Genomic DNA, 115,343 nt, shown 5'->3' on the forward strand with positions numbered 1-115,343 from the left:
TCATGCTTCGTTTAATGCGGTACTGACATAACTTTTGCAGATATGCACGGCTGCTGTAATGGCTGCCCTGATCAGAGTGGAACATCACGACTTTGGGGCATCCTCTTGATTCATAAGCTATCCGCAGCGCATCTCCCGTCAACACGCTGTCAGGCGATGACGATAAAGACCAGCCAATCACCCTACGGGCATACAGATCCAACACGATGGCCAGATAGACCCAACGTTTCCCTGCCCAGATGTACGTGACATCACCACACCAGACAGTGTTCGGACGCTCAACGTTGAAACCTCGTTCCAGGTGATTACGGGCATATTTGGCTTCATCTTTCGCTAAACGGTAGCGATGCTTACGACGTTGTGTACTTTCAAGACCTGCCTCTTTCATCATGCGGCGGGCTTTATTTCTGCCGACCTCAGGGCCTTCTTTTTTTAAGGCGACCAATAATGCTCGTGACCCTGCCGAACCGCGGCTTTCCTGATGCAGCTCGCACTGGTGTTCTCTTTGCTCCACTCTGGCAGGTTGTTCAGGCACTCGCCGGTAGTAATAACGGCTGCGCGTAACACCAAAAAGGAGGCACAATTCCACGACAGGATAACGCTCGCTCAACATCCGGATCACTTCAAGCGAGTGAACGACTCTGACATTAAGAGAGCGTCGTACATCTCTTTAAACGTGGCGACGATTTCGCGTGTGGTCATGCCTTTGGCGTACAGGGATAAAATCTGGCTGCCCATCTGCGGTAAGTGTCAAGGAAGTTGGCACCCTTGGTTAATTTAAGCCGCCTGTTTTTCCCGTTCCGGATTCAACGTTACCGGGCCTTCCGGCTGCCAGTTTCTTGTCTTCCCTGACCAGCGCTCAGGATGCGCTTTCTGTGCCTGACGATACAGTTCATCCCGCTGGGTCAGCAGAGCTCTGTCTTCACCACGATGTCGTTCTGCCGGTGTCACATAGCGTATTCCACTGTGACGATGCTCTTCGTTATACCAGTGGGTAAATTTATCCACCCACTGACGCGCCTCACTCAGCGTTCTGAACCCCGACGAGGGCCACTGTGGCACATATTTCAGCGTCCGGAACAGCGACTCTGCATACGCATTATCATTACTGACTCGCGGTCTGCTGTGAGACGCTGTGATATTCAGTTCATGTAGTTTCATCCGCAGCGTCTGCGATTTCATCGCTGCACCATTATCAGCATGTAACACCAGGGGCTGACGCCAGCAGCCTTCCCGTATCACGCTACGTTGCATCAGTGCCGCTGCCTGTTCACCACTTTCCGTCTCATACACCTCATAACCGGTGATTTTTCGGCTGTACAGGTCGAGTATCATATACAGATAAAACCAGCGACCACGCACTACAGAGGGTAGCCAGGTGATGTCCCACGACCACACCTGACAAGGCCCGGACGCTATAAAGGTTGTCGGTGCTGATAACTTCTGCTGCCGTGCCTGACGTCCTCTGCGATGGACTTCACCTGAGCGACGCAACACCCGATAGAATGTTGACTCACTGGCCAGGTAAATACCTCTATCGGCCAGGCGCGGCACGATTTGTGAGGGGGGGAAGGCTGGCATATTCCGGTTCATGACAGACATCCCGTATCCGGTTTTCTTCCTCCGGACTCAGCCGATTAAACGGCACGGCTCTTACCGCCTCAGCTCGCCAGTCACGGGGAAAGCACTGCCAGCGTCGCCAGGTACGCAGGCTGATGTTGACTTCACGGCAGGCAATGGCAAGTCTCGCTCCCGAGGTTACCGCTTCATTTATCCAGAGAATAAACTGCTGTCGCTCACCTTCAGGTGTCAGTCGTCCCCGTCGGCTTCCCCGTAGTAGTCTGTAAGCTTTTTTCGCAATACCAGTATGGCTGCCGCCTCCGCAAGGGCTTTTTCTTTACGAAGCAGCTCTTTTTTCAGCTGTTTAATTTCTTTCTGACTCTGTTTCAGGGCAGCGTTACCACCGGGGTTTTCAGTCTGTATAAAGCCCTGTTTCCAATGAATAAGTTGCTCCGGGTAGAGTCCTTTCTTGCGGCAGTATTCCGCAATTTCTGCCTCACTGAGCGTGGCGGTTTCGACTATCACGGCAAAGCGTGCTTCTGCTGACCACTGGTCTGTTGTTTTCTCTGCTCCGGGCACGGGGTTTCCCTCTGATCTAGCCTGATTTCGCCAGTTATAGAGGGTAGCTTCGGATATTCCTTCCATCTGTGCAACAGCAGCCACGGTCATATTGTAGGGTGGCAGCAGTTTTGCCAGTATGCTGGCTTTTCGTTCAGGGGAAATACGTTTCATTTGTCATTCCATCACCCTCGAATTTATTTTCAGTGGGGGTGACAACTATCCTGACACTGAGGGTCTGCGTGATACGCGTCTGGTTTTTCTTTATCAACTGAGGCTCAAAGGTGTTTTCGCGGTCACGCGGCGTATTCAGTTCGATTTCACCGTTGTTGCACAGCAGCGTTTTTGATGAGTAACCGTTGCGGGTATTAGAGCCTAATTTTGGGGCATTTTTCTCGTGCTTGAAGTGGTTTGTGAGTTCGGCATTCAGTGCCGTTGCGACGGTTAACTTCGTCAGCATCCGGGAAAATGCATTGAGATCGGCTTCGGTTCTAAGGCCTTTAGCCAGTTCAGCTGCAAGGGCCTTGAGTTTCCTCTCGTCCATAAATTGCCTGTCACCGTTGTTGGAATGAACATATCAAAAACAGGCAATTACACAATTTTAATTACAGTCCCGTTTTGGCGAATACAAACCTAAACCTTCTTACTGCCGTTTTCTATTGGTTCACGCTTAACTGCGATGAACCTTTTATTTTATCTGTTGTTTGTCGGTAAGAGTGTAAGCGCTCTCTGGAGTAGGACAAATCTGCTGGGAGCGGTACGGAGTGGCGGGCAGGACGTCCACCATAAACTGCCGGGCATCAAATAAGCGGAAGCCCCTGTCGAAAGACAGGAGGTGTGGTGCTGGGGGGAGTTACGCGTCTCTGGTGGCAAAAGAGCGTCGGTATCTCGCGTAGATCAGGTAGACTATGTGATATCCAAATTAGTAGGTATTTCTATCATGGCGCCAAGCGTTATTTCATTGAAGTCTCATAATTCTTTCTCATTGTCTGTTTCTGCATCTTGTATTACGGTTGCGGATACTCAGGATAAATTGATTGAAGGATGGCGCGTCGCTAGTGCATCACAGGAGCCCGTTTTGTTGCTAGGAGAAGGGAGTAATGTTCTTTTCCTGGAGGATTTTTTAGGCACAATTTTGCTTAACCGGCTCAAAGGTATAGATATTCGTGAAGAAAGTGATGGCTGGTACCTCCATGTCGGAGCTGGCGAAAATTGGCATCAATTAGTTGAATTTACGCTTAAATGTGGCATTACTGGATTAGAGAATTTAGCCTTAATTCCCGGATGTGTGGGGTCTGCACCAATACAGAATATTGGTGCGTACGGTATCGAATTACAACACGTCTGTGATTATGTTGAATTATTGGATCTTACAGAAGGTAAAAGCATACGCTTTACCGCTGAGGAATGCCAGTTTGGCTACCGTGAAAGTATATTTAAGAATCAATACCGCTCTGGATTTGCAATTACCGCAGTGGGGCTTTTTTTAAAAAAAGAGTGGAATCCAGTGCTGAACTACGGTGATTTGGAAAAATTGAATCCTGCAACTGTTACACCTCAGCAAGTATTTGATTCTGTATGTCATATGCGTCGAAGCAAGCTCCCTGATCCTATCGTGACAGGCAATGCAGGCAGCTTTTTCAAAAACCCAATAGTTATAAAACAGCATGCTGAACGTATTTTACGAGAGTATCCGAATGCTCCTCAGTATTTACAAGCTGATGGAAACGTTAAATTGGCTGCTGGATGGTTAATTGAGCAGTGCAAGCTTAAAGGATTTCAAATCGGTGGTGCTGCTGTGCACGATCAACAGGCATTAGTTCTGATCAATAAAAATAATGCAAAAAGCTCAGATATTGTCGAGTTAGCTCGTTATGTCCGCAATCAGGTAGCTGCCAAGTTTTCTATACAGCTGGAACCCGAAGTCCGCTTTATTGCTGCGAATGGAGAGGTTAATGCCATTGAGGTATTATCATGAAAGATGTTACGGTTCCTCTTAAATTAATTAAGATTCTCTCTGGTGGTGAATTTTATTCCGGTGAAGTACTGGGTGAAATGATGGGGATGAGTCGAGCTGCGATTAATAAACATATTCAAACTATACGTGATTGGGGAATTGACGTGTTCACTGTGACGGGGAAAGGTTATTCTTTACCCGTTCCTATGCATTTATTAGATGAGGAAGTAATCCTTAGGAACCTATCAGAAGGTGGAGTGACGGTTTTACCTGTCGTTGATTCTACGAATCAGTATATTTTAGAACGGCTCGACACGCTATCCTCGGGTGACGTTTGCCTTGCTGAATATCAGCAATCTGGCCGTGGCCGTCGGGGCCGGCAGTGGTTTTCTCCCTTTGGTGCAAATTTATATTTGTCTCTATATTGGCGCTTGGAGCAGGGGCCGGCGGCGGCTGTTGGAGTCAGTCTGGTAATCGGTATCGTCATGGCTGAAGTTCTGCATAAGCTTGGTGCTGATGGTGTGCGGGTCAAATGGCCCAATGATTTATATCTAAAGGATAGAAAGCTAGCTGGTATTCTTGTCGAGCTTACAGGAAAAACGGGTGATGCTGCTAACTTGGTAATTGGAGTGGGTATTAATTTAAAAATGAGAGAACCAGCTCCAGATATGATTAATCAAGGCTGGATAAATTTACAAGAAGCGGGTATCGATATTAATCGTAATACGCTCGCTTCGACCCTCATTTCTGAGTTAAGAGGTGCTTTGGCTGTTTTTGAACTGAAGGGTCTTGAACCATTTCTTTCCAGATGGGAAAGATTGGATAACTATTTCAATCGCTCGGTACGTTTGATTATCGGTAATCGAGAAATATATGGAATTGACCGTGGAATAGATCGTCAAGGTGCATTATTACTAGAAAGTAACGGTTTGGTAACCCCCTATATTGGTGGCGAAATTTCGTTACGAGGTGTATAAAAATCTGTCTTCATCGAAGGTGAAGGTAATGCCGATCGTTTAAGAAAACTTAAATGATCCTACAGTTTTGAACTAATCCGGAAAACCCTAAATTTTCCGGATTAGCTTTATGTTTTAGCCGGCAAGGGTGGTGGCGCTGATGTTTCTATGATCGCATATGCTACTGCCAGTACCCCATGATGCCTGTAAAAAGAGTGAAGTAACGCTGGCTCAGAAGCTATAATCCCAATTAAAGGATATTTCAGCGCTGTTTTTCTACACGCGTGGAAAACAAAGGGGAAGAATATTGCTGGATCATACCGCTCAAAAAGAATGCTAAATATTAGGCTGTATCCCTTAATTGCATAACTTCTTGTGAAATAGCCGGATGCAGCCCAGCTTTATTATCTACAGGACTTTGTTGAATAAATATTTTTCGAGATACAGCAAAACCGTTCCCACACTTTTTAGGCAATGCGCACGCTGTGCAGCATACCCAGTAATGTCATGATATTTAGTGCTTTCACTAACGCCATTGATTCACCCACCTGTGCATCGTAGTTCCGTAGTGTCAGCCGTCCCACACACACTTTTTTTACCCGCGACATCGCCGTTTCCGTCACTGGTAACCCATTTTCTCTTTCCATAACTTGTTGTTGCCTGTCAGCCGCTGATGCGCCACGGCCTGATTCCGCTCCGTGCTTTTTGACCTTCCATTCCCCCTCGCCGAACACTTTCAGCTCGGTGGAATCAATGACCAGATGCGCTATCTCTCCACGTGTCGGCGTCTTGATGTTGACGTTAACACTCCCAGACCGTTTGCTGATGCTGGTGTCATCCGGGCAACGCAACGGCACATCCATCATCTGGAAAACCGAGTCGATAAACCCCTGCAACGCCCGCAAGGTAAGGTGAAAGACACTTTTGAGCATCAGCGCGTTACGTAACGCATGTCCTGAGTAAGTTTTATCAGCCAGCACAGCATAGCCACGACGCTTCATGCTGCCCTTCTGGCGCTGGATACCCATTCCGTTGAGAAGACGTAGTGCGAACTGACTTTCGTGCGCTTGTCCGGGACTTAGCACGATGTTTAACGCGAGACCGCTTCCGTTTGTCACCAGATGGATTTTGGGGTAGTGAATCCAATTAGTAGAATATATGTTTTTCTATGAAGGCCCGATCACTTTTTCATGTACCTCAATTGAACGTGAGAAACAGATTGTTTTACGTGCCAGACGCTTAATGCGGGTTCTTAGCGTCAAATTATTACGTTCGATACACTGGGTGAAAATCTTTCCGGTGAGATGCTTATCCTTTTGCCCTTCCCGACTATAACTGTCCCAGTTGTCGTGGGTTATCATGCCAATAGTGAACGGTGTGAGTAATGCCAATAATTCACGGTAGACTTCATCAGTACGGGGGCCAAAAGTATACGCCAGAACACCGCCGTTTTGGTGTTGTATGCATACCAAAGTCAGTGCTGACGCGCTTTACTGCCAACAAAACTCCCTTGCTCATCAAGCTTGCAGATAAGTGATACATCGGCATGAGCGACGGTACTCGCTTTGGCGTGAGTTTTTTAATGTGCGGATGACAGTGTTGATGCCAACATTGAGTGTTATTGCCGTATCACGAACGCCAGCATCATTGAAAGCCATGTCAACAATCTGGTCTCTCACGCCGAGTTTTCGGGCCTGATAGGTGTAAGTCAGTTGGAATACGTAGTGCATTCACGACACCGAACGTTCCTGATCTGCCGGATTTTTACCATGCTGACAAACCAGAGCAGAATCACAACGGGGACAATGAACATTAATGCTGATCATAAGTAATCTCAAAAGGCCGTATTATACATCTATTTCAACTAATCAGATGCACTATCCTATCTGGCGGGATCGATCTCTCTGTGGGATCAGTTATTACGTTTACCGGTGTGCTACTGGCCAAATTGATCGGCACGTATGGCATTGATCCTTTCTTTGCGTTCGACATTGCGCTGATGATGGGAGCCATGTTTGGTGAGTTGATGGGATGGATTATCGATACGCTGAAATTACCTGCATTTATTATCACACTAGCCAATATGTTCTTTGTCCGAGGGATGAGCTTTATCGTTTCACAGGAGTCGATTCCAACCGATCATCCAACTGGCGGGGTTTAGCATGGCGCATACCTGATGGTAGATGGTTTACCTTTCTTGTGCTGGTTATGCGCTGGCAGCAAGCGGTGTGGAGTTGGACGCCATCGCTGCTGTCGGAACCGTATTGGGAACCCTGTTTGGCGTGCTGATTCAGGGCCTGATTCAGACGTATATCACGTTTGACGGCACCTTGAGCTCATGGTGGACAAAAATCGTCATTGGTTTCCTGCTGTTTGCTTTCATTGGGTTACAGAAGGCGTTAAGCACATTCTGGTTAGCCAGACGTGCTTAAGTGGGTTGTGAGCAAAATAGCTCATGGATTAATCACAATAGGCGTTTTCAGCAATTGACGAATCATCGTCTGCTGATCGCTGTTTTGTAACCAAACGGCGTAAAACGGGCGCACGACGGGCTGACTGTCGCCAACTATCCGCAGGTTGGAATAGGTTTGTAACCAATGGCTGGGTAAAAACGCGCAGCCGCCGGTTGTTTCAAGCAGTTGGCGGGTCAACTGGGCTGATGTTGTTGTCAAAACGGGAAGCTGATCGCTGGCTAATAGGCGATGTTCCTGCTGATGAAAGTCTGCGCCCCACTCCAATTTTATATAGGGCAGTTCCTGCCCGGGTGGGTGCGCTTCTGCAGCAAACAGCGAAAGGGAGAAGTTGCCCAGCAGCTGACTTGCCAATTCTTCCATTTTTGGCTGTTCAGTCGTAATCAACAGATCCAACTGACGCTCATGGAGTTGTTTTACCAGCGAGTGACGTAAGGCAATGCGCGCTTCTAGCTGGAGCAGCGGGCGCTGTTGATACAGCGATTGTAGCCAGGGAGTCAGATAGGCCTCCCAGAGTGACGCCGTTGCTCCTACCGAAAGCAGACTGTGTTGCTGCGAGCGTGCGACTTCTTTTTTGGCAATCTGCCAGGTACCGATAAGGCTTTCCGCATAGGGCAGAAGCCGTTCTCCAGCGGGCGTCAGGCGTATGTTGTTCCGATGGCGCGTGAACAGGTTGGCACCAAGCTGCGTCTCTAACTGGCGAATCCGAAAACTCACCGCTGACTGCGTGAGATACAAGGATTCGGCGGCACGACCAAAGTGTCTTGTCCTGCTGACTTCCAGAAAGGTTTTTAGTAATTCGGTATCCACGCCCATCTCCAAAAAAATTTTGTCGTAATGATTTAAATGTTTTGTTTTACACAATGTCAAGCCTATCTAATACTCCGCGCCATAAACAACACGACCATAGAAGAATTAGGAGCGTGTAAGATGGCAGAAAGCTTCTCTACCACTAATCGTTTTTTTGATAACAAGTTCTACCCGCGTGGTTTTTCCCGACATGGCGACTTTACGATTAAAGAAGCACAATTGTTGGAGCGCCACGGTTACGCGTTTAACGAGCTGGATTTGGGTAAACGTGAACCAGTGACTGAGGAAGAGACATCGTTTGTTGCAATGTGCCGCGGCGAACGTAAAGCGGAAACGGAACTGGAAAAAATTTGGTCCAAATATCTGGATCGTATCCGTCGTCCTAAACGCTTCCATACGTTGTCTGGTGGTAAGCCGCAGATGGATGCGGTGGAAGAATACACTGAAAGCGATGATTAATTAAGAATGGGGCGTTAGCCCCATTTCCTTTTGTGGCGAATAATATAGCGCTTTCGCTATTCAAGGCTTTTGTGGAGCTGGATGAGCAATCGATCCATACAGCGATAGCTCAGCGCTTCGGCAAGGTGTTTTCTCTCTATGTTGTCCCGATCGCCGAGGTCAGCTATCGTGCGCGCGACTTTCAATATCCTGTGCCATGCACGTACGGATAAGCCAAGTTTGTTCATTACCTCTTCCAAATAGGTCGCATCAGCCATCTCCAATCCGCAATGTTTTTCTATTTCACGTGAAGTGAGTAGTGCGTTGATTTTATTTGCCCGCTTCAGCTGTATCTGCCGTGCGATCAGCACGCGCTCGCGAATCGTCGCGCTGCTTTCGCCTTGATAATGCTGCTGAGATAACACCCCCGGAGGCAGCAAAGGGACTTCGATTGAAAGGTCAAAGCGATCCAAAAAGGGACCGGAAAGTTTGCTGAGATAGCGCAGTATTTGTTGTGCTGGCAATCGGTTATGAACGCCCTGATAGTGGCCTGAAGGGCTGGGGTTCATTGCGGCGACGAGCTGCACCCGTGCTGGGTAGCACACTTTAGCCCGAGTGCGGGAAATGATAATTTCACCGGACTCCAGAGGCTCTCGTAGTGAGTCTAAAACGCGTCGCTCAAACTCCGGTAATTCATCCAGAAATAGCACGCCGTTGTGGGCGAGCGAGATCTCTCCGGGTTTGGGCAGCGACCCTCCGCCCACGAGCGCAGCCATGGAGGAACTATGGTGAGGTGCTCTGAATGGCCTGGCTCGCCAGCGCGTCATGGTGGCATCAATGTTGATTAGACTGTTGATAGCGGCGCTTTCCAGCGCTTCTTCATCGCTTAATGACGGCATCAGATTGCCTAATCGGCTTGCCAGCATGGTTTTCCCGGTTCCCGGTGGCCCCAGTAAGAGCAAGTTATGGCCGCCTGCCGCCGCGATTTCCAACGCGCGTTTCGCCTGCTCCTGACCGATGATATCCTTCAGATCGAGGGTATCTTCCTCGATCGGTGGAACGGGCGTCATGTCGGAGCAACTGAGCAATTCCTCTTCCCCACTGAGAAAAGCACACACGTCCAACAAATGCCCGGCCATTAGCGCTTCACCCTGCGGTATCAGCGTCATCTCCCGTTTATTGTCATCTGGCAGGATAAGCTGGCGGCCTGACTTGATGGCTTCTAATGCGGCGGGAATCGCGCCATTGACGCCACGTAAGGTGCCAGACAGGCCGAGTTCGCCAAGAAACTCGTAGCGGCTTAGCTTTTCACCATCAATTTGTTCTGAAGCCGCCAGAATCGCCAGAGCAATCGGTAGATCGTAGCGTCCCCCTTCTTTTGGTAGATCTGCGGGAGCGAGATTGACCGTGATGCGCTTTGCTGGAAAGGTAAATCCGCAATTGATGAGTGCGCTGCGCACGCGATCGCGCGCTTCCTTGACGGTGGTTTCAGGTAAGCCCACCAGCGTTAGGGCCGGCAGCCCGCTGCTGATGTGAACTTCGATATAAACGTCCGGTGCTTGTACACCAATCATTGCCCGAGTATAGGTAACTGCCAATGACATGCTATTTCCCCTTTGCTGATGATTTGCATCATGTCTGGCAAGGGAGAAGAAGTAGAGACCGTCTTCGCCAGTCTGCGCGGCGATGTCATGAAATAATTCACTGTTTCAGTAATGCGTAAAATTTGTGCGCGATGTGTCGCAATTATCTAAGATGAACTGATCGCTTAACGCGATACGACGATCAATGACTCCCGTTTTCATCTGCCACGTTTCTCGTACAACGCTCATTTTTAAGCCAATAGGAAAAAATAATTTGATGCGCTTCTACCTTATGATTACGTTGTATTTTTTCCCGTATCATAGGTAATCCTTACGGGTGGCAATGAAAAAAAATTGTTGTCAGGCCATGTCTGACTGTGATAACTCTGTAGGCATTCGTTCGACAGAAGATTAATGAACAACCTATTATGAAAGCCCTATCCCTAGTGATTAGCCTAGTCGTGATTAGCGTGGTGGTGATTATTATCCTACCGTGCGGGGCTGCACTTGGACGAAGAATGGCTTAGAAATCAAGGCCTAATTCAAGAAAACCCCCGCACCGAAAGGTCGGGGGTTTTTTGTTGGGCGTAATCTATAACGGAAAGGAACAGAAAATGAACATCAGCATAAAATTCTGTTATTCCCATAAGATGTCGGGGAAATAACTATGAATGGAGCACAGTGGGTGGTTCAAGCGTTGCGAGCGCAGGGAGTGGAAACCGTTTTTGGTTATCCGGGGGGCGCGATAATGCCAGTCTATGATGCACTTTATGACGGCGGCGTTAAACACCTGCTGTGTCGCCACGAGCAAGGCGCGGTGATGGCGGCGATTGGCTATGCTCGCTCCACGGGCAACGTGGGCGTCTGCATTGCGACATCTGGCCCAGGAGCGACGAACCTGATCACTGGTTTGGCCGATGCGCTGTTGGATTCTGTCCCTGTGGTCGCGATCACCGGGCAGGTCGGATCGGCGCTGATTGGCACCGATGCTTTCCAGGAGATCGACGTGCTGGGGCTGTCGCTGGCCTGTACGAAACACAGTTTTCTGGTTGAGTCTCTCGAATCACTGCCGGAAGTGATGGCAGAAGCGTTCGCGATTGCCAACAGTGGTCGTCCAGGCCCTGTTCTGGTCGATATTCCTAAAGACATTCAGCTGGCAGTGGGGGATTTCACTCCAAACTTTGCGCCCGTTGCTAACGATGTTGATTTCCCCGAGCAAGATATTGCGCAGGCGTACGCTCTGCTGGCGAAAGCGCAAAAACCGGTGCTGTACGTTGGCGGTGGGGTCGGCATGGCGAATGCGGTTCCGGCACTGCGTGAATTCCTGAACGTAACGGATATCCCTTCCGTTTCTACCCTGAAAGGGCTGGGTGCCGTGGATGCCAATCATCCCTATTACCTCGGTATGATTGGTATGCACGGCACGAAGGCGGCGAACCTGATTGTGCAGGAGTGCGATTTGTTAATCGCGGTCGGGGCGCGTTTTGATGACCGCGTGACCGGCAAACTGAACGCCTTCGCGCCTCACGCCAGTGTTATTCATATGGATATCGACCCAGCAGAATTGAGCAAATTGCGTCATGCTAATGTTGCGTTGCAAGGCGATCTGAAAGCGATATTACCCGCGCTGCAACAGCCGCTGAACGTCAGCGCGTGGCGCCAGCAGGCGACCATGATGAAGGCGGAATACCCGTGGCGTTATGATCATCCCGGCCAGGCTATCTATGCGCCCGCGCTGCTGAAAACGATCTCTGAACGAATGGATGCAGACACCGTGGTCACGACCGATGTGGGCCAGCACCAGATGTGGGCTGCACAGCATATGACGTTCAGCCGTCCTGAAAATTTCATTACCTCCAGCGGCCTCGGTACGATGGGCTTCGGCGTACCCGCTGCGGTAGGCGCACAGGTTGCGCGCCCAGACGACATGGTTATCTGCATTTCCGGCGACGGATCTTTCATGATGAACGTCCAGGAATTGGGCACCATCAAACGAAAACGGCTGCCGTTGAAGATCGTACTGCTGGATAACCAGCGGTTAGGCATGGTGCGCCAGTGGCAGCAGTTATTCTTTGATGAACGCTACAGTGAAACCGACCTCTCCGATAACCCTGATTTCCTGACGCTGGCAAGCGCGTTTGATATCCCCGGCCAGCGCATCACCCGTAAAGATCAAATTGATGTCGCGCTGGATGCCCTGTTTAACAGCGAAGGACCCTATTTATTGCACGTATCGATTGATGAATACGAAAATGTTTGGCCACTGGTTCCGCCGGGTGCGGGCAACGAAACGATGCTTGATAAAACCAAGTAAGGCTCGATAAAACCAAACTAAGCTCGACAAAACCGAACAATGGCCGACTTACACAGAATAAGTGCTGGAGATAACAGAATGACACACCATCAACTTTCGATTCAGGCGCGCTTTCGTCCCGAGGTTCTGGAGCGTGTATTGCGTGTTACCCGCCATCGCGGTTTCAAAGTTTGCGCGATGAATATGGTGCAAACCACCAATGCCGATCACATTAATATTGAACTGACCGTTGCCAGCCATCGTTCGGTGGATTTATTGTCAACGCAATTGAGCAAGCTGTTGGATATTTCCTGCGTTGACATTCAACCGATGACGACATCACAGCAGATCAGCGCCTAACGCAAAAGAGTAAGGAAAAAGAAGAATGACAAAAAAAGCGGATTACATTTGGTTCAATGGTGAGATGGTTCCATGGGCTGAAGCAAAAGTACACGTCATGTCGCATGCCCTGCATTATGGCACCTCCGTCTTTGAAGGCGTTCGTTGCTACAATTCACATAAGGGGCCGGTAGTTTTCCGTCACCGTGAGCATATGCAGCGCCTGCGTGATTCGGCAAAAATTTACCGTATGCCCGTCGCGCAAAGCGTGGATGAGCTGATGGAAGCCTGCCGTGAAACGCTGCGTAAAAATAACCTGACCAGCGCCTATATTCGTCCACTGGTGTTCATTGGTGATGTGGGTATGGGTGTTAACCCGCCAGATGGTTATCAAACCGACGTCATCATCGCGGCTTTCCCGTGGGGCGCATATCTGGGTGAAGAAGCGCTGGAAGCAGGCATCGATGCTATGGTGTCGTCCTGGAATCGCGTGGCGGCGAATACCATTCCAACCGCCGCAAAAGCGGGTGGCAACTATCTGTCCTCCCTGCTGGTGGGTAGCGAAGCGCGTCGCCACGGCTACCAGGAAGGGATCGCGTTGGATGTCCACGGCTATGTTTCCGAAGGTGCGGGTGAGAACTTGTTTGAAGTGAAGGACGGTATTATCTTCACGCCGCCGTTTACCTCTTCGGCGCTGCCGGGTATTACGCGTGACGCTATCATCAAACTGGCGAAAGACGCAGGATATGAAGTGCGTGAGCAAGTGTTATCCCGCGAGTCACTGTATCTGGCCGATGAAGTCTTCATGTCCGGTACTGCGGCAGAAATTACCCCAGTGCGCAGTGTTGACGGCATTCAGGTCGGTGTTGGCAAACGCGGCCCAGTTACCAAAGCGTTGCAGCAGGCATTTTTTGGCCTCTTTACGGGTGAAACCGAAGATCAATGGGGCTGGTTGGATCCGATAAATCAGTAAGCAATCAAGACAGACAGTCAGGCGGTGATACGTTCCGTCATCGCCAAATTCGTAATTTTTGGAGTAAAAGAGCATGCCTAAGTACCGTTCAGCCACAACCACTCACGGCCGTAATATGGCGGGTGCCCGAGCCTTGTGGCGCGCCACCGGGATGACCGACGACGATTTTGGTAAACCGATTATCGCGGTGGTTAACTCCTTCACTCAATTCGTGCCGGGCCATGTGCACTTGCGCGATCTGGGGAAACTGGTTGCCGAGCAGATCGAAGCCTCCGGCGGCGTCGCGAAAGAATTTAACACCATTGCGGTTGATGACGGTATCGCGATGGGGCACGGCGGTATGCTCTATTCCCTGCCTTCCCGTGAACTGATCGCCGATTCCGTGGAATACATGGTCAATGCCCACTGTGCGGATGCAATGGTGTGTATTTCCAACTGCGACAAAATTACCCCAGGGATGTTAATGGCGTCGCTGCGCCTGAATATTCCAGTGATTTTTGTTTCTGGTGGCCCGATGGAAGCAGGGAAAACCAAGCTTTCCAACCAAATTATCAAGCTCGATCTCATCGATGCCATGATTCAGGGGGCAAACCCTAACGTCAGCGATGCCGACAGTGAGCAAATTGAACGTTCCGCCTGTCCGACCTGTGGCTCTTGTTCAGGAATGTTTACGGCGAACTCCATGAACTGTCTGACCGAAGCCTTGGGGCTCTCTCAGCCAGCCAATGGTTCATTGCTTGCGACACATGCCGATCGTAAGGATCTGTTCCTGAACGCGGGTACGCGCATCGTGGGTCTGGCGAAACGCTATTACGAGCAGGATGATGCAAGCGTATTGCCGCGCAACATCGCTAATAAAGCCGCATTTGAAAACGCCATGATTCTGGATATCGCCATGGGCGGTTCCACCAATACCGTATTGCACCTGCTGGCCGCGGCGCAGGAAGGTGAAATTGATTTCACCATGTCGGATATCGACCGCCTTTCACGTAAGGTGCCACACCTGTGTAAAGTCGCGCCTAGCGGTCAGAAATACCATATGGAAGACGTACACCGTGCTGGTGGGGTTATCGGTATTTTGGGCGAGCTGGACAGAGCCGGTCTGCTGAACCGTGAAGTCAACAACGTGCTGGGTAAAACGCTGCCGGAAACGCTGGAAGCCTACGATGTGATGCTGACGAAAGATGAAAGCGTGAAGCGTATGTATTCTGCTGGCCCAGCGGGTATCCGTACGACTAAAGCGTTTTCTCAGGATTGTCGCTGGGATTCACTGGATACCGATCGTCAGGAAGGCTGTATTCGCTCGCGTGAATATGCTTACAGTCAGGATGGCGGGTTGGCCGTGCTGTACGGCAACATTGCGCTAGATGGCTGCATCGTGAAAACCGCAGGCGTTGATAAAGATAGCCTGATTTTCCGTGGCCCGGCAAAAGTCTATGAAAGCCAGGATGACGCGGTAGAAGCGATTCTGGGCGGAAAAGTCGTGGCGGGCGATGTGGTTGTTATCCGTTACGAAGGGCCGAAAGGTGGGCCGGGCATGCAGGAAATGCTGTACCCGACTACCTACCTGAAATCGATGGGCTTGGGTAAAAGCTGTGCACTGATCACTGATGGCCGCTTCTCTGGTGGTACGTCAGGGCTGTCTATCGGCCACGCGTCTCCTGAAGCTGCAAGCGGTGGCACTATTGGTCTGGTGAAGGATGGCGACATGATTGCCATTGATATTCCTAACCGCAGTATTGCGCTGGATGTCGCGGAGAATGAACTGGCAATCCGCCGTGAAGTGGAAGAGGCGAGAGGCGAGCAGGCCTGGACGCCACATAACCGTGAACGTCAGGTATCTTTTGCGCTGCGTGCGTATGCCATGCTGGCAACCAGCGCAGATAAAGGCGCTGTGCGGGATAAAAGCAAGCTGGGAGGCTAATGCTGATGGCTGTGTCACAACCTCTTCCTGCCGCGCCGGGAGGCGCGGAATACCTGCGGGCGATCTTGCGGTCGCCAGTGTATGAAATCACGCAGGTCACACCGCTGGAGAAGATGGATAAGATCTCTTCGCGGCTGGGTAATGTCATTCTGGTAAAACGTGAAGACAGACACGCGGTGCACAGTTTCAAGCTGCGTGGCGCGTACGCGATGATGGCGGGTCTGAGCGATGAGCAAAAATCACACGGTGTGGTAACGGCATCAGCCGGTAACCATGCGCAGGGTGTTGCACTTTCCTCCAGCAAACTGGGGATTAAATCGCTGATTGTGATGCCGGTAGCGACGGCTGATATCAAGGTGGATGCGGTGCGGGGTTTTGGCGGCGAAGTGCTGCTACACGGCGCCAACTTTGATGAAGCCAAGGCAAAGGCTATTGAGCTGTCAGAGCTGGAGCATATGACCTTTCTGCCGCCGTTTGATCATCCTGCGGTGATTGCCGGGCAGGGCACGCTGGCGATGGAACTACTACAGCAGGATGCGCATTTGGATCGCGTGTTTGTGCCAGTTGGTGGTGGTGGCCTGGCGGCAGGTGTTGCCGTGCTGATCAAACAGCTGATGCCGCAGATTCAGGTGATCGGCGTGGAAGCGGAAGATTCCGCCTGTCTGCGTGCGGCGCTGGATGCGGGTCAACCGGTCGATCTGGCACGTGTCGGGCTGTTTGCCGAAGGCGTGGCGGTGAAACGTATCGGCGATGAGACTTTCCGCCTGTGTCGGGAATATCTGGACGACGTGATTACCGTCGACAGCGATGCCATTTGTGCGGCAGTGAAAGATCTGTTCGAAGATGTCCGTGCGATTGCTGAACCCTCTGGGGCGTTAGCCTTGGCGGGGATGAAAAAATACATCCAACAGCATCAGATTAAGGGCGAGCGTCTGGCACATATTCTGTCCGGTGCAAACGTCAACTTCCACGGGTTACGTTACGTTTCCGAGCGTTGCGAGCTAGGTGAACAGCGTGAAGCCTTGCTGGCCGTGACGATCCCCGAGAAACAGGGAAGCTTCCTGAAGTTTTGCCAGCTGTTGGGCGGCCGTTCTGTTACCGAGTTCAACTATCGCTACGCGGATGCCAAAGACGCCTGCATTTTTGTCGGTGTGCGTTTGACGCGCGGCTATGCGGAACGGCAGGAGATCATCGCCGAGCTGTCCGCAGACGGTTATGAAGTGGTGGATTTGTCCGATGATGAAATGGCGAAGCTGCACGTTCGCTATATGGTCGGCGGACGTCCTTCCAAACCGCTACAAGAACGGCTGTACAGCTTTGAGTTTCCAGAGTCGCCGGGGGCGTTACTGAAATTCCTGCATACGCTGGGGGCGCACTGGAATATTTCTCTGTTCCATTACCGCAGCCACGGCACGGATTTTGGCCGCGTGTTGGCTGCGTTCGAACTGGATGCGGGCGATCGGGAATTCGAGCAGCATTTGAAGGCGCTGGGCTATGAATGCCACGACGAAACCAATAACCCTGCGTTCCGCTTCTTTTTAGCGGGTTAATTGCTGAGTGTTCCCTTAACGCCGCCGATGGTGTTTCACCGTCGGCGGCGTTATCTTTAATGCTATCTGACAGCAACAGGGATGGCATCTCTTTATGGCAACGCAGTTCACAGGTTTTTCTCAAGCGGGTTTAACGTTTCTTCAGCAGTTTTCTCAAGGCGTTGTTGAATAAATCTAATTGCAGTGTGTTATTAATTTAAAATCAATTATTCATTTTTTCTAATTCCTTTAAATATTGCTAATTATTATTTCCTAGGTTAGTTTGATGAATAGTGGAATAACACATGGAGACCGAGTATGAAAAATAAAGAAAAACTTGCCATTCAGTTAAATGAACAATTAAAAAGTAGCCTTATTAATAGTTCGTTACCTCCTGAAGAAATACTCGCATTGATGATGAAGCTATGCCTTTCTCTGATGCAGGTGACTCAAAGTAATCTTGTGGAAATGAAGACGTCAGATGGGCGAAAACTTTCACTCAAGCTCGATACACCATCAGTGCATTGATCATATTTATTCTTAGATGCCGCTAGAAATGTCGAGTATTATCTATTTAGAATTGACGGGCGATAAACAGGGGTTAATTTCTTCTGGCTGTTCAACATTATAGTCAATTGGTAATAGAAGCCAAATTGGTCATGAAGATCAGATTCAAGTATTAAGTTTAAACCATTCAATGAGTCATGATGATAATCTATCTTGTCATCCCGTTGAAATAATTAAACTTATCGATAAGTCGTCACCGTTGCTTGGTGTTTCTACCTCTTCCAATGAAAAGCTAAGTGCAAATTTCTTTTTGTATAGGATAAATACCGCTGGGCAATTAGAGTTGTTTTATGTCATTAAATTAACAGATGCCCGTATTGTTGATATTTCTTGTAGTTATCCGCATTCGATTAATGATAATGACGTCATGCCATATGAAAAAGTTTTATTGAAGTATGGTTCTATATCATGGGATCACAAAGTTGCGGGAACATCAGGGTATAGCATCTGGAATGATAGTGGTATTTAGTTTATTTGGTAATAGAACATACAGCCATTGATAATTATGTTATTCATGGCTGCTTTTATTAACTAATTCATCACTAATCTAAAGAGATGATAATTAACTTCGCACATTGATGCTTCGTGTTAATGAAAAGGAATTTACTCAATGCTAAGAGTACCTCAAGGACAAATAACCTTCGATGGAGAGGGGGATGATGTCCCCAATAGCCCTTTTTTTAGCCGAGTCGTTCATTGGCCAGGAAATGCCAAATCTGGCGTGACACTGGGGCGAGGCTATGATATGGGGAAGAGAACCAAGGGCGAAATTTATTCGGATATGCTTAGAGTTGGTATTGGGAGTGAAAAAGCGAGTTTAATAGCGACGGGAGCCGGGTTAAAGGGCGGTGCCGCCGCCACTTTCGTGAAAGAGTACAAAGGAAAAATTGGTGTGATTACACATCAACAGCAGGTGGATTTGTTTAATATTATTTATGGTGGGTATATAAAAATAGCGAAAAATCGATACGCAGATCGTTCCGCTAATATACCTGATAGGGCGAATTGGAATGAGCTTCATCCCGCTATCAGAGATATTCTGGTGGATCTGGCCTATCAAGGGATGGAGGGGAAGAAAACTATCCCTGTGGCGGCAAAGAATGATATCGATCTGTTAATAAAGTTAATAGAGAGTGAGCCTGAGTTGCTAAAATATGAGGTTGGAAGAAACCGAGCGGGTTATTTAAGGATGAGAAGATGAAAAATATCTATTTCTGTATTTTGATGTTATTTGCTGTAAGCGGAGTATCTCCTGCATTTTCTGAGATTTACTGGAGTAAACTAGAATTAATGGAGAAAACGTTATGTAAAGATATAATGAAAGGGGAAAACTATCATGAACTTTATATTTGTACTGACCGAATGCTTGCTGATTCGACGGAAAAACTAGAGCAAAAAAATAAAGAAGCAATAAATTTTCTCTCCACACTTATAACTATAGAGGATGAGGAAGATGCCGTTAAGCTTTTCAAAGCAGATCAAGCCGCGTGGAAAAATTATGTTGTCCACCGTTGTGCGTATAGAGGACACCCATATATTAAAGATAGCCCCGTTTATTTATCAAATAAAGATCTTTGCGAGGCGGTAGAAAACTACAGGCGGATCGAGTCGCTAGACGGTGAGCTCAATATCCCTTAATACTTATCCCTTGGATAAGTGTGTAACGCCGCCGATGGTGTTTCACCGTCGGCGGCGTTATCTTTAATGCCATCTGACAGCAACAGGGATGGTATTTTTTTATGGCAACGCCGTTCACCGGCTTTTCTCAAGCGGATTATTTAAGGATGAAGAAATGAAAAACATCTACTTCTGTATGCTGATGCTATTTGCTGTGAACGGTATATCTCCTGCATTTGGTGAGATTTACCTGAGTAAACTGGACGTAATCGAAAAAACGTTATGTAAAGACCTAATGAAAGGAGAGAGTTATCATGAAGTGGATATTTGTATTGATCGGATGCTTGCTGATTCGACAGAAAAATTAGAACAAAAAAATAAAGAAGCAATAAGCTTTCTTTCCAAACTTATAACTATGGAAGATGAGGAAAGTGCAGTTAAGCTCTTCAAAACAGATCAAGCCGCGTGGAAAAATTATGTTGTCCATCGTTGTGCGTATAAAGTACACCCGTATATTAAAGATAGCCCTATTTATTTCTCAGATAAAAGCCTTTGCGAGGCGGTCGAAAACTACAGACGGATCGAGTCGCTAGACGGTGAACTCAATATCCCTTAATACTTATCCCTTGGATAAGTGTGTAACACCGCCGACGGTGTTTCTCATACGGATTATTTAAGGATGAGGGGGGTGAAATATATACTTATTTCTATGTTATTATCACAAAGGCCATTTCATTATGGCCTTTGTGTAAAAATAAAATTTAATTATTTAGCCAAAATACCATAGCTGAATAAATATCCTGTTTGATGAATGAAATCGTTATATTTCTCATTTTGCTCAACGGAGTGGGAGGATGTTTTTCTGGTACTGGTAGAGGCTTTTACTAGATCAATGTTCAGTTGAGTGAATTGTTTTCTTAATTTTTCATGAATAGCGGTGTCATCAGTTTCTTTTAGGTTTTTTAATAGCTCTACTAGTTTTTCTGCTGGTGCCTGAATACTAGGGTTAAGCCCATTCGTGGCAGGAACATCATAACTAAATACCATATTTATGGAGTCTTTATTTTTTTCTTCGATAGAATTAGCCGCAAGGTTCTCACCATATACCTCTGCAATGTATTCGACTAACTCTGGCTTATCAAAGCATTTAGATTGGATGTTACCACTCGATGTTCTATCATGGACGGTGATTGATTCAGGAAATACTTCGCCTAATTGATAGGTACATTTGAACATGTTTGCATCAATTACAGAAGCATTGGCGCTTCTGACAGCCATCTCTAATTGGTGACCATTAATCATTACCTCATAGGTCATGGGGTTAAATCTTTTTTCCTTGCCTTCGACAGCATAAGCTTCTGATAACGTATAATAAGTATAATTATTGGGATTGATAATCCCACCGTTGTTATTATCAAAAACCATGAATGAAAAACTCTCACCTTTGCTATTTTCTAATATATGTTTGCCTGGTGAAAGTTTTATCGTGTCGCGATGATTCGGTAAAACATCATAATTTTTTCCATCAACCTTAAATGTAAGGTTACTGGCAGTGGGGTTGCTGTAATAAAATACGCCTTTCTGACTGGTTGGATCTAAACTATCACAAGCAGAAACGGAAAGGACGACAATACCGATTAACCCAACTTTTAATGCTGTCTTCATTATATGATTGCCTTGTTACAGATATTTTGTTGTTAATAATTATCGAGATTAAATTATACTAATGTTAACATATTGGTTGCAGTGGTATGTTCTAAATTAAGTCAAATCCTACGGTTATTTGCCTATGACGCCTCAGAAATAAATCACATAGATGTATTCTGGGGGAGTCCGTGAAGAAAAACGGTAATTATAAAATGGTTAACGTTTGTAGAAGGTCAGCAGGGAGCCCTTATTCCTCCTTTGGGAAAATAAAAAATATGTTGGTTTGGGTGGTGAAGTGCCGTCATGCGTGACTAACGTTAATAAGACTAGGTTGATTGCCTTGTTGTCACGGTAGAATATGGCCTTTCCACCGCCGATGGTGTTTCAGCGTCAGCGGCGTTATCTTTATGTCATCTGACAGCAACAGGGATGACATCTCTTTATGGCAACGCAGTTCACAGGTTTTTCTCAAGCGGGTTTAACGTTTCTTCAACAGGTGCGTCAGTACAACGATAAAGCGTGGTTTGACGAGCATCGTGCAATTTACGACGAGCAACTGGTTGCGCCGTTCCGCACGCTGGTGGATGAACTCAGTCTGACCATGTTGCAGATTGACGACCATTTTGAAACGCGTCCTGCCATCGGCAAAACGCTCTCCCGTATTCACCGCGACACGCGCTTTTCTCACGATAAATCACGCTATCGCAGCCATATGTGGCTCACTTTCAAACGTACTCGCAAAGACTGGACGGACGCGCCAGTGTATTTCTTTGAAATCACACCGGATACCTGGCGTTACGGGCTGGGCTATTACAGCGCGACACGTAATACAATGGACCTGTTCCGTCAGACGCTGCGCGGGAATCCGTCACAGTTTCTTGAAGTGGCGAGCTGTTTGGGCAATACCTTCACGCTGGAAGGCGAAAGCTACAAACGTCCGTTGATTAAAGGTCAGGAGCCGGAACTGGCTGACTGGTATAACCGTAAGTCGTTTGCTGCGATAGGTACCCGACAGGATATGGACGCGCTGTTTTCTGGTGATCTGGTGACGGTTCTGTCACAGGGTTTTACCCAGCTTGAACCGCTCTATCATTACCTGATGAACGTCGAAACTATGAAGAAAGCCGCGCAGGAAACGGAGTCCGATACGCGAGCATTTTCGGCGGATAAGTGGTTTGAACGCTAGAGCCAAAGTGAGCCAACGCTACGGCGTTTTCTGCGGCTCCAGTGGGGTTTTATCGCGCTCCAGCAAATAGTTAAACAGGTAACCTTCTTCCCGATTGCTGCCGAAGGTGGCGATTTGCAGATGATCATCGTCAATGCAGGTGAGCAGTAATTTCACCTGCTGGCCGAAACTGCTTTCGCCTTTGCCAATCGCTTGTATATCGCTCATCTGACGGGCCGTGAAGGCAGAATCATCCAGCTTGTTACCGTAGCGGAATGCAATGGATGCGCCGCCCTCAATCTTGCCGCGCTGGTTGGTCATCGTCAGGCTGACGGCGTGGTAGGGCGCTTTCTGGTCATACATCTCCCGAAAATAATCACCCAACTCGCGGTACTCTTCGGCAGAAAGCCCTGACATCACATACTCATAGCTGAATGAACCGTGGAAGCAGGACGTATTTTTCACTGGCGTAATCGGCGAGGGGAGTGCGTGCTGCGCGATGTCATTCAGATAGCGCAGCCGATTTAACTGCTGCTGATAGCGCTGGCGTAGACAGTCTTCGTCTTTGCATTGATCGCGGGTGGTCAGCCAGCTACGCTGAAACTGGTTGAGCGTTTTTTCCCACGGTGCGCTGTTGTCGTACGCCGTCAGGGACGCGCGGGAGGTCTTCCATGCCTGTGCCAGTTCTTCATCAAGCTGCCCGAGCAGCGGGCTGGCGCAAATCAGCGTCTCCTGCGCTGAGGCGGCTTTTTCGCAGGGGAAACTGGCGGCTTGCGCAGTGTGGCTGAGGGCGGCCAACGTCACCCCAGCGGCGATGATGGCAGTGAAGGCTATCTTCATGGCGTGTCCTGTAATATGTCCCAAAAGGCGGCAATCAGCGGCTCGCTAAGCCGTTTTTTCTGTACGCACACGCCGAGTTCTAGCGGCTCCATCACCTGTTCGACAAAGACAGAAACGCGGTTGCGTACCGGTTCCGGGCTGTTCTCCAGCACGACGTTGGGAATCAGCGCGATGCCGCAGCCCAGCGCGACCATCGATACCATCGCTTCATGCCCTGAGATGGTGGCGTAAATTTGCGGATTGGTGATGTGGTTGCGTCGGAACCACAGATCGATGCGCTTACGTACTGGGCCGTGTTCCGGCAGGATGAACGGAACCTGCGACCAGTCTGGGTCTGCTTGCCGCACCAGCGACTGCACGGGGCAGGGAAGTGCTGGGATAATCAACGCCAGAGGCAGCTTATCGAGCGGCATGAAATCAACGCTGGCTGGGAGCGCCTCCGGGCGTCCTGCAATCCCCAAATCCCCGTCATTCGACTGAATTTTCTCAACGGCATCGGCGGCATCGCCGGTTGTCAGCTTAATTTCTACCAGCGGGTGCAGCGCCCGAAAGCGATCCAGAATCGGCGGCAGGTGGCTGTAGGCGGCGGTGACGGAACAGAAGATCCGCAGCTCGCCGCTTAATGACGGCCCGTGCTGGTCTATCGTGTGGCGTAGCTGCTGGTATTGCAGCAGCGTTTGCTGGGCGAACAGCTTCAGGTGCTCTCCGGCATCGGTGAGCTGTACGGTTCGGTTATCACGCAGAAACAGCGTCTGCCCTAAATCCTCTTCCAGCCGCTGAATTTGCCGCGACAGCGTGGACGGGCTGATGTGCATCGCCTTGGCGGTTCGGCCAAAATGCCGGCTTTCTGCGAGGTGCAGGAATAATTTGAGATCACGTAAATCCATGCGATGCAGGCCCCGTTTTTTATCTTGCAGCCGCTTTTTATCTTGCAACCGCTTTTGATCTTGCAAATAGTGCAATGTGACGTTGTTAATATATCAATTTAAGCAACGCAATTCCTGTCATATGATGGGGTCATAGTGAATTCCCATCTGACGGGAATCCTTTTCTGAATAATAGACAAACAAAACCGTATACGGAGCACAACATGGCTAACTATTTCAACACATTAAACCTGCGTCAGCAGCTGGATCAATTGGGCAAGTGCCGCTTTATGGGGCGTGATGAATTTGCCGATGAGGCGAGCTACCTGAAAGGGAAGAAAGTGGTGATCGTCGGCTGTGGTGCTCAGGGTCTGAACCAGGGTCTGAATATGCGCGATTCTGGTCTGGATATCGCTTACGCCCTGCGTGCTGAAGCGATTGCCGAAAAACGCGCATCATGGCGCAAAGCGACCGAAAACGGCTTCACCGTTGGTACATACGAAGATCTGATCCCGCAGGCTGATCTGGTGGTTAACCTGACGCCGGACAAACAGCACTCTGCAGTGGTTCAGGCGGTACAACCGCTGATGAAACAGGGCGCAGCGCTGGGCTACTCTCACGGTTTCAACGTCGTTGAAGTGGGCGAGCAAATCCGTAAAGACATCACCGTTGTGATGGTGGCTCCGAAGTGCCCAGGTACGGAAGTCCGTGAAGAATACAAACGTGGTTTCGGCGTACCAACGCTGATCGCAGTTCACCCAGAAAACGATCCGAAAGGCGAAGGCATGGCCATCGCTAAAGCCTGGGCTGCGGCCACCGGCGGTCACCGTGCTGGCGTTCTGCAATCTTCTTTCGTTGCAGAAGTGAAATCTGACCTGATGGGTGAGCAAACTATTCTGTGTGGTATGTTGCAAGCGGGCTCTCTGCTGAGCTTCGACAAACTGGTTGCTGAAGGCACCGATCCGGCTTATGCAGAAAAATTGATTCAGTTCGGCTGGGAAACCATCACCGAAGCGCTGAAGCAAGGCGGGATCACGCTGATGATGGATCGCCTGTCTAACCCAGCGAAACTGCGTGCTTACGCACTGTCTGAGCAGTTGAAAGGCATCATGGCTCCGCTGTTCCAGAAACACATGGACGACATCATTTCCGGCGAATTCTCCAGCGGCATGATGGCTGACTGGGCGAATGATGACGTGAAACTGCTGACCTGGCGTGAAGAGACGGGCCAAACTGCATTCGAAAACGCACCGCAGTTCGACGGTAAAATCGCTGAGCAGGAATACTTTGATAACGGCGTGCTGATGGTTGCGATGGTGAAAGCGGGCGTTGAGTTGGCGTTTGAAACCATGGTTAGCTCTGGCATCATCGAAGAGTCGGCTTACTACGAATCACTGCATGAGTTGCCGCTGATCGCCAACACCATTGCGCGTAAGCGTCTGTATGAAATGAACGTGGTTATCTCTGATACCGCAGAATACGGTAACTACCTGTTCGCTAATGCTGCCGTTCCATTGCTGAAAGATGCGTTCATGGCCTCTCTGCAACCGGGCGATCTGGGCAAAGCGGTCGCGGGTACCGAAGTGGACAACGCACAGCTGCGTGATGTTAACGAAGCGATCCGTAACCACCCAATCGAAACCGTAGGCCACACGCTGCGCGGTTACATGAAAGACATGAAGCGTATCGCCGTTGCGGGTTAATGTTGTTTTGACGTTTACCGAAACACGATGATTTCTATGCTGCTCCCTTGGGGAGCAGCATTTTTTTATCCACGGCTATCCCTCACCTCGCGTTATCTACATCCTGTACTGGCCGTGTGTTGCGTGAGGCTAGCGCCAGCGCAGTAGTTAATTCTGCTTTTGTCATCCGTACGCAGTAAGACGGCATGTTTCTTTCAAAACGCCAGCCTTCATACAAAGCTCCAGCGTCTACCACATCAAATCCGAACGCGTCATAAAGCTCAGCCACCATCGCTTTTCCTTGAGAATCATCACCCGCAAGCGGTAGCGCTCGTCGATTAGGATGACCTGCGGATAAACCGTCTTTTTCCAGGTCCGTCATCGGGATCGCGTTAAATGCTTTGATGATTTTTGCACCGGGTAACGTCTCGGCCAGGAGTTCACTGGTCGTTGTTTTCTGTGCATCAAGCGTTATCACGCTGCCATCTCGTTCTGGGTAATAGTTGACGGCATCGATCGCTAACTTACCGTGTAATGCCTGCGCAGGAAGATTGCCGATAGCGGAGAGCGGAACCGCGATAACGACAATATCGCCAAACGCTGCGGCTTGTGTTGGGGTGCCAATGTCGCAGCCAATCATCGGCCGTAGGCTGAAAAGCGTTTGAGGGTCGCGTGAGTTGCTAAGCATGGTTTGATGTCCGGCTTGGATCGCCAGTTTAGCGATCGCCCGTCCGACAAAACCCGCGCCAATAATGCCAATTTTCATCTTTTTTCACCTTAATAGTTTTGAGATGAAAAGGTTAACCCTCTACTTTTTGAAGATAAAGTGTGTTATCTGAGAAGGATAAACAACAAAAATGAGGGAATCATGGATCGGTTTACCAGTATGAACATTTTTGTCAAAACTGTGGAGCTGGGATCTTTTGCCGCCGCCGCTGATGCACTCACCCTTTCGCCACAGATGGTCGCAAAGTATGTGGCGTGGCTTGAGGCCCGGCTTGGTTCTCGGTTACTCAACCGTACGACCCGTCGTCAGAGCTTGACCGATGTCGGTCAGCGCTATTACGAACGCTGCAAAGTCGTGCTTGCTGAATTGCAGGCGGCGGATGATATTGCCCGGGAAATGCAGACGACGCCTTCGGGCATTATTCAGGTTAACGCCCCTGTAACCTGGGGATCGCATTTGCTTGCGCCGTTCATCACTCGTTATCTCGAACGTTATCCAGATACGCAGATCGCGTTAACGTTAAACGATCGTCAGGTTGACCCCATCGAAGAGGGGTTTGAAGTTGTTATCCGCATCGGAGAGTTGGCCGATAGTACGATGGTAGCCTGGCCGCTTCAGCCTTACTCGCTCATTGCCTGTGCATCGCCAGATTATGTGGCGCGCGCTGGTCTGCCTGATACGCCATCAAGCCTCGTCAATCATACGTGCCTGATTTATGGCGTGAAATCCGTCCTTACACCGTGCCGATGGATTTTTCAAAAAGAGGGAAAAACGGAAGAAGTCAGGCCGAAGGGCAGATTGTATGCAAATGACTGGAATGCGTTATTGCATGCCGCGATAGAAGGGTACGGCGTGACTCTTGGGCCAGAAGCGGTGTTGCGCAAGGAAATTCAACGTGGGCGTCTGATTCAGGTGTTGTCTGATTATGACGGGCCTGTGCGTCCCGTACATGTCATGGTGCCTTCTGTGAGGCGAGCAACAGTCAAAGTGAAAACGTTTGTTGATGCGATCAGAACGAATTTCGGTTAGTGGCGGTATGCTGCTTCTGCTTGATTGAAGCGGTCAGTAATCGCTTTTGATGGCGCTTTACCCAGCAGGCTGACGATGAAAATGGTCAGGCAGTTGAAGATAAAACCGGAGATGATGGGCTGCAATCGCTCCATTTGTTAACAAGGTTGCACAAAATTGCAACATGATTGATATTGGCGTTATCCCGATGTGCATCTTCTTATTACAGGAGTGGACTCTATGGGCTCGACCACGATGGGTGTAAAACTCGATGAGGAAACGCGCGAACGCATCAAGGCGGCAGCACAGCGTATTGATCGCACACCGCACTGGCTGATCAAACAGGCTATTTTCCATTACCTCGAACGCCTAGAAAGTGGCCTCGACACGCCTGAAACACCACAATGGGCGAACGTCAGCCACATTGAAGCGGAAGAGATTATGCCGCAATCTCAGGAAGAAGAAACCCACCCACCCTTTCTTGATTTCGCTGAACATGTTCTTCCTCAGTCCGTTATCCGCGCCGCCATTACTTCTGTTTACCGCCGTCCCGAAAATGAATTGGTGCCTATCTTGCTTGAACAGGCAAGACTTACCGATGAAATGTCGCAGTTAACGCAGAAACTGGCTTATCAACTGGCAGAAAAGTTACGCGGTCAGAAAGCTGGAAGTGGGCGTGCGGGCATTGTGCAAGGGCTGCTACAGGAATTCTCACTTTCTTCTCAGGAAGGGGTGGCGTTGATGTGTTTAGCCGAAGCGCTGCTGCGTATTCCTGATAAATCCACGCGTGATGCGCTGATCCGCGACAAGATCAGTCGGGGAAATTGGCAGGCGCATCTTGGTCACAGCCCGTCGCTCTTTGTGAATGCTGCAACCTGGGGGCTGTTGTTTACCGGAAAGTTGGTGGTGACGCACAACGAAGTGAATCTTTCGAATTCGCTGAACCGCATTATCGGGAAAAGTGGTGAGCCGCTTGTCCGCAAAGGCGTCGATATGGCTATGCGGCTGATGGGGGAGCAGTTTGTCACGGGGGAAACCATGGGTGAAGCGCTGGCGAATGCCCGCGAACGGGAGAGCAAAGGCTTCCGTTACTCCTACGATATGTTAGGTGAAGCCGCGCTGACGGAGCACGATGCTGCCGCCTATCTGACGGCCTATCAGCAGGCAATTCATGCTATCGGCAAAGCCTCGAACGGGCGCGGGATTTATGAAGGGCCGGGCATCTCCATCAAGCTGTCGGCGCTGCACCCGCGCTATAGCCGGTCACAGTATGACCGTGTGATGGAAGAGCTCTATCCACGTTTGTTGATGCTGACGCTGCTGGCGCGTCAGTACGATATCGGGATCAATATCGACGCAGAGGAAGCCGACCGACTGGAGATCTCGCTCGATCTGCTGGAAAAACTCTGCATGGAGCCACAGCTGGCGGGGTGGAACGGTATCGGATTTGTCATTCAGGCTTATCAGAAACGCTGCCTGTATGTCATCGATGCGCTGATTGAGCTGGCACAGCGCAGCCGTCGACGGCTGATGATTCGTCTGGTGAAAGGGGCGTACTGGGACAGCGAAATCAAGCGCGCGCAGGTTGACGGGCTAGAAGGCTACCCGGTTTACACGCGTAAGGTCTATACCGATGTGGCTTATCTGGCGTGCGCCCGCAAGCTGCTGGCCGTACCGAATCTGATTTACCCGCAGTTCGCCACGCACAACGCGCAGACGGTAAGCGCGATCTACCACATGGCGGGCAACAATTATTATCCCGGTCAGTATGAGTTTCAGTGCCTGCACGGCATGGGTGAACCGCTCTACGATCAGGTGGTGGGCGCGGTTGCTGACGGAAAATTAAACCGTCCGTGTCGTATTTATGCTCCGGTCGGCACCCATGAAACGCTGTTGGCTTATCTGGTGCGACGCCTGCTGGAAAACGGCGCGAATACCTCATTTGTTAATCGCATTGCGGATACCTCAATGGCTCTGGAAACGCTGATTGCCGATCCTATTCGTAGCGTAGAAGCGCTGGCAAAAGTGGAATGGAGCATGGGCGCACCGCATCCCAAGATTCCTCTACCGCGTCAGCTATATGGACGGGAACGGAAAAATTCGTGCGGGCTGGATCTCTCGAATGAGCACCGGCTGGCTTCGCTTTCCAGCGCGTTGCTGAATCACGCGTCACAGCCGTGGTACGCCGCGCCGATGATTGAGGGGGAAAGTGAGGCGAGTGAAGAAAGGCCTGTCGTGAATCCCGCCGATGTACACGATGTGGTGGGCTATGTTCGCGATGCCTCCGTGGCAGATGTTGAGCTGGCGATAGAAACGGCGGTGCATGCAGGCACTATCTGGTTTGCGACGCCGCCCGCAGAGCGTGCGGCGATATTGAATCAGGCCGCCTCGCTGATGGAAAGGCAGTTGCAAAGCCTTCTGGGGTTGCTGGTGCGGGAAGCGGGTAAATCTTTCAGTAACGCGATTGCGGAAGTGCGCGAAGCGGTGGACTTCTTACGCTATTACGCGGCTCAGGTTCGGAATACGTTCACCAATGATACCAACCGTCCGCTGGGGCCAGTGGTTTGCATCAGTCCGTGGAATTTCCCGCTGGCGATCTTCACCGGGCAAATTTCTGCCGCGCTGGCGGCAGGAAACAGCGTGCTGGCGAAGCCTGCTGAACAGACACCGCTGATTGCGGCGCAGGCGGTGCGTATTTTACGGGAAGCGGGTGTCCCTCAGGGCGTGCTGCAACTGCTGCCCGGACAGGGAGAAACGATTGGAGCGGCGTTGGTGAACGATGAACGGGTACGCGGCGTGGTGTTTACCGGATCGACGACCGTTGCAAAAATCCTGCATCGCAGCATCGCAGGCAGGCTCGACCCACAGGGGCGTTTGACGCCGCTGATTGCCGAAACGGGTGGTCTGAATGCAATGATTGTCGACTCGTCTGCGCTGACGGAACAGGTGGTGAATGACGTTATTGCCTCTGCATTCGACAGCGCCGGACAGCGTTGCTCGGCGCTGCGCCTTCTGTGCCTGCAAGAGGATATCGCGGATCGTACTCTGGCTATGCTGCGTGGCGCGATGGCGGAGTGTCGAATGGGGAATCCTGAACGATTATCGACCGATATCGGCCCGCTGATTGACGCCGAGGCGAAAGAGAACGTGGATCGGCATATTCAGGCTATGCATGCGAAAGGGCATACCGTATTTCAGGCAGCCTATCTGCAGGATGAGGAGACGTGGCGGCACGGGACGTTTGTGAAACCGACCCTGATCGAACTGGGCAAGATAGACGAGCTGAAAAAAGAAGTTTTTGGTCCAGTTTTACACGTCGTTCGCTATCAAAGCCAGCAGTTGGATGCAGTGATTGAGCAGATCAATGCGGCGGGATATGGACTGACGCTGGGTGTGCATACCCGCATTGATGAAACTATCCTGCGTGTGACGGGCAAGGCGAAGGTGGGTAATCAATATGTGAACCGCAATATGGTCGGTGCTGTCGTCGGCGTTCAACCGTTTGGCGGGGAAGGCTTATCGGGAACCGGGCCAAAGGCGGGCGGGCCGCTTTATCTGTACCGCTTGCTGGCACATCGGCCGGACGACGCGCTTGCGGCAGAATTCGCACAGCAGAATCGTGAGCAGGCGCTGGATGCGTCTGCCCGATCGTCGCTGTTGGCGGGGCTACAGGCGCTGGAAGACTGGGCGATTGCCGGGGAGCGTCACGGGCTAGCGATGTTATGCCAGCGCTATAGAGAATATAGCGTCAGCGGGACAACGCGACTACTGCCCGGCCCGACAGGAGAACGTAATTCCTATACGCTACTACCGCGTGAGCGGATTCTGTGTCTGGCGGATAATGAGGACGATCGCTTGATTCAGGCGGCAGCGGTGCTGGCGACAGGAGGAAAATTGCTGTGGCAGGAAGGTGAGCACGAGAAAATGCTCTATGGCCGTTTACCCGCAGATGTGCAGTCGCATATTCAGTTCACACCTGATTGGCAGCGGCACGAGGTGTCTTTTCATGGCGTTATTTATCATGGGGATGCCGATCGGTTACGGCAGTTGAGTGAGGGGCTTGCAGAGCGCGATGGCCCGATTATCCTGCTGTTAGGCTATGCGCAGGGCGATACCCACATTCAGTTGGAACGTCTGTTGATCGAACGTTCTCTGAGTATCAATACCGCCGCCGCAGGCGGTAATGCCAGCCTGATGACGATAGGTTAATAAGGCATTTAATAGAAAAAGCGCGCCAAACCAGAAGGTCGGCGCGCTTTTTATGTTCGGGGTGTCGGTGTGACGACTGAGTGGCGGTACAACTTAATTACGGTACAACACCTTGATCACATGGTAGCCAAACTGGGTCTTCACTGGACCAAACGGTTTCAGCAATTCGCAGGAAAATACCGCCTTATCGAAAGCCGGCACCATGTCGCCTTTACGAAACTCACCTAAATCGCCGCCGTTGCGTTTTGACGGGCAGGTCGAGTGCTTCTGTGCCAGTTTCTGGAAATCTGCACCTTTTTCCAGTTGCGCAAGAATGTCATTAGCTTCCTGCTCAGTGTCTACCAGGATGTGTAGGGCTGCTGCGGTATTTGCCATGTTATTACCTTTTTTGCAAAAGAGATTCCTGTGCGCAATGTAACATTTGCAACGCAAGATGTGGACTGCGATGTGCTTTCCTTAATAACAAATCCTTGGTCAAGATCGATACGGCTTTCTGCTACAATCGCCTTCCGTTTTATGAGTGAGCAAGATCGTTATGCGCTTAAACCCCAGCCAACAACACGCCGTCGAATTCGTCACCGGACCTTGTCTGGTGCTGGCGGGCGCAGGTTCAGGCAAGACCCGCGTTATCACCAACAAAATTGCGCACCTTATTCGCCAGTGTGGCTATCAGGCTCGGCACATTGCCGCCGTGACGTTTACCAACAAAGCGGCGCGAGAGATGAAGGAGCGCGTGGCGCAAACGCTGGGGCGCAAAGAAACGCGTGGGCTGATGATCGCGACCTTCCATACGCTGGGGTTGGAGATCATTAAACGTGAATACGTCGCGTTGGGCATGAAATCCAATTTCTCCCTGTTTGACGATCAGGACCAGATGGCGCTGCTGAAAGAGCTGACGGAGCAGTGGCTGGAAAACGATAAAGTTCTGCTGCAACAGCTGATCTCGACGATCTCAAACTGGAAAAACGATCTGATCGATCCTGCTGGTGCGGCAGCAACCGCTCGCTCCGAACGCGACAAGCTGTTTGTACATTGCTACTCGCTCTATCACGACCACCTGCGCGCCTGTAACGTACTGGACTTCGACGATCTGATTTTGCTGCCTACGCTGCTGCTGAAGCAGAACGCTGAGGTGCGTGAACGCTGGCAGAACCGCTTACGCTACCTGCTGGTGGATGAATATCAGGACACCAACACCAGCCAGTATGAGCTGGTTAAGCTGCTGGTTGGTACCCGCGCACGTTTTACCGTGGTAGGGGATGACGATCAGTCTATTTACTCCTGGCGTGGTGCGCGCCCGCAGAATCTGGTGTTGCTACAGCAGGATTTCCCTGCGCTTGATGTGATCAAACTGGAACAAAACTACCGCTCGTCCGGGCGTATTCTGAAAGCCGCCAATATTCTCATCGCCAATAACCCGCACGTTTTTGAAAAACGTTTGTTCTCAGAGCTGGGTTACGGTGATGAACTCAAAGTCATTACTGCCAACAACGAAGATCACGAAGCGGAGCGGGTCGTGGGTGAGCTGATTGCCCATCACTTTATTAAAAAGACCCAGTACGGCGATTATGCCATTTTGTATCGTGGTAACCATCAATCGCGTCTGTTTGAAAAGATGCTGATGCAGAACCGTATTCCGTATCGGATCTCTGGTGGCACGTCGTTTTTCTCCCGACCTGAAATCAAAGATTTACTGGCCTACCTACGCGTACTGACCAACCCAGAAGATGACAGTGCGTTCTTACGCATTGTGAACACGCCTAAGCGTGAGATTGGCCCGGCAACGATGAAGAAGCTAGGAGAGTGGGCAGGGCAACGCAATAAAGGCCTGTTCAGCGCGAGTTTTGATCTCGGGCTGAGCCAGTCGCTGACCGGTCGTGGGCTGGAATCCCTACAACGATTCACCCAGTGGCTGGCGGAGATTGCCCGTCTGGCAGAGCATGAACCGGTTGCCGCCGTGCGAGACCTGATTCATGGGTTGGACTACGAAAGCTGGCTGTATGAAACCTCACCCAGCCCAAAAGCCGCAGAAATGCGGATGAAGAACGTCAATCAGCTATTCAACTGGATGACGGAAATGCTGGAAGGTTCCGATTTGAATGAACCGATGACGTTGACGCAGGTGGTGACGCGTTTCACATTGCGGGACATGATGGAACGTGGTGAAAGCGAAGAGGAACTGGATCAGGTCCAGCTAATGACGCTGCATGCGTCCAAAGGCCTCGAATTCCCGTACGTCTTTTTAGTGGGGATGGAAGAAGGCCTCTTGCCACATCAGAGCAGTATTGATGAAGATAACGTCGACGAAGAGCGCCGTCTGGCATACGTGGGAATTACGCGTGCCCAGCGTGAGCTGTTCTTCACATTGTGCAAAGAACGCCGCCAGTATGGCGAATTGGTGCGCCCCGAACCGAGTCGTTTCCTGCTTGAATTGCCGCAGGATGATGTGGTGTGGGAAACGGAAAGAAAAGTGGTTAGCGCACAAGAGCGTATGCAGAAAGGTCAGACGAATGTCGCCAGTATCCGGGCGATGTTAGCAAAAGCAAAAGGGGAGTAAAGCGTTCTCCCCTATGTGCTTGTTAAGCGGAGGTTTCTTCCAGCATCAGGGGCCAGTGTACGTAACTCTGCCAGCGGCTTTCCTGTTCCAGCATTTCTGTCCGTAACGGGTGCTGAGCCAGCCAACCGGCAGGCAGAATCAAACGCAATGCTTCACCTTCTACGCGTAGCCGTACTGCTGGCAGCGTGTCATCGCGGCGGCGGCTGGCAAAAATAATCGCCAGACGTAATAAGCGGCACAGGTACTGTGCCTGATTAGCAGGTAGCGCATTTTGCTGGCTCAGCGGAATCAAATCGATTGGGTTAACTTGGTTTTGTAGGAGTGTGGCTAACAGCTTCTTCTGGGCTGGCGTAAAGCCGGGGAGATCGCTATGGCGAATCAAATAGTCTGCATGCTGGGGAGAGTGGCGAAAATCGATACTTAAACCGATTTCGTGTACCAGACAGGCGCTTCGCAATAACTCGCGACATCGGCTATCTAGCTGCCAGTCGCGGGTAACCTGTTGCAGAAAGTTGTCCGCCAAGGTACTGACGCGTTTAGCCTGTTCGGTATCCAGCAGATAACGACGTTGCAGGGTCGCCAATGTGCGGTGGCGAATATCCTGATCGACGGGCATATGCAGCATGCCATAGACCAGCCCTTCACGCAGTGCGCCTCCAGCTAGCGTCATCGTTTTGATGTCGAGTTCCTGGAAGATCGCCAGCAGAATGGCCAACCCGCTGGGAAACACCAGCGCGCGTTCCAGCGTCAGACCTTCAATTTCCAATTCTTCCAGCTTATCGCACTGAATCGCATGTTCTTTAAGCTGTCTGAGCTTCGGCAGAGTAATGTATTCATCCATGCCCTGCGCGACCATGATTTCCTGTAGTGCTTGTACTGTGCCTGAAGCGCCGACGCAGATTTGCCAACCCTGTTCTCGCAGGGAGGCGGCGACAGGACGCAGCATTTCACGTGCCGCTTGTTCAGCACGTTCAAAGTTACCCGCTTCCAAATTGCGGTCGCTGAAATAACGATCCAGCCAGGTTACGCATCCCATCGGGAGGCTGATCAACTGAGTCGTCTTTGCGCCGATTCCCGTTGCCAGTTCGGTACTGCCACCGCCAATATCTACGACCAGACGCGCATCTGGGCCACCTGTCGTATGTGCTACACCTTGATAAATCAAGCGTGCTTCTTCTTCACCGCTGATAACCTGAATCGGCAAGCCCAGAATTTCCTGAGCCCGTTGCAGAAATTCGTCAGCGTTCGTTGCCAGCCGCAGGGTTGCGGTCGCGACGACGCGCACCTGATCCTGCGGAATGTCCTGCAATCGTTCGGAGAACAGTTGTAGACACTGCCAGCCACGCTGCATTGCTTCCTGCGAGAGCCGATTCTGCTTATCCAGCCCAGCCGCAAGGCGGACTTTACGCTTTATTTTCGCCAGCGTCTGAATGCTGCCTGCGGTTTCCCGGGTGACCAGCATATGGAAGCTGTTCGAGCCGAGATCGATGGCAGCGTAAAGTGAAGAAGAGCTCAGCATCGACGGTTAGTCCGCTCGTTTACGGTTATTACGGGGCGGTCCGCTGCGGCGCGGTGCATTGTGTCGGCGCGGGCCATTATTGGAACGCGGTGGACGCGTTAAACGCTTCGGCGCAGGTAAATCATTCATCAGCGCGTCACTGTTGTATTTGCTGACCGGGATACCGTGACCGATATAGGTTTCGATAGCCGGGAGATTCAGCGCGTACTCTTCACAGGCCAGGCTGATAGAGAATCCGCTTTGTCCCGCACGGCCCGTACGACCAATACGGTGAACGTAGTCTTCGCAGTCATCCGGCAGATCGTAGTTGAAAACGTGGGTCACAGAAGGAATATGCAAACCGCGAGCTGCAACGTCCGTTGCCACCAGAATATCCAGATTACCCCGGGTAAATTCTTCCAGAATACGCAGACGTTTTTTCTGCGCGACGTCGCCCGTCAGTAGCCCAACGCGATGGCCGTCGGCAGCCAGATGGCCCCAGACGTCTTCGCAGCGATGCTTGGTATTTGCGAAAATAATGCAGCGGTCCGGCCACTCTTCTTCCAGCAGCGTCTGGAGCAGGCGCATTTTTTCTTCGTTGGACGGATAAAACAGTTCTTCTGTAATACGGTGGCCGGTTTTCTGTTCTGGTTCGACTTCCACATACTCGGCGTTATTCATCTGTTCAAACGCGAGTTCACGCACCCGGTAGGAGAGCGTAGCGGAAAAGAGCATGTTCAGGCGCTGTGCCGCTGCGGGCATGCGGCGGAATAGCCAGCGAATGTCTTTGATGAAGCCGAGATCGTACATGCGATCGGCTTCGTCCAGCACGACAACCTGAATCGCGCCGAGATTAATATGGTTCTGTTTGGCGTAGTCGATCAGACGACCGGTGGTGCCGATCAGAATATCAACGCCGCTTTCCAGCACTTTAAGCTGTTTGTCGTAGCCGTCGCCACCGTAGGCTAAACCTAATTTTAGCCCCGTTGCATGAGACAGCGCTTCTGCATCCGAGTGAATCTGGACAGCCAGTTCACGGGTTGGTGCCATAATTAAAGCACGTGGCTGGTTGGTCTGACGCTCTGCATTTGCAGGGTGTGAAAGCAGATAATGGAAAGTAGACGCAAGAAAAGCCAGCGTCTTGCCGGTACCGGTTTGCGCCTGACCCGCAACATCACGCCCTGACAGAGCCAATGGCAGAGCTAACGCCTGAATAGGCGTACAGTTATGAAACCCTTTACTTTCAAGAGCTTCAATAACCTGCGGGTGCAGGGCGAAGTCGGAAAACTTCTGTTCAGTTAAGTGTGTTTTGCTCATAGTGTGGTAGAATATCAGCTAACTATTGCTTTACGAAAGCGTATCCGGTGAAATAAAGTCAAGCCGTTGTTGGTTAATGCTACACCAACAAGGTAGAAATAATCCTGCGGAGTAAAATATGAGCGATAAAATAATTCACCTGACTGATGACAGCTTCGGCACGAAAGTATTGCAAGCTGAGGGCGCTATCTTGGTTGATTTCTGGGCTGAGTGGTGTGGTCCTTGCAAAATGATCGCTCCTATTCTGGATGAAATTGCCGAAGAGTTTGAAGGTAAACTGACGGTTACCAAGCTGAACATTGATGAAAACCCAGCTACCGCACCAAAATATGGTATCCGTGGCATCCCTACTCTGCTGCTGTTTAAAAACGGCGAAGTCGCTGCGACGAAAGTCGGCGCGCTGTCCAAAGGGCAACTGAAAGAGTTCTTGACGTCAAATCTGTAATTAGCTCAATCCCCTTTAAAAGAGGATTGCTGGCGGGCGCAATCGGACAATATGCAATTCTCATATTGACTGCTTGCTGCTCGTCGGGAAGCGTGGTAGATTCTTTAACACTGCATATCGTACTTGCCTATGTTTAAGCCCTTAGGCTTAAGCCTGAAAGTTAGAGTCTAAAGTATTATTCTGTGTCTAAATCAAAAAATCGTTTTTTTACAAAATGATTGTTTTGCAAAGTAAGGTAATTATTTTACAACACCTTTTTGTGAGCCGATTTGGACAGTCTACTAGTTATTACAATAATTGGTTTTATGTGTCTTCGATCTCCTGCCGTTGATTTATGCGGATATCGTTTTGCGCGGTTTAATGCGCTTCAGGTGTGAAACCAGACAGGAATCCGGTGGTTGAAGACTGCTATAGAGGCACGGATGATCCTGCCATACCATTCACGTTAATAGTTCGAGATTTACCCCGAGTTAAAGAACCCACCACTATGAATCTTACCGAATTAAAGAATACGCCAGTTTCTGAATTAGTTACTCTTGGCGAAAATATGGGACTGGAAAACCAAGCCCGCATGCGTAAACAGGATATTATCTTCGCGATTCTGAAGCAGCACGCCAAAAGCGGCGAGGATATTTTCGGCGATGGTGTGCTGGAGATATTGCAGGATGGCTTCGGCTTTCTCCGCTCCGCAGACAGCTCCTACCTCGCAGGCCCCGATGATATCTACGTTTCTCCCAGCCAAATCCGCCGCTTTAACCTCCGCACTGGTGACACTATTTCTGGCAAGATTCGTCCGCCGAAAGAGGGTGAACGCTACTTTGCGCTGCTTAAAGTTAATGAAGTCAACTACGACAAACCTGAAAACGCCCGCAACAAGATCCTGTTCGAAAACTTAACACCGCTGCACGCAAACTCTCGTCTGCGTATGGAACGTGGTAACGGTTCGACAGAAGATCTGACGGCGCGTGTGCTGGATCTGGCTTCGCCGATCGGCCGTGGTCAACGTGGTCTGATCGTTGCACCGCCAAAAGCGGGTAAAACCATGCTGCTGCAGAACATCGCGCAGAGCATCGCTTACAACCATCCTGACTGCGTGCTGATGGTGCTGCTGATTGACGAGCGTCCGGAAGAAGTTACCGAGATGCAACGTCTGGTGAAAGGTGAAGTGGTTGCGTCAACGTTTGACGAACCCGCTTCCCGTCACGTTCAGGTTGCCGAAATGGTAATCGAAAAAGCGAAGCGTCTGGTTGAGCATAAGAAAGACGTTATCATCCTGCTGGACTCCATTACTCGTCTGGCGCGTGCCTACAACACTGTGGTTCCGGCTTCGGGCAAAGTGTTGACGGGTGGTGTAGATGCCAACGCCCTGCATCGTCCGAAGCGTTTCTTCGGTGCGGCGCGTAACGTTGAGGAAGGCGGTAGCCTGACAATCATCGCCACCGCGCTGGTTGATACCGGTTCTAAGATGGACGAAGTGATTTACGAAGAATTTAAAGGTACAGGTAATATGGAACTGCACCTGGCGCGTAAAATCGCAGAAAAACGCGTGTTCCCAGCGATTGATTACAACCGTTCTGGTACGCGTAAAGAAGAACTGCTTACCACCTCTGAAGAATTGCAGAAGATGTGGATTCTACGCAAGATCATCCACCCAATGGGTGAGATCGACGCGATGGAATTCCTCATCAACAAGTTGGCGATGACGAAAACCAACGATGAATTCTTCGATATGATGAAACGTTCATAAATCCGGGCGTTCATCCATTACGGATAACTCGGGGAACGCCACGCTGGGTCGTGGCGTTTTTTTATCCCCTAATTGATCGGATGTGAAGGGGCTTTCTACTGGTAAGACTGGGTTATCACTCAATTTGTACTGGCGATCAATGTGGGCGATAGGATATAAGGCGTAAACCGAGTCTATACTGAACAGCTACAGCGCAGCTGTTAACGGTGAACTTACTCACTATGAGTACCGAATTACTATTTATTTTCTTGTTTTCTTTAGGCTTCCTTTTTTTTGCTCGCAGCATCGCGGGTAAAATAGGGCTTGTCGATCGTCCCAACTACCGTAAACGCCATCGGGGTCTTGTGCCTCTGGTTGGTGGTATTTCCGTGTATGCGGGTATCTGTTTTACCTACTTTATTACCGATCAATATATCCCCAATTTCCGTCTTTATCTGATGTGCGCGGGTGTGCTGGTGTTTATCGGCATGCTGGACGATCGTTTTGATATCAGCGTAAAAATTCGTGCCGTTGTGCAGGCGCTTGTCGCTGTGGTGATGATGGCTTTTGCTGGCTTGACGATACACAACCTGGGATACATTTTCGGCCCATGGCAAATGGGGCTGGGGCCGTTTGGCTATCTGGTCACGCTGTTTGCGGTTTGGGCGGCGATCAATGCGTTCAATATGGTCGACGGGATCGATGGATTGCTCGGCGGATTGTCCAGCGTCTCATTTGGGGCGATGGGTATTTTGCTGTACCTGAGCGGCCACACGAATCTGGCATTGTGGTGTTTCGCCATGATTGCGGCGACGTTGCCTTATATTCTGCTTAACCTCGGCATGTTTGGGTCACGCTACAAGGTCTTCATGGGCGATGCTGGTAGCACGATGATTGGCTTCACTGCTATCTGGCTCCTGATTCAAACGACACAAGGCCCACAGCATCCGATTAACCCGGTTACGGCACTGTGGATCATCGCTATCCCGCTGATCGATATGATTGCCATTATGTATCGGCGCTTGCGCAAAGGGATGAGCCCGTTCTCGCCTGACCGACAGCATATCCATCATTTAATGATGCGGGCTGGCTTTTCTTCCCGTCAGGCATTTGTGTTGATTACGCTTGCTGCCGCCTTGTTGGCAGCGGTCGGCGTGTTGGGAGAATATTTCTTTTTCATACCCGAATGGTTCATGTTGGCATTATTCTTGCTTGCATTTCTACTGTATGGCTACTGCCTGAAACGAGCATGGCGGGTCGCCCGTTTTATCAAGCGAATCAAACGCCGTATGCGGCATTCTGATGAGCAAAAGCAGTCATCCTGACCAAATAATTTTGGGGAAGTAATGAAATCAGAGAACTTGTCTACCGGGAATGCATTGATTGATAACGAATTGGATATCCGTGGTTTATTTCGCCTGTTGTGGCGTGGAAAGGTATGGCCGATAGCGATCGGCCTGCTTTTTGCCATTGTGGCATTAGGCTATTCCTATCTTGTTAAACAGGAGTGGAGCGCGACAGCGATTACCGACAAGCCGACGGTCAATATGCTGGGCGGGTATTATTCGCAGCAGCAATTCCTGCGTAACCTCGACGCCCGCTCTTTTTCCACGCCTCAGCCTGAGCAACCGTCTATTTCGGCTGATGCTTATGACGAATTCATCATGCAATTAGCGGCCTATGATACTCGCCGCGATTTCTGGTTACAGACTGACTATTATAAGCAGCGTCTGGAAGGTGATGGAAAAGCTGATGCGGCTCTGCTGGATGAACTGGTTAACAACATTCAGTTTACGCCGCGCGACAGCGGGAAAAAAACCAATGATTCTGTGAAGCTGGTGGCGGAAACCTCTGCGGATTCCAATACGTTGCTTCGTCAGTACGTGGTTTTTGCCAGCCAGCGTGCAGCCAGCCACCTGAATGAAGAGATCAAGGGGGCTTGGGCTGCCAGAACCATTTTCATGAAGTCGCAGATCAAGCGTCAGGAAGCAGTAGCAAAAGCGATTTACGATCGCGAAGTCCGCAGCCTTGAACTGGCGCTGAAAATCGCACAACAGCAAGGTATTAGCCGTAGCCAGACGGATACGCCAGCAGACGAAATCCCCGCATCAGAAATGTTCCTGCTTGGCAGGCCGATGCTTCAAGCCCGACTGGAAACGTTGCAGACCAGCGGCCCGCACTATGAACTGGATTACGATCAAAATCGCGCGATGTTGGCAACGCTGAACGTTGGCCCAACGCTTGAGGGCAGTTTCCAGACATATCGTTATTTGCGTACGCCGGAAGAACCGGTGAAGCGCGACAGCCCGCGCCGGGCATTCCTGATGGTGATGTGGGGTGCGATTGGTGCGCTCGTCGGTGCGGGTGTTGCCTTGGCTCGCCGTCCGCGCCAACCAGCTTGCTGATTCGCGTCTGATGCTCAGCGAGCGTCTGCGTCTAACCTGATTAAAGAGATTCAATGTGAAAGTATTGACTGTTTTCGGCACCCGGCCGGAAGCCATAAAAATGGCACCGCTGGTTCATGCCTTGGCTCAGGATGGAGCCTTTGAATCGAGAATTTGCGTAACAGCCCAGCACCGAGAGATGCTGGATCAGGTGCTGCGTTTGTTCGATATTACGCCGGATTACGATCTGGATATTATGCGACCGGGACAGGGACTCAGTGAGATATCCTGCCGGATTTTATCGGGACTTGAACCCGTTATGGCGGAGTTCAAACCAGATCTGGTGTTGGTACACGGCGATACCACCACGACGTTGGCAACCAGCCTAGCGGCTTTTTATCAGCGTATCCCCGTCGGCCACGTAGAAGCGGGATTGCGTACTGGCAATCTCTACTCGCCCTGGCCGGAAGAGGCTAACCGCAAATTGACCGGACATTTGGCGATGTACCATTTCGCCCCGACGGAAAATTCCCGCCAAAATTTACTGCGTGAGCATCTGTCTGACCGGCATATTTTTGTGACGGGTAATACGGTGATTGATGCGCTGTTCTGGGTGCGCGATCGTATTCTCGGGGACGCCGCGTTACGCCGCAGCCTCGATGAAAAATATGCTTTTTTAGACGACAACAAGAAGCTGATTCTGGTTACTGGACACCGTCGCGAGAGTTTTGGCGGTGGCTTTGAGCGTATTTGCAGCGCGCTGGCCGATATCGCCCGTCGACACCCTGAAGTACAAATTGTGTATCCGGTCCATTTGAATCCTAACGTCAGTGAACCGGTGAATCGCATATTGAGCGGCATTGATAATGTGATGCTAATTGCGCCGCAGGACTATCTGCCTTTCGTGTATTTGATGAATCGTTCTTACATGATTTTGACTGACTCTGGCGGGATTCAGGAAGAGGCTCCGTCGTTAGGCAAGCCCGTATTGGTGATGCGTGATACGACAGAACGGCCGGAGGCCATTGAAGCTGGTACGGTCAAGCTGGTAGGTACGGAAGTAACCAGCATTGTCGATGCGGTATCTATGCTGTTGACGGATGAAGAGGCGTATCAGGCAATGAGTCGCGCTCATAACCCTTATGGTGATGGACAAGCCTGTCAACGCATCGTTGATGCTTTAAAAAATCGCTAGGAGCGATTTTAAACGTCGCTATGCGACGGCCCGAAGGGGGTCGGGCAAGGATAGCCCGACATAAAAAATCGCTAAGTGCATTTTCGGGCTGCGACGGCCCGACATAAAAATTATCAGGTGACACTATGAGCTTTACTACCATTTCCGTAATCGGTTTGGGCTATATCGGTTTACCCACCGCCGCGGCGTTTGCGTCGCGCCAGAAAAAAGTCATCGGTATCGATGTGAACAAACTGGCGGTCGAAACCATTAATCGCGGCGAAATCCATATCGTCGAGCCCGATCTGGATTCGTTGGTCAAAGTGGCAGTGGAAAATGGTTACCTTCAGGCGATGACAAAGCCTGTGCCAGCCGATGCTTTCCTGATCGCCGTTCCTACCCCTTTCAAAGGCGATCACGAACCCGATCTGGCCTACGTTCAGGCGGCTGCGGCGTCCATCGCTCCTGTTCTGAAGAAGGGCGATCTGGTGATTCTGGAATCGACATCCCCCGTGGGGGCGACGGAGCAAATGGCCGAGTGGCTGGCCGACGCGCGTCCTGACTTGACGTTTCCGCAGCAGGTTGGGGAAACGGCGGATATCAATATTGCCTATTGTCCTGAACGCGTGCTGCCGGGACAGGTCGTGGTCGAGCTGATTAAAAACGATCGTGTCATTGGCGGCATGACCCCTGTGTGCTCTGCTCGTGCGAGCGAACTGTACAAAATCTTCCTCGAAGGTGAGTGTGTGGTTACTAACTCCCGCACCGCCGAAATGTGCAAGCTGACGGAAAACAGCTTCCGCGACGTCAATATTGCTTTCGCCAATGAACTCTCGCTGATTTGTGCCGAACAAAACATTAACGTATGGGAACTTATCCGATTGGCAAACCGCCATCCTCGCGTCAATATCCTGCAACCCGGCCCTGGCGTCGGTGGACACTGCATCGCTGTCGATCCCTGGTTCATCGTGGCGCAGAATCCGCAGCAGGCTCGGTTGATTCATACCGCCAGACTGGTGAACGATGGCAAACCGCTCTGGGTGGTGGATCGCGTAAAAGCGGCCGTGGCGGATTATCTGGCGCAAACGGATAAACGCGCGAGCGAGGTTACGGTGGCCTGCTTTGGGCTGGCGTTTAAGCCTGATATTGACGACCTGCGTGAAAGTCCCGCGGTAGGGATTACGTCCATGATTGCACAGTGGAATACCGGCGTGACGTTAGCCGTCGAACCGAATGTCAAACACCTGCCGTCCGTGTTGGCCGGACAGGTAAAACTGGTCGATACCAGCAGTGCATTAAAAGAAGCCGATGTGCTGGTAATGCTGGTTGACCACCGTCAGTTTAAAGCGGTTAACCCAGAAGATGTGAAACAACAGTGGGTTATCGATACCAAAGGAGTATGGCGTTGAAGCGTATTTTAATTACCGGTGGTGCTGGATTTATTGGTTCGGCGTTGGTCAGATACATTTTGACGGAAACGCAGGACAGCGTCGTCGTTGTCGATAAGCTGACCTATGCGGGCAACCTGTCTTCGCTGGCTCCTGTTGCTGATAGCGAACGTTTTGCGTTCGAGCAGGTGGATATCTGCGATCGTGCTGAACTGGACCGTGTCTTTACGGCTTACCAGCCAGCGTTGGTGATGCATCTGGCGGCAGAAAGCCACGTCGATCGCTCTATCGATGGCCCAGCAGCCTTTATCGAAACCAATATTGTCGGCACCTATACGATGTTAGAAGCGGCACGGCACTACTGGCAGAACCTGGCTGATGCGGACAAGAGTGCGTTCCGTTTTCACCATATCTCTACCGATGAAGTGTTTGGTGACCTGCACGGGACGGACGATCTGTTTACAGAAACCACACCTTATGCGCCAAGCAGCCCTTATTCCGCATCGAAAGCCTCCAGCGACCACCTGGTTCGCGCCTGGCTGCGCACCTACGGGTTCCCGACGGTTATCACCAACTGCTCGAATAACTACGGCCCTTACCATTTCCCAGAGAAGTTGATTCCGCTGGTGATCCTGAATGCGGTCGCGGGCAAACCGTTACCCGTTTATGGTGACGGCGCGCAAATCCGTGACTGGCTGTTTGTCGAAGACCACGCTCGTGCATTGTACAAAGTAGTAACGGAAGGCGAAATCGGCGAGACGTACAACATCGGCGGTCATAACGAGCGTAAAAACATTGAAGTCGTGCAGACCATTTGCGCGCTGCTCGAAGAGCTGGCGCCGAATAAGCCCGTTGGCGTAGCGCATTACCGCGATCTCATCACCTACGTGAAAGACCGTCCAGGTCACGATATGCGTTACGCGATCGATGCCGGGAAAATTGAACGTGAGCTGGGCTGGCGTCCAGAAGAAACGTTTGAGACGGGCATGAGAAAAACCGTCAGTTGGTATCTGAATAACGAAAAATGGTGGCGCAGCGTGCAAGATGGTTCTTATACCGGCGAGCGTTTAGGGCTGAGCGACTAAACCCGTGCCTGAACCAGATGGCGGAAATGAAGGAGCGAAACGATGACCCATCCGATATCAATAGGAAAGGGAGAGATTCGTGCCACGGTTGAACCGCTAGGCTGGGAGAGCGAATTCTTCCAGATTGACAGCGGTAAGCTGAATTTTTCGCCTTCTGCTCCGGCGTTGACGCCCGATGCACTGAACGCATTGACGCTGACGCAGGCCAAAATTGCGGCGGACAATCTGGTGCTGGTGGATGCGCTTGCCGATCTTGGTTTTCGATTGGTGGAAGGCGAGGTCGAACTCAGTCTGCCGCTGCAACGGGCGACTGTTGTGACACCGCTACCGTGCTGGCGTGAAGCTACGTTCGGCGATATCCCTGCACTGAGGGGCGCGGCGTCACGTGTTTTTGCACTGAGCCGTTTTCGTTCTCCGTGGTATCAGCCGGAGGATAGCGGACGTTTCTATGCGCAGTGGATTGAAAACGCCGTGCGCGGTACGTTCGACCACTGCTGTTTACTGGCGGAAGATGCCGCTGGCAATCCACAAGGATGGGTCACGCTACGCAGAATGGATGACACGGATGCACGTATCGGGCTACTGGGCGTTTGGCCGGGCGTTACGGTACGGGGCATCGGTTCACAGCTGATGGCGCTGGCGGAAATGTGGTGTCGACAACAAGGATTGGTACGTCTTCGGGTCGCGACACAGGTTAGCAACGTAGCGGCGCTTCGTCTTTATCTTCGCCGTGGTGCCATGATTGAGAGCACGGCGTATTGGTTATACAGGTGATCACATGATTCCATTTAACGCGCCACCGATTGTCGGTACAGAACTGGATTATATGCAGGCTGCCATGAGCAGCGGCAAATTGTGCGGCGATGGTGGCTTTACCCGCCGTTGTCAGCAATGGCTGGAACATTATTCCGGCAGCAAAAAAGTCCTGCTCACGCCTTCCTGCACCGCTTCGCTGGAAATGGCTGCGATATTGCTGGACGTTAAGCCCGGCGATGAAGTGATCATGCCGAGCTATACCTTCGTTTCTACCGCCAACGCCTTTGTGCTGCGCGGCGCGAAGATCGTGTTTGTCGATATCCGCCCAGATACCATGAACATTGACGAAACGAAGATCGAAGCCGCAATTACGGAAAAGACGCGCATTATCGTGCCAGTTCACTACGCGGGCGTGGCCTGCGAGATGGACGCGATTATGGCACTGGCGAAGAAATACGATTTATATGTCGTGGAAGATGCCGCGCAGGGCGTGATGTCCAGCTACAAAGGCCGTGTTCTGGGCTCTATCGGTCATATCGGCTGCTTCAGCTTTCACGAAACCAAGAACTACACCTCGGGCGGTGAGGGCGGAGCCACGCTGATTAATGACGCAAGGTTGGTGGAACGCGCGGAAATCATCCGTGAAAAAGGCACCAACCGGAGCCAGTTTTTCCGCGGACAGGTGGACAAATACACCTGGCGGGATATCGGTTCAAGCTACCTGATGGCGGATATTCAGGCTGCCTATCTTTGGGGGCAGTTGGAAGCGGCGCGGCCGATCAACGAGCGTCGCCTGAAACTTTGGCAGAACTACTACGCGGCATTCAAATCGCTGGCCGATGCCGGGCGTATTACTCTGCCGACCGTGCCTGCCAATGGGATTCACAACGCGCACATGTTTTATATCAAACTGCGCAATCAGGATGACCGCAGCGCGTTTATCAATTACATGAAAGAAGCCGAAATCATGACGGTCTTTCATTATATCCCGCTACATAGCTGTCCGGCTGGCCTGAACTTCGGTCGTTTCTCCGGTGAGGACCGCTACACCACGCAGGAAAGCGAACGGTTGGTGCGGTTACCCTTGTTCTACAACCTCTCGGACGTCAACCAGCGGACGGTCATCAATACCATTCTGAGCTTCTTCTCCTGATATGTCGTTGGCGAAAGCATCGATATGGACGGCAGGCTCCACGCTGATAAAAATCGGCGCAGGGCTGGTTGTTGTCAAACTGCTGGCGGTCGCTTTTGGCCCCAGCGGCGTGGGGATGGCAGGAAATTTCCGCCAGCTTATTACGGTGTTGGGCGTGTTAGCCGGTGCCGGGATCTTCAACGGCGTCACTAAATACGTGGCGGAGTATCAGCAACAGCCGGAACGGCTGAGGCCGCTGCTCGGTACGTCTGTCACGCTGGTGCTGGGCTTCTCCACGCTGCTGGCGATTCTCTTTCTGGCGGCCGCAACGCCTATCGCTAATCTGCTATTTGGGCATGACGACTATCGCGATTTAGTGCGGGCGCTGGCGTTTATCCAAATGGGTATCGCCTACGCCAACCTATGTCTGGCGATCCTCAAAGGCTATCGAGATGCGATAGGCAACGCGCTGGCCGTTATCGGTGGCAGCCTGATTGGGCTGGCGGCCTTTTGGCTCTGCCTGCAACTGGGTGGCTACGTTGGTGCGTTGGCAGGGCTGGCGCTGGTGCCTGCGCTGCTGGTGATTCCGGCAGGAATCATGCTATTGCGGCGCACACCGCTGGCGCTGACATCGCTAAAACCCGCGTGGGATCGTGCGATTGCCGGGCAGTTGGGCAAATTTACGCTGATGGCGTTGATGACGGCGGTAACGCTGCCCGTTGCGTACATCATGATGCGTAACCTGCTGGCGGCACATTACAGCTGGGATGAAGTGGGTATTTGGCAGGGCGTAAGCAGTATTTCCGATGCTTACCTGCAATTCATTACCGCCTCCTTTACCGTGTATCTGTTGCCGACACTCTCGCGCCTGACGGATAAAGCCGCGTTGTCGCAGGAGATTGTTCGCTCGCTGAAATTTGTGCTGCCCGTCGTGGCAGGCGTCAGCTTTTGTGTGTGGCTGCTGCGAGATTTTGCCATCTGGCTGCTGTTCTCCAGCGAGTTCACGCCAATGAGAGATCTTTTTGTTTGGCAATTGGTAGGCGATGTAATGAAAGTGGGCGCTTACGTTTTTGGCTATCTGGTCATTGCGAAAGCGGCGTTGCGCTTTTATCTGCTCACGGAAGTGAGCCAGTTTCTCCTGCTGACTGGGTTTTCCCACTGGCTGATTCCGCTTTATGGCGCACAAGGTGCGGCGCAGGCCTATATGGCAACCTACCTGGTCTATTTTTTGCTTTGTTGTTGCGTATTCATTATTTACCGTAGGCGAGCATGACGACACTGATTCATGTATTGGGATCTGACATCCCGCATCATAACCAGACCGTTTTACGTTTTTTTAACGACGTACTGGCGACGGAACTCCCCGAACAGCAGATTCGGCACTTCATCGTGGCGTCCCGCGACGGCATTTCATCGGCCGATTTCCCCGCGCTGCGTATCGAAACCTGCGTGGATAAGAAAACGCTGGCTGAGGCGGTTATCGCCAGAGCCAAAGCGAACCGCAAGATGCGTTTTTTCCTGCATGGGCAGTTTAACCCCACGCTGTGGCTGGCGTTGCTGAGTGGAAAAATCAAATCCGAGCAGGTTTACTGGCACGTTTGGGGAGCGGATTTGTATGAAGAGGCGAGTAGCCTGAAGTATCGCCTGTTTTATCTGCTGCGGCGTATGGCGCAAAAGCGTGTTGGGCACGTATTTGCCACGCGTGGCGATCTGGCGTGGTATCAGCAACGTTCACCTCGCGTGCCGACGTCGTTGCTGTACTTCCCAACGCGAATGAATCCAGCGCTAACGGGCATGCAGGTGGATAAACCACTGGCAGGGCCGATGACGATTCTGGTCGGCAATTCTGGCGATCGCACCAATCGCCATCAGGAAGCGCTGCGGGCAATTCACAAGCAGTTCGGGAAAAATGTGCGGGTGATTGTGCCGATGGGCTACCCCGCGAATAACGCATCCTACATCGCACAGGTGGAAAAGGACGGTTTGGCGCTGTTCGGTGTGAAAAATTTCCAACTGCTGAAAGACCAACTGGCGTTTGATGATTATCTCAATATGCTGCGCACCTGTGATTTGGGCTATTTTATTTTCGATCGCCAGCAGGGAATCGGGACGTTATGTCTGCTGATTCAGTTTGGCGTGCCGTTCGTGATCAGCCGGCAAAATCCGTTCTGGCAGGATCTGACGGAACAAGGGCTGCCCGTGTTGTTTTACGGTGATGAGCTGGATGAGGCGTTGGTGCGTGAAGCGCAGCGCCAACTGGCATCGGTCGATAAGCACCAGATTGCATTCTTCAATCCCAATTATCTGCAAGGCTGGCGAGATGCACTGGCATTGGCAGCGGGAGAACCGACATGACGCTGGGGCAATTTGGTGGGCTGTTTGTCGTCTACCTGATTTCAGTCATCTTTATCCTGAGCCTGACCTGGATGGAGTTTCGGCGGGTGCGTTTTAATTTTAACGTGCTGTTTTCTCTGCTCTATTTATTGACGTTCTATTTTGGTTTTCCATTTACCTGCGTGCTGGTTTTCCGGTTTGGCGTTGAAGTGGTTCCCGTGCAGTTTCTGCTTCAGGCGATGCTGTCTGCGACGGCGTTCTATGCGATCTATTACGTCAGCTATAAGACACGGCTACGCCAGAAAGCCTCCGCGCCGCGTGCGCCACTCCTGACGGTGAACCGGGTTGAAGCCAATCTGACCTGGCTGCTGCTGGCGTTGATTGCGGTAGCCACTGTCGGTATTTTCTTCCTCAACAACGGCTTCTTGTTGTTTAAGCTGCGTTCGTACAGCCAAATATTTTCCAGCGATGTGTCTGGCGTGGCGTTGAAACGCTTCTTCTACTTCTTCATTCCGGCGATGCTGGTAGTGTATTTCCTGCGCCAGACGCAGCGTGCGTGGCTACTGTTCCTCATCGGAACGGTCGCGTTCGGGATGCTGACGTATGTGATTGTCGGCGGAACGCGTGCGAATCTGATCATCGCCTTCGCCCTGTTTTTGTTTATTGGTATTGTGCGCGGCTGGATTACGCTCTGGATGCTGGTTGCGGCTGGTGCATTCGGGATTGTCGGGATGTTCTGGCTGGCGCTGAAGCGCTATGGGCTGGACGTCAGCGGTGATTACGCATTTTATACGTTCCTCTATTTAACCCGCGACACCTTCTCACCCTGGGAAAATCTGGCGCTGCTGTGGCAGAACTACGACAAAATTGAATTCCAGGGACTGGCACCGATTGCCCGTGATTTCTACGTCTTTATTCCCTCTTGGCTATGGCCAGATCGTCCGAATCTGGTGTTAAACAGTGCGAACTATTTCACCTGGGAAGTGTTGAATAACCACTCTGGGCTGGCTATATCTCCCACGCTGTTGGGCTCGCTGGTGGTGATGGGGGGCGTGCTGTTTATCCCGCTCGGCGCGATTGCAGTAGGGTTGGTTATCAAATGGTTCGACTGGGTGTACGAGTTAGGGAAGAACGACAGCAATCGCTATAAGGCCGCTATTTTGCAGGCGTTCTGCTTCGGGGCGGTGTTCAATATTATTGTGCTGACGCGTGAAGGCGTTGATTCTTTTGTTTCGCGTGTGGTGTTTTTCTGTCTGGTCTTCGGCCTGTGCTTGCTTGTTGCCAAGCTGCTCTACTGGCTGCTGGAAAGCGCGGGGCTAATCCGGCAACGCTTGATGCGTATGCGTGCCACGCCGACACCCAACACCGTACAGGATCCTGTGATAAAGGAGCAGGTATGACAGCGTTAAAAACCACAGAGACCATTCCTCTGTATACCATTCGTGGTTTGCCCATTCACGGTTTTCGTAACATGGCGCAGTTTGTTGATTACCTGTTTGCGGGCGAGCGGGTTGAAACGGGCACGCTCGTGGCGATTAACGCTGAGAAAGTGCTAACGGCGGAAAAAGACGTGGCGCTGCGTGCATTGCTCGATCGTGCAGAGTACAAGTATGCGGACGGCATCAGCATCGTGCGCTCCATTCGGCGCAAGTATCCGCAGGCTGACGTCACGCGAGTTGCGGGCGCTGACCTGTGGGAAGCGCTAATGGAACGGGCAGGCAAATTAGGCACGCCGGTTTTTCTGGTGGGCGGCAAACCTGATGTGTTGGCACAAACGCAAGCGAAGCTGCGGGCGCAGTGGAACGTGAATATTGTCGGCAGTCAGGATGGCTATTTTGCGCCAGAGCAGCGCGATGCCCTGTTCGAACGTATCCGCGCCAGCGGTGCGCAAATTGTTACCGTCGCGATGGGGTCGCCACGACAGGAAATCCTGATGCGCGACTGTCGTCACCACTATCCTGATGCCTTGTATATGGGCGTGGGTGGAACCTATGACGTCTTTACCGGACATGTGAAGCGCGCCCCGCTCGTGTGGCAAAACTTAGGGCTGGAATGGCTGTATCGCTTGTTGTCCCAGCCGAGCCGTATTTTTCGGCAGTTTAAGCTGTTGAAATATGTCGCCTATCACTACAGCGGTCGTCTGTAACTTCATTGAATTGGCGCGTTAAACGCGCCAACCTTGCTCCACAATCTTTCCTCTCAATATATAAACCTGATTTCTTATTCCTATTCGATTTTAATTGTCTGTTTGCCAGCCGATCAGAAATACAGAATTCTATCTTTGGCGTATTCGTCATCCCTTATGTGTTATTCAAACCCACATTACGGTATTTTCATGGCCGCTAATTTGAGGCGAAGGCACATTTTTTCTGAAAATAAGCAGCATGACAGATGCGGTATGCCTGATAAGAGCCGGTTTCTCTTCACGAAACCGAATTGGCTCTTCATAAAACTGAATAAAAAACAATAACCGGCAGCAGCCGGGATAAGCACAACATAAAGACAGAGGATATATGGCAGAAGATGTAAAGCAGGAAAAACTCCATCGAGGGTTGGAAGCCCGGCATATTGAGCTGATTGCGCTGGGCGGCACGATCGGCGTTGGGCTGTTTATGGGCGCCGCCAGCGCGCTGAAGTGGGCGGGGCCGTCAGTATTGCTGGCCTATATTGTCGCCGGAATCTTCGTTTTCTTCATCATGCGCTCAATGGGCGAAATGCTCTATCTGGAGCCGGTTGCGGGATCGTTTGCCGTCTATGCACACAAATACATGAATCCCTTCTTCGGTTATCTCACCGCATGGGGTTACTGGTTTATGTGGATGGCGGTCGGGATTTCGGAAATTACCGCGATTGGCGTGTATGTTCAGTACTGGTTCCCCGATTTGCCACAATGGATACCGGCTATTGCCGCAGTTGCGCTGGTGGCGGGGGCAAACCTTGCTGCGGTAAGGCTGTATGGCGAAATCGAATTCTGGTTCGCGATGATAAAAATCACCACCATCGTCGTGATGATCGTCGTCGGCGTGGGCATTATTTTCTTCGGCTTCGGTAACCACGGTCAGGCAACCGGATTCAGTAACCTGACCGAACACGGCGGCTTCCTCGCGGGAGGCTGGAAAGGCCTGCTGTTCGCACTCTGTCTGGTCGTGGCATCTTATCAGGGCGTGGAACTGGTCGGCATTACGGCGGGCGAGGCGAAAAATCCACAGGTGACGCTGAAGCGCGCGATCAACAACATCCTGTGGCGCATCCTGATTTTCTATGTGGGCGCGATCTTCGTTATCGTCACGATTTTCCCCTGGAATGAAATAGGGACCTCGGGTAGCCCGTTTGTGATGACATTTGCGAAAATTGGTATCACCGCAGCGGCAGGGATCATCAACTTTGTGGTGCTGACGGCCGCGCTGTCCGGCTGCAACAGCGGCATGTATAGCTGCGGACGTATGCTGTATTCGCTGGCCAACAACCGTCAGCTTCCCGCTTGGCTAGGTAAAGTGACGGCCAGCGGCGTACCCGCAGCAGGCGTCATGATTTCTATTCTTTGCCTGATGGCGGGGTCGGTGTTGAATTACATCATCCCTAATCCGGAAAAAGTGTTTGTTTATGTTTATAGCGCCAGCGTACTGCCGGGCATGGTGCCGTGGTTTGTGGTGTTAATCAGCCAATTGCGTTTTCGTGAGCAGCATCGTGCCGCGCTGGTCGCACATCCGTTTAAATCGGTGTTGTTCCCGTGGGTAAACTACCTGACGATGGCGTTTTTGCTGTGTGTGCTGGTGGGAATGTACATCAATATCGATACGCGGATGTCTTTATTGGTCGGTGTCGCGTTTTTAGCCGTGGTTAGCCTGTGTTATTTTGCGTTGGGACTGGGCAAAAAGACGTCGCTGACAGAGGGTAAATCGTAGTAGTTGGGGGCGGGAAGGGCGGAACTGTGTGTTATTTAGCTTGGAATGAGCAAATCATAATCAAACGCATCATTTCGATAAAAAAGCACTAGACAGCCAGTCACTAAGCCCGTAATATCCCGCCCCGCAACGGCGCTAAGCGCCCGTAGCTCAGCTGGATAGAGCGCTGCCCTCCGGAGGCAGAGGTCTCAGGTTCGAATCCTGTCGGGCGCACCATTATATTGTGTAAACGAGTATGTTGTGTGCAAGAGCTGCGGTGGTACACTTTTCTTCGTAAAGAAAGTATCCCGTAAAAAGGAAGTACCGCGTAATAAGTAGTTGATGTAAAGTGTGGTGATGGTGGCTATAGCTCAGTTGGTAGAGCCCTGGATTGTGATTCCAGTTGTCGTGGGTTCGAGTCCCATTAGCCACCCCAGATTTTGCAACTAGAGTAGTTGATTGACGGTTTGTGAGTTATGCGAAGGTGGCGGAATTGGTAGACGCGCTAGCTTCAGGTGTTAGTGTTCTTACGGACGTGAGGGTTCAAGTCCCTCTCTTCGCACCACACACAAACGAGAACATCAGTGATGTTCAAAAAAGCAGTACATTCGGCGAGTAGCGCAGCTTGGTAGCGCAACTGGTTTGGGACCAGTGGGTCGGAGGTTCGAATCCTCTCTCGCCGACCAATTACAAAGAAAAGCACATCGAAAGATGTGCTTTTTTTTCGTCTGCAATCCTCCAGTAAATAGCGTTGACACATTTAACTCGCACACCGAGGAAAATATGATGAACCAATATGTTAAATGCACCCAGTGAGATTACCCTCTATCCTTTAAATTAGCTGTTGCCGCCCCACTCTGGAAAGAATGCTAGTGAACATTTCCAGATGCATAGTTTGCAATAAAACTTTTTGATCTAAGATAGATCCCAAAGATATAAAGCGCATAATTTCCGCATGTTATATTTTTAAAAATTAAAAAGACGACATAAATCCCCGCCTGATAAATCCAACACTAACGAGTTAATTATGGCATCACATCTTATTGATTTTCTTCTTATAGGGAATAATTTTGGCACACCTGAAATGCGCGGCGTATGGTCCGAGCATAACCGCCTGACTAAACAGGTCGAAGTAGAAGTTGCCCTGGCGCTTGCCGAGGGTGAACTGGGTGTCATTCCGCTGGATGCGGCAAAAACCATTGCAGAAAACGCTGACGCAAGCGCGCTTAACGTTGAAGAGATTGCAAAAGATGCCGCGCGCATGAAGCATTCTCTGATGCCGACGATTGCCGCGATTCAGAAACAGTGCGGTGCCGCGGGTGAGTTTATTCACTACGGCGTGACCACGCAGGACATCGTTGATACGGCGACGGTGTTACAACTGAAACAATCTTTTGATATTGTCGTCAGAGATACACAACTGCTGGCCGTTGAGTTGAAACGTCTGGCAAAGAAACACCAGCATACGCTGATGGCCGGTCGTACTCACGGTATGCAGGCGCTGCCCACCACGTTTGGCTTCAAACTGGCCGTCTGGCTGGATGAATTTATCCGTCACCTCGAACGTCTGGGGGAAATCAAAGAACGTGTTTTGGTTGGCAACATCAACGGTGCGATTTGTACCTATGCCTCTTTTGGCGAGAAAGGGCCGGAAATCGAGCGTCTGACGCTGGATAAGCTGGGGCTGAATACGCCGAATATCGGCTGGCAGTCTGCCCGCGATCGCTTCTCCGAATATGCTTCTGTTACGGTTCTGATCAGCGGTACGCTGGGCAAAATCGGCAACGAGCTGTACAACCTGATGCGCACCGAGATTAACGAAATCGAAGAGCCGTTCTCCGAAGGGAAAATCGGTTCTACTACGATGCCGCATAAACGCAACCCTGCCGCGCTGGAAGGGCTGGCGAGCCTGACTGCTCCGCTGTTTAAGAGCGCTGCGTTGATTCATGAATCCATGAAAGTTGAGCATGAGCGTGATGCGATGAGCTGGCGTGCGGAGTGGATCGCGCTGCCGGAAATCAATATCTATCTGTCCGCTCAGCTTCAGAACGCGCTTGGCATCTTGCGTGGCATGTCCGTCAATGAGAAGCAGATGCTGGCGAACCTCGATCTACAAAATGGCCTGCTGCTGTCCGAGAAAGTGATGTTCGAGATTGGCAAACGTCTCGGCAAGCAGACTGCTCACCATCTGGTTTACGAATGTTCTATGCAGGCATTCGAGCAGAATCAGTCCTTTAAATCGGTACTGCTGGCCCACCCGGTGCTTTCTGAACAGGTGACTGCCGCCGATCTGGACGAATGGCTGAATCCGGCTAACTACGTTGGCAGTGCGCCGCAGAAGGTTGATGACGTGATTCGCTATGCGGATAACTCCGGCCTGCTGCCAGCATAAGGTGACATCATGAGTATCGTATTTCGTCAGGCTACGCTTGCGGACGATGAGACCTATCTGGCACTGGCGCTGGCGGCATTTGAGCCGATTCGCCAACTGGGTATCAATTTTTCTGCCGCCCATGCGGACATCGACATGGTGCGTACGCATATTGCCTCACACGGCGTTTATGTGATGGAAAAAGACGGCGAAATGGTGTCGTCATTTACCATCCGCTATCCGTGGGGGCCGGAGCCAGGCCCGCTCGGTTTGCCCCATTTGGGCTGGTTTGCGACGCACCCTGGTTATAAAAAACAGGGGCTGGGTAAGCAAATGATGAACTGGCTTGAAGAAGAGATTCTGATTAACCAGCTCAAAGCCCCTGCGGTGTCGCTTGGCACCGCGCAAAACCACCCGTGGCTGATTGAGATGTACAGAAATTATGGTTTCAAGGAAGTCGGGCAGACGAATCTGGGAAAAGGACACCTGACAATCTGGATGGAAAAAATCCTTGATAACCAATTGTATGACCAGTGGAAAGATAAAAACTCAAAAAGAGAGGCAGTAAAATGATGAAAAAAGTAACGTTGTCTGTTCTGGCGCTGACGACCGCCTTTCTTGTAGCTGGCTGTGACTCTGGGAAGAGCGGCTCTGAGCAGGAAAAAGTACTGAAAGTGGGTTCAACAGGTCAAAGTTATCCAAGCGGCTTCAAACAAGATAACAAGCTGGTCGGGTTTGATGTTGAAGTGACGGAAACCATCGCGAAAGATCTGAACTACAAAGTTGAGTGGGTTACCGCCGATTTCAGTGGTCTGATGGGGCAACTGGAAGCGAGAAAACTGGATACGGTCGCGAACGTGGTGGCAATTACCCCCGCGCGTCAGGAAAAGTATAACTTTGCCCAACCGTACAGTTATTACGGTAGCCAGATTGTGACGCACAAAGACAACACGGATATTAATACATTGGCTGACCTGAAAGGGAAAACGGTAGCCGGTGTTCTGGGTTCCAACCACGTCAACAACCTGAAAAAAGCCTTTGCCGACGGCAGCGTGAATATTCGTACCTATGAAACGCGCGATGGTGCGATGAACGATGCACTGTCTAAACGCGTTGAAGGCTATGTGAATTCACGTCCGATCCTGTTGGCAGAAATCAATAAGCGTAACCTGCCGTTCAAACTGGTCGGTGAGCCGCTGGTGATTGAAGAAGTGAGCTTCCCGTTCCATAAGGACGAAAATGGTGATGCATTACGTAAACAATTCGATGCTGAATTGACGAAAATGCGTGAAGATGGACGCTTGAAAGCGCTCGCCGAAAAATACTTTGGTGAGGACATCTCTGTTCCACCGAAAAAGTAACGTTATTGCCGCTTGTCGGTTGACTTATCACCTTCTCCACCGGCGCAGTATGGCCGGTGGAAGCATTAATGGTATGACTCATGAATGTCGATCTTGCCTACCTGTTAAAAGTGTTTCCTCAGGTATTAATGTATTTGCCGACCACGCTGTTCCTTGCCGTGGTTTCGATGTTTTTTGCTATGGTTCTCGGCCTGATACTGGCGTTAGTCCGTGAAAGCAAGATCGTCGTGGTAGTAAAAATCGTCGAACTGTATATCTCGCTGTTCCGCGGTATTCCGTCTCTGGTTCAGCTGTTTATCATCTACTTCGGCTTGCCGCAGCTATTCCCCGGCTTATCCAATCTGGATGCGATGACGGCCGCGATTATCGGTTTTAGCCTGAAAACATCCGCCTATATGGCTGAGATTTTCCGTGCGGGTTTGGCCTCTGTGGATTTCGGCCAGACGGAAGCGGGTCTATCCATTGGCATGAGTAAAGCGCAGGTCTATCGCCGCATCGTGTTGCCTCAGGCCATGCTGAATGCGCTGCCAGCGACGGGGAACACCTTCATTTCCCTGATTAAAGATACCTCAGTAGCCTTTGCACTGGGCGTCTCCGAACTGTTCGCGGAAGGCAAGATGATTGCCGCCGAATCTCTGCGTTTCTTTGAGACCTTCCTGGTTGTGGGTCTGATTTACTGGTTGGTGATCATTGTTTACGCCTGGCTGCAAAAACAGCTGGAGAAGAAACTGAATCACTCGCTACAGCGATAAGGGGCTGACATGATCAGTGTAAAGAATCTTTCTAAACGCTTTGGCGATCAGGTGGTGTTGGACAACATCAGTCTGGATATCGCGAAAGGCGAAGTCGTCGCGATTATCGGTCCATCGGGTTCGGGTAAGTCCACGCTGCTGCGCTGTCTGAACCTGCTGGAAACGCCAGAGTCGGGTACGATCGAAATTGGTGAACAAACGCTGGATACGCGCCGTTACACCTCTAAAGAAGCCTATGCGCTGCGCCGTCAGACGGCGATGGTATTCCAGAGTTACAACCTGTTTAAGAACAAAACAGCGCTGGAGAATGTGACGGAAGCGCTGATTGTCGTGAAAAAAATGCCGAAGAAGCAGGCGGATGAAATTGGTCTGGCGCTGCTGGAGCAGGTCGGTCTGCTGCCGCAGGCGGCACAGTATCCAGTGACGCTGTCCGGCGGACAACAACAGCGCGTGAGTATTGCGCGTGCGCTGGCGGTGGATCCGAAGGCGATTTTGTTTGATGAACCGACCTCGGCACTTGACCCGGAAAGGGTACATGAAGTGCTTCAGGTGATTCAGAAGCTGGCGAAAAACGACACCACGATGGTGATTGTCACCCATGAAATGCAGTTTGCGAAAGAAGTGGCTGACCGCGTGATCTTCATGGCAGACGGGCACATCGTTGAGGAAGGCCCGGCGGAGCAGGTGATTAGCTTCTCGGACAACCCGCAAACCCAGCGTTTCCTGCGTCAGTTGACCAAGCTGCCTGAGCCGCTTGAGTACGATATTTAACGCATACGTAGATACACCTGCACGCCTGAACAAGGCAGCCCTGTCAGGCAGGGCACGATAATGTGGAGCAAGTATTCATGAGAACAGCATCTCAGCACGAGCCTCTGGCTCAGTTTATTCAGGCGTTTCGCCACGATTTACATCGCCATCCTGAACTGTCCAATCAGGAGTTCGAGACCACGAAGAAGATTCGTGCGGTATTGGAAAAAGAAGGGATTCGTATCCTCGACCTGCCGTTGAAAACCGGTCTGGTTGCGGAAGTGGGCGGCTTACAGGAAGGGCCACTGGTCGTGGTGCGTTCCGACATCGACGCCCTGCCGATTGAAGAAGAGTCTGGCGTAGAGTTTACGTCGCTCAACAAAGGCGTGATGCACGCCTGTGGTCATGATTTTCACTCTTCTGCGGCGCTGGGTGCGGCAATTCTGCTGAAGAAAATTGAGCAGGAGCTGAAAGGCACGGTGCGAATTTTGTTTCAGGCTGCTGAAGAGACAGGATTGGGCGCGCCGGAAGTCATCGCCGTTGGTGCGTTGGACAATGCGGTAGCGATTTTTGGCATTCACAACGATCCAACGCTGCCGGTTGGCGTCATCGGTGGGAAAGACGGCGCATTGACGGCGGGTGTTGACCGCTTTGAAATCAAGATCGCAGCGAAAGGCTGTCACGCCGCGAAGCCGCATGAAGGCAACGATCCGATTATCATTCTGGGTCAGCTGATTTCTGCTGTACAGACCATTATCAGCCGCACGGTATCGTCCGACAATAACGCGGTGGTGTCGATTACGCAGGTACATAGCGGCAGCACCTGGAACGTTATCCCAGACACGGCCTATGTTGAAGGCACGGTCAGAACGTTCAATCAGGCTGCACGTGATTTAATTGAACAGCGTTTCCGTCAGATCGTAGCGGGCATCGCCAGCACCTTTGGTGCAGAAATTGAATTCCTGTGGCATGCAGGGCCGCCGTCGGTGATCAACACGCCAGAGTGGGTTGAGTTTGCGCTGAATGTGGCGAGTGACGAAGGGTTTGAAGCGCGTCGCGTGGAAGCAAGCCCGATTGGTGAAGATTTTGCGTTCTATCAGCAGAAATTGCCGGGTACGTTCATGATGGTCGGCTCCGGCGGGCCGTATGCGCTGCATCACCCGAAATTCCGCGTTGACGACAGCGCGCTGTTCCCGACTGCGCACTATCTGTATCAGGTCGCGAAACAGAGTTTAGAACAGCTGTCTTCCCGCTAATCTCCTCCCATTAAGCCAATTCTGTCCGCGTCGGGCTTCCCAGCGCGGATATTTCCCTTTTTTTAATTGAATCAATAGTTTTGACTGGGCTGTCAGAAAAACACGACACTCTAGGGGTTCTGCTGTCGCAAAAAAGAGACATTTAATTCATTGATTAATAATGATTAATATTTTATCTGATAAATGCGTCTCTGAAGGACGACAGGTTTTGTGAGCGCGATCTCGTTTTTTCTGCCCAATGTGTCTTGAGCTCCTTCCCAGTGGATAAATAAAAATATTATTGCTTATTAGCTGGTTAGCTTAATTTTATGAAGTGCTGATAATAAAATTATGCATGTTGGCATAATTTATGCTTAAATAAGCGTGTAGATGCTCATTCCACCTTCTATGCTTGCTTCGGCTTCATAATCCTGGGAATGACGCAGAGCCAATTTGAGGTGCCTATCGTCCAACTCCAGATGAAGATGCAAATCTCCATCGGGCCTTCCGGACATAACGTTGAGTGAGGCACCATTCTGTTGTCTGACAGACCTGATATTTTCAACGCTTACCGTTTATCGGTAAGCGTTTTTTTTCGTCTGAGGAAAATGTTCGGTAACCGCCTTCTGTCGGGCTATTCAGGACGGGCCATACAAAAGAATAAGGCTCCAAAAAAGGAGCCTTATGAAAGGAATAGTGCAGCGACTAGTCGGCAGGCTGCTGTAGTGTGAGCAACAACCCTTCGCGCCGCATTTGGGCCGCTTCATCCGGCAGACGCAACCGATCGAGTGCATCGGCACGCCAGGCATAATCATAAGCGTCTGGGCGTAACTCTAGCGCGGTGCGGAAGGCATCGCTGGCCTGCTGCCATTCGCCGTGTTTCATCAGCAACTGACCTAACGTACTGCTCAACAGCGCAGTAGCGCCTTGCTGCTTGATGTACTGGTGCAGTACTTTTTCCAGCTGTTCTGGGTTTCCGGCTTTGAGGCGCGGCATCAGCAAGATCAAGCGCTCGTCATACTGACGTTTGAGACCGTCGAGAATGATCTTCTGGGCGGTATCATGATCGTCACAATCGATCAGATGCTCAACCATCGCGACCTGAAGCGGGATCTCATGGCGCACTTTACGGCTCTGGTTATTCCACCACGACTTCAGCCCTTCGCTGCCGCCATCCGCCATCGCCTGATTCATCAGACCGATATAGGCCTGCTGTTGCAGATCCAGCAGACGTTCTTCAGGGTACAGGTTGATCTTGCGCATCGCAGGCAGAATATCCAACAGCGCACTATAGGCGTGAGTACGTAGGAAAGCCTGTTCCGCTAAACGTAGAACCTCAGGGTGGCGAGGCGCGACCTCCAGCAGTTTGTCCACGCCGTGACGTGCAGCATGATCTTCATTACGCGCTAGCTGAATACGCACGCGCGTAATATCTACCGGAAGCTGATCGGTATCTGCAACCTCGGCGGCGCGCTCCAGATATTGCTTGGTACGGAACTCGTCACCGCGCTGCTGGGCGGCTTCGGCTGCCAGCAGGTAGTTAACCACGGGCTGCTCGGCATGGTCGGCATTACGCGTTAGTAGCTTCTCTACCTGTAAATAATCTCCCTCGGCCAGCTTGAGCAACGCGGCTTTGGTCTGTTTTCTGGCGCGAGTGCGTTTGCGGCCGAGGAACCAGCCGCGCGTGCGGGATCCGGTACGAAAGATCCGGCGGAGCACCCATTCCACCGCCAAAAAGGCGAGGAAGAACAGTACCAGCATGATGACCAGACCGGTCACGCTGGTTTGAATATCGTAGTTATCCGTTTGGATCAGGACGTAGCCTTGGTGGCCTGCGACGATCGGGCCGATCACCATGCCTGCGATCAGGATCAGGAACAGCAATAAGACTTTCAGCATGTTCACTCTCCCTGTTGTGTGGCTGGCGCCTGAGCCAGCAGGTTACGAACGCGCGTTTGCATCAGTTTTTCCAACAGCACCTGACTTTGTAGCTCCGTTGGGACATCCAGTGAAACTGACTGCTGGCTTAAGGCATCGAGCTGATCCAAAAAGGCCTGCGTCGTGGGATCGGTGGTATTGAAGTAGGCGCGAACCCAAGTTGCTGCCGTTTCCAGCGACTGTTTGTACACTTCATTCTGGTGGCGCGGAATGGCCTGTGCGGCAACCAGCAGACGTGAGCGGATATTCTCGCGCAGGTACACATCCTGATTCGGTGCCAGCAGCGGTTCGGCCGCGCTGTCACGGCGGCGAATGGTGATAAAATCAGCCAGGAAATTGTGCCAGCTCTTGCTGAGATTTTGTCGCCACTCGCTCAAAGAGGCGGACAGCTCTGTGCTGTTGGCATCCATCGGCGCTTCATCGGTATTGTTGTCGGCGAGCTGCAAGTTGTCCAACTGGTCGGTTAGCTGATTTACTTTCAGGATAATGCCGTCAAAATCGACCTGACTGACGCCAGCCAGTGCCCCAATATCGTTGGTCAGCGCGCGGCGGATTTCTATCAGGCTGGGATCGTTCATTTCCGCCAGACTAGCATCCGCGCTTTTCAGCAACGCGCCTGCGGTGGTGACGTCTTTGTCGCTCCACAGCTTGCGCCCTGCCAGTTTCACCAGAAAATCTGCCTGAGCGATTAGCCAGGTATTGGTGTCATGGCTGGAAAGCGCTGCTAGCTTATCGCGCAGCTCGTCTGATTGACGCGTTAGCGCCTCAAGACGCTGTGCGGCAGTCTCCTGTGCTTTGCTTTGCTGCTGTTGAGCGTCCAGCCACTGCTGTTGCTCTTGCTTATGCTGCTGCTGCAATGCGTTTAACTGCGTTTCCAGACGTTGCAGCGCAGCGGTTTCTTTCTGCGCCTGCTGGTGGCCGTGGTAATACAAGCCCGCGCCTATTGCCAGCGCAATCACAATCGCGATCGCCCCGAGCACGGCACCGCTACGTTTGGGCTGCGGTGCAGGATCCTGTTGCTGATGCGCGGGTTCAACCCGTTCAGCAACCTCGTCGGATGGAGCTGTGGGGGTATTGTGTTCCGTCATAATGGTACATCCCATGATCAGGTTTATTGTAGTGCGCGCACGAGCGCATCGTTATCGGCGTTATCAGCCACTCGGATATCGCGCCAGCCAAGCTGACGACCCTGTTCTGCCAGTCGTTCGCTGACGACGATCAGTTGGCAGCCGAGTAACCAGGAAGCCCGATAGTAATCAGGTACTAAAGTATAGATCCGTTGTAGCATTTCTCCGCTGGTGATCACCAGTTTGTCGATGCCTATTTGTTGCCAGTGGCGGCTTTGCTCCGGCCCATCATAGTGAACGTCCCTACGCTGATAGCATTCACAGTAGGTTACCTGCGCGCCTCGCTCGGTTAGCGTCTCTCCCAGCAGTTCCCTTCCACCATTGCCACGTAATAATAGTGCACGTTTCCCCGCAACATCTTGTAGGTCAGGCAGTTGCAATAGCGTTTCGCTGGTTTCGCGCTCAGGCGGATAGGTTACCGGATGTGCGCTGATTTTATGTAGCGCCAGTGCCGTGGTACGGCCGATGGCGTAATAAGCGAGGTGGGCAGGCCAGCTGATGCCCGTACGTGCCAGCATCGGATCGGCGTAATGAATCGCGTGTTGTGAGAGCGCAAACACCAGATCGTCGGCGCTCAGTGCCTGTAATAGTGAAGGCAGGCTGGCGAGTTCTCGTCCGGGTGAAAACTCGATCAGCGGGCTGTGCCAGGCGTTATAGCCGAGCTTTCTTAAACGGGTCACCAGTTGTTCGCCAGTTGGTGACGGACGGGTAACCAGAATAGTCATGATGAGCTTGACCCTTGATAAACGGCTTGAAGGATGGCGCTGGCACCTTTTGCCAGTAGCTCTTCAGCCAGTGCAATCCCGAGTTGTTCGGCATCGGAGACGCTTCCTTTACGTTCACCGACGATCATTTGGCTGCCGTCTGGCGCGCCAACCAGCGCACGCAGCCACAGCGTATCGCCTTCCAGTTCGGCGTAGCTGCCAATCGGTACCTGACAGCCGCCTTCAAGGCGCACATTCATCGCGCGTTCAGCCAGTACGCGGGCTGCGGTAGCGGGGTGATTCAGCGGGGCAAGGAGTTGACGGACATGTTCGTCATCCAAACGGCATTCGATGCCGATAGCACCTTGTCCGACGGCTGGCAGAGATTCTTCCGGGCTTAACGGACAGCGGATGCGCTCTTCAAGGCCGAGACGTTTCAGACCGGCGACCGCAAGAATAATGGCGTCATACTCGCCGTTGTCCAGTTTTGACAGGCGTGTACCGACATTGCCGCGCAAATCACGAATCACCAGATCGGGGCGTCGGGCGCGCAGCTGGCACTGACGGCGCAGGCTGGAGGTGCCGACGCAACTGCCTTCCGGTAACTGTTCGAGGCTGTCGTAATGATTGGAAACAAAAGCGTCGCGCGGGTCGTCGCGTTCGCAAATGGTGGTCAGGCCGAGGCCATCTGGGAATTCGACGGGCACATCTTTCATGGAGTGGACGGCAATATCGGCACGCCCTTCAAGCAGCGCCAATTCCAGCTCTTTAACAAACAATCCTTTACCGCCGACCTTTGCCAGTGGCGTATCGAGGATGATGTCACCGCGGGTTACCATCGGCACCAGCTCCACGTGTAAATCCGGGTAGAGGTGATTCAGACACTGCTGAACATATCGTGCTTGCCACAGGGCGAGCGGGCTTTGTCGGGTGGCAATTCTAATAATATTGGCTAACATGCTTGATACCGTTTTTATCATTTTCCGCCATCGTATCATTGATGGTGCGTTGGTGTCAGGTTGTGGGCATTAGCGGTGCGCCTTTTAAAACGGTCTGAAATTCGGGTGCCGCAAGTCGAGTAAGAAGCCGTGCTGATGCAATCGGGTAGGGAAATTCGTAATAAAGCAAGATAGGTAAGTCTAACTTTCTTTACTTTCTTTACGCCCAATCAGCAAGGTGTTAAATTGATCACGTTTCCAGCAATAATTCGCTAAACATTCTTCTAATTTCATCATGCGGATTTGGAACACGGGGTTTTTCTAGGCACTGGGATAAATCAGGCGAAACGTCTTGTACTTCTACATCGAGACTTTGAAGCAAAGACTGGATGCGATCAACCAACTGCGTGTTGACCGTGCTCTGGGAGCAATGAAGCCCGCTTTTCAGCAGGTTTACAGTCTTCTGCCCATTTTATTACATCATCATCACCCGTTGATGCCAGGCTACCTTGAAGGCAAGGTGCCTCACGGTATCTGCACTCACACGCCTGATGAAAAACAACAACAGTACCTTGATGGCATCGCGTTGCGCTGGGGTCAGTTTGACTGTTCTCATCCGCAGGGTGAACTGCCGATCACGGGCATCTATTCCATGGGAAGTACCTCATCTATCGGACAGAGCTGTAGCTCCGATCTCGATATCTGGGTGTGCCACCAATCCTGGCTGGATAGCGAAGAACGCCAACTCTTACAGAAGAAATGTACGCTGCTGGAGCAGTGGGCAGCATCGCAGGGCGCTGAGGTCAGTTTCTTCCTGATGGATGAAAGCCGCTTCCGCCACAATGAAAGCGGCAGCCTGAGCGGTGAAGACTGCGGCACCATGCAGCATATCCTGTTACTCGACGAATTCTACCGTACCGCCGTGCGTATGGCCGGTAAGCGTATTCTGTGGAACATGGTGCCGGTCGAAGAAGAATCCCACTACGACGAATATGTGCTGTCGCTGTACTCACAGGGGGCGCTGGCTCCTAACGAGTGGATGGATTTAGGCGGCTTAAGCACGCTGTCGGCGGAAGAGTATTTCGGCGCGAGTCTCTGGCAGCTCTATAAAAGCATCGATTCCCCTTATAAAGCCGTACTGAAAACGCTGCTGTTGGAAGCCTATTCCTGGGAATACCCGGACACCAGCCTGCTGTCGACCGAAATTAAAAAGCGCCTGCATGACGGCGAGATCGTCTCTTTCGGTCTTGATCCTTACTGCATGATGCTGGATCGCGTGACGCACTATCTGACGGCGATCAACGATCCTACGCGTCTGGATCTGGCGCGTCGATGTTTCTATTTAAAAGTGTGTGAAAAGCTCTCCAGAGAAAAAGCTTGTGTCGGCTGGCGTCGCCAGATTCTGAGCCAACTGGTGCAAGAATGGGGATGGAGCGACGAACATCTGGCCATGCTGGATAACCGCGCTAACTGGAAAATCGAACAGGTACGCGAAGCACATAATGAGCTGTTGGATGCGATGATGCAGACCTATCGCAACCTGATTCGCTTCGCCCGCCGCAATAATCTGAGCGTCAGCGCCAGCCCGCAGGATATCGGTGTGTTGACCCGTAAACTGTACGCTGCGTTTGAAGCGCTGCCGGGTAAAGTTACCCTGCTGAACCCACAAATTTCGCCCGATTTGTCGGAGCCGAATTTAACCTTTATCTATGTTCCACCGGGTCGTGCGAACCGTTCTGGCTGGTATCTGTATAACCAGGCACCGTCGATGGATGCGATCGTCAGCCATCAACCGTTGGAATATAACCGCTATCTGAACAAGCTGGTAGCGTGGGCTTATTTTAATGGCCTGCTGACGCCAAGCACGCGTCTGTATATTAAAGGCAACGAGCTGTGCGATATCACGCGTCTGCAAGTGCTGGTGGACGACGTCGCCAGCCACTTCCCGCTGCGTCTGCCTGCACCGACGCCGAAGGCGTTGTACAGCCCGTGTGAAATTCGTCATTTGGCGATTATCGTCAATCTGGAACACGATCCGACAGCGGCCTTCCGCAATCAGGTCGTGCATTTCGATTTCCGTCATCTGGATGTCTTTAGCTTCGGCCAGCAGCAGCAGTGTCTGGTTGGCAGTATCGACCTGCTGTATCGTAACTCGTGGAATGAAGTGCGTACGCTGCATTTCAGCGGCGAGCAGGCGGTGTTGGAAGCGCTGAAAACCATTCTGGGCAAAATGCATCAGGATGCCGCGCTGCCGGAATCACTGGAAGTCTTCTGCTACAGCCAGCATCTGCGCGGGCTGATCCGTACCCGTGTGCAGCAGTTAGTGTCCGAATGTATTGAGCTGCGCCTGACCAGTACGCGTCAGCAGGAGCCAGGGCGTTTCAAAGCAGTGAAAGTCGCGGGCCAAACCTGGGGCCTGTTCTTCGAACGGCTGAGTGTCTCGGTGCAGAAGCTGGAAAATGCGGTCGAGTTTTATGGCGCGATTTCCAACAACAAACTGCAAGGCCAGCCGGTTCAGGTTGAAACCAACCATATACATTTACCGCCAGTGGTCGATGGCGTCGCCAGCGAAGGGATCATCCAGTTCTTCTTTGAAGACCTGACAGAAAATCAGGGCTTTAATATCTATATTCTGGATGAGTCGAACCGCGTTGAGGTCTACCACCACTGTGAGGGCAGTAAAGAAGAGCTGGTGCGCGATGTCAGCCGCTTCTATTCGTCTTCGCATGACCGCTTTACCTACGGCTCCAGCTTTATCAATTTCAATCTGCCGCAGTTCTACCAAATCGTACAGCTGGACGGCCGCACGCAGGTGATTCCGTTCCGCAGCAGTGCGCTTTCTCATCTGTGCATTACGCCCGTGGTGGATGATGAAGCGATGACGATGAAGCAGCGGCTGCAAATCCTCTAGTAACGCTCTGATACTCGGGTTTCAGCGTATTCAGCAAAGGATGTATTGATGGATTCGTTGCAACGCCGAAACCTGATACTGCTGGCGCTCGGACAAGGGCTGACCGGCAGTATTATTTCCCTGATGACGCTGTGTTCTACGCTGGTTGGCGTATCGATGACGCCCGTTCCTTTGTTGACCACGCTACCGATTACCGCGACGGTGTGCGGTGCTGCGCTCATGATCTACAGCGTTTCATCGCTGATGACAAAACATGGCAGGCGCAATGCGTTCATCATCGGCACGCTGATCGGGCTAGTGGGCGCGCTTTTGGCGGCGCTGGCGATTGCGCTACACAGTTTCTCCCTCTTTGTCTTTTCGACATTTGTTCTGGGGATGTCCTGCGCTTTCAATCAGTATTATCGCTTCGCGGCGGCTGAGATATTTACCGATAATCAGCAGAAAAACCGGGCGATCTCATGGGTGATCAGCGGCGGTATTCTGGGCGGTTTTCTCGGCCCGTTCGCGGCGAGCCAATCTTCTCAGCTCTGGGCGTCGTACCCGTTTCTCGGCAGTTTTATTGCAGCGGCCTTCATCTGTGTTATCACGTCTCTGTTGTTGCTTGGCCTTAAACTGCCCCCAATGTCCGTTACCACGCCCAGCACCCAGCGTAGTGAACCGCTGGCGGCGATTCTGAAAAGCCGGGCATTTGTGTTGGGAACGGCAAGCTGTTCCGTTGGGTTTGTGGTGATGACGCTATTGATGAACTCCGTGCCGCTGGCGATGCACCAGCACCACTTTTCCGTCGGCCACAGCGCGACGGTTTTGCAATGGCATTTTGTGGCCATGTATGCGCCTGCGCTGCTGTTAGTGCTGTTGGCAAAACGACTGACGCCGATTCAGGTCGTGATGATTGGCATGGTGTGTAACGTCGTCGGGGTGGCGGTCGCGCTGAGCGGTTTGACGTTCTGGCACTTCCTGTTTGCGCTGATGCTGTTCGGCATCGGGTGGGCGTTTATGTTCAACGGCGGGACATTCATGCTGAACGCGTTTACCCATTCAGTGCATAAATCGCGTTTGCAGGGGATTAACTCGCTGGTGATTTACGTGCCTAACGCGCTGGCTTCGCTGTCTGCTGGCAGCCTGATGGCGCTGACCAGCGGCTGGCCGATGGTCAATATGGTAGGTATCGGCATGCTGTTGTTGCTGGTTCTGGGGCTGATAATTCTGGGACGGCGCTGATGTGTGGCGCGCCGCGGGCCCGTTGAAAAGACAGTTACCCGAAGTGAACGGTTTCCCCGGCCTGATCCGAGCAGGCTGCTGACAGCAGCGCGATAAAATCTTCACCGCTGCGAGCGCATACCCAACGTTCTTCCTGAAGGTTGAAATGGTAACCGCCTGCTTTGGTCGCCAGCCAGATTTGGTGTAGTGGCTCCTGCCGATTAATCACGATTTTGCTGCCATTTTCAAAACTCAGCGTCATCACGCCGCCGTTGGTTTCGTAATCGATGTCGGCATCACCCTCAAACCGATCCAGCGTTTCTTCCAACTGAAGCATGAGTTCGTCGGCTAATTGGTGGAACTCGCTATCGTTCATTTTCGATTCCTATTGATTTTCATGATCCACCTGCGATTATAGAGAGCATACGAGTATTAATGACAGGTCTTAACGTGATGAAAAACGTGTTTCGCCAGTTTTTTCTGGTGTTATCAGTAGTGAGTTTATTCGGTTGTGGTCTGAAAGGGCCGCTTTATATGCCTACCGATGGCAAATCCGGTGCGTCAACGACTCAGCAAAATGAGAACCAGCCGCCGCAAAAGAAAACGTCAATGCGTCCTTAATGCGTGACGACAGTAATCAATAACAGGTCACGCGCCCGGTTAAGCAAGCGGGGGAGTCAGGATAATGCAGTTCGCTAAGATGCACGGGTTAGGCAACGATTTCATGGTTGTTGATGCCGTTACGCAAAACGTTTATTTTTCACCCGAATTGATTCGCCGTTTGGCGGATCGACACTGTGGTGTAGGGTTTGACCAACTGCTGGTTGTCGAGCCACCCTACGATCCTGAACTGGATTTTCATTACCGCATTTTTAACGCGGATGGCAGCGAAGTGGCGCAGTGCGGCAATGGCGCGCGCTGCTTTGCTCGCTTTGTTCGCCTGAAAGGGTTGACCAACAAGCGTGATATCGCTGTCAGTACGCAGACCGGCCGGATGGTGTTGTCGGTGACCGATGACGAACTGGTGCGCGTCAACATGGGCGAACCTAATTTCGAGCCGCAACAGGTGCCTTTCCGCGCGGTCAAAGCGGAGAAAACCTACATCATGCGTGCCGACGAGCACACGGTGCTGTGTGGCGTGGTGTCGATGGGCAACCCGCACTGTGTGATTCAGGTTGAGGATGTGGACACGGCGAAGGTGGAAACGCTGGGGCCGCTGCTGGAAAGCCACGAGCGTTTTCCCGAGCGTGCCAACATCGGTTTTATGCAAATTGTTGATAGCCACACTGTCCGTTTGCGGGTGTACGAACGTGGTGCGGGAGAAACACAGGCGTGCGGTAGCGGCGCGTGTGCTGCCGTGGCGGTAGGGATCCAGCAGGGATTATTGTCCGCGAACGTTCGCGTATCTCTGCCGGGCGGGGAGTTGGATATCCAGTGGGATGGGCCGGGACATCCGTTATTCATGACCGGGCCTGCAACGCATGTCTACGATGGATTTATTCATTTATGAAGAATGTCGAGGAACAGGCAGAGCGCGAGATCGCACTCAGTGACGAGATGGTTTTGCAGTTCCTGCAACAGAATCCTGATTTTTTTATCCGCAATGCGCGTCCCGTCGAGCAGATGCGCATTCCTCATCCCGTCAGGGGAACCGTGTCGCTGGTAGAATGGCAACTGGCACGTCAGCGTAACCACATTACTCAGCTTGAGGAAGAGATCACGCTGTTGATGGAGCAGGCGGGGGCGAACGAAGTGCTGTTCAATCGCCTGCTTGGGTTACAAACTGAATTGGCGTCGGCGGACAGCCTGACGGACATGTTGGATCGTTTGCAGCGCTGGGCGCGTCAGCTTGGTCTGGCGGGTGCAACGGTTCGTCTGTTCAGCGATAAATGGCGCCTTGGCGCGCCTTCTGGTTTTACCCATCTTGGGCTAAACCGCTCCACCTTTGAGCCGCTGCGCATTCAGCGCTTCGGACAAAGTAACCATTATCTTGGCAGTCTGAACGGGCCGGAGCTGCTGCTCCTGCTGCCGCAGGCCAGGCAGGTTGGGTCGGTCGCGCTATCGCTGATGGGAAATCATCACGATTTGGGCGTGCTGATTTTCAGCAGCCGCGACAGCCACCATTATCAGGATGGCATGGGAACCGTGCTGCTTCAGCAAATGGCCATGATGCTGCCGGCGATGCTGGCGCGCTGGGTTGAGCGGGTATGAGCCAGCAGCCTGCGCCATCGGAGGCTCCTTCCTCTTCGCCGTTACAAGCTGATGTTGATGCGTTCCTGCGTTACCTGAAAGTAGAGCGTCAGCTAAGCCCGCTGACGCAGACCAGCTATTTACATCAACTGTCTGCGGTTATCACGATACTCTCCGCGGCGGGTGTGGCTGACTGGCGCAAGCTGGATGCTTCAGGTGTGCGTTCCGTGGTGTCCCGCAGTAAGCGCGATGGGCTACATTCCAGCAGTCTGGCGCTACGTTTATCGGCATTGCGCAGCTTTCTCGACTGGATGGTGTCACGCGGTGTGCTGACGGCGAACCCCGCTAAAGGCGTATCCACGCCGCGAGCCGGACGGCCATTACCGAAGAATATGGATGTGGATGAGGTGAATCGGCTGCTGGAGATCGATTGGGACGATCCCCTTGCGGTGCGCGACCGCACGATGCTGGAAGTGATGTACGGCGCGGGGCTGCGTCTGGCTGAGCTGGTTGGTATGGATTATCAGCATATTGATTTGGCCAGCGGTGAAGTCTGGGTCATGGGGAAAGGCAGTAAAGAGCGCAAGTTGCCGATAGGAAAAACGGCGGTAACCTGGCTGGAACGCTGGCTGGCGCTGCGCGAACTGTTTGGCCCGCAGGATGATGCCGTGTTTATCTCCAATCAGGGACGACGCATTTCGATGCGCAACGTGCAGAAGCGTTTCGCCGAATGGGGAATTAAGCAGGGCATCAATAGCCATGTTCATCCTCATAAATTGCGCCACTCCTTTGCGACGCACATGCTGGAATCCAGCGGCGATTTACGAGCGGTACAAGAGCTGCTTGGCCACGCTAACCTGACCACAACGCAGATTTACACCCATCTTGATTTTCAACATTTAGCCTCCGTGTACGATGCTGCGCATCCACGCGCCAAACGAGGGAAACCCTGATGCATTTTTACCGATCTCTTGGCCCGATCCGGGCGATCACGTTCGATCTGGATGACACGCTGTACGATAACGCGGACGTCATTCGACGCACGGGGCAAGAGTCAGTCCACTTTCTGCAACAGTACCATCCTGCACTTCGTGACTTTCAGGCGGATGATTTTCAGAACTTACGCCAGACCTTGCTTGAGCGTGAGCCGGACATTTATCACGACGTGACCGAATGGCGTCGTCGTGCGGTTGAGCTGGCGATGTTAGAACGCGGCCTGAGCGCCGCCGAGTCGAAGGATGGCGCAAAAGCCGCAATGGAAAACTTCGCCCACTGGCGTAGTCAGGTTGCGATTACCGAAGAAACGCACCAGACGTTGGCGGCGTTAGCCGAGAAAGTGCCGCTGGCAGCGATCACCAATGGCAACGCGGAACCACACCGGTTCGGCCTCGATCGCTATTTTTCTTTCATCCTGCGCGCTGGCCCGCACGGCCGTGCTAAGCCGTTTGATGACATGTACCATTTGGCGGCAGAAAAGCTCAATCTGCCGTTGCAGGAAATCTTACATGTCGGTGACGATCTCACGACCGATGTCGCAGGGTCGATCCGCTGCGGTATGCAGGCCTGCTGGATTAACCTGCGTGAAGGCAGCCTGACGCAAATTGGCGATGCCCGACTGCTGCCACATATTGAAATTTCGCGGTTGGCATCGCTGTCGGCGTTGTTATAATCACGGCATTAATCTGTATAAATCATCAGTGGAAATGCTCCTTACATGGGCTAATACTGGTCACTTAAGCTCGTTATTAGGGGAAACACAGGGGGGAGGTTCCCGCAGGGAGGCCTCACCCCTGTGGTCGCCCCGTGTATCTCGATGCTTAAACGATCGACATTACTTACATGTGCAGCGTTTCCCGCCACCGGATAACCCGTACCTATGGACGTTTCTGATCTGCTCGATGGCCTCAACGACAAACAGCGTGACGCGGTAGCTGCGCCGCGCAGCAATTTATTGGTGCTGGCAGGGGCAGGCAGCGGCAAAACGCGGGTACTGGTACATCGCATTGCCTGGCTCTTGTCCGTCGAAAACTGCTCGCCGTACTCCATCATGGCGGTGACGTTTACCAACAAAGCGGCGGCGGAGATGCGCCACCGTATCGACCATCTGATCGGCACCAGCCAAGGCGGCATGTGGATCGGCACCTTCCACGGGCTGGCACATCGCCTGCTGCGTGCGCACCATATGGACGCCAATCTGCCGCAGGATTTCCAGATTCTGGACAGCGAAGATCAACTACGCCTGCTGAAGCGCTTGATTCGGGCGCTCAATCTGGATGAGAAACAGTGGCCACCACGTCAGGCGATGTGGTTCATCAACGGGAAGAAAGATGAAGGCCTGCGTCCGCAGCACATTGAAAGCTACGGCAACCCGATCGAGCAAACGTGGCAGCGCGTGTATCAGGCCTATCAGGAAGCGTGCGATCGCGCCGGACTGGTGGATTTCGCCGAACTGCTGCTGCGCGCACACGAGCTGTGGCTGAACAAGCCGCATGTGCTGAATCACTATCGCGAACGTTTTACCAATATTCTGGTGGACGAATTTCAGGACACCAACCGTATTCAGTATGCCTGGATCCGTATGCTGGCGGGCGACAGCGCCAAGGTGATGATCGTTGGAGATGACGATCAGTCGATTTACGGCTGGCGTGGGGCGCAGGTCGAAAATATTCAGCTGTTCCTGAAAGATTTCGCCGGTGCAGAAACGATTCGTTTGGAGCAGAACTATCGTTCGACCAGCAACATCCTGAAAGCGGCGAATGCGCTGATTGCCCACAACGGCGGACGACTCGGCAAGAACCTGTGGACCGATGGCGCAGAAGGCGAGCCGATTTCGCTGTATTGCGCATTCAACGAGCTGGATGAGGCGCGTTACGTCGTCAACCGGATTAAAGCCTGGCAGGAAAATGGCGGTGCGCTGAGCGATAACGCCATTCTGTATCGGAGCAACGCGCAGTCGCGTGTACTGGAAGAGGCGTTGTTACAGCAGAGTATGCCTTATCGCATCTACGGCGGCATGCGCTTCTTCGAACGGCAGGAAATCAAAGATGCGCTGTCTTATCTGCGCCTGATCTCTAATCGTAACGATGATGCGGCGTTCGAGCGTGTGGTGAATACACCGACACGCGGCATTGGCGATCGTACGCTGGACGTGGTGCGCCAGACGGCGCGCGATCGTCAGTTGACGTTGTGGCAATCCACGCGGGCGCTGTTGCAGGAGAAAGTGCTGGCTGGGCGCGCGGCGGCATCGCTGCAACGCTTTATCGAACTGATTGATGCGCTGGCCTATGAAACCTCTGAGCTGCCGCTGCATATTCAAACCGACCGAGCGATTAAGGATTCCGGCCTGTGGAGCATGTACGAACAGGAAAAAGGCGAGAAAGGGCAGGCACGAGTAGAAAACCTGGAGGAATTGGTGACGGCTACGCGCCAGTTCAGCTATCAGGAAGAAGATCAGGATCTGATGCCGCTTCAGGCTTTCCTGTCGCATGCTGCGCTGGAAGCAGGCGAAGGTCAGGCAGATGCTAATCAAGACGCAGTGCAGCTTATGACGCTGCACTCGGCGAAAGGGCTGGAGTTCCCGCAGGTGTTTATCGTCGGTATGGAAGAAGGCATGTTCCCAAGCCAGATGTCGCTGGATGAAGGTGGGCGTCTGGAAGAAGAGCGTCGTTTGGCTTATGTCGGCGTCACGCGTGCGATGCAAAAGCTGACGATAACCTACGCTGAATCCCGCCGTTTATATGGCAAAGAAGCCTATCACCGACCTTCCCGGTTTGTCGGCGAACTGCCGGAAGAGTGTGTTGAAGAAGTGCGGCTACGCGCCAGCGTCTCCCGCCCTGTCAATCACCAGCGCCTCGGCACACCAATCACGCAAAACGACAGCGGCTACAAATTGGGGCAACGGGTTCGCCATGCCAAGTTCGGCGAAGGCACGATCGTGAATCTGGAAGGCAGCGGCGATCATGCCCGCCTTCAGGTTGCGTTTCAGGGGCAGGGTATTAAATGGCTGGTCGCCGCCTACGCCAGACTGGAAACGGTGTAATCGTCACGATGCAGCTGGGAGTATGACGGGGTTATATAACTTATAAAAACCCTGTCTTAGTCTTTATCGTCATTTTCGACAATGCTAGGTGGCCTGCCGCGTATCCATGGATGTGTGGTATCACAATAAAAAAGGAGCCTGCCCATGACGCTAGACCAGATTATTGCCGAGTTACAGAAGAAAAAATGGGTCGATCTCACGCATACGGTGACGGAGTCGATCCCTATTTTTAGCGCGTTTGAGGGCGTGTTGCAGCGCAAAACCTTATTCAACGTTGAAGAGCATGGCTTTTTCGCTCAATCCGTGACGTTTGCGACACAGACGGGGACGCATATTGATGCGCCGGGGCATTTCGTCGCGGGCAAGCGCTATCTGGATCGCATTGATAATAAAGAGCTGTTGCTGCCGCTGGTGGTGATCCACAAACAAGACGCCGTCGCGCACGATCCCGATTACCGCCTGTCGGTCGATGACATTCTGACGTTTGAGCACGAATACGGGGAAATCCCGTCAGGCAGCTTTGTTGCGTTTGCCAGCGGCTGGAGCACGCGCTGGCCCGATATTGACGCTTTCGCCAATAAAGATGAAGAAGGAAACAGTCATACGCCGGGGTGGTCGCTTGAGGCGTTGACGTTCCTGTTTGAAGAGCGCGGTATTAGCGCGGTCGGGCATGAGACGCTGGATACGGATTCTGCCGCTGATTTCCGTCGCAACAACGGGCTTATCGGCGAGTTCTTCGTGCTGAACCAGAATGCCTGGCAGGTAGAGGTACTGAATAACCTGCATCAGCTACCGTCTACCGGCGCTTATATTCACGTTAGCTACCCTAATTTTGCCGGTGCACCCGGCTTCCCTGTCCGTGCCATCGCCTACTTGCCCGACAACGCCTGACAGATAAACGCAGTTCTTTTTTACTCTGAGGACTGCGTTTTTTACCACGTTCCACGCCGCATTTATTGGATAAACCTTATCCATTTGACCAATATTTTACAGCGTGTTTCAGCCGCGGTTTTAAAGTTGAAGTCTTTTTCATCTCAGCGTAACATGCGCGCATCATTATTCTCGGAGGACTAACGCCTTGGACACACCCAGTCGATACTGGCTCACTCACCTGTTCATTAGGTACAACTTCTAAGGCTATCTTCCTCTGCTGATACCCTTCGTGGTTGTCAGCGATGCTGTTTTTGTCGCTACGAGTCAGATCCGTCGAACGGACTGAAACCTGCTGGTGACACCTCACCTCTGTTTCTGTGCTTCAATCGCGTTGTCCATCTCTGCTACTGAAAGGGGAGCTATGGCCCATGCTGAGCGCATTTAAACTGGATAATTGCCGTTTATCTCGTCTGGAACTGGATGACTCCGATGATCTCACCACGTCAATTTGGGTCGATTTGATCGAGCCGGAAGACGATGAGCGTGAAAAAGTACAAACCGAGCTAGGACAAAGCCTGGCAACCCGTCCGGAACTGGAAGACATTGAAGCGTCGGCACGTTTTTTTGAAGATGAAGACGGCCTGCACATTCACTCCTTTTTCTTTTTTGAAGATGCTGACGATCACGCGGGTAACTCGACCGTGGCATTTACCATTCGCGATGGTCGCTTGTACACGTTACGCGAGCGTGAACTCCCGGCGTTCCGCCTGTACCGCATGCGCGCCCGTAACCAAACGCTGGTAGACGGTAATGCTTACGAACTGCTGCTTGACCTCTTTGAAACTAAAATTGAGCAACTGGCGGACGAAATCGAGAATATCTACAGCGATCTGGAATCGCTGAGCCGCATCATTATGGAAGGGCGTCAAGGCGAAGAGTACGACGACGCGTTGTCCACGTTGGCGGAACAGGAAGATGTGGGCTGGAAAGTTCGCCTGTGTCTGATGGATACCCAGCGTGCGCTGAACTTTCTGGTGCGTAAAGCCCGCCTGCCATCCGGTCAGTTGGAACAGGCGCGTGAAATCTTACGCGATATCGAATCTCTGTTGCCGCACAACGAATCCCTGTTCCAGAAGGTTAACTTCCTGATGCAGGCGGCGATGGGCTTCATCAATATCGAACAGAGCCGGATTATCAAGATCTTCTCGGTGGTCTCCGTGGTGTTCCTGCCACCGACGCTGGTGGCGTCCAGCTACGGGATGAACTTTGAATTTATGCCAGAACTGAAGTGGTCGTTTGGCTATCCGGGCGCGATTGTGCTGATGATTCTTGCTGGACTCGCTCCTTATCTCTATTTTAAACGTAAGAACTGGCTCTAAATTTTTACTGGTGCGCCTGATGGAGATTAACCATCAGGCGCATAGCGCTTCTTTCCTGTGATGCAAAACTCCTTTCCTGCTTGATAGTTTGCCGCCTGACTATTTCTGTTTAGAATGGTGGACAGTCTTTCCGTTCTTACTTTCTATTCTTAAATAAAGAAAACAGGTCGTGTGCATGAAAGGGATGTCACCGTGGGTGCAATGGGGAATCCTGCTGTCGGTCTCATTAATTCTGGGTTTTGGGTTACAGGTTTACCACGTTCCCGCTGCCCTGTTGCTGGGGCCGATGATGGTCGGCGTCGTCATGGGGTTAAACGGTGCGACGATTCGCATCCCGCCCGTCTGCTTTGCGGGCAGCAATGCCGTTCTGGGCTGTCTGGTCGCACAAAGTCTGTCATTTTCCATCCTGAAACCGCTGATGAGCGAATGGCCGCTGGTGCTGTTCATTCTGCTCGCGACGCTGGCTGCCAGCGGATTATCTGGCTGGTTACTGGTCAAATTTAGCGAACTGCCCGGCACGACCGGCACCTGGGGAGCATCGCCGGGCGGTGCGTCTGCGATGGTCGCGATGGCCGGAGAATTCGGTGCGGATGTGCGGCTGGTTGCCTTCATGCAATATTTACGTGTGCTGATGGTCACTGCTTCAGCCGCGTTTGTGGCGCGGCTGAGTTTGGGTGACGAGGCGGCGGAAAACAGCGCGATGCTGGTCTGGTTTCCCGCACTGGACTGGCGCTTTCTGGCAACGCTCGGCGTGGCGTTTGGTAGCGCCTGGCTGGGAAGACGTTTGCGCATTCCATCCGGTGCGCTGCTGGGGCCGATGATTATCGGTTCGATGCTGCATGCCAGTGGCACCTTGCAACTGCAAACTCCGGAATGGCTGCTGGCGTTGGCCTATGCCTTTATCGGCTGGAGCGTAGGGTTATGCTTCACTCGCCCCATCTTTTTGCTGGCGATACGCACGCTGCCGCACATGATGGCATCGATAGTCGGATTGATGCTGCTGTGCGGCGGAATGGCGTGGATGGTGACGAAAATGATGCCGGTGGATATGCTGACCGCCTTTCTGGCGACCAGCCCCGGCGGGCTGGATTCGATTGCGATTATTGCCGCAGGCAGTCGGGTCGATATGGCATTTGTCATCGCCATGCAGACGCTGCGGCTGTTTTCGACGCTGTTGTTCAGCCCGATCTTATCGCGCTTTATTTCCCGTCGTGTTGAGGCTGGGACGTTGTAGCTGGCGTGCGCCGTAGCTTACGTTGCGTATAAAGCGCATCCAGAATAAACAGCGCCAGCGCACCCCAGATGAAGGCGAAAGTAATCAGTTTGTCGCTGCTAAACGTTTCACCGTAGAACACCACTGCCAGCATGAACATGATGGTAGGGCCGAGGTACTGGAAGAAGCCGAGCGTTGACAGGCGCAGGCGCATCGCCGCTGAGGTGAAAAACAGCAACGGCACGGTGGTGACGATGCCCGCCGAGATCAGCAGCAGGTTCAGCGACCAAGGGTTGGCTGTCAGGTGGCTGCTTGGCGTGTCGGCAATAAAAAACAGATAAATGACCGCGACTGGCAGCAGCCACAGCGTTTCGATCAGCATGCCGGTTTGCCCGTCGATACCAATCTTCTTACGCAGCAGGCCGTATAATGCGAAGCTGAATGCCAGTCCGAGCGCGATAACGGGCAGCGAGCCAAACGTCCACAGCTGAACCAGTACGCCAGTCACGGCGAGCAGCACAGCCAGCCATTGCAGACGGCGGAAGCGTTCGCCCAGAAAGATCATGCCCAGCATGACGTTGACCAGCGGGTTGATAAAATATCCCAGACTGGCTTCCAGCATGTGATGGTTGTTGACCGCCCAGATATACAATAGCCAGTTCCCGCCGATAAGCACCGCCGTTAATGCCAACAGAAACAGATGCTTGACGTTGCGGCAGGCAAGGCTCACCTGACGCCATTTCCGACCGACGGTCAGCAGGATCAGCATAAAGAAGAATGACCAGATAATACGGTGCGTCAGTATTTCATTGGGCGGAACGTGCTCAAGCAGCTTGAAGTAAACGGGAGCAATTCCCCAAATGAAATACGCGGCGAGGGCGAAAAAGATCCCCTCACGGGTTTGTTGCGCGTTCATGGGTGACTCGATAAGGAAGGCGGGAAAACGCTAAGTCTACCCAAAACGGTGAGCGCTTTCACGTAAAGTGTTAATGACAATTTTTTCTAACGTAAAGGTTACCCGACAATATAGGTTGCGGTGGCGCTGGCGAGATGTGAACCCTGTTCGTTATGCAATTCGGCGCGCGCAACGGCGATTTTATTACCACCGCGGAGCAACGTGCTGGTAATAGTGAAGTGTTCCCCATAGCCCGGACGTAGATAATCCACCCGCATATCAATGGTTCCCATGCGTGCGAGTCGGTGATGAAATTCCTGCTCGCTGATCGTCTCATGGCGCAGCAGCGTATTGCCGACACAGACCAGTCCGGCAGCAACGTCCAGCCCAGCGGCAATCACGCCGCCATGCAGAATTTTTTGTGCCGCATTGCCGATGAGCTTCTCTTGCCGGGCGAACGTCAAGACGGCTTTGTCGGCTTCAAACTGCTGTAACTCAAGGCCCAGTTCGATGTTGAAGGGCATCTTGTAAATGAAAATCTCCCCAACGAGCTGGCGCACGGTCTCTCTGGTTAGTGTGGTTCCGTGAAACGATGGAATGTCAGCCATAGTGGTTTCCTGTTTGGGTGAGAGAGACTTGTTAAATGTAGTTTATTTGATGCGGCAAGGTTATGTGAATGTTTGTTTCGTGCGTTGATTTTGTTTCTTTCCAGAAAAGGCAGAGAAACGGGAGAACGATAATTCAAACGTCGCTGAACTGTGTAGAATGGCGGGCTTGAGTGGGGAAGGCTTATCACTATTTAGATAAATGAGTTTATTTAGATAAAAGATTTTATTTGGGTAAAAGCATGCTGGAGAAAAACATGTCGGAGAAAATGAATGCATAAAATCGGATTCGTACTGGCAGTATTACTGACAGCACAGGCTCATGCCGAAGACACAACAAACGCACCTGCGCCAAATCAACCTGCGGTGCGTGGCAGCATTATTGCCAGCTTGTTAGAAGAGCACAACACCCCGTTTGTCCTCTATCCTTACGAGAGCAACTACATACTGTATACCTATACCAGCAACATCAATAAAACGGCGATACAGAGCTATAACTGGGGCGATGAAGCACGTAAAGATGAAGTGCATTACCAGTTGAGTCTGGGATTCCCGATCTGGCGTGGCATTCTGGGTGATAACTCGTTGCTAGGTGCTTCCTATACGCAGCGCTCGTGGTGGCAGTTGTCTAATAAGAGCGAGTCTTCTCCGTTCCGTGAAACCAACTATGAGCCACAGGTCTTTTTGGGCTGGGCAACGAACTACACATTAGCAGGCTGGACGCTGCGGGATGTGGAAACGGGCTTTAATCACCAGTCTAATGGCCGCTCTGACCCGACGTCGCGTAGCTGGAACCGCGCTTATGTCCGCCTGATGGCGCAGAACGGCAACTGGCAGGTTGATGTGAAGCCGTGGGTGCGTTTCTCCGACAGCCAGGATGACAATCCAGATATCACCAAATACATGGGTCATTACCGCTTACGCGTCGGTTATGTGTGGGGCGACAGCGTGCTTAGCGCAGAAGGGCGTTATAACTGGAACAGCGGCTACGGCGGCGGTGAGCTGGGCTGGAGTTACCCGCTGACGCGTCATGTCCGTTTCTACACCAAGGTGTTTAGCGGTTATGGCGAATCCCTGATTGATTACAACCACCGTCAGACCCGCTTTGGCGTTGGCGTGACGCTGAACGACATGTTCTAACGATCGTGTTTCAGAGACTGGTGTTTTAACGATTGTCGTTTTAACCCTTGTCGTTTTACCAAACTAACGATTGCAGTTTTACCCGACGGCGCTGAAAATAGCGCCTGTTTGATTTCATTGAATTGGGGAAGGCGTGTCTACGGCGGAAGTATTGAATAAGGAAGCGCTGGCGGTTCAGGTTCTGCGGGACACGTTCGGCTACCAGCAATTCCGACCGGGTCAGCAGGAGATTATCAGCGCGACGCTCAGTGGGCAGGATTGTCTGGTTATCATGCCGACCGGCGGCGGTAAATCGCTGTGCTACCAAATCCCCGCATTGGTGATGGACGGGCTGACGCTGGTAGTGTCCCCGTTGATTTCACTGATGAAAGATCAGGTTGATCAGCTTCAGGCCTACGGCGTCTCTGCCGCTTGCCTTAATTCGACGCAGACGCGCGAGCAGCAGCTTGAGGTGATGGCAGGTTGCCGTACCGGTCATATCAAGCTGCTTTATATTGCGCCGGAACGTCTGACGACGGACAGCTTCCTCGATCATCTTGCCCATTGGCAGATTTCCCTGATCGCGGTGGATGAAGCGCATTGCATTTCCCAGTGGGGACACGATTTCCGCCCTGAATACCGGGCTCTGGGACAGATTAAACAGCGCTTCCCTCATCTTCCTTTTATTGCGTTGACCGCTACCGCCGACGAGGCCACGCGGAACGATATCGTTCGCCTGTTGGATCTCCAGTCGCCGCTGATTCAGATCAGCAGCTTTGACCGCCCGAATATTCGTTACACGCTGGTGGAGAAGTTCAAGCCGCTCGACCAGCTCTGGATGTTCGTGCAGGCGCAGCGTGGAAAAAGTGGCATCATCTACTGCAATAGCCGTTCCCGCGTGGAGGACATTAGCGCACGCTTGCAGGCCCGTGGGCTGAGCGCAGGGGCTTATCACGCTGGATTGGATAACGAACGACGTGCACAGGTGCAGGAAGCGTTCCTGCGTGACGATCTTCAGGTGGTGGTAGCGACCGTTGCCTTTGGTATGGGCATCAACAAGCCTAACGTGCGGTTTGTGGTGCACTTTGATATTCCGCGCAACATCGAATCCTACTATCAGGAAACGGGGCGTGCTGGGCGTGACGGCCTCGCCGCCGAAGCTGCGCTGTTCTACGACCCGGCGGATATGGCGTGGCTGCGCCGCTGTCTGGAAGAAAAACCGGCTGGGCCGCAGTTGGATATCGAGCGTCATAAGCTCAATGCGATGGGCGCATTTGCCGAAGCGCAAACCTGCCGCCGTCTGGTGCTGCTGAACTATTTCGGTGAAGGACGCCAAGAGGCCTGCGGCAACTGCGATATTTGTCTCGATCCGCCGAAGCGCTATGACGGTCTGGTAGAAGCGCAAAAGGCGCTCTCCTGCGTATACCGCGTTGGGCAGCGCTTTGGTTTAGGGTATATCGTTGAGGTGCTGCGCGGGGCGAATAACCAGCGTATCCGTGACTTCGGCCATGACAAACTGCCGGTTTACGGTATTGGTAAAGAGAAATCGCAGGAGCATTGGGTTAGCGTGCTGCGCCAGCTGATTCATCTGGGCTTGCTGAACCAGAACATCACAATGCATTCTGCGGTACAGCTTACCGAATCTGCGCGTCCGGTATTGCGGGGAGAAATGCCGCTACAGCTGGCCGTGCCGCGTGTGATTAACCTGAAACCACGCGCCAATCAAAAATCGTACGGTGGAAATTACGACCGCAAGCTGTTCGCCAAATTGCGCAAACTGCGTAAATCTATCGCGGATGAAGACAATATTCCGCCTTACGTGGTGTTCAGCGATGCCACGCTGCTGGAGATGGCCGAAATGATGCCGATCACCGCGGGTGAACTGCTGAATATCAACGGGGTTGGACACCGTAAACTCGAACGTTTCGGTGCGCCTTTCATGAACATGATTCGCGATCATGTCGATAATAATGATGATGAGTGATGCTCGTCTTGTCTGACTGCACTTAAAAAACAGGAAAACCAACATGCTGATGCTATTTATGACAGTGGCGCTGGTGCATTTCATTGCGCTGATGAGCCCAGGGCCAGATTTCTTTTTCGTTTCACAAACAGCGGCCAGCCGTTCCCGCCGTGAAGCGATGATGGGCGTGTTAGGTATTTCTCTGGGTGTTATGGTTTGGGCGGCTATCGCGTTGCTCGGGCTGCATCTGCTGTTGCAAAAAATGGCCTGGCTGCATACGGCAGTTACCGTCGGCGGCGGGCTGTACCTGTGCTGGATGGGCTGGCAGATGCTGTGCTCCGCGCGAAATAAAGCACAGTTAGAAACCACGCAGGAAACGGCGGTGGTACTGCCTCAGCGCGGTAAAACCTTCATGCGTGGGTTGTTGACGAATCTGGCTAACCCGAAGGCGCTGATCTATTTCGGCAGCGTGTTCTCGCTGTTTGTTGGCGACAGTGTCGGCAGCGGTGCGCGTTGGGGGTTGTTCGCGTTGATCTCGATTGAAACGCTGATCTGGTTCAGTCTGGTCGCGATGGTTTTTGCCCTACCGGCAATGCGTCGTGGCTATCAGCGTCTGGCGAAATGGGTGGATGGCGTGGCGGGCGTGCTGTTTACCGGTTTCGGCCTGCACCTGATTTTCTCTCGCTAACCTTTCCCTCTGAATGATAGATAGGCGTGCGCCGCTAGCCGATACGGCGCACTGCCTTAATCAGGCCTTTCTCGCCGTGGCGAGTAACGCGCCGACCAGCACGAACAGCGATCCAAATATCCGGTTGAGCGTCTTCATCTGCCGTGGTCCTTTCAGCCATCCGGCGATACGCGCGGCCAGCGTGGCGTAACCAATCATCACGATAATATCGACCACAATGGTGGTGACGCCCAACACCAGATACTGTGCGGCCTGCGGCTGGTGGGGAATAATGAACTGTGGGAACAGCGCCGCCAGAAATACGATGCTTTTCGGGTTGGTCAGATTTACCAGCACCGCACGTTTAAAGAGCCTACGACGCGGCATGGCGCTGGCGATCGCCTGAAGGTCAAGTGCGCCTGCGGCGCGCCACTGCTGAATCCCCAGCCAAATCAGATACGCCGCGCCCAGCCATTTCAGTACATCGAAAGCCAGTACAGACTGGTTAAGCAACGCGCCTAACCCTATGCCGACCAGCACGATATGAATCGCCAGCCCGACCTGTAAACCACAGATTGAAGCCGCCGCGCCGCGATAGCCGTGGCTAATTCCGGTGCTCATGGTGTTGATGGCACCAGAGCCGGGCGACAGGCTGAGAATAAGCGTTGTGAGTAAGTAGGTTAACCACCAGTCCAATGTCATGAAGCATGCCCCTGAATCGCGTTCTGTATTACGAGAGTCTGTCTGTTTTTTATGTCACAATACGCTTGTGCTCCACTGCTTGTCATGTTCTTCCGCTAGCTTTGTTTTCCCGCGTCACCGGAGAGGTGTGATGATTCAACGCCACAATACGTTGTTTACGTCGGAACGGTTAACGCCTGAAGGGTTAACCTCGAACTTGTTAACGCGAGAAGCGCAGTTTGCCGCTTTTGCTACCGGAGAATTACTGGATTTCTGGCGTCAGCGCGAAGAGGGCGAATTCTCTGGCGTAGACGATGTGCCGATCCGGTTTGTTCGCTTTACCGCGCCGCAGCACGACAAAATTGTCGTTGTCTTTTCAGGTCGTATCGAAAGCTATGTCAAATATAGCGAAGTGGCTTACGACCTCTTTCATAGCGGCTATGATGTGCTCATCATGGATCACCGTGGGCAAGGGCGGTCGGGGCGAGTATTGCAAGACGGCCACCGTGGACACGTGCTGCGCTTTAGTGACTATGTCGATGATGCCGAAACGCTGTGTCAGCAGCATATTGGCCCGAAACACTATACCCGCCGGTTTGCCTTAGCGCATTCAATGGGGGGCGCGATTCTGGCGCAGCTTTTGATTCGCCAACCTGAAACGTTTGATGCCGTGGCGCTGTGTGCGCCGATGTTTGGTATTCGTTTGCCGCTTCCTCACTGCGTTGCTGGTTGGATCGTCGATTGGGCGGAGCGTCGCCCGGCGATACGCGATTACTACGCCATCGGCACTGGGCAATGGCGTCCTTTGCCTTACCGGATGAATGTGCTGACGCACAGCCGTGAACGCTACCAGCGCGGCATTCGCTTTTATGCGGATTCACCGGATTTACGCATCGGCGGCCCCACCTATCATTGGGTGCGAGAGGCGATACTGTCGAGGAAACAGCTACTGGCTCAGGCCAGCGCCGTCATCACGCCGCTTCTGCTGCTACAGGCAGAAGAAGAACGCGTGGTGGATAATCGTAGCCAGAATGCATTTTGTCAGGCACTGGTGCAGAGCGGTCACGCCAATTTGAACGATGTTTTGCAGGTTATCCACGGTGCGCGGCATGAAATTCTCTTTGAAACGGATAACCTCCGCGCTCAGGCATTTGCGCTGATTCTGGCACACTTTGCGCGTTATCATTAATTTTAGACTGTTGGCAGGTCGTTCAACGGACGCTACCAGCAACCTCGTTAATTTTTTTGCGGCGCGTGCCGCCACAACACACCAGAAGTGAGATCTCATCGCTATGTACCATATCGTTGCTTCCGATTTAGATGGCACACTGCTGTCACCTGACCATTCGCTGTCCCCGTATGCCAAAGAAACCCTCAGGCTGCTGACGGAAAAAGGGATTCACTTTGTGTTCGCTACCGGACGGCATCACATGGATGTCGCGCAGATCCGCGATAACCTTGGTATCAGCGCGTTTATGATTACCTCGAATGGTGCACGCGTGCACAACTCGCAGGGCGAGCTGATTTTCAGCCACAATCTGGATCAGGACATTGCCCGCGACCTTTACAGCGTCGTACACAATAACCCCGACATGCTGACGCACGTTTACCGTGATGACGAATGGTTTATGAACCGTCCCCGTGCGGAAGAAGAGCGTTTCTTCAAAGAGTCGATCTTTAAATACAAGCTGTTTGAGCCTGCACTGCTTGAGACCGATGGTGTCAGCAAGGTGTTCTTTACCTGCGATTCCCATGAACAACTGTTGCCGCTGGAAGAAGCGATCAACGCGCGCTGGGGTGACCGCGTCAACGTGAGCTTTTCGACGCTTACCTGTCTGGAAGTGATGGCGGGCGGCGTGTCTAAAGGCCATGCGTTGGAGCAGGTGGCGAAGATTATCGGCTTCTCGCTCAAAGAGTGCGTGGCATTTGGTGATGGCATGAACGACTACGAAATGCTGTCGATGGCCGGAAAAGGCTGCGTGATGCAGAACGCGCATCAGCGCCTGAAAGATATGCTGCCAGATCGCGAAGTGATTGGCTCTAACGCGGACAGCGCCGTGCCGAATTACCTGCGTGAACTGTTTCTGAAATAATCGATGTGTTATCGAGTCAACGCATCATCGGGCACATCGTGCCCGATGGGAAAGCTGAGCCTCAGCGATTGTTTAAGGATCGAGATACCGAGGGCGACCACGGTGCGAGGCATCCCTGCGGGAGCCTCATCATCGTGTTTCCCTCTAAATCCATGCTTAAGCGACCAGTATTAGCGCTTCAGCACGGTTTTTTTCAGGAAATCGACCGCTTTGTCGGGAAAGTCGGTGAACAGGCCGTCAACATCCGCCTGATATAATTTCATGCCAAATTATGCTGTCAGATAGCTGACAAGCTGACGCTTGATCGCTAGTTTTAAAGATTTAGTACACGACCCTCAAGACCTTGGTTCGCAGGCCTTTGTTTAAGAACGGTGGTGGTTTGGTGTTCGGTTAATCAATAGATCATCGGTCATTTGGCATGCTTGTTTTTAAGACGTTAAATTTGATTTAATGAAAATATGAAATATAATTTTATTAAATCACAATATATATATTGTGGTGTTTCAACCTATTTTCCATCACGTAGATCTCTGGAAATGAATATATTCATTCATTAATATTAATTTTTAAAATATAGAGGTGATTTTTATGTCTGTTGATAATAATTATGCTGTTAATCCTATTGGTAATTATATAGATAAAGATGGTCTATACAATCTGAAAATAACGGAGACTACTTCAAGCATTGGCCAATTCAAAGGAACGTTTACAGTTAAGGACACACCGGAAGGTGAAATCCAATATATCATTGGAGATGAAGAGCCTGCTAGGTATAATTTCACAAAGAATACGAATTTTGCTGGTATGGGTTTCATCGGATTGTCGAGACCCCAAGATAGGCGTTTTGTTCTCTTTGATTGCTGGGCAGGTTCTATTAAGAACAATGGCGATTTATTAATGAGTGGTTCTCGATCTTATACAAAACCTGATGGTGTGAGTCAGGTTTTTTCTTTCGAAAATATAGTATTAACTAAAAAATAATTATCCTTTCCTCTTTTGGGTGTGACCTAAGTTACAACGCTTTTTAGTTAAGTGGTCACACTCATCTCAGCCGCGGTAGCAAGTGGGATCTCACGTCTCTATTTAAATAGAGAACCTATTTTTATTTCATTAATCTGAGTTTTATCCATAACCCTGACTCAGAGAAAAGCAGGCTTTGTTGAATTAAAGCTATGTCCCTCTTTCTCAGGCAATAACGATTTTGTCGGTTGATGAAGCGGAAGCACTAAAGGAAACGGAGAGCGCGAGGGCGGAGAGTAGGGATATTACGGTAACGTTCATGCGTTCTGTTGAGAGAAAGGCGGCGTCATCAGGACGCCGCCAGAGGGATGCTTACAAGAGCGGGTTAGGCGCGATTGGCTAACTCTGCTTTATGCTTTTTCTCATTCAGCATAACAACAACCAGCAGAAGTACAGCCAGAATGCTGCCGCCGATCATGACCATGAAGCCGCCGTCCCAACCAAAGAAGTCAACGGTGTAGCCGACGATGGCGCTAGCGGCAACAGAACCGCCGAGGTAGCCGAACAGGCCGGTGAAGCCAGCTGCGGTACCCGCTGCTTTTTTCGGCGCCAGTTCCAGTGCATGCAGACCAATCAGCATGACCGGGCCGTAAATCAGGAAGCCGATGACGATCATACAGGCCATGTCCACACCCGGGTTACCGGCTGGGTTCATCCAATAAACGATAGTTGCTATTGTCACCAGCGTCATGAAGAACACGCCTGTTGCACCACGGTTACCTTTGAAGACCTTGTCGGACATCCAGCCGCACAGTAGCGTGCCCGGAATACCTGCATATTCGTAGAAGAAATAGGCCCAGGAAGACTTATCCAGTGCGAAGTGTTTAACTTCCTTCAGGTAGGTCGGTGACCAGTCGAGGATACCGTAACGCAGCAGGTAAACGAAGACGTTGGCGATCGCGATGTACCACAGCAGTTTGTTGGGGAAAACGTACTGCATGAAGATCTGCTTAGCCGTCAGTTCTTCTTCCGCTTTTTCATTGTAATCAACCGGATAATCGTTTTTGTACTCTTCAATCGGTGGCAGACCACAGGATTGCGGCGTGTCACGCATCAGTGCAAAAGCGATCAGGGCAATCAGAATGGCGCCGAAGGCCGGCATATAGAGTGCTGCTTTCCAGTCGTTGAACCAGGCCATACCCAGCAGGAACAGCAGAGGAGGAATACCACCGCCGACGTTGTGAGCACAGTTCCATACGGACACGATGCCACCACGTTCTTTCTGCGACCACCAGTGAACCATCGTACGTCCGCACGGCGGCCAACCCATACCCTGGAACCATCCGCACAGGAACAGCAGGACGAACATAATCGCAATGCTGGACGTTGCCCACGGCACGAAGCCCATGAACAGCATGACCGCACCTGACAGAATCAGACCCGCAGGCAGAAACACGCGCGGGTTAGAGCGGTCAGATATGGACCCCATGATGAATTTGGAAAAGCCGTAGGCGATGGAAATGCCGGACAGCGCAAAGCCAAGATCGCCGCGTGAGAAGCCCTGTTCAATCAGATAAGGCATGGCGAGTGCGAAGTTTTTACGCACCAGATAGTAGGCGGCGTAGCCAAAAAAGATCCCCATGAAAATCTGCCAGCGCAGGCGGCGATAGAGCGGATCAACGTGTTCTTGCGACACGCGCGGCTGGTGGGCTGCGGGCCTAAAAATACTCAGCATAGATATCTCCAATGCGAAAAAAAACGATAGCTTTTTTGTTCTATTACGAACGTTATTGTAAGGGGATAGCGTGCAAATGAGTGTGATTCATGACGCTAATGTTACATTTTTATGAAACTGTGACGATTTTTGCGCTCATGTTAACAGAATAGGAAAATTACACCGTGTGGTTTTAGTGATCCAAATCACATTTACTGTTTTTAAATCCTTATTTGTTTTCGTTTTGTATTCGTTTTTGCTCTTTATCAAACATTAACCCTTCTTTCTGTGTCCCAATAGCAACATACATGCCCTAAATAATTCGGCGGCGTGAAGGCGGCCAACGCACAAGCCGCTTGAAGTATGACGGGGATACCATCCGCCTGGAGCGAGAATATGATGCGAAATACGGGGAACTGGCGTGAAACTGACGTGGTTGTCATCGGCGGTGGTGCGACGGGGGCGGGTACGGCACGAGACTGTGCCCTGCGCGGACTGCGCTGCCTGCTGCTTGAACGTTATGACATTGCGACCGGAGCGACCGGGCGTAATCACGGCTTATTACACAGCGGCGCCCGCTATGCGGTAACCGATGGCGAGTCTGCCCGCGAATGTATTGAAGAAAACCAGATTCTCCGGCGGATTGCTCGCCACTGTATTGAGCCTACCGACGGCCTGTTTATCACCTTGCCCGAAGACGATCTCGGCTGGCAGGCGCAGTTTATTACCGCCTGCGAGCAGGCAGGGATTCGCGCTCAGGCGTTGGATCCGCAGGAAGCGCTACGGCTGGAACCGGCGGCAAACCCGACCCTGATTGGCGCGGTGCGTGTGCCGGATGGCTCTGTCGATCCCTTTCGCCTGACGGCGGCCAACATGATTGATGCCTGCGAGCACGGCGCGGAAGTGCTGACCTATCATGAGGTCATCGGGCTGATTCGTCAGGGCGACCGTATTACCGGCGTGCGCGTTTTCGACCATAAAAAAGGTGTAGAAACAGAAATCTATGCACAGGTGGTGGTCAACGCGGGCGGTATTTGGGGGCAACACATTGCGGAATATGCCGATCTGCGCGTGCGCATGTTCCCGGCAAAAGGCGCGCTGCTGATTCTTGGACACCGCATCAATAACATGGTGATCAACCGCTGCCGTAAGCCGGCGGATGCAGACATTCTGGTGCCGGGCGATACCATTTCGCTGATTGGCACCACCTCAACCCACATCGATTACGATCAAATCGACAATATGCTGGTGACGCCTGCCGAGGTGGAAACGCTGATGCGGGAAGGCTCGATGCTGGCGCCGACGTTGGCGAATACGCGCATTCTACGCGCCTATGCGGGCGTCCGACCGTTGGTTGCCAGCGATAGTGACCCCAGCGGACGTAGCGTGAGCCGTGGCATTGTGCTGCTCGACCATGCCATTCGCGACGGGCTGGAAGGATTTATTACCATCACCGGCGGCAAGCTGATGACCTACCGCCTGATGGCGGAATGGGTGACTGACGCTATCTGCAAAAAGCTGGGTCATGACGTGGCCTGCTCGACGGCACAGACGCCGCTGCCCGGTTCTGAATCGCTGGAGGAAGTGAAATCTGCCCCTCACGCCCTATCTGCTTATCCTGTGGCAAAACCGTTATCTGCGCCGCTGCGCGGTTCGGCGATTTATCGTCACGGTGAACGAGCAGGACGAATGCTGTCCGGTGAGCGTCTGGATCGCAGCCTGGTATGCGAATGTGAGGCCGTGACGGCGGGGGAAGTGCGCTACGCCGTGGAGTCGTTGCAGGTGAATAACCTGATTGATTTACGTCGGCGCACCCGTGTGGGTATGGGCACCTGTCAGGGGGAGCTGTGCGCCTGTCGTGCGGCGGGTCTGCTGTGCCGTCTGGGTACCGCGACGCCGGAGCAGTCGCTCACGCAGCTCAGTCAGTTTTTGAACGAACGCTGGAAAGGGATTCGCCCGATTGCGTGGGGCAATGCGCTGCGCGAAAGCGAGTTTACCAGTTGGATTTATCAGGGATTGTGCGGCCTGACGGCCAGCGACAGTCAGGAGGATCGTCATGCGCTATGACGTTGTGATTATCGGTGGCGGACTGGCGGGATTGACCTGCGGCATTCGCTTAGCGGAGCAGGGAAAGCGCTGTGCGATTGTCAGCGCTGGGCAGAATGCGCTGCATTTTTCTTCCGGTGCGCTGGATTTACTTTCCCATCTTCCTGACGGACAGCCCGTTAGCCAGCCGCTCGATGCGCTGGATGAGTTGGCGCGTCAGGCTCCTCATCATCCTTATTCCCGTATGGGCGCGACGGCAGTGGCGGCCCTGTTGCCACAAGTTGAGGCGCTGCTGGAACGCAGCAATATCACCCTGCAAGGCCATTATCAGCAGAACCACTGGCGCATGACGCCGCTAGGTAAGTTTCGTTCATGCTGGCTGAGCCCAGTCGATGGCGTCACGCGTGGTCTGCCGGATGCCCACTTTGGCGACAATCCGCTGATTGCGGGTATCGAAGGCTTTCTGGATTTTCAGTCCCGTATTGTGGCCGGCACGCTTCAGGCGCAGGGTATTGCGGCACGCAGTGATGAACTCAAGCTGCCCGTACTGGATCGGCTACGCCAGAACCCCAGCGAATTCCGCGCGGTAAATATCGCCCGCGTGCTGGATCGGCCGGAAAACCGCTCGGCGCTGGTGGAAGAGCTGTCGCTTCTGGCTAACGGTAACGATGCCATCATCATGCCTGCCTGTCTGGGATTGGACAGCCCTGAAATCATCAATGAACTCGCTGGTGCGTTAGGGAAACCGGTACTGCTGCTACCGACATTACCGCCATCAGTACTCGGCTTACGCCTGCATCAGGCGCTGTCGCAGCGCTTTCGCCAACTGGGTGGCATGGTGATGCCGGGCGATCGCGCGGTGCGTGCCTCGCTGTCGCCGCAGGAGATTGCGATCCATAGCCACCACCACCGTGATATTCCGCTGCGGGCGAAGCATGCGGTGCTGGCGAGCGGTAGCTTCTTTAGTAACGGGCTGGTGACGCAGTTCGATCGAGTGACCGAACCGGTCTTTGGGCTGGACGTTCGGTTTGCTGACCAGCGCGAGGGCTGGAGCCAGCAGGATGTATTTGCGCCGCAGCCTTATCTGCAATTTGGTGCGATTGTCGATGAACATCTGCATCCGCGCATTGAGGGTGAAACGGTCAATAATCTGTACGCGATTGGTGCGGTGCTGGAAGGCTTTGACCCCATTGTGCAGGGGTGTGGAGCGGGGGTTTCCTTGCTCAGCGCACTTCATGTTGCCGAACAGATTTTGAAGGAGGGCAATCCATGAGCCTGCTTAGCGATAACAGTTTTGAAGATTGCATCAAGTGTACGGTCTGTACCACGTACTGTCCGGTGTCGCGCGTGAATCCGCTTTATCCCGGTCCGAAACAGGCTGGCCCGGACGGCGAACGCCTGCGGCGTAAAGATCCGGCGCTGTATGATGATGCGCTGAAATACTGCACCAACTGCAAACGCTGTGAAGTCGCATGTCCGTCGGATGTCAAAATTGGCGACATTATTCAGCGTGCGAAAGCCACGCACAGCAGTCACAAGCCGACATTGCGTGATGCGATTCTGAGTCATACCGACTTCATGGGGTCAATTGCTACACCGTTTGCGCCTCTGGTGAATACGGCGACTAGCCTGAAACCGGTACGCCAACTGCTGGATAAGGCGTTGAAAATCGACCACCGTCGCCAGTTGCCGAAATACTCGTTCGGCACCTTCCGGCGCTGGTATCGCCAACAGGCGGCAAAACAGCAGGCCTATGATGAGCAGATCGCTTACTTCCACGGCTGCTATGTGAACTACAACCATCCACAGCTAGGTAAAGATCTGGTTCAGGTCTTTAACGCGATGGGTATTGGCGTCCAGTTGCTGAATAAAGAGAAGTGCTGCGGCGTGCCGCTGATCGCCAATGGTTTTCACGACAAGGCCAGAAAGCAGGCGCACGCGAATATCAACTCGCTGGATGAGGCGATTAATCAGAAATCCCTGCCAGTGGTCGCGACGTCATCCAGCTGTACGTTCACGCTGCGGGACGAGTATCCACATCTGCTGGGCGTGGATAACGGCCACGTGCGCGATGGCGTCGAACTGGTGACACGTCAGCTCTACCGTCTGCTGGAAGAAGAAGGGCGAACGCTGCCGCTGGGTAAATTGCCGCTGCGGGTGGCGTATCACACGCCTTGCCATCTGGAACGAATGGGCTGGACGGCGTATACCCTGGCGCTGCTGCAACGCATCCCCGGTCTTGAGCTGGTGATGTTGGATTCCCAATGCTGCGGCATTGCGGGTACCTACGGCTTCAAGAAAGAGAATTACGCCACGTCGCAAGGTATTGGTGCTCCGCTGTTTCAGCAGATTGAAGAGAGCGGGGTCGATATCGTGGTGACGGACTGCGAAACCTGTAAATGGCAGATTGAGATGTCGACTAGCAAAAAGTGTGAACACCCGATCACCCTGCTGGCAAGGGCATTGGCGCAGCCAGAGTAGCAAACAGAAGGGGAGCAAAACGGGCTGTTCCGCAGTCCGTATTGAGAATAAGAATTTATCGCAAAAAGCACTTTACAAGTGCGAATGATAATGATTATTATTGCTGTGCGTTCCGGGGAACGATGTCATGCGCCTGTGTTAGTTATTGATGGTGTTCACGACGATCCGGCTTCCCTGTGAAGGCACGACATTGCTCACATTGCTTCCAGTATTATTTAGCCAGCTCGGGTGCTGGCTTTTTTTTTGCAATTCCTTTCCAGCCATTATCCCGTTCTGATTTTTCGAACAGAGCGATGAGTTTTTTGCGCTATCTTATTTACCACCGCCCGTTACACTTTCCTTATCAAAAACGCGGGAGGAAATAACATGATCTATTTACGTCAAGCGCAAGATCGCGGACATGCGAATCACGGCTGGCTCGACAGCTGGCACACATTCTCATTCGCCGATTATTACGATCCTGATTTCATGGGATTTTCGGCACTGCGTGTCATTAATGAAGACTATATCGAAGGCGGTCAGGGTTTTGGTACGCATCCGCACAAAGATATGGAAATTCTGACCTATGTGTTGTCCGGTGCGGTTGAACATCAGGACAGCATGGGAAATAAAGAGCAGGTGCCAGCGGGCGAATTCCAGATTATGAGTGCGGGAACGGGTATTCGTCATTCTGAATACAATGCCAGCAAGGACGAGCAACTGCACCTGTATCAAATCTGGATTATCCCGGAAAAAACCGGTCTGACGCCGCGCTACGAGCAGAAGCGCTTTGATGTGCTGCAAGGGCGTCAACTGGTGCTGTCTCCGGATGCGCGTGAAGGCTCGCTGAAGGTCTTTCAGGACATGACGCTGTGGCGTTGGGCGCTGAAAGCGCAGGAGCAAACGGTGTATCAGATTCAGGCTGACCGTCGTGTCTGGGTTCAGGTGGTGCGCGGTACGGTAGAGATTAACGGCCAGAAGGCAGAAACCAGTGATGCCTTCGCGATTTGGGACGAAACGGCGATCTCCGTACACGCCAGCGAGGACAGCGAAATCCTGCTGTTTGATCTGCCGCCGGTATAATGACGAGTGAGAAAAATGAAGAAGCCCGCGTAGGAAAAGACGCGGGCTTTTTACTTGTCACTGCCTGACGTCATCATTCAGATTCTGCCCCTTTGCCTTTACTTTCTTTATGCTTTTTTTGTTAGACTTAGCTTACTGTTTTTCAGGCATTTTAGTCGACGATGAAGAAAAAAAGACCCGTTCTCCAGGACGTTGCTGATCGCGTTGGGATTACCAAAATGACGGTAAGCCGTTATTTGCGTAATCCCGCTCAGGTGTCCGCCGCGTTGCAGGAAAAGATCGCTATTGCATTGGATGAGCTGGGCTATATCCCCAATCTCGCGCCGAATATGCTCGCCAGCTCCACCAGCCGGGCGATTGGCGTGCTGCTGCCGTCATTGACCAATCAGGTTTTCGCCGAAGTCTTGCGCGGGATTGAACGCACGGCGGAAGCGCACGGCTACCAGACTATGCTGGCGCACTATGGCTATCATCCTGACAGAGAAGAACAGCGTCTGACCTCACTGCTGTCGTATCACATCGATGGGCTTATTCTCGCCGAACGTACCCACACGCCGCGCACGCGCCAGATGCTGGACGTTGCCGGCATTCCGGTAGTCGAGTTGATGGATTCTGTCTCACCCTGTCTGGATATGGCTGTCGGTTTTGATAACGTCGAAGCCGCGCGGCAGATGACATTGCGTATGGTCGTGCTGGGGCATCGTCATATCGTTTATCTAGGCGCACGGCAGGATGAGCGTACGATTATGCGTTGCCGAGGCTATGAGCAAGCGATGTGGGAAAGCGGACTCAAGAGCTATTGCGTGATGAGCGAGCGGGCGTCTTCCTATTCGCTTGGTGGCGAACTGCTGCGGCAGACGCAGGCGGAATACCCGCAGGTCGATAGCGTATTTTGCACTAATGACGACTTAGCCGTCGGTGCGATGTTCGAATGCCAGCGGCAGGAGCTGCGTGTGCCGGATGACATTGGCGTAGCGGGTTTCCACGGGCACGACATTGGTCAGGCGATGGTGCCGAAGCTGGCTAGCGTACTGACGCCGCGTGAACACATGGGGCGCGTCGGCACCGAACAACTGCTGGCTCGTCTGCGGGGCGAGCCAGTCGCACAGGATAGGATCGATGTCGGTTTCACCGTGCTGGACGGTGAAAGCCTCTAAGCGTCTGCGTTAGCCTGCCGCACGCAGTGCTTCAACGCAGCGCTGCACGACTTCCTCTCGGGTGCCGTCAATATCGACCTTCAGAACATCCGGCTCATCGCTGCCCGGTTCTTCCAGCGCATCGAACTGGCTTTTCAGTAGATCTGTCGGCATGAAGTGGCCTGCTCTGGCTTTGTGACGCTCAAGAACCAGCTCAAAGCTGCCTTTCAAATAGATAAACACCATCTTTTCGTTCCCTTCGCGCAGGCGGTCACGGTAACGCTTTTTCAGCGCGGAACAGACAATGATGCCCGTCTCGTTTTTGTGCGCCAGGCTGTAGGCAACATCGCTGAGTCGCTCCAGCCACGGTGCACGGTCGTCGTCATTCAACGGCGTACCGCTGGCCATTTTCTGGATATTTGCGCGCGGATGCAGATCGTCGCCGTCAATAAATTTTGCCTGAATGGCGCGGCCAAGTTCAGCGCCAACTGAGGATTTTCCACTGCCTGATACGCCCATCAGAATAATGCTTCGACCTGACATAATTTGATCTCTATCTCAAAATGTAAATTAAATGGTGTTTGATAGTTCCTGATTTTAACATGTTACCCGTATCATGTTACCGGTATCAAATGATGATGTGATACACCTCACAAACAATCAGCCAATCCAGACCGGGTGCCCTAAAGAGATTATTAACGATGACAGAAATAACATCCGCCTATAGCGCCAGTGTGCTATTAACCATCGCCGCAGGTGCGGTCGCACTGTTACTGGTACTGATTATGCGCTTCCGCGTCCACGCGTTTTTGGCGTTGACGTTGGTGAGTTTGATCACGGCGCTGGCGACGAAAACCCCTTTTGAGAAACTCGTACCTACACTGCTCAGCGGTTTCGGTAGCACGTTGGCATCCGTTGCTTTGTTGGTTGGTCTGGGGGCAATGATTGGTCGCCTGCTGGAAGTGACCGGTGGCGCAAATGTGCTGGCGGATACGCTAATCAATAAATTTGGTGAGAAACGCGCGCCTTTCGCGCTGGGTCTTGCTTCTCTGCTATTCGGCTTCCCGATCTTCTTCGACGCCGGGCTGATCGTGATGTTGCCGATTATTTTCAGCGTGGCGAAACGTTTTGGCGGCTCAACGCTGACTTATGCATTCCCTGCTGCGGGCGCGTTTGCCGTTATGCATGCCTTGCTGCCACCGCATCCCGGTCCGGTTGCTGCCAGTGAGCTGCTGGGTGCCAACATTGGCCTGCTGGTACTGGTTGGTGCCGTGATTGCTTATCCCACCTGGTATTTTGGTGGTTATCTGTTCGGCCTGTGGGCAGGTAAAAAATTCCATTTGCCACTGCCGTCAACTTTCCTGACCGAAGTAAAGGCCGATGAGCAGCATACGCCGCCTCCGTTCAGCGTGGTGATGTGGGTACTGTTGCTGCCGCTGATCCTGATTTTCCTCGATACGGGATTGAATACGCTGACGGTCATGGGCGTTATTAGCGGCGATAGCGGTCTGGTGCAGTTCCTGCGTATGCTGGGGAAAACGCCGATTGCGCTGCTGATTACGGTCTTGTTCGCCATGATTATGTTTAGCGGCCAGCATAGCCGTAGACACCTTGAGAAAATCTGTGAAGGCGCGCTGGGTCCAGTCTGTTCGATTATTCTGGTAACCGGTGCGGGCGGGATGTTCGGTGGCGTTCTGCGTTCCAGCGGTATTGGTGACGCGCTGTCTGGTGCGCTGGCGGATACGGGTATGCCGGTGATTGTGGCGGCGTTTGTGGTGTCTGCTGCACTGCGCGTGGCACAGGGTTCTGCGACGGTGGCACTGACGACGACGGCGGCGCTGATGGCTCCGGCGGTAGCGGCGACCCCTGGCCTTAGCCAGTTCGATCTCTGTTTTATCGTGGTGGCGATTGCGGGCGGTGCGACCGTGCTGTCGCATGTGAACGACTCCGGCTTCTGGCTGGTTGGCCGTTTCCTCGAAATGGATGAGAAAACGACCCTGAAAACCTGGACAGTGATGGAAACGCTGCTCGGCACCATCGCGTTCCTGATAGCGTTGGTGGGGAGTATTCTCCTTTGATGTGTTTAGCCCCCCTTACAAGGGAAGGTTTTGACATTAATCCGGCGTAAAAATTATGCAGCGGTGATCATGAGCACCGAGTGAGCGGCATGGATGCCGCGAAAGCCAGTGCGGCGTCGGGAACGCCTCACTGGCGGCTCGAAGGGTGCTCATGAACGCCGATGGCACCGCGTAGCGGCATGATTTAGCCGGAAGCCTGGGTTCGCAGGGCGGCGGCGATTGAGCGCCCTGCGTCGGGCGCGTGCTACGGAGTAGCATGGAAATTACGGCGTTCTCGCGCACGAAACCGTCTCTTAGTCGGCATAAAAAATGTGACTAAGACAGAGGGGGTAACGGCGTAGCTATAACTTCATATAGGCACGCACGCCGTCGAGGAACATCTGCGTCGATAGCATCACCAGAATTAACCCCATCAATTTCTCCAACGCACTCACGCCTTTCTCACCCAGCAAACGCAAGAACACATTGGACATCAGCAGGATGATGAAAGAGATCGTCCAGGCGATAAACAGCGCCAGCGTCAGGTGAGGTAGCTGATTGGGATACTGGTGGGAAAGCAGCATTAGCGCCGCGAGAATCGACGGCCCTGCGACCAGCGGAATCGCCATTGGCACCAGAAACGGTTCTTCTCCGGCTGGCAAACCGCTGCTATTGCCTTCCTGCGAAGGGAAAATCATACGAATCGCGATGAGGAACAGCACGATACCGCCGGAAATCGACACGGTTTCGGTGCGCAGATTCAGGAACGCCAGAATGTGTTCACCGGCGAACAGGAAAATCAGCATCAGTCCGAGTGCGATCAGCATTTCACGGATCAGCACCACACGTCGGCGTTTGGGGTCGAGGTGTTTGAGGACTGACATGAAAATCGGCAGGTTGCCGAGTGGATCCATAATGAGCAACAGCAGCACTGTTGCGGAGATCATTTCTGTCATTTTGGTTTTTTACTCCCGAAACCTTGTTTCCTGACCTGGGCCATCTTTACGGGCTGACCAACATTGTTATCCTGGGCCAGGTTGATGATATTAGAATGACTGCTGAAAATTGCCGTACTATCGAATAAATTCACTTGCGACTTTATGTACATTTTGTAAGGTTGAATGACACGATTATTTACAGGTTTACGACACGACGCGCGCGCGACCTCTGCGGGAGATCACCGAGCCAGCAATCACTAAGCGCTATCGACGTTAGCCAGAATTCTTTTTGTTACCCCCAAAGCAGGACAGTTACCATGAAAAATGTTGGTTTTATTGGCTGGCGCGGTATGGTCGGCTCGGTTCTCATGCAGCGCATGGTGGAAGAACGCGACTTTGATGTGATTCACCCGGTATTCTTTTCGACTTCTCAGCACGGCGACGCTGCTCCAGCGCTGGGCGGTCATAAAGGCGTGTTGCAGGATGCTTATAATATCGAAGCCCTGCGCGCGCTGGACATCATCATTACCTGTCAGGGCGGCGATTATACCAATGAAGTTTACCCAAAGCTGCGTGAAAGTGGCTGGCAGGGTTACTGGATTGACGCCGCATCCTCACTGCGTATGAAAGACGACGCGATTATTATTCTGGATCCGGTGAACCACGGGGTGATTCAACAGGGTCTGGATAAAGGCATCAAAACCTTTGCAGGCGGTAACTGTACCGTCAGCCTGATGCTGATGTCATTGGGCGGCCTGTTTGCTAACAATCTGGTGGAGTGGGTTTCTGCTGCGACGTATCAAGCGGCTTCTGGCGGCGGTGCGCGTCACATGCGTGAACTGCTGGCCCAGATGGGTTCGTTACACGGTGAAGTGGCGAAAGAGCTACAGGATCCGGCTTCTGCGATTCTAGATATTGAGCGTAAAGTGACAGCGCTGACCCGTAGCGGCTCACTGCCGACCGATAACTTCGGTGTGCCATTGGCGGGCAGCCTGATTCCGTGGATCGACAAACAGCTGGATAACGGCCAGAGCCGTGAAGAGTGGAAAGGTCAGGCGGAAACCAACAAGATTCTGAGCACCAGCAGCGTCATTCCTGTTGACGGTCTTTGCGTCCGTGTCGGCGCACTGCGCTGCCACAGCCAGGCGTTCACCATCAAACTGAAAAAAGACGTGGCGCTGCCGGAAATCGAACAACTGCTGGCAACCCACAACGACTGGGTGAAAGTGGTGCCGAACGATCGTGACATCACTATGCGTGAGCTGACCCCTGCTGCGGTAACGGGCACGCTTTCCACGCCGGTGGGTCGTCTGCGTAAGCTGAACATGGGGCCGGAATACCTGTCCGCCTTCACGGTCGGCGATCAGCTGCTGTGGGGAGCCGCTGAACCGCTGCGCCGTATGCTGCGCATCCTGCTGTAATCTTCCTGCTTTTTCTGGCGCAACATCGGTTGGTGTTGCGTCATCTTTCGATGACGGACCTGACACTCTTCTTATTACGATATCTGACGCTCTCTGCGTCACGCCACGCTATCCAGCTTTTCCAATGCCTGACGCGGTGAGATCAGTGGGACGCGTACTTCTACCCGAGTGAATTTATCCGCTTCGCTGACCACCGTGATGCCATAGCGGTTGCCGTAGCGTGCTTTGATACGGCGGTCGACCAGATTCATGCCTAGCCCATCGCCACCGCTGCGGGGCTGGTAGGTGCCGGCGTTATCTTCCACTGACAGCTCCAGCGTGTTGGCGTGCAGGCGTCCGCTGATGTGGATGTGTCCGCTTTCAATCATCTGTGAGATACCGTGCTTAATCGCATTTTCGACGATGGGTTGCAGGGAAAACGCGGGTAATCGCGCCTCACGCAGCGTTTCCGGCAGCGAAATCTCTACCGTCAGGTGATCGGCAAAGCGAGCTTTTTCGATTTCGAGATAGGCATTAACGTGCTCCAGCTCGTCATTGAGTGACACTTCATCGTTGCTGCGCTTGAGGTTTTTACGGAAAAACGTCGACAGAGACAGCACCAGCTGGCGAGCGTGATCGGGGTTGCGTCGTATTACGGCGGACAGCGTATTGAGCGCGTTAAACAGAAAATGTGGGTTGACCTGCGCGTGCAGCAGTTTGATTTCCGACTGGGCCAGCAGCTGTTTCTGCTGTTCAAAGCGGCCCGTCAGAATCTGTGCGGAAAGCAGGTGGGCAATCCCTTCCCCTAGCGTACGGTTAATGCTGGAAAATAGCTTATTCTTGGGCTCATAAAGCTTGATCGTGCCGACAACGCGCTGATCTTCGCCACGCAGCGGGATCACCAGCGTGGAACCGAGTTTGCAGTGTGATGAAACCGAACAGGTATAAGACACCTCGTTGCCGTCGGCGTACACCACCTGATTGTTGTCTATCGCCCGACGGGTATGTGATGACGTGATAGGCGCGCCGACGTTATGGTGATCGTCGCCGAGCCCGATGAAGGCCAGCAGCTTGTCGCGATCGGTAATCGCCACGGCACCCACGCCCAGCTCTTCATACAAAATACGGGCAACGCGCATACTGTTTTGCGGGTTGAATCCCTGACGCAGCGCCCCTTCGGCGCGGGCGGCGATTTGCAATGCCTTGGCGGAAAACGCGGAGGTGTATTTTTCAAAAATGGCGCGTCTGTCGAGCAGGATGCGCATGAACATGGCGGCACCGATGGTGTTGGTGATCATCATCGGTAAGGCGATATCTCGAACCAGTTCAACGGCATTATCAAACGGACGGGCGACCAGCAGGATAATCGCCATTTGCAGTATCTCCGCAACCAGCGCGGTCAGGCCGACGACGAGGGGCTGGAACAGCAGATCGATGCGGTTGCGGCGTGCCAGATAGCGGTGTAACAGCCCGCCGAGCAAGCCTTCGGCAATCGTCGACAGCATACAGGCCAGCGCGGTCATTCCGCCCATCGAATAACGGTGTAATCCGCCCGTTAATCCGACGAGAAAACCGACGGAAGGGCCGCCCAGCATGCCGCCGAGCACGGCGCCCGTCGCGCGGGTATTGGCAATAGAATCGTCTATATGTAGGCCGAAATAGGTTCCCATAATGCAAAACACGGAAAAAACCAGATAGCAGACCAGCTTGTGCGGCAGGCGGATGGTGACCTGCATCAGCGGGATAAAAAGCGGTGTTTTACTGAGCAAATAAGCGATAACCAGATACACACACATCTGCTGTAAAAGGGAAAGAATCAGATCAATCTGGCTAACCATGGACGGGATCTCATCATACGCAATCCGCCAAATTGTACTGCTTTTTGCTAGCGGACGAATCGATATTTAAACAAAAGATGCTAATTATCCCGTGTCATCACTTATTCATATAAATATAAACGGAAAAATTTCATCAGTTCTCTGATATTTCTCCGTTCTTTGACTACGCTGAATTAGGGGGCGTGGTTCAAGAACTCTTTCATAGTATTCATTATTTTTACACGTCGCCGTTATTCATTAGCAAGCTAATAACCCGTTATTTTTATTGGTTTTTTGTTAAAAATAAGTAACGGGAGAATATAAACGCAACGTAATGCGCTTTTTATATTACTTATTTATTTAATTCAAATGGTTAATCAGAGGATGGATACCATGTCAGCGTTTTCTGAGGCGATTAATTCACTTATTTCTGGGCACTATGCCGACCCGTTTTCGCTGTTAGGTATGCATCATTCCTCCAAAGGTCTTGAAGTTCGGGCACTGCTGCCGGATGCGCAGGCAGTCTGGGTTGTGGATGCCAGCAATGGACGAAAAATCGTTGAGCTGGATCGTGTAGACGAACGCGGTTTTTTTTGTGGCCTGGTGCCACGCCGGAAGCAGGCTTTTCACTATCAATTAGCCGTGACCTGGGGTGAAGAAACCTGGGTAATCGAGGATCCTTACCGTTTTGGCCCGCTGTTGCAGGATATGGATATTTGGCTTTTGGCTGAAGGCACCCATCTGCGACCTTACGAGCGGTTAGGCGCGCATCTGGAAACGCTGGACGGTGTTGAAGGCACGCGCTTTGCCGTCTGGGCACCGAATGCTCAGCGCGTTTCAGTGGTGGGGCAGTTCAACTTCTGGGACGGTCGACGTCACCCGATGCGGTTGCGACAGGAAAACGGCATTTGGGAACTGTTTCTGCCCGATGTGAAAGCGGGACAGCTCTACAAATATGAAATGATCGACAGCCACGGCAGCGTCCGACTGAAGGCCGATCCGTATGCGTTTGAAGCGCAGATGCGCCCGGATACCGCGTCGCTGATTACACCGCTGCCTGAGAAAGTCCCGACCAGCGACGCCCGGCGTGAGGCGAATGGGCTGCGTTCACCGATCTCCATTTATGAAGTTCACCTGGGTTCCTGGCGGCGGCATACGGATAACAATTTCTGGCTGAGCTATCAGGAATTGGCGAATCAACTGATTGATTATGTTCAGTACATGGGCTTCACACACGTTGAGCTGATGCCGATTAACGAACATCCGTTCGATGGCAGCTGGGGTTATCAACCGCTGGGGCTGTATGCGCCAACCCGTCGTTTCGGCACGGCGTCGGAGTTCCGAGCCTTTGTTGATGCGCTCCATGACGCGGGCATCAACGTCCTACTGGACTGGGTGCCGGGGCATTTTCCCGGTGACGAATACGGTTTGGCACAGTTTGACGGCACCGCGCTGTATGAATACGCCGATCCGCGCGAAGGCTATCATCAGGACTGGAACACGCTGATTTATAACTATGGCCGCCATGAGGTGCGTAACTATCTGGCGGGCAATGCGCTGTTCTGGATGGAGCGCTATGGCATCGACGGGCTGCGGGTAGACGCCGTGGCGTCCATGATTTACCGCGACTACAGTCGTAGCGAAGGCGAATGGGTGCCGAACCATTATGGTGGTAAAGAGAATCTCGAAGCTATCGCGTTTCTGCGCTACACCAACCACATGCTGGGTCATGCCGCACCGGCGGCGATCACGCTTGCTGAAGAGTCCACCGATTATCCGGGCGTCACGCTGCCGCCGGACTGCAACGGCTTAGGGTTTCACTACAAGTGGAACATGGGCTGGATGCACGACACGCTGACCTACATGCAACTCGATCCGGTTCACCGCAAATACCATCACGATCTGCTGACGTTCGGCATGTTGTACGCCTATAGCGAGAACTTCGTGCTGCCGCTGTCTCACGATGAAGTGGTGCACGGCAAGCACTCGCTGCTGGATCGCATGCCCGGCGATGTCTGGCAGAAATTTGCCAATTTACGTGCTTATTACGGCTTTATGTGGGCGTATCCCGGCAAGAAGCTGTTGTTTATGGGCGGCGAATTTGCGCAAGGACGTGAGTGGAACCACGATGCCAGTCTGGACTGGCATCTGTTGGATGAACCGGAAGGCTGGCACCGCGGCGTGCAGACGCTGGTGCGCGATCTCAACCACTACTATCGCCAGCAGCCGTCGCTGTATCAGCTGGATTTTCAACCGCAGGGCTTTGAATGGCTGGTGGTGGACGACCGGGAAAACTCGGTCTTTGCCTTTGTCCGGCGTGATGAGCAAGGCAATGAAGTGCTGGTAGTCAGCAACTTTACGCCGGTTCCGCGCTATGGATACCGGATTGGCATCAACCAGCCTGGCGGCTGGCGAGAAGCGATCAACACGGATTCTGTCCACTACAACGGTAGCGATTTGGGCAATGTCGGGACGATTTACAGCGAGGAGCACGCTAGCCACCAGCGCCAGCATTCTCTGGTGCTGACCATTCCGCCGCTTGCCACGCTGTACTTGGTGAAGGAGGCGTAAATGGCGGAATTGCAGACGGGCAAGCCGACGCCGCTGGGGGCCAGTTTTGATGGACAAGGCGTGAATTTTGCCCTGTTTTCGGCGGAGGCCGAGCGGGTCGAGCTGTGCGTGTTTGATGAACGTCAGCAGGAACAGCGTATTGAGCTGACGGCACGCAGCGGCGATATCTGGCATGGCTATCTCCCCGATGCACAGCCGGGGCTACGCTACGGTTTCCGGGTCGATGGGCCGTTCAAGCCTTCTCAGGGTTTGCGTTTCAATCCGCATAAGTTGCTGTTGGATCCGTGCGCACGTCAGCTTGATGGCTGGGTGGTGGATGACGCTTGCCTGCAAGGCGGGATTGACCAACGGGATGAGCGCGATAGCGCTGCCATCATGGCGAAGTGCGTCGTTACGGCTGAGGATTACGACTGGCAGGATGACCAGCATCCGCAAACGCCCTGGAATCAGACGGTGATCTATGAGGCGCACGTTCGCGGGCTGACGCAGTTGCACCCTGATATTCCTGAAGACATTCGTGGTAGCTATGCGGCGTTAGGCCATCCGGTGATGATTGACTATCTGACGTCGCTGGGCGTGACGGCGCTGGAATTGCTCCCGGTGCAGCAGCATGCCGATGAACCCCGACTTCAGCAGTTGGGGCTGCGCAACTACTGGGGCTATAACGTGCTGCTGCCGTTTGCGGTGGATAACAGCCTGGCCGCAGGCGACGACGCGCTAAATGAATTTCGGGATGCGGTGAAAGTGCTGCATCACGCGGGCATCGAAGTCATTCTGGATGTGGTGTTTAACCACAGCGCCGAGCTGGACGTCGAAGGGCCTACGCTGTGCCAGCGCGGCATCGACAACCGCAGTTATTACTGGCTGGGTGAAAACGGCGAATACCCTAACTGGACCGGCTGCGGCAATGTGCTGCGCCTGAATCATCCGGCGGTAATTGATTGGGTGATGGACTGCCTGCGCTTCTGGCGCGAGGTGTGCCACGTTGACGGTTTCCGCTTCGATCTGGCAACGGTGCTGGGGCGTACCCCGGATTTTACCGCGGCCGCGCCGCTGTTGTCCGCCATGAAAAATGATAGCCGCTTGCAGGGCTGCAAGCTGATCGCCGAACCGTGGGACATCGGGCATGGCGGTTATCAGCTCGGTCAGTTCCCGACGCCGTTTGCCGAGTGGAGCGACCGCTACCGTGACGACATGCGCCGCTTCTGGCTGCATGGTGATATTTCTCTCGGTGCATTTGCCCGCCGCTTTGCCGCCTCCAGCGACATCTTCCAGCAGCGCGACCACCTACCTTACGCCTCCATCAACAAACTGACGGCCCATGACGGCTTTACGCTGCGCGATCTGGTGAGTTTCAACCACAAGCACAACGATGCCAACGGCGAGGGCAACCGCGACGGCACAGGCAGCAATTTCAGCAATAACCACGGCACGGAAGGACTGGAAGCGGACGACGACATCCTTCAGCGCCGACTGGCCAGCCAGAAGGCGCTGCTGACGACGCTGATTCTGTCGCAGGGAACGCCAATGCTGCTGGCAGGCGATGAACTGGGACACAGCCAGCAGGGCAACAACAACGCCTACTGCCAGGATAACGAATTGACTTGGCTACACTGGGAAAACGCGAATAGCGCACTGCGCGAATTTGTCGCCGGATTGATCCAGTTACGCCGCACGATTCCGGCATTACAGCAGGAAATGTGGTGGCAAGAAGGGGATGGCGCGGTGCAGTGGCTGAATAGAGAAGGACAGCCTTTGACGCCGCAACAGTGGGAGCAGGGAGAGCACCAGCTACAGATTTTACTTTCCGGTCGTTGGCTCGTGTTGTTTAACGCCAGCCTGCATGCCGATGCGTTCATTTTGCCAGAAGGCCACTGGCAGGTTTCACCGCCGTTTGATGAGACGAATTCGCCTGAGGGTGGAATTTGGCACGGACAAGCGCAGGCGGTAGGCGTCTTGATAAAACAGACCGCCTAAGCGCAAGCCATTAAAAGAATAATCAGGAGATAACCATGGTGAATAACGACAAGCATGACCCTCTGATGTTGGCAAGACAGCTCCCTTTGAAATCCGTGGCATTAATTTTGGCCGGAGGCCGTGGAACGAGACTGAAAGGGCTGACGGCATTGCGTGCCAAGCCCGCCGTCCATTTTGGCGGCAAATTTCGCATCATTGATTTCGCGCTCTCTAACTGCCTGAATTCCGGTATCCGCCGTATTGGCGTGATTACGCAATATCAGTCGCATACGTTGGTGCAGCACATTCAGCGCGGCTGGTCATTTCTGAATGCGGAAATGAACGAATTTGTCGATTTGCTTCCTGCGCAGCAGCGCCATTCTACCGATCACTGGTATCGGGGAACGGCGGATGCGGTTTGTCAGAATCTCGACATTATTCGGCGCTACCGTGCGGAGTATGTGGTGATCCTCGCGGGCGATCACATCTACAAGATGGACTACTCACGTATGCTGATCGATCACGTGGAGAAGGGGGCAGAATGTACGGTCGCCTGCCTGCCCGTGCCGTTGGAAGAAGCCAGCGCCTTTGGCGTTATGAGCGTGGACAAACAGCATCGCATCCTCGATTTTGCCGAAAAACCAGATAACCCGACGCCAATGCCGGATAACCCCGATATGGCGCTCGCGAGCATGGGGATCTATGTTTTTAATGCGGACTATCTTTATCAATTACTGGAAGCGGATCGTAACGCGACAGATTCTGCCCACGATTTTGGACAAGATTTGATCCCGAAGATTGTCTCGCAGCGCTTGGCCTGGGCGCACCCCTTCAATTTGTCGTGCGTCACGTCGGGTGAGGATGAACACCACTATTGGCGAGACGTCGGCACGCTGGAAGCCTACTGGCGCGCCAATCTCGATCTGGCGTCAGTCACGCCGGAACTGGATGTGTACGATCGGCACTGGCCGATTCGTTCCGCGATTGAATCGCTGCCGCCCGCCAAATTTGTTCAGGACCGTTCCGGCAGTCACGGCATGACGATGAACTCGCTGGTATCCGGGGGCTGCATCGTCTCCGGTTCTGTTGTCACGCATTCCGTGCTGTTCCCGCGCGTGCGGGTGAATTCGTTTTGCAGTATCGATTCGACGGTGATCCTGCCGGACGTCAACGTGGGGCGCTCCTGTCGTTTACGCCGTTGTGTGATCGATCGCGCCTGCCACTTGCCGGAAGGCATGGTGATTGGTGAAAACGCGGAAGAGGATAGCCGCCGTTTTTACCGTTCGGAAGAGGGGATCGTGCTGGTCACACGATCAATGTTGGAAAAGCTGTAAACACCATCGGAACAAAACGGGAGTAATAATGCGGGTTTTACATGTTTGTTCAGAGCTATTTCCACTATTGAAAACGGGTGGACTGGCGGATGTGGCGGGGGCGTTACCCGGCGCGCAGATTGCGGCGGGGATGGATGCCCGTGTCATCCTGCCTGCCTTCCCCGATCTGAAAAAAGGCATCGCCAACCTAGAGGTCGTGCGTGAGCTGGATACCTTCGCGGGGCATGTCACGTTGCTGTTCGGCCATTTTAACGGCGTCGGCATTTATTTGATTGATGTGCCTGAGCTGTATGAACGCGCGGGCAGCCCTTATCACGACCCAGCGCTTTATGCTTATGCCGACAACTACCTGCGGTTTGCGCTGCTGGGGTGGATGGGATGCGAAATGGCATGCGGTTTGGATCACTATTGGCGACCTGATGTTGTCCATGCTCATGACTGGCACGCGGGGTTGACCTGTGCCTATCTGGCGGCGCGCAACCGTCCGGCGAAATCGGTCTTTACCGTTCACAACCTGGCCTATCAGGGGCTGTTTGATGCCCGGCATATGCCCGATATCCATCTACCGAGCGATTTCTTTCAGGTGTACGGGCTGGAGTTTTACGGTCAGATTTCCTACCTCAAGGCGGGATTGTACTACGCTGACCATATTACGACCGTGAGCCCAACCTACGCGCACGAGATTACGCTGCCAGCTTATGGGTACGGCATGGAGGGCTTGCTGAAAACTCGTGAAGAAGAAGGACGGCTGTCCGGTATTCTCAATGGCGTAGACGAAACGATTTGGAATCCGGCGCACGATCCTTTACTCACCAGCCATTACACCCGAGATGCTTTAGCGGACAAAGCCGCAAACAAGCGGCATCTGCAAACGGCGATGGGCCTGAAGGTTGACGACAAGGCACCGGTTTTTGCCATCGTCAGTCGCCTGACCAGCCAGAAAGGGCTCGATATCGCGCTAAGCGCGGTGCCGGATCTGCTGGAACAGGGCGGGCAACTGGTGGTGCTGGGCGCAGGAGATGCTGATTTACAGGAGGGATTTCTGGCGGCGGCGGCGGAATATCACGGTCAGGTTGGGGTACAGATTGGCTATCACGAGTCCTTCTCGCACCGCATTATTGGCGGTGCAGATGTCATCATGGTGCCGAGCCGATTTGAGCCTTGTGGGTTAACGCAGCTCTACGGCCTGAAATATGGCACGTTGCCGCTGGTGCGCCGAACCGGCGGGCTGGCGGATACGGTATCGGACTGTTCGCTGGAGAATCTGGCGGATGGGCTGGCAAGCGGGTTCGTCTTTAACGATTGCAGTGTGGGATCGCTATCCCGCGCGATTCGTCGTGTGTTTGTGTTGTGGTCCCGACCCACGCTATGGCGCTATGTGCAGCGTCAGGCGATGGCGATGGATTTTGGTTGGCAGGTTTCTGCTCAGGCTTATGGTGCGCTATATCAACGCTTGTATACCCACTAGTTTTCCTGCTGCGCGTCATCCTCGTGCAATCTGAAAACGACAGGGTAGGGTAACACTTACTTGGGAATGAATATTATGAACTCGCCGTTTATCTATACTTCGCCAACGCTCAGTGTGGAAGCGCTGAAACACTCTATTGCTTACAAGCTCATGTTTACCGTAGGGAAAGATCCCTCGATTGCGAATAAACATGACTGGCTGAACGCCACGCTGCTTGCTGTGCGTGACCGGATGGTGGAACGCTGGCTACGTTCGAATCGGGCACAGCTTTCTCAAGATGTGCGGCAGGTGTATTACCTGTCGATGGAGTTTTTGCTGGGGCGGACGCTGTCGAACGCGCTGCTGGCGATGGGGTTGTATGACGATCTGAAGGCCGCGCTGGATGGCATGGGGCTGGAACTGGACGATCTGCTACAGGAAGAAAACGATCCCGGCTTAGGGAATGGCGGCCTGGGGCGTCTGGCTGCCTGCTTCCTGGATTCGCTGGCGACGATGGCTCTGCCGGGGCGCGGCTACGGTATTCGCTACGAATACGGTATGTTCAAACAGAATATTGTTAACGGCAGGCAGGCGGAATCGCCGGACTACTGGCTGGAATACGGTAATGCGTGGGAATTCCCCCGTCATAGCACGCGTTACAAAGTGCGCTTCGGCGGCCGAATCCAGCAGGAAGGCAGCAAACTGCGCTGGCTGGAAACGGAAGAAGTTATCGCGTGCGCCTACGACCAAATCATTCCCGGTTTTGATACGGACGCCACCAATACATTGCGTTTGTGGGGTGCACAGGCCAGTAACGAAATCAATCTGGGTAAATTCAATCAGGGCGACTATTTTGCGGCGGTGGAAGATAAAAACCACTCAGAAAACGTGTCGCGCGTGCTGTATCCCGATGATTCTACCTATTCAGGCCGTGAGCTGCGCCTGCGTCAGGAATACTTTCTGGTTTCCGCCACGGTGCAGGACATTCTGAGCCGCCACTGGATGATGCATAAGACCTACGCCAATTTGGCGGAGAAGTTCGCCATCCACCTGAACGATACGCATCCGGTGCTGGCCATCCCTGAGCTGATGCGTTTGCTGATCGATGAGCATAAATTCAAATGGATAGAGGCGTGGACCGTGGTGAGGAAGGTCTTCTCCTATACCAACCACACGCTGATGCAGGAAGCGCTGGAAACCTGGCCGGTTGATATGCTGGGTAAAATCTTGCCGCGCCATCTGCAATTGATTTTCGAAATTAACGAACATTTTCTGGAGTACGTCCAGAAAGAAGTCCCTGATGACAACGAGCTGTTGGCGCGGGTTTCCATCATTGATGAAAACAACGGGCGTAAAATACGCATGGCGTGGCTAGCCGTAGTTGCCAGCCATAAGGTGAACGGCGTATCGGAGCTGCATTCGGATCTGATGGTGCAGTCTCTGTTTGCCGATTTCGCCCGCCTCTTCCCTAACCGGTTCTGCAATAAAACCAACGGTGTAACGCCGCGGCGCTGGCTGGCGCTGGCCAACCCGCCGCTCTCCAAACTGCTGGATGACACCATTGGGCAGACCTGGCGCACCGATCTGAGCCAGTTGAGCGAACTGAAACAGCACATCGATTATCCGGCATTTGTGCAGAAAATCAGCAAGGTGAAGCTGAAGAACAAAGTGCGCTTAGCGACCTATATGGCGGAAAACCTGAATATTGTGGTTAACCCGGAATCGCTGTTTGATGTGCAGATTAAGCGTATTCACGAATACAAGCGGCAGCTGCTTAACGTGCTGCACGTCATCACGCTCTATAACCGCATTAAGGATGACCCCGAGGTCGAGCGTGTGCCGCGTGTCGTCATTTTTGCGGGCAAAGCGGCGTCAGCCTATTACATGGCGAAGCACATTATTAACTTGATCAACGACGTCGCGAAGGTGATCAACAACGATCCGACCCTGCACGATCGACTGAAAGTGGTCTTTATCCCTAACTACAGCGTGAGCCTGGCACAGCTGATCATCCCTGCGGCGGATCTCTCTGAACAGATCTCGCTGGCGGGGACGGAAGCATCCGGGACCAGTAATATGAAGTTTGCCCTGAACGGTGCGCTGACGATCGGTACGCTGGATGGGGCGAATGTCGAAATGCTGGAACACATTGGCGAAGAGAATATGTTTATCTTCGGCAATACGGCCGATCAGGTCGAAGCGCTGCGTCAGAGCGGTTACAACCCACGGCAATACTACGATCAGGACGAAGAGCTACACCGCGTGCTGACGCAAATCACCACGGGCGTCTTCAGCCCTGATGATAGTCGACGCTACAGCGATCTGTTTGATTCACTGGTGAATTTTGGCGATTACTACCAGCTACTAGCCGACTATCGCAGCTATGTGGATACGCAGGATCGAGTGGATGAGCTGTATGCGAAAAAGGACGAGTGGGCGCGCTGTGCCGTCCAGAATATTGCCAACATGGGCTATTTCTCGTCTGACCGCACTATCGGCGAATATGCAGAAGATATCTGGAATATCAAACCGATACGGTTGTGATGAGAGAAGACCTCTCAATTGAGAGTTAATTTTTAAAAAGACAACAGGCGTTCAATGAGCGCCTGTTTACTAAGGTTGGGGGAGAGCCGTGTATTTGGAGTGTATCAGCCAATATTCACGCTTCCTCCACCAATCAACACGCCACCACAACTTACTCCATCCCCAGAACGAGCCGCGGGTTTGCCATCAATGAACACACTGGATGAGCCACCGCTGATGCTCCTACTATGACCGTGAGGAACCAGAGGATCGCCCTGACGAGCCAATGGCAAGCCATCAACCTTAACCGTTGATGAACCCGCTGCGACAGGTGTCGGTGGATGGCTCCCATGCCCCGTGTCGCTATCGCCTAATTTAACTGCGTTACCCACATTGCATTCCTTTTCGTAGGGTACTTTCCGTTGCAAATACGATTTGCCCATTCAGGCTCAGCGTTGTTTTTTCAGCTTATCTGTAGTTGTCAAACATGGTTGGGCGCGCTGTCGTGTTTCCTGTTGGCAACTTCGACACTATCACCATTTTTATCGTCATCATTTTTAGATAAAATCCATTGCAGCATTGTTCTATCTGGTTTTTGGTTATATTTCTCTGAGTTTAATTCACTATCAGGAAATGGTGTGGGAATAGATTTTATATGTGGAATGTTATTAATGACCTTAAGATCGCCGTCAAATTTGCCTGCTTTTTTCTTCTCCTTATTATAACGACTAAAATCATTCCATGTACTTTCTGGAATTAATCCTGCGTGGCGTAATGCTTGCCATGTGAAATCGATACAACTATTTGTTGCTCCGTTATAATAAAGATCGAAATATTTTTCAGATTCCTTGGTTGCGGTGTCTCCAAATTCTTTTAATCTATTGTATTGGTCTTTTTTTATTTCTATTTTTCTTCTGTAATAGGGGTTTTCATAATGATGAGTATCTTTGTCTGTGACTGATCCAGCACCTGTAATTCCTGATTTTTTTGGTGCAAAGCCATAAGACTTTGAAGTGTTAATATTGTTTTTTTGAATTTTAGATATCTCTAACCACATATGACCAGCTTCAGATACGACTCTTTTTCCTTCTTTAAATTCTGGTTTTCCATCGTTATCATTTAAAGGCGTTCCTGGGTAAGCGGTATAAATAGTGACAGCATATCTAGATTCTAAAGAGTTAATAAGCTCATCTACAAACTCTTTTCTGGCATGGGATGGCGGGCATGTGGCGCAAGCTTGACCAGCATTATAATTCGAATTTTTATCAGGATGTGCAAATTTTTCAATTTCTTGTTTCTTTTGTTCTACAGTTAAAAAATCTTTTTTTGAAATATACTCGAGTAATTCTTCAGTTTTATTTTCAGGGTGCATATTAAAATTCCTTTTTATTTCAATTCTTCTAATATGAAATTATCCTGGTAAAATACCTATAAGTAATAATTTTTTTTCATTTTTTAACGATGCCATGTCTAAAAATTACAGATGAGAAATCTAATTGGTTGAGTTTGATGTGAAATGATTATTTTAAGAATTCCTAATGAACTGCATTAATGTTCATTGTCCCCATCGCTGGCCTACTCATGATGAGCCTGTTTGTTACGCAGATACCGTAAGGTCAATGAACCAAAGAGTGGAATGCTTAACATAATAATAAAAAATAAAGATGAATACATGTAATCAAAATCTGTGGCTGTAATAGAAAACATAAAAATAATGATTGTCATTGTAACGATATAATATTTTTTCATTATTAAGAAAAAAAAGATGGAAACAACACTACAAATTATTGTGTAGATTGCAAAAATAATCCATGCGGCAAAATCCCAGCTATTAAAAAAATACGTATCCACATCCCTATCACCACAAAAAAAAGCATATACAAATGATAGTGATAACCAAATAAATGTGGGTATTAAAAAGATGCCAATAGTAGATGATTTATTCATTACATATCCCTATATGATAGAATGAAAGACACAAGTCCTTTCGTCAAAATTACCGCACTCAACCGTGGATAAGTACGATGCTCCAGTCATGCCTATCCCTCTCAAGCAGAATATTCATCTAGAACATCTTTTAATAAATTACTAACACGATAGTAACCAGGTAATTCTTCACGGAGCAAAGAATCCCGCCAAAATTCAGGGGCTTGTTCTAATGAATAATAATCCTTTTCTATTAACAAGTGAATTAACTCACGAATTGAGCGGTCATCATTAATGTTATGCTCTTTACAAAAATAATAACACTCACTGACAATATGTTTTACTGAGAAAGTTGTCGAGTTTTCCTGAGAGTCTTTATAGAAATAAAAATCCTTTTCAGGATCACTTTGGTTACTGCTGTGAGAAATGTGATGTATTTTTTCTTTATATTTAACAAGTATTTTAGAAAAAACCTCATCAATATATCTCACTTCGGAGTAGTTATTGAGAACATCAAGTTGTGATTGACTAAATTTTAGATGTTTCATCCTGCTCTTAGCTGTGAGAGGAAACTGAGCACGAACGGAATTAAACGTCTCTTCTCGTAGTACTCCATCATAAATGGTCATGATTTTTTCGATTGGCCCCATGAAGCAGAACAGTTCCCACTCCGTCATCACATCGCAAAAAGACCAAATATTTCTCGGATCATAAAAACGGAAAAATACAGGTTTTTCTTCATTGGGGATCTGTACATGTAGATATTTACGCAAGTGTTGCCGCAATACTTTCATCTCAGACGTTGTTTCCAACAAGATACCCCAAGGTGTTTTCCTTCGATTCAGCCAGTGAAAGACCCTGTCATCTACCTGCACCAGGTGCGGTGCCAATCGCCCAATATCTTCCGGTACTGGCTCCGCGTATAAACTGGCATGGGGTGGATCTAATTGTTCCAGCATCGAAAATAATTCAGGCTCTACCGCTGCATCCACTATTGCCCAGCGTCTTATCTCACTCACGGTTTTCTTTCTCCTTTGCCGGACAGTGCGCGACAAACATCGTCCCTGCGGCAGCGGCCGCTTTCAATATCGCCGGATCGGCAGGGAGTGCCACATCGCCCGGGCTGCCGCCTGAGTTCAGGTTAATCGCCGGTCCTTTGATGTCCACCCCGCCGGCGTGGATAACCACAAAGCTGCCTCCGACTCTTAGCGTTAATTTGCTGCCGCTTTGCAGCGTTAGATCACCGTTGCTGTCCACGCTGAATACGCCGCTGATTTTCTGCGTCAGATCGCCCTTAACCTGTGTGCCCCGATCGCCTTCGGTCAGCGATAAATGATTGCCTGTGGTTTTGTGATCCTGATTGCCTTCCACCGTAACTTTACGATCGTTGGCGACCACCAGCTCTTCATCATGTCCGATGCTTGTTGTGCGGTTATAGTCCACGCGCTCATCTTTGGAATTGAGCACCCGCACTGCCATATTTTTCTGGGCGTGAAGGAAGATCTCTTCGTTATCGGTCGCATCCTCAAAGCTGAGTTCGTTAAATCCTTTGCCTTTGTGAGTCTTGGAGCG

General features: G+C 52.1%; 96 protein-coding genes, 4 tRNA genes and 6 pseudogenes (1 of these 106 running past the window's edge). 74 read left to right on the top strand and 32 right to left on the bottom strand.

Going from position 1 to position 115,343, the window contains the following annotated elements; all coding sequences use genetic code 11:
- The 3 genes and pseudogenes from K7X24_RS09090 to K7X24_RS09100 all read right to left on the bottom strand — a co-directional run.
- Positions 1-613, bottom strand: a 613-nt coding sequence (locus tag K7X24_RS09090; protein ID WP_263499263.1) for an IS3 family transposase, incomplete at its 3' end; no start/stop codon positions are given.
- 164 nt (positions 614-777) lie between these two features.
- Positions 778-2,292: pseudogene (locus tag K7X24_RS09095) on the bottom strand (IS3 family transposase).
- Between the two features lie 64 nt (positions 2,293-2,356).
- Positions 2,357-2,662, bottom strand: a pseudogene (locus K7X24_RS09100) (transposase); the annotation flags it as partial.
- A 396-nt stretch (positions 2,663-3,058) separates the two neighbouring features.
- Between K7X24_RS09100 and murB the strand changes: the two are divergent.
- Complete coding sequence (gene murB / locus K7X24_RS09105) at positions 3,059-4,096, top strand: UDP-N-acetylmuramate dehydrogenase (protein WP_224554445.1); 1,038 nt, start codon at positions 3,059-3,061, stop codon at positions 4,094-4,096.
- On the top strand, positions 4,093-5,052 hold the full coding sequence (birA, locus tag K7X24_RS09110) for a bifunctional biotin--[acetyl-CoA-carboxylase] ligase/biotin operon repressor BirA (protein WP_224554461.1): 960 nt from the start codon (positions 4,093-4,095) through the stop codon (positions 5,050-5,052). Before murB ends, birA begins: the two co-directional genes overlap by 4 nt.
- Before the next feature lie 446 nt (positions 5,053-5,498).
- Here birA and K7X24_RS09115 read toward each other — a convergent pair.
- Positions 5,499-6,161 (bottom strand): annotated as a pseudogene (locus tag K7X24_RS09115) (transposase); the annotation flags it as partial.
- A 16-nt stretch (positions 6,162-6,177) separates the two neighbouring features.
- Positions 6,178-6,857, bottom strand: a pseudogene (locus K7X24_RS09120) (IS1 family transposase).
- A 53-nt stretch (positions 6,858-6,910) separates the two neighbouring features.
- Here K7X24_RS09120 and K7X24_RS09125 point away from each other — a divergent pair.
- Positions 6,911-7,463 (top strand): annotated as a pseudogene (locus K7X24_RS09125) (ABC transporter permease subunit); the annotation flags it as partial.
- A 21-nt stretch (positions 7,464-7,484) separates the two neighbouring features.
- Here the strand turns inward: K7X24_RS09125 and hdfR are convergent.
- On the bottom strand, positions 7,485-8,312 hold the full coding sequence (gene hdfR, locus K7X24_RS09130) for an HTH-type transcriptional regulator HdfR (RefSeq protein WP_010294681.1): 828 nt from the start codon (positions 8,310-8,312) through the stop codon (positions 7,485-7,487).
- Positions 8,313-8,432: 120 nt separating this feature from the next.
- On the opposite strand from hdfR, the gene K7X24_RS09135 reads away from it, so the two are divergent.
- On the top strand, positions 8,433-8,771 hold the full coding sequence (locus tag K7X24_RS09135; RefSeq protein WP_010283921.1) for a DUF413 domain-containing protein: 339 nt from the start codon (positions 8,433-8,435) through the stop codon (positions 8,769-8,771).
- Positions 8,772-8,827: 56 nt separating this feature from the next.
- Here the strand turns inward: K7X24_RS09135 and K7X24_RS09140 are convergent, their stop codons facing one another.
- Positions 8,828-10,354: a YifB family Mg chelatase-like AAA ATPase gene (locus tag K7X24_RS09140; RefSeq protein ID WP_224554462.1), complete on the bottom strand. Its 1,527-nt coding sequence runs from the start codon at positions 10,352-10,354 to the stop codon at positions 8,828-8,830.
- Positions 10,355-10,761: 407 nt separating this feature from the next.
- Between K7X24_RS09140 and ilvL the strand changes: the two genes are divergently transcribed.
- The 11 genes and pseudogenes from ilvL to K7X24_RS09195 all read left to right on the top strand — a co-directional run bounded on the left by ilvL (position 10,762) and on the right by K7X24_RS09195 (position 20,191).
- A complete protein-coding gene (gene ilvL, locus K7X24_RS09145) occupies positions 10,762-10,860 on the top strand; it encodes an ilv operon leader peptide (protein WP_224554464.1) in 99 nt (32 codons plus the stop codon).
- A 140-nt stretch (positions 10,861-11,000) separates the two neighbouring features.
- Positions 11,001-12,647, top strand: a complete 1,647-nt coding sequence (gene ilvG, locus K7X24_RS09150) for an acetolactate synthase 2 catalytic subunit (protein WP_224554466.1) — start codon at positions 11,001-11,003, stop codon at positions 12,645-12,647.
- Positions 12,648-12,725: 78 nt separating this feature from the next.
- Positions 12,726-12,986 carry an acetolactate synthase 2 small subunit gene (gene ilvM, locus K7X24_RS09155; protein ID WP_095700895.1) on the top strand — a complete coding sequence of 87 codons (261 nt, stop codon included), beginning with the start codon at positions 12,726-12,728 and terminating at the stop codon, positions 12,984-12,986.
- 25 nt (positions 12,987-13,011) lie between these two features.
- The gene (locus K7X24_RS09160) at positions 13,012-13,938 is read left to right on the top strand and encodes a branched-chain amino acid transaminase (protein WP_224554467.1); all 927 of its coding nucleotides are present in this window, start codon (positions 13,012-13,014) and stop codon (positions 13,936-13,938) included.
- 73 nt (positions 13,939-14,011) lie between these two features.
- Entirely contained in the window at positions 14,012-15,862 is a 1,851-nt protein-coding gene (gene ilvD / locus K7X24_RS09165; RefSeq protein WP_103942828.1) for a dihydroxy-acid dehydratase, read from the top strand.
- Between the two features lie 5 nt (positions 15,863-15,867).
- Positions 15,868-17,412, top strand: a complete 1,545-nt coding sequence (ilvA, locus tag K7X24_RS09170) for a threonine ammonia-lyase, biosynthetic (protein WP_224554470.1) — start codon at positions 15,868-15,870, stop codon at positions 17,410-17,412.
- 297 nt (positions 17,413-17,709) lie between these two features.
- Positions 17,710-17,919: a hypothetical protein gene (locus tag K7X24_RS09175; protein WP_014916966.1), complete on the top strand. Its 210-nt coding sequence runs from the start codon at positions 17,710-17,712 to the stop codon at positions 17,917-17,919.
- Between the two features lie 28 nt (positions 17,920-17,947).
- Positions 17,948-18,427 (top strand): annotated as a pseudogene (locus K7X24_RS09180) (Hcp family type VI secretion system effector).
- Positions 18,428-18,568: 141 nt separating this feature from the next.
- Positions 18,569-19,159, top strand: a complete 591-nt coding sequence (locus tag K7X24_RS09185; protein ID WP_224554472.1) for a calcium-binding protein — start codon at positions 18,569-18,571, stop codon at positions 19,157-19,159.
- Positions 19,156-19,596, top strand: coding sequence for a lysozyme inhibitor LprI family protein (locus tag K7X24_RS09190; RefSeq protein WP_224554474.1), 441 nt, complete (start codon positions 19,156-19,158; stop codon positions 19,594-19,596). Before K7X24_RS09185 ends, K7X24_RS09190 begins: the two co-directional genes overlap by 4 nt.
- Positions 19,597-19,750: 154 nt before the next feature.
- Positions 19,751-20,191: a lysozyme inhibitor LprI family protein gene (locus tag K7X24_RS09195; protein WP_224554476.1), complete on the top strand. Its 441-nt coding sequence runs from the start codon at positions 19,751-19,753 to the stop codon at positions 20,189-20,191.
- Positions 20,192-20,340: 149 nt separating this feature from the next.
- Here the strand turns inward: K7X24_RS09195 and K7X24_RS09200 are convergent, their stop codons facing one another.
- Positions 20,341-21,240 (bottom strand): hypothetical protein, encoded by a 900-nt coding sequence (locus K7X24_RS09200; protein WP_039492870.1) that lies wholly within the window; start codon positions 21,238-21,240, stop codon positions 20,341-20,343.
- Positions 21,241-21,664: 424 nt separating this feature from the next.
- Between K7X24_RS09200 and K7X24_RS09205 the strand changes: the two genes are divergently transcribed.
- Complete coding sequence (locus K7X24_RS09205) at positions 21,665-22,408, top strand: DUF2461 domain-containing protein (RefSeq protein ID WP_103158237.1); 744 nt, start codon at positions 21,665-21,667, stop codon at positions 22,406-22,408.
- An 18-nt stretch (positions 22,409-22,426) separates the two neighbouring features.
- Here the strand turns inward: K7X24_RS09205 and K7X24_RS09210 are convergent, their stop codons facing one another.
- Positions 22,427-23,227, bottom strand: coding sequence for a lysozyme inhibitor LprI family protein (locus K7X24_RS09210; RefSeq protein WP_224554477.1), 801 nt, complete (start codon positions 23,225-23,227; stop codon positions 22,427-22,429).
- Complete coding sequence (gene ilvY, locus K7X24_RS09215) at positions 23,224-24,114, bottom strand: HTH-type transcriptional activator IlvY (RefSeq protein WP_102117067.1); 891 nt, start codon at positions 24,112-24,114, stop codon at positions 23,224-23,226. Before ilvY ends, K7X24_RS09210 begins: the two co-directional genes overlap by 4 nt.
- A 203-nt stretch (positions 24,115-24,317) precedes the next feature.
- On the opposite strand from ilvY, the gene ilvC reads away from it, so the two are divergent.
- Positions 24,318-25,796: a ketol-acid reductoisomerase gene (gene ilvC / locus K7X24_RS09220; RefSeq protein WP_224554479.1), complete on the top strand. Its 1,479-nt coding sequence runs from the start codon at positions 24,318-24,320 to the stop codon at positions 25,794-25,796.
- Positions 25,797-25,878: 82 nt separating this feature from the next.
- Here ilvC and K7X24_RS09225 read toward each other — a convergent pair whose 3' ends face one another.
- Positions 25,879-26,541, bottom strand: a complete 663-nt coding sequence (locus K7X24_RS09225; RefSeq protein ID WP_203470651.1) for an NADPH-dependent F420 reductase — start codon at positions 26,539-26,541, stop codon at positions 25,879-25,881.
- Positions 26,542-26,643: 102 nt separating this feature from the next.
- On the opposite strand from K7X24_RS09225, the gene K7X24_RS09230 reads away from it, so the two are divergent.
- On the top strand, positions 26,644-27,531 hold the full coding sequence (locus K7X24_RS09230) for a LysR family transcriptional regulator (RefSeq protein ID WP_116586411.1): 888 nt from the start codon (positions 26,644-26,646) through the stop codon (positions 27,529-27,531).
- Here the strand turns inward: K7X24_RS09230 and K7X24_RS09235 are convergent.
- Positions 27,528-27,665 (bottom strand): hypothetical protein, encoded by a 138-nt coding sequence (locus tag K7X24_RS09235; RefSeq protein WP_224554694.1) that lies wholly within the window; start codon positions 27,663-27,665, stop codon positions 27,528-27,530. The genes K7X24_RS09230 and K7X24_RS09235 overlap by 4 nt on opposite strands.
- A gap of 85 nt (positions 27,666-27,750) precedes the next feature.
- Here K7X24_RS09235 and putA point away from each other — a divergent pair, with 85 nt between their 5' ends.
- Positions 27,751-31,719 carry a trifunctional transcriptional regulator/proline dehydrogenase/L-glutamate gamma-semialdehyde dehydrogenase gene (putA, locus tag K7X24_RS09240; RefSeq protein WP_224554481.1) on the top strand — a complete coding sequence of 1,323 codons (3,969 nt, stop codon included), beginning with the start codon at positions 27,751-27,753 and terminating at the stop codon, positions 31,717-31,719.
- A 93-nt stretch (positions 31,720-31,812) separates the two neighbouring features.
- Here putA and ppiC read toward each other — a convergent pair whose 3' ends face one another.
- The gene (gene ppiC, locus K7X24_RS09245) at positions 31,813-32,094 is read right to left on the bottom strand and encodes a peptidylprolyl isomerase PpiC (RefSeq protein ID WP_010294655.1); all 282 of its coding nucleotides are present in this window, start codon (positions 32,092-32,094) and stop codon (positions 31,813-31,815) included.
- Positions 32,095-32,254: 160 nt separating this feature from the next.
- Here ppiC and rep point away from each other — a divergent pair, with 160 nt between their 5' ends.
- Positions 32,255-34,276: a DNA helicase Rep gene (rep, locus tag K7X24_RS09250; protein WP_224554483.1), complete on the top strand. Its 2,022-nt coding sequence runs from the start codon at positions 32,255-32,257 to the stop codon at positions 34,274-34,276.
- A 22-nt stretch (positions 34,277-34,298) separates the two neighbouring features.
- Here rep and ppx read toward each other — a convergent pair whose 3' ends face one another.
- Both ppx and rhlB read right to left on the bottom strand, forming a co-directional pair.
- The gene (gene ppx, locus K7X24_RS09255) at positions 34,299-35,795 is read right to left on the bottom strand and encodes an exopolyphosphatase (protein ID WP_224554485.1); all 1,497 of its coding nucleotides are present in this window, start codon (positions 35,793-35,795) and stop codon (positions 34,299-34,301) included.
- Between the two features lie 6 nt (positions 35,796-35,801).
- Positions 35,802-37,091 (bottom strand): ATP-dependent RNA helicase RhlB, encoded by a 1,290-nt coding sequence (rhlB, locus tag K7X24_RS09260; RefSeq protein WP_224554487.1) that lies wholly within the window; start codon positions 37,089-37,091, stop codon positions 35,802-35,804.
- A gap of 118 nt (positions 37,092-37,209) precedes the next feature.
- Here rhlB and trxA point away from each other — a divergent pair, with 118 nt between their 5' ends.
- The 24 genes from trxA (at position 37,210) to K7X24_RS09380 (ending at position 59,889) form a co-directional block, all read left to right on the top strand.
- Positions 37,210-37,536 carry a thioredoxin TrxA gene (gene trxA, locus K7X24_RS09265; protein WP_224554488.1) on the top strand — a complete coding sequence of 109 codons (327 nt, stop codon included), beginning with the start codon at positions 37,210-37,212 and terminating at the stop codon, positions 37,534-37,536.
- 487 nt (positions 37,537-38,023) lie between these two features.
- On the top strand, positions 38,024-39,283 hold the full coding sequence (gene rho / locus K7X24_RS09270; protein WP_224554490.1) for a transcription termination factor Rho: 1,260 nt from the start codon (positions 38,024-38,026) through the stop codon (positions 39,281-39,283).
- Positions 39,284-39,489: 206 nt separating this feature from the next.
- The gene (wecA, locus tag K7X24_RS09275; RefSeq protein ID WP_103862724.1) at positions 39,490-40,587 is read left to right on the top strand and encodes a UDP-N-acetylglucosamine--undecaprenyl-phosphate N-acetylglucosaminephosphotransferase; all 1,098 of its coding nucleotides are present in this window, start codon (positions 39,490-39,492) and stop codon (positions 40,585-40,587) included.
- 21 nt (positions 40,588-40,608) lie between these two features.
- Positions 40,609-41,667 (top strand): ECA polysaccharide chain length modulation protein, encoded by a 1,059-nt coding sequence (gene wzzE / locus K7X24_RS09280; protein ID WP_103971718.1) that lies wholly within the window; start codon positions 40,609-40,611, stop codon positions 41,665-41,667.
- Positions 41,668-41,722: 55 nt separating this feature from the next.
- A complete protein-coding gene (gene wecB / locus K7X24_RS09285) occupies positions 41,723-42,841 on the top strand; it encodes a non-hydrolyzing UDP-N-acetylglucosamine 2-epimerase (protein WP_103862722.1) in 1,119 nt (372 codons plus the stop codon).
- A gap of 125 nt (positions 42,842-42,966) precedes the next feature.
- Positions 42,967-44,229, top strand: coding sequence for a UDP-N-acetyl-D-mannosamine dehydrogenase (gene wecC / locus K7X24_RS09290; protein ID WP_039474261.1), 1,263 nt, complete (start codon positions 42,967-42,969; stop codon positions 44,227-44,229).
- Positions 44,220-45,293, top strand: a complete 1,074-nt coding sequence (gene rffG, locus K7X24_RS09295) for a dTDP-glucose 4,6-dehydratase (protein WP_174447503.1) — start codon at positions 44,220-44,222, stop codon at positions 45,291-45,293. The genes wecC and rffG overlap by 10 nt, the downstream gene beginning before the upstream one ends.
- 42 nt (positions 45,294-45,335) lie before the next feature.
- The gene (gene wecD / locus K7X24_RS09300) at positions 45,336-46,067 is read left to right on the top strand and encodes a dTDP-4-amino-4,6-dideoxy-D-galactose acyltransferase (RefSeq protein WP_224554492.1); all 732 of its coding nucleotides are present in this window, start codon (positions 45,336-45,338) and stop codon (positions 46,065-46,067) included.
- Positions 46,068-46,071: 4 nt separating this feature from the next.
- Positions 46,072-47,202, top strand: coding sequence for a dTDP-4-amino-4,6-dideoxygalactose transaminase (gene rffA / locus K7X24_RS09305; RefSeq protein ID WP_224554494.1), 1,131 nt, complete (start codon positions 46,072-46,074; stop codon positions 47,200-47,202).
- Position 47,203: 1 nt separating this feature from the next.
- Positions 47,204-48,454, top strand: coding sequence for a lipid III flippase WzxE (wzxE, locus tag K7X24_RS09310; protein ID WP_224554496.1), 1,251 nt, complete (start codon positions 47,204-47,206; stop codon positions 48,452-48,454).
- Positions 48,451-49,536, top strand: coding sequence for a TDP-N-acetylfucosamine:lipid II N-acetylfucosaminyltransferase (locus K7X24_RS09315; protein WP_039492903.1), 1,086 nt, complete (start codon positions 48,451-48,453; stop codon positions 49,534-49,536). Before wzxE ends, K7X24_RS09315 begins: the two co-directional genes overlap by 4 nt.
- Positions 49,533-50,915, top strand: coding sequence for an ECA oligosaccharide polymerase (gene wzyE / locus K7X24_RS09320; RefSeq protein WP_040033239.1), 1,383 nt, complete (start codon positions 49,533-49,535; stop codon positions 50,913-50,915). The genes K7X24_RS09315 and wzyE overlap by 4 nt, the downstream gene beginning before the upstream one ends.
- Positions 50,912-51,661, top strand: coding sequence for a lipopolysaccharide N-acetylmannosaminouronosyltransferase (gene wecG, locus K7X24_RS09325; protein ID WP_224554498.1), 750 nt, complete (start codon positions 50,912-50,914; stop codon positions 51,659-51,661). The genes wzyE and wecG overlap by 4 nt, the downstream gene beginning before the upstream one ends.
- Before the next feature lie 367 nt (positions 51,662-52,028).
- Positions 52,029-53,420 (top strand): bifunctional threonine/serine APC transporter ThrP, encoded by a 1,392-nt coding sequence (thrP, locus tag K7X24_RS09330; RefSeq protein WP_039546733.1) that lies wholly within the window; start codon positions 52,029-52,031, stop codon positions 53,418-53,420.
- A gap of 139 nt (positions 53,421-53,559) precedes the next feature.
- Positions 53,560-53,636: transfer RNA gene (locus K7X24_RS09335), tRNA-Arg, on the top strand.
- 123 nt (positions 53,637-53,759) lie between these two features.
- Positions 53,760-53,835 (top strand) — tRNA-His (locus tag K7X24_RS09340).
- 42 nt (positions 53,836-53,877) lie between these two features.
- Positions 53,878-53,964, top strand: a tRNA-Leu gene (locus K7X24_RS09345).
- A 44-nt stretch (positions 53,965-54,008) separates the two neighbouring features.
- Positions 54,009-54,085, top strand: a tRNA-Pro gene (locus K7X24_RS09350).
- 341 nt (positions 54,086-54,426) lie between these two features.
- Positions 54,427-55,791 (top strand): adenylosuccinate lyase, encoded by a 1,365-nt coding sequence (gene purB, locus K7X24_RS09355; RefSeq protein WP_010294611.1) that lies wholly within the window; start codon positions 54,427-54,429, stop codon positions 55,789-55,791.
- A gap of 9 nt (positions 55,792-55,800) precedes the next feature.
- On the top strand, positions 55,801-56,343 hold the full coding sequence (locus K7X24_RS09360; protein ID WP_039508653.1) for a GNAT family N-acetyltransferase: 543 nt from the start codon (positions 55,801-55,803) through the stop codon (positions 56,341-56,343).
- Positions 56,340-57,131, top strand: a complete 792-nt coding sequence (locus K7X24_RS09365; protein ID WP_010294606.1) for an amino acid ABC transporter substrate-binding protein — start codon at positions 56,340-56,342, stop codon at positions 57,129-57,131. Before K7X24_RS09360 ends, K7X24_RS09365 begins: the two co-directional genes overlap by 4 nt.
- A gap of 80 nt (positions 57,132-57,211) precedes the next feature.
- Complete coding sequence (locus tag K7X24_RS09370) at positions 57,212-57,883, top strand: amino acid ABC transporter permease (protein WP_039345321.1); 672 nt, start codon at positions 57,212-57,214, stop codon at positions 57,881-57,883.
- A gap of 9 nt (positions 57,884-57,892) precedes the next feature.
- Positions 57,893-58,654: an amino acid ABC transporter ATP-binding protein gene (locus tag K7X24_RS09375; RefSeq protein WP_109225927.1), complete on the top strand. Its 762-nt coding sequence runs from the start codon at positions 57,893-57,895 to the stop codon at positions 58,652-58,654.
- 77 nt (positions 58,655-58,731) lie between these two features.
- Positions 58,732-59,889, top strand: coding sequence for a M20 peptidase aminoacylase family protein (locus K7X24_RS09380; RefSeq protein ID WP_224554500.1), 1,158 nt, complete (start codon positions 58,732-58,734; stop codon positions 59,887-59,889).
- 684 nt (positions 59,890-60,573) lie between these two features.
- On the opposite strand, the gene hemY is transcribed toward K7X24_RS09380, so the two are convergent.
- Genes hemY through hemC form a run of 4 tightly spaced genes read right to left on the bottom strand, consistent with a single transcriptional unit; the run spans position 60,574 to position 64,596 of the window.
- Positions 60,574-61,767: a protoheme IX biogenesis protein HemY gene (hemY, locus tag K7X24_RS09385; RefSeq protein ID WP_224554502.1), complete on the bottom strand. Its 1,194-nt coding sequence runs from the start codon at positions 61,765-61,767 to the stop codon at positions 60,574-60,576.
- A gap of 2 nt (positions 61,768-61,769) precedes the next feature.
- Positions 61,770-62,894 carry a uroporphyrinogen-III C-methyltransferase gene (gene hemX, locus K7X24_RS09390; protein ID WP_224554504.1) on the bottom strand — a complete coding sequence of 375 codons (1,125 nt, stop codon included), beginning with the start codon at positions 62,892-62,894 and terminating at the stop codon, positions 61,770-61,772.
- Positions 62,895-62,917: 23 nt separating this feature from the next.
- The gene (gene hemD, locus K7X24_RS09395; RefSeq protein ID WP_103971706.1) at positions 62,918-63,658 is read right to left on the bottom strand and encodes a uroporphyrinogen-III synthase; all 741 of its coding nucleotides are present in this window, start codon (positions 63,656-63,658) and stop codon (positions 62,918-62,920) included.
- A complete protein-coding gene (gene hemC, locus K7X24_RS09400; RefSeq protein ID WP_103942880.1) occupies positions 63,655-64,596 on the bottom strand; it encodes a hydroxymethylbilane synthase in 942 nt (313 codons plus the stop codon). Before hemC ends, hemD begins: the two co-directional genes overlap by 4 nt.
- 331 nt (positions 64,597-64,927) lie before the next feature.
- Here hemC and K7X24_RS09405 point away from each other — a divergent pair, with 331 nt between their 5' ends.
- Positions 64,928-67,486, top strand: coding sequence for a class I adenylate cyclase (locus K7X24_RS09405; protein WP_224554507.1), 2,559 nt, complete (start codon positions 64,928-64,930; stop codon positions 67,484-67,486).
- 48 nt (positions 67,487-67,534) lie between these two features.
- On the top strand, positions 67,535-68,707 hold the full coding sequence (locus K7X24_RS09410; protein WP_224554509.1) for an MFS transporter: 1,173 nt from the start codon (positions 67,535-67,537) through the stop codon (positions 68,705-68,707).
- A 34-nt stretch (positions 68,708-68,741) separates the two neighbouring features.
- Here the strand turns inward: K7X24_RS09410 and cyaY are convergent, their stop codons facing one another.
- A complete protein-coding gene (gene cyaY / locus K7X24_RS09415; RefSeq protein WP_039486710.1) occupies positions 68,742-69,062 on the bottom strand; it encodes an iron donor protein CyaY in 321 nt (106 codons plus the stop codon).
- 59 nt (positions 69,063-69,121) lie between these two features.
- Here cyaY and lptM point away from each other — a divergent pair, with 59 nt between their 5' ends.
- The 10 genes from lptM (at position 69,122) to K7X24_RS09460 (ending at position 78,401) form a co-directional block, all read left to right on the top strand.
- Entirely contained in the window at positions 69,122-69,307 is a 186-nt protein-coding gene (lptM, locus tag K7X24_RS09420) for an LPS translocon maturation chaperone LptM (protein ID WP_039486713.1), read from the top strand.
- 64 nt (positions 69,308-69,371) lie between these two features.
- Positions 69,372-70,196 carry a diaminopimelate epimerase gene (dapF, locus tag K7X24_RS09425; RefSeq protein WP_039277685.1) on the top strand — a complete coding sequence of 275 codons (825 nt, stop codon included), beginning with the start codon at positions 69,372-69,374 and terminating at the stop codon, positions 70,194-70,196.
- Positions 70,193-70,897, top strand: coding sequence for a DUF484 domain-containing protein (locus K7X24_RS09430; protein WP_039486715.1), 705 nt, complete (start codon positions 70,193-70,195; stop codon positions 70,895-70,897). The genes dapF and K7X24_RS09430 overlap by 4 nt, the downstream gene beginning before the upstream one ends.
- A complete protein-coding gene (gene xerC, locus K7X24_RS09435) occupies positions 70,894-71,829 on the top strand; it encodes a tyrosine recombinase XerC (protein WP_224554512.1) in 936 nt (311 codons plus the stop codon). Before K7X24_RS09430 ends, xerC begins: the two co-directional genes overlap by 4 nt.
- On the top strand, positions 71,829-72,545 hold the full coding sequence (gene yigB / locus K7X24_RS09440; protein ID WP_224554513.1) for a 5-amino-6-(5-phospho-D-ribitylamino)uracil phosphatase YigB: 717 nt from the start codon (positions 71,829-71,831) through the stop codon (positions 72,543-72,545). The genes xerC and yigB overlap by 1 nt, the downstream gene beginning before the upstream one ends.
- A 207-nt stretch (positions 72,546-72,752) precedes the next feature.
- On the top strand, positions 72,753-74,915 hold the full coding sequence (gene uvrD / locus K7X24_RS09445; RefSeq protein WP_039277676.1) for a DNA helicase II: 2,163 nt from the start codon (positions 72,753-72,755) through the stop codon (positions 74,913-74,915).
- Positions 74,916-75,059: 144 nt separating this feature from the next.
- A complete protein-coding gene (locus K7X24_RS09450; RefSeq protein WP_039492953.1) occupies positions 75,060-75,806 on the top strand; it encodes a cyclase family protein in 747 nt (248 codons plus the stop codon).
- Positions 75,807-75,993: 187 nt separating this feature from the next.
- On the top strand, positions 75,994-76,050 hold the full coding sequence (gene ysgD, locus K7X24_RS22170) for a YsgD/CorL family protein (RefSeq protein WP_349984122.1): 57 nt from the start codon (positions 75,994-75,996) through the stop codon (positions 76,048-76,050).
- A gap of 166 nt (positions 76,051-76,216) precedes the next feature.
- Entirely contained in the window at positions 76,217-77,167 is a 951-nt protein-coding gene (gene corA / locus K7X24_RS09455; RefSeq protein ID WP_095700858.1) for a magnesium/cobalt transporter CorA, read from the top strand.
- 175 nt (positions 77,168-77,342) lie between these two features.
- Entirely contained in the window at positions 77,343-78,401 is a 1,059-nt protein-coding gene (locus tag K7X24_RS09460) for an AbrB family transcriptional regulator (protein ID WP_010294539.1), read from the top strand.
- On the opposite strand, the gene rarD is transcribed toward K7X24_RS09460, so the two are convergent.
- Entirely contained in the window at positions 78,367-79,296 is a 930-nt protein-coding gene (gene rarD / locus K7X24_RS09465; protein ID WP_224554515.1) for an EamA family transporter RarD, read from the bottom strand. The genes K7X24_RS09460 and rarD overlap by 35 nt on opposite strands.
- A gap of 98 nt (positions 79,297-79,394) precedes the next feature.
- Positions 79,395-79,883, bottom strand: a complete 489-nt coding sequence (locus K7X24_RS09470; RefSeq protein ID WP_224554517.1) for a thioesterase family protein — start codon at positions 79,881-79,883, stop codon at positions 79,395-79,397.
- 270 nt (positions 79,884-80,153) lie between these two features.
- Between K7X24_RS09470 and pldA the strand changes: the two genes are divergently transcribed.
- The 3 genes from pldA (at position 80,154) to rhtC (ending at position 83,650) form a co-directional block, all read left to right on the top strand.
- Positions 80,154-81,020: a phospholipase A gene (gene pldA, locus K7X24_RS09475; RefSeq protein WP_103862694.1), complete on the top strand. Its 867-nt coding sequence runs from the start codon at positions 80,154-80,156 to the stop codon at positions 81,018-81,020.
- A 133-nt stretch (positions 81,021-81,153) separates the two neighbouring features.
- Positions 81,154-82,983: an ATP-dependent DNA helicase RecQ gene (gene recQ / locus K7X24_RS09480; RefSeq protein WP_103942894.1), complete on the top strand. Its 1,830-nt coding sequence runs from the start codon at positions 81,154-81,156 to the stop codon at positions 82,981-82,983.
- Positions 82,984-83,026: 43 nt separating this feature from the next.
- Entirely contained in the window at positions 83,027-83,650 is a 624-nt protein-coding gene (rhtC, locus tag K7X24_RS09485) for a threonine export protein RhtC (RefSeq protein WP_039486730.1), read from the top strand.
- Positions 83,651-83,710: 60 nt separating this feature from the next.
- Here the strand turns inward: rhtC and rhtB are convergent, their stop codons facing one another.
- Entirely contained in the window at positions 83,711-84,331 is a 621-nt protein-coding gene (rhtB, locus tag K7X24_RS09490; protein ID WP_224554519.1) for a homoserine/homoserine lactone efflux protein, read from the bottom strand.
- A gap of 130 nt (positions 84,332-84,461) precedes the next feature.
- Here rhtB and pldB point away from each other — a divergent pair, with 130 nt between their 5' ends.
- The 3 genes from pldB (at position 84,462) to K7X24_RS09505 (ending at position 87,384) form a co-directional block, all read left to right on the top strand.
- Positions 84,462-85,499: a lysophospholipase L2 gene (gene pldB / locus K7X24_RS09495; protein WP_224554521.1), complete on the top strand. Its 1,038-nt coding sequence runs from the start codon at positions 84,462-84,464 to the stop codon at positions 85,497-85,499.
- 103 nt (positions 85,500-85,602) lie between these two features.
- Positions 85,603-86,403, top strand: coding sequence for a sugar/pyridoxal phosphate phosphatase YigL (gene yigL, locus K7X24_RS09500; protein WP_224554523.1), 801 nt, complete (start codon positions 85,603-85,605; stop codon positions 86,401-86,403).
- A 588-nt stretch (positions 86,404-86,991) separates the two neighbouring features.
- Positions 86,992-87,384 carry a hypothetical protein gene (locus K7X24_RS09505; RefSeq protein ID WP_224554525.1) on the top strand — a complete coding sequence of 131 codons (393 nt, stop codon included), beginning with the start codon at positions 86,992-86,994 and terminating at the stop codon, positions 87,382-87,384.
- A gap of 364 nt (positions 87,385-87,748) precedes the next feature.
- Here K7X24_RS09505 and glpT read toward each other — a convergent pair whose 3' ends face one another.
- Positions 87,749-89,098: a glycerol-3-phosphate transporter gene (glpT, locus tag K7X24_RS09510; protein WP_224554527.1), complete on the bottom strand. Its 1,350-nt coding sequence runs from the start codon at positions 89,096-89,098 to the stop codon at positions 87,749-87,751.
- Between the two features lie 375 nt (positions 89,099-89,473).
- Between glpT and glpA the strand changes: the two genes are divergently transcribed.
- The 5 genes from glpA to gntR all read left to right on the top strand — a co-directional run bounded on the left by glpA (position 89,474) and on the right by gntR (position 95,823).
- Positions 89,474-91,144 carry an anaerobic glycerol-3-phosphate dehydrogenase subunit A gene (gene glpA, locus K7X24_RS09515; RefSeq protein ID WP_411961341.1) on the top strand — a complete coding sequence of 557 codons (1,671 nt, stop codon included), beginning with the start codon at positions 89,474-89,476 and terminating at the stop codon, positions 91,142-91,144.
- Complete coding sequence (gene glpB / locus K7X24_RS09520; protein ID WP_130622583.1) at positions 91,134-92,396, top strand: glycerol-3-phosphate dehydrogenase subunit GlpB; 1,263 nt, start codon at positions 91,134-91,136, stop codon at positions 92,394-92,396. The genes glpA and glpB overlap by 11 nt, the downstream gene beginning before the upstream one ends.
- Positions 92,393-93,604 (top strand): anaerobic glycerol-3-phosphate dehydrogenase subunit GlpC, encoded by a 1,212-nt coding sequence (gene glpC, locus K7X24_RS09525; RefSeq protein WP_039541729.1) that lies wholly within the window; start codon positions 92,393-92,395, stop codon positions 93,602-93,604. The genes glpB and glpC overlap by 4 nt, the downstream gene beginning before the upstream one ends.
- Positions 93,605-93,970: 366 nt before the next feature.
- Positions 93,971-94,666: a pirin family protein gene (locus K7X24_RS09530; protein ID WP_103862685.1), complete on the top strand. Its 696-nt coding sequence runs from the start codon at positions 93,971-93,973 to the stop codon at positions 94,664-94,666.
- A gap of 161 nt (positions 94,667-94,827) precedes the next feature.
- Positions 94,828-95,823 (top strand): gluconate operon transcriptional repressor GntR, encoded by a 996-nt coding sequence (gene gntR / locus K7X24_RS09535; RefSeq protein WP_224554529.1) that lies wholly within the window; start codon positions 94,828-94,830, stop codon positions 95,821-95,823.
- Positions 95,824-95,832: 9 nt separating this feature from the next.
- On the opposite strand, the gene K7X24_RS09540 is transcribed toward gntR, so the two are convergent.
- A complete protein-coding gene (locus tag K7X24_RS09540) occupies positions 95,833-96,345 on the bottom strand; it encodes a gluconokinase (protein WP_015842039.1) in 513 nt (170 codons plus the stop codon).
- Positions 96,346-96,503: 158 nt separating this feature from the next.
- Between K7X24_RS09540 and K7X24_RS09545 the strand changes: the two genes are divergently transcribed.
- Positions 96,504-97,880 carry a GntP family permease gene (locus K7X24_RS09545; protein ID WP_103862684.1) on the top strand — a complete coding sequence of 459 codons (1,377 nt, stop codon included), beginning with the start codon at positions 96,504-96,506 and terminating at the stop codon, positions 97,878-97,880.
- Positions 97,881-98,221: 341 nt separating this feature from the next.
- Here the strand turns inward: K7X24_RS09545 and K7X24_RS09550 are convergent, their stop codons facing one another.
- Positions 98,222-98,815: a YhgN family NAAT transporter gene (locus tag K7X24_RS09550; protein WP_010299467.1), complete on the bottom strand. Its 594-nt coding sequence runs from the start codon at positions 98,813-98,815 to the stop codon at positions 98,222-98,224.
- 299 nt (positions 98,816-99,114) lie between these two features.
- On the opposite strand from K7X24_RS09550, the gene asd reads away from it, so the two are divergent.
- Entirely contained in the window at positions 99,115-100,218 is a 1,104-nt protein-coding gene (asd, locus tag K7X24_RS09555; RefSeq protein ID WP_039474155.1) for an aspartate-semialdehyde dehydrogenase, read from the top strand.
- Positions 100,219-100,316: 98 nt separating this feature from the next.
- On the opposite strand, the gene K7X24_RS09560 is transcribed toward asd, so the two are convergent.
- Positions 100,317-102,035, bottom strand: coding sequence for a sensor histidine kinase (locus tag K7X24_RS09560; RefSeq protein WP_039508614.1), 1,719 nt, complete (start codon positions 102,033-102,035; stop codon positions 100,317-100,319).
- 372 nt (positions 102,036-102,407) lie between these two features.
- Between K7X24_RS09560 and glgB the strand changes: the two genes are divergently transcribed.
- The 5 genes from glgB to glgP all read left to right on the top strand — a co-directional run bounded on the left by glgB (position 102,408) and on the right by glgP (position 111,866).
- The gene (glgB, locus tag K7X24_RS09565; RefSeq protein ID WP_105879980.1) at positions 102,408-104,585 is read left to right on the top strand and encodes a 1,4-alpha-glucan branching enzyme; all 2,178 of its coding nucleotides are present in this window, start codon (positions 102,408-102,410) and stop codon (positions 104,583-104,585) included.
- Positions 104,586-106,562 carry a glycogen debranching protein GlgX gene (gene glgX, locus K7X24_RS09570; RefSeq protein ID WP_224554530.1) on the top strand — a complete coding sequence of 659 codons (1,977 nt, stop codon included), beginning with the start codon at positions 104,586-104,588 and terminating at the stop codon, positions 106,560-106,562.
- Between the two features lie 35 nt (positions 106,563-106,597).
- Positions 106,598-107,875: a glucose-1-phosphate adenylyltransferase gene (glgC, locus tag K7X24_RS09575; RefSeq protein WP_224554532.1), complete on the top strand. Its 1,278-nt coding sequence runs from the start codon at positions 106,598-106,600 to the stop codon at positions 107,873-107,875.
- 28 nt (positions 107,876-107,903) lie between these two features.
- Positions 107,904-109,343 carry a glycogen synthase GlgA gene (glgA, locus tag K7X24_RS09580; RefSeq protein ID WP_224554534.1) on the top strand — a complete coding sequence of 480 codons (1,440 nt, stop codon included), beginning with the start codon at positions 107,904-107,906 and terminating at the stop codon, positions 109,341-109,343.
- A 75-nt stretch (positions 109,344-109,418) separates the two neighbouring features.
- Positions 109,419-111,866 carry a glycogen phosphorylase gene (gene glgP / locus K7X24_RS09585; protein ID WP_224554684.1) on the top strand — a complete coding sequence of 816 codons (2,448 nt, stop codon included), beginning with the start codon at positions 109,419-109,421 and terminating at the stop codon, positions 111,864-111,866.
- 104 nt (positions 111,867-111,970) lie between these two features.
- Here the strand turns inward: glgP and K7X24_RS09590 are convergent, their stop codons facing one another.
- The 5 genes from K7X24_RS09590 to tssI all read right to left on the bottom strand — a co-directional run.
- Positions 111,971-112,237 carry a type VI secretion system PAAR protein gene (locus K7X24_RS09590; RefSeq protein WP_161509917.1) on the bottom strand — a complete coding sequence of 89 codons (267 nt, stop codon included), beginning with the start codon at positions 112,235-112,237 and terminating at the stop codon, positions 111,971-111,973.
- A gap of 89 nt (positions 112,238-112,326) precedes the next feature.
- Positions 112,327-113,217: a hypothetical protein gene (locus K7X24_RS09595; protein ID WP_224554537.1), complete on the bottom strand. Its 891-nt coding sequence runs from the start codon at positions 113,215-113,217 to the stop codon at positions 112,327-112,329.
- A 203-nt stretch (positions 113,218-113,420) separates the two neighbouring features.
- Entirely contained in the window at positions 113,421-113,792 is a 372-nt protein-coding gene (locus K7X24_RS09600; RefSeq protein ID WP_224554539.1) for a hypothetical protein, read from the bottom strand.
- A 101-nt stretch (positions 113,793-113,893) separates the two neighbouring features.
- Complete coding sequence (locus tag K7X24_RS09605; protein WP_224554542.1) at positions 113,894-114,790, bottom strand: DUF4123 domain-containing protein; 897 nt, start codon at positions 114,788-114,790, stop codon at positions 113,894-113,896.
- Positions 114,783-115,343 carry the final stretch of a type VI secretion system tip protein VgrG gene (gene tssI, locus K7X24_RS09610; protein WP_224554544.1) on the bottom strand. The gene runs 1,410 nt beyond the window's last position, so 561 of the gene's 1,971 nt are visible here — the last part of the coding sequence; its start codon lies off the right edge, out of view; it ends in the stop codon at positions 114,783-114,785. The genes K7X24_RS09605 and tssI overlap by 8 nt, the downstream gene beginning before the upstream one ends.

Source organism: Pectobacterium versatile (assembly GCF_020166435.1).
Lineage (GTDB): Bacteria > Pseudomonadota > Gammaproteobacteria > Enterobacterales > Enterobacteriaceae > Pectobacterium > Pectobacterium versatile.

What these genes read in the sequence shown, in the direction of transcription:
- hemC (WP_103942880.1), bottom strand. Translation starts at nt 64,596, where the DNA reads ATGTTAGCCAATATTATTAGAATTGCCACCCGACAAAGCCCGCTCGCC.
- glgB (WP_105879980.1), top strand. Translation starts at nt 102,408, where the DNA reads ATGTCAGCGTTTTCTGAGGCGATTAATTCACTTATTTCTGGGCACTAT.
- ilvG (WP_224554466.1), top strand. Translation starts at nt 11,001, where the DNA reads ATGAATGGAGCACAGTGGGTGGTTCAAGCGTTGCGAGCGCAGGGAGTG.
- K7X24_RS09540 (WP_015842039.1), bottom strand. Translation starts at nt 96,345, where the DNA reads ATGTCAGGTCGAAGCATTATTCTGATGGGCGTATCAGGCAGTGGAAAA.
- hemX (WP_224554504.1), bottom strand. Translation starts at nt 62,894, where the DNA reads ATGACGGAACACAATACCCCCACAGCTCCATCCGACGAGGTTGCTGAA.
- K7X24_RS09470 (WP_224554517.1), bottom strand. Translation starts at nt 79,883, where the DNA reads ATGGCTGACATTCCATCGTTTCACGGAACCACACTAACCAGAGAGACC.
- glgA (WP_224554534.1), top strand. Translation starts at nt 107,904, where the DNA reads ATGCGGGTTTTACATGTTTGTTCAGAGCTATTTCCACTATTGAAAACG.
- lptM (WP_039486713.1), top strand. Translation starts at nt 69,122, where the DNA reads ATGACAGGTCTTAACGTGATGAAAAACGTGTTTCGCCAGTTTTTTCTG.
- wecC (WP_039474261.1), top strand. Translation starts at nt 42,967, where the DNA reads ATGAGCTTTACTACCATTTCCGTAATCGGTTTGGGCTATATCGGTTTA.
- wzxE (WP_224554496.1), top strand. Translation starts at nt 47,204, where the DNA reads ATGTCGTTGGCGAAAGCATCGATATGGACGGCAGGCTCCACGCTGATA.
- glpT (WP_224554527.1), bottom strand. Translation starts at nt 89,098, where the DNA reads ATGCTGAGTATTTTTAGGCCCGCAGCCCACCAGCCGCGCGTGTCGCAA.
- rffA (WP_224554494.1), top strand. Translation starts at nt 46,072, where the DNA reads ATGATTCCATTTAACGCGCCACCGATTGTCGGTACAGAACTGGATTAT.
- thrP (WP_039546733.1), top strand. Translation starts at nt 52,029, where the DNA reads ATGGCAGAAGATGTAAAGCAGGAAAAACTCCATCGAGGGTTGGAAGCC.
- hemD (WP_103971706.1), bottom strand. Translation starts at nt 63,658, where the DNA reads ATGACTATTCTGGTTACCCGTCCGTCACCAACTGGCGAACAACTGGTG.
- K7X24_RS09200 (WP_039492870.1), bottom strand. Translation starts at nt 21,240, where the DNA reads ATGAAGACAGCATTAAAAGTTGGGTTAATCGGTATTGTCGTCCTTTCC.
- ilvC (WP_224554479.1), top strand. Translation starts at nt 24,318, where the DNA reads ATGGCTAACTATTTCAACACATTAAACCTGCGTCAGCAGCTGGATCAA.
- K7X24_RS09595 (WP_224554537.1), bottom strand. Translation starts at nt 113,217, where the DNA reads ATGCACCCTGAAAATAAAACTGAAGAATTACTCGAGTATATTTCAAAA.
- gntR (WP_224554529.1), top strand. Translation starts at nt 94,828, where the DNA reads ATGAAGAAAAAAAGACCCGTTCTCCAGGACGTTGCTGATCGCGTTGGG.
- dapF (WP_039277685.1), top strand. Translation starts at nt 69,372, where the DNA reads ATGCAGTTCGCTAAGATGCACGGGTTAGGCAACGATTTCATGGTTGTT.
- rhlB (WP_224554487.1), bottom strand. Translation starts at nt 37,091, where the DNA reads ATGAGCAAAACACACTTAACTGAACAGAAGTTTTCCGACTTCGCCCTG.
- ppx (WP_224554485.1), bottom strand. Translation starts at nt 35,795, where the DNA reads ATGCTGAGCTCTTCTTCACTTTACGCTGCCATCGATCTCGGCTCGAAC.
- yigL (WP_224554523.1), top strand. Translation starts at nt 85,603, where the DNA reads ATGTACCATATCGTTGCTTCCGATTTAGATGGCACACTGCTGTCACCT.
- asd (WP_039474155.1), top strand. Translation starts at nt 99,115, where the DNA reads ATGAAAAATGTTGGTTTTATTGGCTGGCGCGGTATGGTCGGCTCGGTT.
- K7X24_RS09195 (WP_224554476.1), top strand. Translation starts at nt 19,751, where the DNA reads ATGAAAAACATCTACTTCTGTATGCTGATGCTATTTGCTGTGAACGGT.
- trxA (WP_224554488.1), top strand. Translation starts at nt 37,210, where the DNA reads ATGAGCGATAAAATAATTCACCTGACTGATGACAGCTTCGGCACGAAA.
- K7X24_RS09185 (WP_224554472.1), top strand. Translation starts at nt 18,569, where the DNA reads ATGCTAAGAGTACCTCAAGGACAAATAACCTTCGATGGAGAGGGGGAT.
- K7X24_RS09190 (WP_224554474.1), top strand. Translation starts at nt 19,156, where the DNA reads ATGAAAAATATCTATTTCTGTATTTTGATGTTATTTGCTGTAAGCGGA.
- K7X24_RS09560 (WP_039508614.1), bottom strand. Translation starts at nt 102,035, where the DNA reads ATGGTTAGCCAGATTGATCTGATTCTTTCCCTTTTACAGCAGATGTGT.
- glpC (WP_039541729.1), top strand. Translation starts at nt 92,393, where the DNA reads ATGAGCCTGCTTAGCGATAACAGTTTTGAAGATTGCATCAAGTGTACG.
- ppiC (WP_010294655.1), bottom strand. Translation starts at nt 32,094, where the DNA reads ATGGCAAATACCGCAGCAGCCCTACACATCCTGGTAGACACTGAGCAG.
- ilvD (WP_103942828.1), top strand. Translation starts at nt 14,012, where the DNA reads ATGCCTAAGTACCGTTCAGCCACAACCACTCACGGCCGTAATATGGCG.
- rep (WP_224554483.1), top strand. Translation starts at nt 32,255, where the DNA reads ATGCGCTTAAACCCCAGCCAACAACACGCCGTCGAATTCGTCACCGGA.
- corA (WP_095700858.1), top strand. Translation starts at nt 76,217, where the DNA reads ATGCTGAGCGCATTTAAACTGGATAATTGCCGTTTATCTCGTCTGGAA.
- K7X24_RS09235 (WP_224554694.1), bottom strand. Translation starts at nt 27,665, where the DNA reads ATGGAGCGATTGCAGCCCATCATCTCCGGTTTTATCTTCAACTGCCTG.
- rarD (WP_224554515.1), bottom strand. Translation starts at nt 79,296, where the DNA reads ATGAACGCGCAACAAACCCGTGAGGGGATCTTTTTCGCCCTCGCCGCG.
- purB (WP_010294611.1), top strand. Translation starts at nt 54,427, where the DNA reads ATGGCATCACATCTTATTGATTTTCTTCTTATAGGGAATAATTTTGGC.
- yigB (WP_224554513.1), top strand. Translation starts at nt 71,829, where the DNA reads ATGCATTTTTACCGATCTCTTGGCCCGATCCGGGCGATCACGTTCGAT.
- K7X24_RS09545 (WP_103862684.1), top strand. Translation starts at nt 96,504, where the DNA reads ATGACAGAAATAACATCCGCCTATAGCGCCAGTGTGCTATTAACCATC.
- K7X24_RS09375 (WP_109225927.1), top strand. Translation starts at nt 57,893, where the DNA reads ATGATCAGTGTAAAGAATCTTTCTAAACGCTTTGGCGATCAGGTGGTG.
- glgX (WP_224554530.1), top strand. Translation starts at nt 104,586, where the DNA reads ATGGCGGAATTGCAGACGGGCAAGCCGACGCCGCTGGGGGCCAGTTTT.
- K7X24_RS09205 (WP_103158237.1), top strand. Translation starts at nt 21,665, where the DNA reads ATGGCAACGCAGTTCACAGGTTTTTCTCAAGCGGGTTTAACGTTTCTT.
- wzyE (WP_040033239.1), top strand. Translation starts at nt 49,533, where the DNA reads ATGACGCTGGGGCAATTTGGTGGGCTGTTTGTCGTCTACCTGATTTCA.
- K7X24_RS09460 (WP_010294539.1), top strand. Translation starts at nt 77,343, where the DNA reads ATGAAAGGGATGTCACCGTGGGTGCAATGGGGAATCCTGCTGTCGGTC.
- ilvA (WP_224554470.1), top strand. Translation starts at nt 15,868, where the DNA reads ATGGCTGTGTCACAACCTCTTCCTGCCGCGCCGGGAGGCGCGGAATAC.
- rhtB (WP_224554519.1), bottom strand. Translation starts at nt 84,331, where the DNA reads ATGACATTGGACTGGTGGTTAACCTACTTACTCACAACGCTTATTCTC.
- glpB (WP_130622583.1), top strand. Translation starts at nt 91,134, where the DNA reads ATGCGCTATGACGTTGTGATTATCGGTGGCGGACTGGCGGGATTGACC.
- glgP (WP_224554684.1), top strand. Translation starts at nt 109,419, where the DNA reads ATGAACTCGCCGTTTATCTATACTTCGCCAACGCTCAGTGTGGAAGCG.
- K7X24_RS09380 (WP_224554500.1), top strand. Translation starts at nt 58,732, where the DNA reads ATGAGAACAGCATCTCAGCACGAGCCTCTGGCTCAGTTTATTCAGGCG.
- hemY (WP_224554502.1), bottom strand. Translation starts at nt 61,767, where the DNA reads ATGCTGAAAGTCTTATTGCTGTTCCTGATCCTGATCGCAGGCATGGTG.
- ilvM (WP_095700895.1), top strand. Translation starts at nt 12,726, where the DNA reads ATGACACACCATCAACTTTCGATTCAGGCGCGCTTTCGTCCCGAGGTT.
- K7X24_RS09140 (WP_224554462.1), bottom strand. Translation starts at nt 10,354, where the DNA reads ATGTCATTGGCAGTTACCTATACTCGGGCAATGATTGGTGTACAAGCA.
- pldA (WP_103862694.1), top strand. Translation starts at nt 80,154, where the DNA reads ATGCATAAAATCGGATTCGTACTGGCAGTATTACTGACAGCACAGGCT.
- rho (WP_224554490.1), top strand. Translation starts at nt 38,024, where the DNA reads ATGAATCTTACCGAATTAAAGAATACGCCAGTTTCTGAATTAGTTACT.
- xerC (WP_224554512.1), top strand. Translation starts at nt 70,894, where the DNA reads ATGAGCCAGCAGCCTGCGCCATCGGAGGCTCCTTCCTCTTCGCCGTTA.
- rhtC (WP_039486730.1), top strand. Translation starts at nt 83,027, where the DNA reads ATGCTGATGCTATTTATGACAGTGGCGCTGGTGCATTTCATTGCGCTG.
- K7X24_RS09550 (WP_010299467.1), bottom strand. Translation starts at nt 98,815, where the DNA reads ATGACAGAAATGATCTCCGCAACAGTGCTGCTGTTGCTCATTATGGAT.
- rffG (WP_174447503.1), top strand. Translation starts at nt 44,220, where the DNA reads ATGGCGTTGAAGCGTATTTTAATTACCGGTGGTGCTGGATTTATTGGT.
- K7X24_RS09410 (WP_224554509.1), top strand. Translation starts at nt 67,535, where the DNA reads ATGGATTCGTTGCAACGCCGAAACCTGATACTGCTGGCGCTCGGACAA.
- uvrD (WP_039277676.1), top strand. Translation starts at nt 72,753, where the DNA reads ATGGACGTTTCTGATCTGCTCGATGGCCTCAACGACAAACAGCGTGAC.
- ilvL (WP_224554464.1), top strand. Translation starts at nt 10,762, where the DNA reads ATGAAAGCCCTATCCCTAGTGATTAGCCTAGTCGTGATTAGCGTGGTG.
- K7X24_RS09600 (WP_224554539.1), bottom strand. Translation starts at nt 113,792, where the DNA reads ATGAATAAATCATCTACTATTGGCATCTTTTTAATACCCACATTTATT.
- K7X24_RS09365 (WP_010294606.1), top strand. Translation starts at nt 56,340, where the DNA reads ATGATGAAAAAAGTAACGTTGTCTGTTCTGGCGCTGACGACCGCCTTT.
- K7X24_RS09505 (WP_224554525.1), top strand. Translation starts at nt 86,992, where the DNA reads ATGTCTGTTGATAATAATTATGCTGTTAATCCTATTGGTAATTATATA.
- pldB (WP_224554521.1), top strand. Translation starts at nt 84,462, where the DNA reads ATGATTCAACGCCACAATACGTTGTTTACGTCGGAACGGTTAACGCCT.
- glpA (WP_411961341.1), top strand. Translation starts at nt 89,474, where the DNA reads ATGATGCGAAATACGGGGAACTGGCGTGAAACTGACGTGGTTGTCATC.
- K7X24_RS09225 (WP_203470651.1), bottom strand. Translation starts at nt 26,541, where the DNA reads ATGAAAATTGGCATTATTGGCGCGGGTTTTGTCGGACGGGCGATCGCT.
- K7X24_RS09360 (WP_039508653.1), top strand. Translation starts at nt 55,801, where the DNA reads ATGAGTATCGTATTTCGTCAGGCTACGCTTGCGGACGATGAGACCTAT.
- K7X24_RS09430 (WP_039486715.1), top strand. Translation starts at nt 70,193, where the DNA reads ATGAAGAATGTCGAGGAACAGGCAGAGCGCGAGATCGCACTCAGTGAC.
- K7X24_RS09135 (WP_010283921.1), top strand. Translation starts at nt 8,433, where the DNA reads ATGGCAGAAAGCTTCTCTACCACTAATCGTTTTTTTGATAACAAGTTC.
- K7X24_RS09210 (WP_224554477.1), bottom strand. Translation starts at nt 23,227, where the DNA reads ATGAAGATAGCCTTCACTGCCATCATCGCCGCTGGGGTGACGTTGGCC.
- K7X24_RS09450 (WP_039492953.1), top strand. Translation starts at nt 75,060, where the DNA reads ATGACGCTAGACCAGATTATTGCCGAGTTACAGAAGAAAAAATGGGTC.
- K7X24_RS09315 (WP_039492903.1), top strand. Translation starts at nt 48,451, where the DNA reads ATGACGACACTGATTCATGTATTGGGATCTGACATCCCGCATCATAAC.
- K7X24_RS09160 (WP_224554467.1), top strand. Translation starts at nt 13,012, where the DNA reads ATGACAAAAAAAGCGGATTACATTTGGTTCAATGGTGAGATGGTTCCA.
- K7X24_RS09230 (WP_116586411.1), top strand. Translation starts at nt 26,644, where the DNA reads ATGGATCGGTTTACCAGTATGAACATTTTTGTCAAAACTGTGGAGCTG.
- birA (WP_224554461.1), top strand. Translation starts at nt 4,093, where the DNA reads ATGAAAGATGTTACGGTTCCTCTTAAATTAATTAAGATTCTCTCTGGT.
- K7X24_RS09370 (WP_039345321.1), top strand. Translation starts at nt 57,212, where the DNA reads ATGAATGTCGATCTTGCCTACCTGTTAAAAGTGTTTCCTCAGGTATTA.
- wecG (WP_224554498.1), top strand. Translation starts at nt 50,912, where the DNA reads ATGACAGCGTTAAAAACCACAGAGACCATTCCTCTGTATACCATTCGT.
- putA (WP_224554481.1), top strand. Translation starts at nt 27,751, where the DNA reads ATGGGCTCGACCACGATGGGTGTAAAACTCGATGAGGAAACGCGCGAA.
- cyaY (WP_039486710.1), bottom strand. Translation starts at nt 69,062, where the DNA reads ATGAACGATAGCGAGTTCCACCAATTAGCCGACGAACTCATGCTTCAG.
- murB (WP_224554445.1), top strand. Translation starts at nt 3,059, where the DNA reads ATGGCGCCAAGCGTTATTTCATTGAAGTCTCATAATTCTTTCTCATTG.
- K7X24_RS09175 (WP_014916966.1), top strand. Translation starts at nt 17,710, where the DNA reads ATGAAAAATAAAGAAAAACTTGCCATTCAGTTAAATGAACAATTAAAA.
- glgC (WP_224554532.1), top strand. Translation starts at nt 106,598, where the DNA reads ATGGTGAATAACGACAAGCATGACCCTCTGATGTTGGCAAGACAGCTC.
- wecD (WP_224554492.1), top strand. Translation starts at nt 45,336, where the DNA reads ATGACCCATCCGATATCAATAGGAAAGGGAGAGATTCGTGCCACGGTT.
- ilvY (WP_102117067.1), bottom strand. Translation starts at nt 24,114, where the DNA reads ATGGATTTACGTGATCTCAAATTATTCCTGCACCTCGCAGAAAGCCGG.
- wzzE (WP_103971718.1), top strand. Translation starts at nt 40,609, where the DNA reads ATGAAATCAGAGAACTTGTCTACCGGGAATGCATTGATTGATAACGAA.
- K7X24_RS09530 (WP_103862685.1), top strand. Translation starts at nt 93,971, where the DNA reads ATGATCTATTTACGTCAAGCGCAAGATCGCGGACATGCGAATCACGGC.